Raw genomic sequence first — 110,375 nt, forward strand, 5'->3', positions numbered from 1 at the left:
GCACCCTCAAACAGCAGGGGCTTCAGCTGGAAGACAGCCAACTGGAGACCGCCGAACGGCTCGTCAAACTGACCGCCATCGCCGCGCGAGCCGCCTGTGTCGTCATGCAACTCGTCCAGGCCCGCGACGGCCGATCCGCACAACACGCCGCCATCGCCTTCACCCACGCCGAAATCGACACGCTTCAAGCCCTGCTGCCCACACTAGAGGGAAAAACCGCCCTGCAGAAGAATCCCCACGCCCCCCAATCCCTCGCTTGGGCCGCCTGGATTATCGCCAAACTCGGCGGCTGGGACGGCTATCCAAAGTCCAAAGCCCCAGGACCCATCACCTTCCGACACGGATTGCAGCACTTCCTGTCCATCGCCCATGGATGGGCGCTTCGAAATGTGTGAATCGCCTAGCACTTTCGTGGGGGCGAGGAACCCAAGCTGGAAGCGTAGTCGCAATTCAATGCTGAAGGCGAGCAACTTTGTTCTTGCTTTGTGCCGGCAGCTATGCTACTAACTTGGGTATGGTGCCAATTGGCTCCAACGACCCGTCCTCCCGAGGCGGGTTTTTTGTTATTGCGCCATTCATGGCAAATGGCCCAGGCGGAATACGATTCCGTTGCGGCCAATCAGCTTTCGTCTCGTTAGAGGATCCTTCTGAATCGACGGTCGCGGAGTTTGACGCACTCCATCGTTCGAGCCTTCGGCCGGTTCACTCAATTCGATCCCGAACTGTCACTTCTTGCTTGGATCGTCTGCCGGGTTGACGTAGGTGATCTTGAATGGCCCCTCGCCATGAACCTGGATGATCGTATCGCTTGTCGTCCAGGCGAAGTGATTCATTCCGGCCGGCGCGACGCCGAAGCCGCCAGCAGTCAGTTCGACACCTTTCGCCTCGTCGAGCTTATCGCCCATTCCAATATGGAAGTTGCCGGAAAGCACCGTTACGTATTCCGTGGTGGGATGATTATGTGCGGCAATTTTGTAGCCGGCGGGTGTCTTCAACCGCAGCACATAGGCGCCCTCCTTTGAGGGGTCTCCAGCGACAACAGCCATTTCCGCGCCAGCGGGAATGACAGCTGGAGCAGGACCCCATTTGATGTCTTTGGCGTTCATCGGCATCTCATCGGCAAACAGAGACGCCGTCCCAACAACCAGCAGTGCCAGGGCAGAGGCAAGCTTGAGCATGACAATCTCCCAATGTCTGTAGAGGACGGCGTCGAGTATCGGCGCGCCGATCCACTTGCCAATTGGAGTCTATCAGGGCAGAGCGCCCGAACGCATCCTGCGAACGGGGGACGCGCATTCGCGGTAGCCGCGGAAGCTGCCGCTAAAAACATTTCCAGGTGAAACGATTTTGTTTGTATCACTGTAGGTGATCGGCCTCGCTAGCTTCCAGTGCCAGATTTGTCGACGGCAGAAGACGGCTTGACGGCCCCTGCCCGGCATCTGAACAGGACTGGCCTGCGGACGTGGCGGAATTGGTAGACGCAAGGGACTTAAAATCCCGTTCTAGTCCGTTGCACCCTCGCAACTAACCCCTCAACGCTTGTAATTCCCCGGTTTGCGCCGGGGTTTGCATTTCATTTTAAGCTCTCCACTCGTGCAGCGGATTTTGTGGGAAACCCGCCGTTGTGGGAAATCGTGTGGGAAAAGGAGAACAGACGTTCATGACCAAACCAATCCATATCAATCTGCAGGCCGGCACCGACGACGAGTTAGACAACTACGCCAAGGGTGGTTCCAGAAGAGGAAATCGAATTAAATCAGCACAATCCCTAGAGGTGCGTGAGGCGGTTTCTCAAGCACCAGCACATGACTGCCAAGAGGTGATGTGTGAGTGCTCTTAACCTTGAACCCCTCGTCAGAAAGCGTTTCGATGAATTCGCCATCCGTTCCAGGCGGAACGCGGGCAACAACGTTCGAGGTGCGCCTCACAATATTGGAAAGCACCCTTCGCGCCTTGCCCGGGCCGATGTTGCGCTGCATGTGCTGATAGACGGCCAGCAGCAGGACGATATCGTATTTCGGTAAGAGGATATTGTCGAGGCGCCGGCTGCCAAGATTCAGGCGATCGAACCGGGCATGCACCGGGGAGCCACTCAACAACATCTTTGCAGTCTCGATATGCGGCTTGGCAACGTCGATCCCGTGGATCGAGCTGGGTTTCAGCTTGGATATCTCATAGGCGACAACACCCATATTGCAGCCAACATCGAGAATGGATTTTCCGGCGTAGTCGACCTTTGCGGAGAATAGCCCGTCAAGTCTGTCGTCCCACGTTCCTGCAAAACCCCTTTTGAACCTTGACCACCACAAATCATATACTCCTAATATTAGAGATCGCCGAACTATAGCGCTCGTTACCTTCTACTATTCATAAGTCGTGGCCAAGAAAAGCCTGCCCTCCACAAAAACACAGAAAAACATCATGGACACCACGTTCAAGGGCGCTGCGAGGCGCCTTGCTGATCTCAACTTGCGGAAACTAGGCGCCCGCATTGGAGTAGGAGAGGACGGTGTTTAGGACATCGCCTTCAAAGCTAGTCCAGCCAACCCCATTACGCATCACGACCACGATCTCCCGGCAGTCGCCTGATGACTCAGAACCGCAAGGGCATCCACCGTCTGATGCAGCACAGCGACCTCTGCGACATCGGCAAGTGGGAGGTCATAGAGGTGTGGCGCAGCATCCGCGAACACATCCCAGGGCTGTCCGACACCGTGGTCTACACGACGCGGCATACGTGCTGCTCGTGGCAGATCATCCGTGGCATCGACATCCGGCGCGTCCAAATCTGGATGGGCCACAAGTCGACCCAGACCACCTGAACTACGCCCACCTCGCACCCAATCACTTGCTCGACAACCTGACCGCGCTCGAAGGTGGCGCGGCTCCGAGGCTCGTGGTAGTGAACGGCAAATCCTAAGCCGACCGTGTGGGAAACCATGTGGGAGACCGGTGGGATTTCCCCACAATGTGGGAGGTGGGCGTGGCGGAACTGGTATACGCAGCAGACTTAAAATCTGCCGGTGTTTCAAGCACTTACGGGTTCAAATCCCGTCGCCCACACCAAGCCTCGCAACGGACATAAAATCCCTCGATCTCTGATCGTACGGGTTCGATTCCCGTCGTCCGCACCAGCAACATCGGCGCCATTGCGGCCTAAAGCGTGTCGCGTTCGATCGGCCTCATGCGACGCGCTTTAGGTTCTTGTTTTTATGCATGTCGTTATCGCAAAACCGCTGCACACTTTTGCGCGACATGCATTAAGCAAGAGCGTGAACTCGCCGAATACAGGCTGCCACATGCCATTTCTCGACCAGGAGCCGGCGAGCCGATGCGGGATCTGCGATATGCGTATCCGGTGTCCGCATGTTCGTTTGCCAGCTTCCAAAGCGCACTCAGGCAAGGGCGGCGGTATCGGTCGCGCGCATCGCCAGCAATTTCGATATGATTTTGTCACATCGGCTGCTATATGGTGGAAAAGGAGTCCGCCCATGCGAACCACCCAGCCGATAAGTATCACCCTCCCGCGCGACATGGCCGAGGCCGTCGCGCGCAAGGTCGAATCCGGCGCCTACGCCTCCGTCAGCGAAGTGCTGCGCGAGGGCGTGCGCGCGCTGCTCGACCGCGACGCCGCCGTTGAACGCTGGCTGCGCGAGGAAGTCGCCCAGAGCTACGACGAGTACAAGGCGAATCCGTCCAGCGCCATCCCTGCTGAGCAGGTCATGCTGCGTATCCGCGACCGCGCCGCCGCGCGACGCGATGATGCCAATAAGGAATGACGCGCACGGTTGTATTTTCCGCGCAAGCGGAGCGCCAGTTGGATGCGCTGTATCGCTACATAGAGGAATATTCCTCCACAGCCCGTGCGGAATCGTTCGTTGGCGGCATCGTGGCCTATTGCCACGCGTTCGAGCCGTTTCCCGAGCGCGGAACGCGCCGCGAGGATATTCGTCCCGGCCTCCGCGTTCTAGGCTACCGCCGCCGCGTCAGCATTGCCTTCACGGCCGAAGCCGACACCATCGCCGTCCTCGGCGTCTATTACGGCGGGCAGGACTATGAAGCGGACCTCAAGGACGAAGGCTAACGGGCGTAACGATCGGGCGATAAGACCTCTGCCCCAGTGGAGCCTCGCCGATCGCGCCGGCAAAAGAAGTCTGTTCAGCCTCCAGGCCTCCAGCCGCAACCAGCGTCGCCTTGTCCCAGCCCCGCAAGTCGGCCTGGTGGAAGGGGTTCCGGCCGGGCGCTTCCTCGCAGGGTGCAGCTTCCGGCATGGCTCACCTCCCGATCGGGTTCAGCTTCAGGTGCTGGATTAAAATAATCGTTTTGGCGTCGATGATGCGACCATCGTGGATGCCGGCCAGCGCCTCGTCGAGCGACATCTCCAGAACCTCGATGTCCTCGCCTTCGTCATGCGCTCCGCCGCCTTCCGAAATGCGGTCGGCGGGCGAGTAGCGGGCGACGAAGAACCAGAGCCGCTCAGTGACGCTGCCGGGGCTCATATAGGGCGAAAACAACCGCTGCACGTCCTTCAGCCGATAGCCGAGTTCCTCCTCGGCCTCCTTGCGGATGCAGGTTTCGGGATCGTCTTCGTCGAGCAGGCCGGCGCAGGCCTCGATCAGCGGCTCCTTGTGGCCGGTGACGTAGGCCGGGTAGCGGAACTGCCGCACCAGAAGCACCGTCGAACGCTCCGGATCGAAAGGCAGGATCACCGCGCCGTCGCCGCGATCGTAGGTCTGGCGGGTGTGCGTTTCCCATTTGCCGTCGCGCCGGCGGTAGTCGAAGACGGTCTTTTTCAAAACCGCCCACTCGTCGGAAAGGACTTCCTCAGAGCGGATGCGAATGCGATCTTCCATGGTGGACTCCCAGCTGCCGCGGCAAGGCGTAGCCGCGAACGGCGGTTCGCGCAATTGGGTCACCAATTGGTCCAGAGCACCGGTTCACCGTGTCGTGTCTGGCGCTGGCACAATCGGCTGCATAAATAGCGGCAACCCTTTCCGGAGTTTTTTATGACCTCATCGCTTTTCCAGCCGATCACCCTCGACGGCCTGACCTTCCCCAACCGCATCGCGGTCGCGCCGATGTGCCAGTATTCGGCCGAGGACGGCTCGGCCAGCGATTGGCACCTCTATCACTGGATGAACCTGGCGATGTCCGGCGCCGGCATGGTCACCGTCGAGATGACCGATGTCGAACGGCGCGGCCGCATCTCGCATGGCTGTCTCGGCCTCTATTCCGAGGACAACGAGGCGGCAGCGCGACGCACGCTGGATGCAGCCAAGCGGGTCGCCGCACCGGGCACGAAATTCGGCACGCAGCTTGCCCATGCCGGCCGCAAGGCCTCGAATCGGAAACCCTGGGAGGGCGGCGGCCCGCTGCATGCCGATCAGGATCCGTGGCCGATCGTGTCGGCCTCGGCGATCGCCTACGACACCGGCTGGCAGGTGCCGCGGGCGCTGGAGGACGACGAGATCCTGCAAATCATCGAACGCTTCGCCGAAGCGGCACGGCGGGCCGAGCGCGCCGGCTTCGACTTCATCGAGCTGCATGCCGCGCATGGCTATCTGATCTTCCAGTTCCTGTCGCCGCTCTCCAACCGGCGCACCGACCGCTGGGGCGGCTCACTGGAAAACCGCATGCGTTTCGCCGTCGAGATCGCCAAGGCGGTGAAGAAGGCGGTGCCGAGACTGATGCTCGGGGCGCGTCTGTCGATCAAGGAATGGGTCGATGGCGGCTTCGAGGTCGAGGATGCGATCGAAGTGGCAAAAGCGCTGAAGGAAGCCGGCGTCGCCTATCTCTGCTGCTCAAGCGGCGGCAATTCACCGTTGCAGAAGCTGCCCTCCGGGCCCGGCTACCAGGTTCATCTGGCCGAAGCGGTGCGCAAGGCCGTCGGCATCCCGACGCGGGCCGTCGGTCTGATCGACGATCCGAAACAGGCCGAGGCGATCGTCGCCGACGGCCGCGCCGACATGGTGGCGCTGGCGCGCGCCTTCCTCGCCGATCCGCGCTGGGGCTGGCGCGCCGCGGCCACCTTTGGCGAAAAAATCCACCCGGCGCCGCAGCTTGCCCGCTCGGTGACAACGATGCAGCATTGGATGAAGGCGGCGACCTGACGGCGGGTTCTCACCTCGCTGGGCAGGCACCATAGCTTCGCATTGATCCACTGCCGGTGTAGAGTGGCCGGGGCCGCGGCTGGGCGCGGCGGGTTGGGGGAGCAGAGACATGCCGTTCAGGGGGATTTCCATTGCGGCTGCTGCCGCGGTGTTGGCCGGGCTGTCGTTCGCCGCACCGACGCCGGCCGGGGCGCAATATTGCGAAGGCACGGTGCACGGCCTTTCCAGGCACTACAATCTGGCGACGGGAAGCGGCTTTCTCGCCGTTCGAGCCCGACCGAACTCGTCGTCGCGCATGATCGGGCAATTGTTCAACGGCGACCAAACCGAGATCTTCGACCGCCGCGGAAGCTGGTACAAGGTCGATTTCGGCGGCCGCACCGGCTGGGCGAATGCACGCTGGCTGCGCAACGACTGCGGCTATTGAGCTATTTTCGCCTGAGCTAAAATAGCAGTTGCAACCAAATCGGCCGCTCCGCGTTGGCGGCGATGATGGACAGCAAGCCATTTGAAAAGCCGGTCGTGGTCGAACTCGGCCATGTCGGCAAATATCGGCAGATCCGCAGCGCCCAGGAGGCGGCGGAGTGCTTGATGACGGTCTGGCCACTCAATCGCGGGCCGCGTCATCGTGATGCCCTCGACACTTGCCTAAAAGTGCTGGAAGGTTATCGTTCGACGGCGGATGCGCGCCGCGCACTGATCGAAGCCGCCAGGGAATCGGACGTGCTGGTCACAGACGACAGGCTGCCGGACGACAGACTGGCCGACGACAGGCTGCATTGAGGCAACGGGCTTTCAACCGGAGGGTTTCATGGCGAAACTGACCTACAAGATCGTCGAGCACGACGGAGGCTGGGCCTACAAGGTCGGCTCGACATTCTCCGAAACGTTCCCCACCCATCAGGACGCCTTGCGCGCCGCCGAGATCGCTTCCGCCGAACAGCAGGTCGCCGGCAACACCGACGGCATCCAGTACGAGGACGCCGACGGCAAATGGCATGACGAGCTCGCCGACGGCCGCGACCGGCCGCAGACCGAGGTTTCGGATTAGAGTGTGCCGATATCCAGGTGATGCCGGCGTGCTTTACAGGTCGGTTTGGTAGCGCTACCGTCTCACATCGCGCGTGACCGGGGAGGAGCCTGGGCGCCGTCGCGGGCCAGGCAGGAAAGCGGTTTCCTTCGAAGTCGTTGCGGGAATCAATCGGGAGGAGATCGATGGCGTCTGTCGCGATCGGCGATGTCTACAAATCATTTGGGACCGTCGAGGTCCTGCACGGGGTCAGCGTCGATATAGACGACGGCGAGTTCGTCACGCTGGTCGGTCCTTCGGGTTGCGGAAAGTCGACCCTTCTCAGGATGATCGCCGGCCTGGAAAAGATCTCGCGCGGCCAGATCGCGATCGGCAAACGTGTCGTCAACAACGTTGCGCCAAAGGAGCGCGACGTCGCCATGGTCTTCCAGAACTATGCGCTCTACCCGCATATGACGGTCGCCGAGAACATGGCGTTCTCGCTGATGCTCAAGGGCGTTCCCAAGACGGAGAGCGATGCCGGCGTGCGGCGCGCGGCCGAAATCCTGGGACTGGTGCCGCTGCTCGACCGTTATCCGCGCCAGCTTTCCGGCGGCCAGCGCCAGCGCGTTGCCATGGGCCGGGCGATCGTGCGCGATCCGCAGGTTTTCCTGTTCGACGAGCCGCTGTCCAATCTCGATGCCAAGCTCCGGGTGCAGATGCGCGCCGAGATCAAGGAACTGCACCAGCGCCTGAAGACGACGACGGTCTACGTCACCCACGACCAGATCGAGGCGATGACCATGGCCGACAAGATCGTCGTCATGCATGACGGCATCGTCGAGCAGATCGGGCCGCCGCTCGAGCTGTACGACCGGCCGAACAATCTGTTTGTCGCCAGTTTCATCGGCTCGCCCGCCATGAACATGCTCAGGGGCGAGATCGTAAGCGACGGCTCGCCGTCATTTCGCGGCGCCGGCGGGATTTCGGTCCCGTTGGCCTCGGCACTTTCCATCGGCAATGGTGAGCCGGTCGTGCTGGGGATACGGCCCGAGCATTTACGGCTGTCCGACCATCAGGGCATTCCGGTCACCGTCGTGGTGGTCGAGCCGACAGGGTCCGAAGTGCAGCTCATCGGCCGCACCGCCGGCGGCGAGGAGATCGTCGCAAATTTCCGCGAACGCCATTCCTTCACGCCAGGCGAAACCATCCGGCTTACGGCCGAGCCTGGCCTCATCCATCTCTTTCACGGCAAAACCGGACAGCGGTTCGAAACACCCATCGAGCAGTAGGACGGCAATGACAATAAGCAGGAGGAAGCGAGCATGAAATTCACCAGACGCGACGTGATCCGCACCACCGCCGGTGCGGCGGCGGGAGCCTTGGGAAGCCGGCTCATCGGCTCTCCCGCCTTTGCCCAGGAGGGGTTGAAATACAAGCCCGAGGACGGCGCCAAGCTCAGGCTGTTGCGCTGGTCGCCTTTCGTGAAGGGCGACGAGGACCAATGGCTGGCCAACACCAAGCGCTTCACCGAAGCGACCGGTGTCGAGGTTCGCGTCGACAAGGAAAGCTGGGAGGACATCCGCCCCAAGGCGGCGGTCGCCGCCAATGTCGGCTCCGGCCCGGATCTCATGTTGGTCTGGTTCGACGACCCGCATCAATATCCCGACAAGCTGCACGACGTGACGGAATTGGGTGAATATCTCGGCTCGAAATATGGCGGCTGGTACGACGGACCGCACCAGTATGCGACGCGGGAGGGCAAATTCCTCGGCCTGCCTCTCGCCACCATCGGCAATGCCATCGTCTACCGCGAGAGCTGGGTGAAAGAAGCGGGTTTTTCGGAGTTTCCCAAGGAGACTCAAGGCTTGCTCGAACTTTGCAAGGCGCTGCAGGCGAAGGGACATCCGGCCGGCTTCACGCACGGCCACGGCGTCGGCGACGGCAACAACTACGCTCACTGGCTGCTGTGGAGCCACGGCGGCCAGATGGTCGACGAGAGCGGAAAGGTAACGATCAACAGCCCGGAGACGCTCAAGGCGATCGAATACGCGCAGCAACTCTACAAGACCTTCATTCCCGGCACCGAAAGCTGGCTCGACGTCAACAACAACCGCGCCTTCCTGGCCGGCGAAGTCAGTGTCATCGCCAATGGGATTTCCGCGTACAACACGGCCAAGATCAACAAGGACAATGATCCGAAGCTGGCTGAAATAGCCAAGGACATTCGCACCACCAACCTGCCGATCGGCCCGGTCGGGAAATCCGTCGAGCTGTTCCAGGTGACCACGGCCGTGATCTTCGACTACACGCCCTATCCCAACGCCGCCAAGGCCTACCTGCAGTTCATGTTCGAGGATCCGCAAATGTCGCAGTGGATCACGTCGTCGGCAGGCTATTGCTGCCAGACGCTCAAAGCCTTCGACAACAACCCGGTGTGGACGGCCGATCCGAACAATGCCGCCTACGCCAAGGCCTCGGCGACGCTGCGGCCCAACGGCTATGCCGGCCCGCTTGGCTATGCCTCGGCAGCGACCATGGCCGACTATGTGCTGGTCGACATGTTCGCCAAGGCGGTGACAGGCCAGGCGACACCGCAAGAAGCGATGGAAGAAGCCGAGAAGCGCGCAAACCGCTACTATCGCGTTTGAGCCGGGTTCAGCCGGGCAGCCATGCTGCCCGGCTTCGAATCGCGCATGGCCGCCCGCCGTTCAATGAGACCTTAGAGGAGCCGACCCATGGCCGTGACCTCCACTGCCGCTCAGCCACGCCGGTCGGCGCTGTCGCGCATTATGACGTTCGTGTCCGAAAGTCATAACGCGCTTGGCTTCGGCTTCATGCTGCCGGCGGCGGCGCTGCTACTGGTCTTCCTGACCTATCCGCTCGGGCTCGGCGTCTGGCTCGGCTTCACCGATGCCCGCATCGGCCGCCCCGGCATCTTCATCGGTATCGAGAACTACGAATATCTGTGGGATGACGCCGTCTTCTGGCTCTCGGTCTTCAACACCTTGCTCTACACGATCAGCGCCTCGGTCCTGAAGTTTGCGCTCGGCCTGTGGCTGGCGCTTATCCTCAACCAGAACCTGCCGTTCAAGTCGTTCTTCCGCGCGATCGTCCTGCTGCCCTGGGTGGTGCCGACGGTGCTGTCGGCGATCGCCTTCTGGTGGATCTACGATTCGCAATTCTCGATCCTGTCCTGGGCGCTTATGGAAATGGGCCTGATCGACCATCGCATCAACTTCCTCGGCGATCCCGAGAATGCGCGGGCTTCGGTCATCGCCGCCAATGTCTGGCGCGGCATTCCTTTCGTGGCGATCACGCTGCTTGCCGGCCTGCAGACGATTCCGCAGTCGCTCTACGAGGCCGCCACGCTCGACGGCGCCAGCCGCTGGCAATTGTTCCGCTATGTGACGCTGCCGCTGCTGACGCCGATCATCGCCATCACCATGACGTTTTCGGTGCTGTTCACCTTCACCGACTTCCAGCTGATTTATGTGCTGACGCGCGGCGGGCCGGTGAACGCCACGCATCTGATGGCGACGCTGTCGTTCCAGCGCGGCATTTCCGGAGGCCAGCTTGGCGAAGGCGCCGCGATCGCAGTTGCCATGATCCCGTTCCTGCTGGCGGCGATCCTGTTCAGCTATTTTGGCCTGCAGCGTCGCAAATGGCAGCAGGGCGGCGGAGATTGACATGACCGCGATCGAAACGAGCAAACGCCCGGAACTCGACGAAGGCGGCATGGGCTACCTGCAGAGTTTGCCGCGGCGCGTGGTGACGGTCTACCTGCCGTTGCTGATCTTCGTCATCGTGCTGTTGTTTCCGTTCTACTGGATGACGATCACGGCGGTTAAGCCCAACCTCGAGATGACCGACTACGCCAATTTCAATCCGTTCTGGGTGGTGCATCCGACGCTCGAGCATATCCGCTACCTGCTCTTCGAGACGTCTTATCCGGGCTGGCTGCTCAACACGATCATCATCTCGACCGCCGCCACGTTCCTGTCGCTGCTGGCTGCCGTGTTCGCTGCCTATGCGATCGAACGCTTGAGGTTCTCCGGGGCGCGGCAGGTCGGCCTCGCGGTGTTCCTCGCCTATCTCGTGCCGCCGTCGATCCTGTTCATTCCGCTGTCTGTGATGGTGTTCAACCTTGGACTTTACGACACGCCGTTCGCGCTCATCCTCACCTATCCGACCTTCCTGATCCCGTTCTGCACATGGCTGCTGATGGGTTATTTCCGCTCGATCCCGTTCGAGCTGGAAGAATGCGCGCTGATCGACGGGGCGAGCCGTTGGCAGATCCTCACCAAGATCGTGCTGCCGCTATCGGTGCCGGGCCTGATTTCCGCCGGCATCTTCGCATTCACGCTGTCATGGAACGAGTTCATCTACGCCTTGACCTTCATCCAGTCGTCCGAAAACAAGACTGTGCCGGTCGGCGTGCTCACCGAGCTGGTGCGCTCGGACGTCTATGAATGGGGGGCGCTGATGGCGGGAGCGCTGATCGGCTCGCTGCCGGTCGTGGTGCTCTATTCGTTCTTTGTCGAGCACTATGTTTCCTCGATGACCGGAGCCGTGAAGGAATAGCCAGCATCGTGATTGGGTTGGGAGGTATTCCCGGCGGCCGGGAATGCCTGGGATAGGCACCCTGCCGGCGGAGGCTACGGCCGGTTACTTCCCGCAGTATTGATCGTTGACATTCGTGTTGGCGTTGGCGTCGGAGACAGGCTTGCACACCTTTGCGTGAGGAATGCGCGAGGTTGCGGAAGGGTGTCAGCTGCCGGTGTCGGACTTCGGCGCAAATGCGCGCTCGGCAATGCGTTCGATGAAAGCGACGACCCGTTCCGGCTCGACGAATTGCGGCATGTGGCCAAGCCCCTCGACAGGCTCGAAATGCAGCCCGCTGATCTTTTCCATCACCGGCCAGCCGTGGATATCGATGCCCAGCACGCGGTCGGAAGCACCAAACAGAATGCCGGCCGGCATGGTGATCTCGCGATAGCGTTGCTCGATGCGGCCAAGGTCATGCTCGATGGCCACGACATCGGTCGACGTTGCATAGAAATGGCTTGGCCTCAGCCCGCACCAGCCGCCGCCCTCGACCATATAGTCGGCCGGCGCCGTCTGCGGCGCGAAGATGAAGGCAAGCGTCGCTTCCGCATATTTGAGAGCCGCCGGGATCGCCACCGTATGAGCCATGATCCGGCGCCGCAGCGGCGACTTAATGTACAGCGGGCCGAACTTCTCGCGCGCGTCCGGCTCCAGATGGGTCAGCGGTGCCAGCAAGGCGATGCCGGAAATCGCCTCTGGATGCTCGATAGCCAGCGTCAGCGCGATGGCGCCACCCAGCGAATGGCCGACGATCAGCGGCTTTTCCAGCCCAAGCGCGTCGATAAAATGCCGCACGATCTCGGCCTGCTCGGGCAGCCGTCCGCTGGCGCCCCTGGCCCGCACCGAATAGCCGGAGCCCGGACGGTCGAGCGCGATCAGCCGATAGTTCGGGCCGAACCGTCCGAACAGCGTGTGGCCGAATTGATGAAGCTGCGCGCCGAGGCCGTGCAGGAAGACGACCGGCCGCCCCTCGCCCGTCTCGACATAATGGATGCGGTGGCCGTCGATCTCGATGAATTTGCCACTGGCCGGCACCAGCCTTTCGGCCTTCGCCGCGATCCGCAGCGTCGCCAGCATCGGATAGGCTGCCACGACGAGCGCCAGCAGAAACAGCGCGCCGGGTAGCCATAGCAGAATCGATGCCGGCATGTCTTGCTCAGGGCTCCAAACCGGCACGCAGCATCACCCGCCGACGGGTGCACTGCAAGGGAGGTGGCACAGGTAGATCCGTCGTTTGGCGGCATTGCCGCCGGCCGTTTGCCGCGCTATCTCAGGCGACCCGTTTGCCGGAGCCAGTCATGACCGAAATCGTCGCCGCCGCCATGCTCGTCATCGGCGACGAGATTCTGTCCGGCCGCACCAAGGACAAGAACATCGGCCACCTCGCCGACATCATGACGGCGATCGGCATCGACCTGAAGGAAGTGCGCATCGTTGCGGACGAGGAAGACGAGATCGTCGCTGCGGTGAATGCGCTGCGCACCCGCTATGCTTATGTCTTCACCACCGGCGGCATCGGCCCGACGCATGACGACATCACCGCCGATTCGGTTGCCAAGGCCTTTGGCGTGCCATGCGAATACGACGCCAAGGCCTACGCCCTGCTGGAGGCAAGCTACGCCGCCCGCGGCATCGAATACACCGAAGCGCGCAAGCGCATGGCGCGGATGCCGCGCGGGGCAGACCACATCGATAATCCAGTATCGGTTGCGCCGGGCTTTCGCATCGGCAACGTCCATGTCATGGCCGGCGTGCCGGCGATTTTCCAGGCGATGCTCGACAATGTCGTGCCGACATTGCGGGCCGGCACCAAAATGCTGTCGGCAACCGTGGAATGCCCGTTCGGCGAAGGCCTGATCGGCGGGCCGCTGGGCGACATCCAGAAGGCGAATCCGGACACGATCATCGGCTCCTACCCGAAGTATGGCGACGGCAAGTTCTGGACGGAACTGGTGGTGCGCGCCCGCAGCCAGCAGGCGCTGGACTCCGCACGCGCCGACGTAGAGGCTATGGTGGCGGGCTTGATCAAGGCAAGCCGAGTGGGCTGATCGGCCGGCCTGACGGAACCAGCATCGCGCAGTGACGTTTGTCACGGATGGGATCGCCGTAAGAAGTGAGGGACTGCCATGCGCTTCAAGACCATCGTCGCCATACTACAGAACGAACAGGATGCCGAGCGCGTCCTCGACTGCGCGATCCCGCTGGCCGGCCGGTTCCAGAGCCATCTGATCGGCATCCATGCCGAGGCGCTGCCCGTGCCCTACACCTCGGCTACCGGCTTTCCGGACACCGAGTTCCTGCAGGTTTCCGCCGATATGAACCGGGAGCGCGCCGAGAAGTTGCAGGCCGCCTTTCACAGGCGCATCGAGGATTCCGGCCTGTCGTTCGAGTGGCGCAGTCTCGAGAGTTTTTCCGGCGACAGTGCGCTGACCGGCATCTCGACCGTTCGCACCGCGGACCTGATCATCGCCGCGCAGCGCGAATCGGGCAGCGATCCGAGCGCCGACGTCGACACGCTGGTCTACGATGCCGGCCGGCCGGTGCTGGTGGTGCCGCATTCGGGTCCGCTGGTGACCAGCTTCAAGCACGTGCTGCTCGCCTGGAACGGCAGCAAGGAAGCCGCGCGCGCGGCCTTCGATGCCCTGCCCTTCATCATCGAGGCCGAAAAGACGGACATCGTCGTCATCGACCCGCCCGATACGCTCGACGAGGCGCCGGAAACAGCCGGCGCAGAGATCGCCGCCTCGCTGTCCAGGCATGGCGCGACCGTCAGCGTCTCGGTGCTGAGGTCCGGCGGCGCTTCCGTTGACGACATCATCCAGACCAGGGTCGCCGAATCGGGTGCGGACCTGCTCGTGCTCGGCGCCTACAGCCATTCCTGGCTGCGCCAGCTGCTGTTCGGCGGGGTGACGCGAACGGTGCTGCGCACCGCCCCGGTGGCGGCTTTCCTGTCGCGGTAGGTTCACAGGGATAGCTGGCAGGACAATAGCTTTGCCGCGCCCTTGCCAAGGCCAAGCCTTTCCAGTTAATTCCGCGCGCATTCCATAGTGTCTGCGCGCGATGCGCGCTTTGCGGAGTGCGCGAAAGATGTCCCTGCCCGAAAAAGCCTTCCCGGTCTCCTGGGACCAGTTCCACCGCGATGCGCGCGCGCTCGCCTGGCGGCTTGCCGGCGCCAACAAGGGGCAATGGAAGGCGATCGTCTGCATCACGCGCGGCGGCCTGGTTCCGGCGGCTATCATTTCGCGCGAACTTGGCATCCGCATCATCGAGACGGTCTGCGTCGCCTCCTACCACGATTATACCAGCCAGGGGCAATTGCAGGTGCTGAAGGAGGTCACGCCGGCGCTGCTCGCCGATGACGGGGCCGGCGTGCTGATCATCGACGACCTCACCGACACCGGCAAGACGGCGGGCATCGTGCGCGCGATGATGCCTAAGGCGCATTTCGCCACCGTCTATGCCAAGCCGAAAGGCAGGCCGATGGTGGACACTTTCGTTACCGAGGTCAGCCAGGACACCTGGATCTATTTCCCCTGGGACATGGGCTTCACCTACCAGAAGCCGATCGCCGACGATCACGCCGGCTGATTCGCGGCAACGCCGCTTGATGCACCGAGTCCGCCCAGGGGACCTCCGCACACCGATAAAGGCGTGGCGCGACGCTGCTGCAGTCGCGCCATTAGGCTGAGATCGGCGCAGATTGACGGAATCTGGCCGATCCGTGAAACATTTTTTACTTTCATTGCTTATAATTAGCCGTAAGATTCGTGAGACGGCAAATGATTCTGGAAGCTGGGGCAAGCTTCTCCGATGTTGACGAGGCCAACGACGCACAACCACAAGGCCGAAAGGGTCCGGCGACTCTTCGGCGCGGTGCCGTACCGCCTTCAGGTTGCAGCGTTGCCTTGGCGCGATAGCGGCGACGGCGTGGAAATCATGCTGATCACCAGCCGCGATACCGGCCGTTGGGTGCTTCCCAAGGGCTGGCCGGAAGCGAAGGAGCCGCTTTGCGAAGCGGCGGCACGCGAAGCCGGCGAGGAGGCCGGCCTGAGCGGCACAATCTCGCATCACGAGGCCGGCCGCTATTTCTATGCCAAGCTGCTGGCTACCGGCGAGGAAGTGCCGTGCGAGGTCCTGGTGTTCCCGCTGCAGGTCGACAAGGTCGCCGACCGGTGGAAGGAAAAGCGGGCACGCAGCCGCAAATGGGTCAGCGCCGCCGAGGCTGTGCGCATGGTCAACGAACCCGACCTCAGCCAGATCATCGCCCATTTCTGCGCGGATCCGCATCGGTTCTCCTGAGTCTCAGTCGCGCATAGCCTATCGCTCAGGTGCTATGAACGTCGTTGCCGAAGCGCCTCCACCCAAAGCCGACCCTTCCTTGCGCTCCTCTTCTATCCCCGTTATCCACATGTGTGACACACAAGATGTGGGGGTCATAAAAGCTACGCAAACGAATCCTTGACGCCGCAAAACGAGTCGCCTTTTATAGGCCATGCGCTCTTGTTGAGAGTGCGACCGGAAAAGTTTCGAGGCCGGTCTTTTTCCCGGAATATGTGCGTTTTGAGCCGCATTCCCGCCTGTTTACGAGGCCGGCGAAGGCGTGGGATTTTGAAGCCTTGGGGGGCGAAAGGGGAGGATTGTCGGACTTGAATAAATTGTCTGTTAATACTATATTTAGTGTTTGCAGGTAGGTTCGACGCTAGATAATGTGAAGCTCCCTCGACCGAGGGCGTTACAAAAAGTTTTCAGTTTTGAGGGACCACAGGGTCCGTGAGCGCGTTGGACAGCGGCCTCGCAAGAGGTTCGACCGGCACGGCGGCGGAGACTGTGACGATGAGAGCCGGCGGTTTTCGAACGCCGGCAGATGGCGGACATGCGCGTTTCCTCAAGAGGGCAGAAATCCTCGGGGAAAAGCGCTATATGTAGACAAAAGGGACCGGACCAATGCGCATCGAGCGTCGTTTCACCAAGCCAGGACAATCTGCCTATGCGGAGATCGAATTCCGCAAGGCGCTTTCCGAGATCAAGAATCCGGATGGGTCGGTGGTGTTCCGCTTGGACAACATCGACGTGCCGGCTCAGTTCTCCCAGGTTGCCGCCGATATCCTGGCGCAGAAATATTTCCGCAAGGCTGGCGTCCCGGCACGGCTGAAGAAGGTCGAAGAGACGCAAGTCCCCTCCTTCCTGTGGCGCTCCGTCGCCGACGAGGCTGAACTGGCCAAGCTGCCGGAAGCCGAGCGCTACGGTTCCGAGACCGACGCCCGCCAGGTCTTCGACCGGCTTGCCGGTACCTGGACCTATTGGGGCTGGAAGGGCGGCTACTTCAAGTCGGAGGAAGACGCGCGCGCCTTCCGCGACGAGCTCGCCTATATGCTGGCCACCCAGCGCGTCGCGCCGAACTCGCCGCAATGGTTCAACACTGGCCTGCACTGGGCCTATGGCATCGACGGTCCGAGCCAGGGCCATTTCTATGTCGACCCGTTCACCGGCAAGCTGACCAAGTCGAAGTCTTCCTACGAGCATCCGCAGCCGCATGCCTGCTTCATCCAGGGCGTGCAGGACGACCTCGTCAATGAAGGCGGCATCATGGACCTGTGGGTGCGTGAGGCGCGCCTGTTCAAATACGGCTCCGGCACCGGCTCCAACTTCTCGTTCCTGCGCGGTGAAGGCGAAAAGCTGTCGGGCGGCGGCCGCTCGTCGGGGCTGATGAGTTTCCTCAAGATCGGCGACCGCGCGGCGGGCGCCATCAAGTCGGGCGGCACCACGCGTCGCGCCGCGAAAATGGTCATCGTCGACGCTGATCATCCCGATATCGAGGAATTCATCGACTGGAAGGTCAATGAGGAGCAGAAGGTCGCCTCGCTGGTTACCGGCTCGAAGATCGTCAAGAAGCATCTCGAAGCGATCATGAAGGCCTGCATCAACTGCGAAGGCAATGGCGACGACTGCTTCGACCCGGCGGTCAACACCGCGCTGAAGCGCGAGATCAAGGCGGCCAAGAAGGACGCGGTGCCGGAGAACTACATCTACCGCGTCATCCAGTTCGCCAGGCAGGGCTACACCTCGATGTCGTTCAAGACCTACGACACCGACTGGGATTCGGATGCCTATCTCACGGTTTCCGGCCAGAACTCCAACAATTCGGTGTCGCTGAAGGACGATTTCCTGCGCGCCGTCGAGCAGGACGGCGACTGGCATCTCACCGCCCGCAAGGACGGCAAGGTGCTGAAGACGCTGAAGGCGCGCGATCTCTGGGAAAAGATCGGCTATGCCGCCTGGGCGTCGGCCGATCCGGGCCTGCATTTCAACACGACGATGAACGACTGGCACACCTGCGTCTCGGCCGGTGCGATCCGGGCGTCCAACCCGTGCTCGGAATACATGTTCCTCGACGACACCGCCTGCAATCTGGCCTCGATCAACCTTCTGCCCTACCGCAACGCCGACGGAACCATCGACATATCAGCCTACGAGCACACGGTTCGGCTGTGGACCATGGTGCTGGAAATCTCCGTCATGATGGCGCAGTTCCCGTCGAAGGAGATCGCCAAGCTTTCCTACGAATACCGCACGCTCGGCCTCGGCTACGCCAATATCGGCGGCCTGCTGATGACCTCGGGCATTCCCTATGATTCCGACGAGGGCCGCGCCATCTGCGCCGCCCTCACCGCGATCATGACCGGCACCGCCTATGCCACTTCGGCCGAAATGGCCGCCGAGCTCGGCGCCTTCCCCGACTACGACCGCAACGCGCAGAACATGCTGCGCGTCATGCGCAATCACCGCCGCGCGGCGTATGGCGAAAGGGACGGCTACGAGAAGCTCGCCGTCAATCCGGTGCCGCTGGTCGCCTCGGATCTCAGGCAGCAGGAGCTTGCCGAACGTGCCAAGGCCGCCTGGGACCGCGCCATCGAGCTCGGCGAGGAGCATGGCTACCGCAACGCGCAGGCAACGGTGATCGCCCCGACCGGCACGATCGGCCTGGTGATGGATTGCGATACCACCGGCATCGAGCCCGACTTCGCGCTGGTAAAATTCAAGAAGCTCGCCGGTGGCGGCTATTTCAAGATCATCAACCGCGCCGTGCCGGAAGCGTTGCGCACGCTCGGCTATTCCGAGAGCCAGATCGCCGAGATCGAGGCCTATGCGGTCGGCCACGGCAATCTCAACCAGGCGCCGGGCATCAATCCTGGCTCGCTCAAGGCAAAAGGCTTTACCGACGAAAAGATCGCCGCGCTCAATGCGGCATTGAAGTCGGCCTTCGATATCAAGTTCGTCTTCAACCAGTGGACGCTGGGCTCTGACTGGGTGAAGGAGACGTTCGGCTTCACCGACGAGCAGCTCAACGATTTCTCATTCGAGATGCTGCCGGCGCTTGGTTTTTCGAAGAAAGATATCGAGGCCGCCAACATCCATGTCTGCGGGGCGATGACGCTGGAAGGCGCGCCGTTCCTGAAGGCCGAACACCTGCCGGTGTTCGACTGCGCCAGCCCGTGCGGCAAGATCGGCAAGCGTTCGCTGTCGATCAACAGCCACATCATGATGATGGCGGCGGCGCAGCCCTTCATCTCCGGCGCCATTTCCAAGACCATCAACATGCCGAACGACGCGACGGTGGAAGACGCCAAAGGCGCCTACATGCTGTCGTGGAAGCTGGCGCTGAAGGCTAACGCGCTCTATCGCGACGGCTCGAAGCTGTCGCAGCCGCTCAATGCCTCGCTGCTCGCCGACGTCGAAGACGACGAGGACGAAGCCATCGAGCAGCTGATCGCGGCGCCGGCCGCACAGCGCGCCGTTCAGGTGACCGAGAAGATCGTCGAGCGCGTCGTCGAGCGTCTCTACCGTGACCGCGAGAAGCTGCCGAACCGCCGCAAGGGCTATACCCAGAAGGCGGTCGTCGGCGGCCACAAGGTCTATCTGCGCACTGGCGAGTTTGATGACGGTCGTATCGGCGAGATCTTCATCGACATGCACAAGGAAGGTGCGGCCTTCCGGGCGATGATGAACAACTTCGCCATCGCCATCTCGCTCGGCCTGCAATATGGCGTGCCGCTCGAGGAATTCGTCGAGGCCTTCACCTTCACCAAATTCGAGCCGGCTGGCATGGTGCAAGGCAACGACGCGATCAAGAACGCCACGTCGATCCTCGACTATGTCTTCCGCGAACTCGCCGTCTCCTATCTCGGCCGCCACGACCTGGCCCATGTCGACCAGTCGGACTTCGACAAGACTGCGCTCGGGCGCGGCATCAACGAAGGCAAGGCAACGCCCTTCTCCAAGGGCCTGACCCGCGGCGCCTCGCCGGTCAAGCTGGTGTCGGGCGCCGAGCCGAAAGGCTTTGCGGGTTCCGGCTCCGGAACTCCAGCCCGTACCGCCCCGACCGCCTTCTCCGGCTCCAACGTGCTGACGCTGAAGCCGGCCAGCGACGAAGCCATCGCCTACAAGCGCGACTACGAGGAGCGCGCCAGGGAACTGGTCGAGGACATCGTCTACGCGGAAGCCTCCGACCCGACGGAGCTGTTCACCGACGAGGCCGCGAAAGAAGCAGCCGAAGCCAAAGCGCTCGCCGCCAACCGGCGCCAGCAATCATTGATGCAGGGCTACACCGGCAACGAATGCTCGGAATGCCACAATTTCACGATGGTGCGGAACGGGACTTGCGAGAAGTGCGATACGTGCGGGGCCACGAGCGGGTGTAGCTGAGGATCGATGCCGCGTGAGAACCAGCACTATGTTCCACAATTCCTTCTGCGCAATTTTTGCGCAGAAGGACAATGTCATGTCTTTGACAAATCGACCTGCAAAGAATTTCGAACTAACCCACGCAATATTATGGGCGAAGCGGATTATAATGTCGTCCGCTTAAAAGGTAATTTTTACCTGGATTTCGAAAGCAAGTTCACCCACGTAGAGAACCTAGCAAAACCTGTTCTTGAAAGCATAATAGCTAACGAGACCGTATCTGCCTTAAGCCCCATGGATTTGGCAACGCTCTGTTGTTTTGTGGTTGTGCAGCACCTTCGCTCGAAGTCGTCGCGTCAAAGCTACTCTGGCATATTTCAAGATGTCAAACTTCGGTTCCCCGATCTGAAAACGAACGACATTCCCGAGCATTTTTCGGACGAAGAATATGAAAAATTTTGTCTCCTTAAAATGAACCTCGATAAATTGGATGAGATTGCAGGACACTTGACAACCAAGAAATTGATCTTGCTAAAAAAGTGTTGCGCCGGAGAATTATACATCTCAGACAATCCGCTCGTAATGCACAATTACAACGACTTTGGACCGTACGGAAATATTGGACTAGGTGTACCAGGGATCGAAATTTATTTACCGATATCTTCGGATCTCGTCCTAGGTTTTTTGTGTCCTACGATCATCGACGGCTTTCATAAAGAACGTGCCAAGGCAGAGCAAAAAATAAGTGAAATCCAACTGAAGGTTTTCGTGGATGGCGCTCTTCCGCTTCAAAGCGGTGTGTCAGTGATTTTAGATGCGAAGGAAAGACTAGAACAGGCAAAAATGAAAATCGCAATGCTTGTCGATTCTCAATACGCGCCGATATCCAAGGACATCCTTATTTTTCTGAATGCTCTTCAAATACAATGGGCTAACAGATTTATCGCAGCACGGAGGAAGGATTTTTCCTTTGCGCATAAAGTAATGAAGGAAAAACCTCACTGGCGTGAGCACCCACGAATTGAAGTAGCTTAAAATTAAGCCCCACCAGCGGCAAAATCATCCGTGCCGGCGACTAGCCGCGAGGGACGTGTTCGCCTCTCCCTTCTCCCCTTGTGGGAGAAGGTGGCCGAGCGAAGCTCGGTCGGATGAGGGGTGCTCCAGCTTGGCACCGACGCACTCCGTCCAACACCCCTCAACCGTCTCGGCGCTGCGCGCCAATCCACCTTCTCCCCTTGTCAGGGGGAGAAGGGAAGAGCGCGCTATTACCGCCAAGGCTGCAAGCTCTCGTCCCGTACGTAGGCGATGATGGTGTCACAGACGGCGTTCAGATCCCGCAGCACGTCGTCGTTCCAGAAACGCAGTACACGAAAGCCCCTCGCCTTAAGTTCGGCGTCCCGCTCCCGGTCATAGTCCGAATCCGCATGCTGGCTGCCGTCGATCTCGACGATCAGTCTGGCCTCGGCGCAAATGAAATCGGCGATGAATTTGCCGACGGGGACCTGACGCCGAAATTTGATTCTGTCGAGTCTGCGTCCGCGCAGTTCGTGCCACAGGCGGTCTTCCGCTTCCGTCGGCTCGCGTCGCATTGAGCGGGCGAAGCGACGTTTGGTGGGCGCAACGGGCTGATGCGGCATGGGGCGACGTTATCCAATCCTGGGGACGACCTCCAAGGAATCCTCAGATAAGGGCCGACGTTCGAGACCAACCAAAGGGGATGGCGCGGCGCCTCCCCTTCTCCCCTTGTGGGAGAAGGTGGCCTCGCGAAGCGAGGTCGGATGAGGGGTGCTCCAGCTTGGCACCGGCGGCGCTCCGTCCAACACCCCTCAACCGTCTCGGCGCTGCGCGCCAATCCACCTTCTCCCACAAGGGGAGAAGGAAGAAGCTGCCGCGCTACTCCGCCTCGGCCACCATCTGCCGTCCGCCAGTCCAGTCGCGCCAGGCGCGCTCATCGCCACGGAACACGTTGAGGTCGATGCGGCCTCTTACGCCGTGCGACAGGCCGGAGCCGGAATATTGCCAGAACAGCCATTTGCGGTCGGGATAGACCTTTGACGGGTGCGCCGCCACGGCGCGCAGCCAGAACGGATAATCGGGGAAGGCGCCCCTGAGATTGTCACGGTAGAAGTCGGGCGCGGTGTAGATGATCGGCCGCTGGCCGTAGTAGCGCTCGAGCTTGTCCATGAACACCTGCATCTTTTCCAGCACCTTTTGCCGCGATGGGCGGCGCTTGCAGCTGGAGTCGCCGTTCCACTCGACGTCGATCACCGGCGGCAGCGCACCCTCGACCCGCGGCACGTTGCGGATGAACCAATCGGCCTGCTCGCCGGCGGTGCGGCACCAGTAGAAGAAGTGGTAGGCGCCGCGCTTGAGGCCGGCGGCATCGGCACCGCGCCAGTTCCTGGTGAACATCGGGTCGAGATGATCGCCGCCGTCGGTGGCCTTGATGTAGGCGAAATTGGCGCCCTGGGCACGCAGCTTTCCCCAGTTCACATTGCCCTGCCAGCGCGAAACGTCGACGCCGTGGACGGCGAGACGCCTCGGCGAGGAGGACTTGCCGAAATTGATCGGCTTGGCATCGCGAAAACCATAGCGCGTGACCGGTTCGGCAAGCATTGCTGGTGCCGCGCGTGTCAGCCGCTTCGGCGGCGACATCAGCGCGATCACCTCGGCCGGCGGTTCGACGTCCTGATCGGGTACGTCCATCGCGACCGGCTGTTCGTCCTGCTCCTGTTCGGCAAAAGCGGGCGCAGCATCAGTTTTCGCCACGGATGCCACCGGCGCGGGGGGGCGCACAACCGAGCTGGTGGTCTCGCTGGACGGCACTTGCAGCGCATCGACGCCGGAGGTCGACGTGCAGCCGGCAAGGCACAGCGCTGCGATCGAGAAGATGACGACGCCTGATGACCGCATCTGGACCTGTACGCAAAACACAACAGACCGAAGGCAGGACAACGCCGCCGGACAAACCAAGCTGGATTCCTAACAAGAAACTACCAACAAAGTTTGAATCGAATTGTTAGGGCTTTGCAGCGGGACGTTGGCCGGGCGGAGGTGTGCTGTCCCTCCAATGTCCGGCCACGTCGCTGCCTCGGCTTGACAACTCACGGCATGAGATTAGTCTCTACTAATCTTACGGTGTAAGGCACCACGTGGAGGACGTCATGCAGCCCGCCGCCCTGTCAGAATTGCAGCCCGTAGTCCCGCCGGAGCCATGCTCGCCCGCCATCGGGGTCGACGAGATACCTCGCAACCTCAGTCGCGCCATCGAACGCGCCGAGGTCAATGCGTGGCTCGATCTCTATCGCGCCGCCCCGGCAGACTTTGCCGCAAGGCAAGGCCTTGCCATCGCCGAAGATGGCGATCTCGTCTGGACCACCTGCACGACGATCCCGTTCATCCATTTCAACTGCGTCAAGAATTTCGGTGTCGATAGCGCAGCCACCGAGAGCCGGCTCGACGCGCTTCTGGCGCATTATCGCGACGCCGGCATTCTGCGGCCCTGGTTCTACACCAACCCACACACCGAGCCCGCGACGCTCAGCTGCTGGCTCGAGGCGCGCGGCCTGCAACGTCAGGGCGGCTGGGAACGCATCTTTCGCGACGCGACGCCATTGCCCGCTGAGCCGCTTTTCCCGACGGAGGATGCCTCGGTCGAGCGGGTGACGCCGGCAACGGCAAGGGAATGGGCTGGGTTCATCGACAGGCAATATCGGTTGCCGACCTCACCGTGGTTGCTGGCGCTGGCCGGCCGGCGCGGCTGGCATCATTACATGCTGCGGCGGGAAGACGCGGTGGCGGCGGTGCGCTCGATGTTCATCGGCGCCGACGGCATGGCCTGGAGCGGCATCGACGCGCCGGTGCCCGGCATCATGGCGCCGAGCTTCGACCTCGATGCAATGCTCGGCGAAGCGATGGTGCGCGACGGACTTGCGGCCGGTGCAAAACTGTTCGTGGCCGATATCGAGGCGCCGCGCGCCGAACGCGACGGGCCGGCCTATCGCAACTATGCGCGCCTCGGCTTCACGCTTGCCTATTTCCGCAGCCATTACAGCTACTTGCCGGCAAATTCCGGCTGACCGCTTCAAGACCCTAGCTGCACAACCACAGCTTGTGACAGGTCGTGGCCATCAGGTGGGCCGGCGGTACAAAGCGATCGTTGACCGGCGCATCATCGTCTACCCGGCGGACCTTTTCTTCGAGCAGCGTACGAAGTTCTGCCGGTTGCACGCGGTCGCGCTCCATCACCAGCTTGATCATCGGATCACTCAAGAGCTCGTCCAGGGTGTTGATGCTGTCGTTCATTCCGTCGCCTCCTCGACTGCCGCCCGCACGCAATAGATAGGCAGCAATGATGGCCCGCCAATGACGCTTTGCCGGCTATCTCGTGTCGCTTTGGATTAAATTTTGTCCAGATTTCACCTCAAGCCGGAGGTGGCGCGCCTTCATATTGCGGCAGGCCGTCATCGATCTGCACCCAGGGCTGCTTCGAGGCGGTCCAGATATGCATCTCAGGCCTGAACACCGAGGGATTCATCGAGGGAGCCGGTGGTGATGCCGATGATGCCGGCGGAATCGCGCCGGGAAAACATCGTCGTGCCGCAGCGCGGGCAAAAGCCGCGCTTGAGATCGGGCGAGGAATTCACCGTCGCCAGCGGTCCGTCGACCGTCACATCGTCGATGCGGAACAGCACGCGCGCGTTGAAGGCGGCACCCAGCGCCTTCTGGCACAACCGGCAATGGCAGACGCGCTCATTGATCGGTGCCGCCTCGGCGCGGTAGCGCACCGCACCGCACAAACACCCGCCCTGATATCTTGCCATCACCCGCGTCCCTGCCCTGTGAGGATAGGCGGCATACCTATCGATAGGCGTGGCAGCGTCAATTGAAAAGCTTTGATGGCGCCATCTATAGCTGTGATGCGGCCAATACACGATTGGCCGATGCGCCGGGCCAAGGCCCCATGGGCGACATGCCGGCCATCTCGCGGAAGACGGCCGGCAGACAATTGACTGGGCGTCAGTTCGTTTCGTTGACGACCTCGTCCCAGGTCTTGACCTTGGTCTGGCCATTGAGGAACGGCGGCGCGGCAGCTGTCAGTTCCGGCGCGAAGAACACATCGTAGTGGGTGCGGTTCGGCACGATCGCCAGGCGGTTCTGCGACAGGTTCTCGCGCATCCAGCCGGCGTCCTTCAACCCGCCGCCGAGCATCTGATAGAACTTGATCTCGTGCTCGGGCCGGTACATGTCGCTGTCGCCGAACACCAGCATCACCGGCATTTTCAGCTTCGGCACGTCGGCCGAATAGTCGTAGTCCTTGCGCATATAGGCGCCAAGTTGGTCGAGCAGTTTCGGAAAATCCTCCGGATGCGGCGCAACCGCGACGTAGGATTTGTACATCGGCGTGTCCTTCATCATGTCGGCCATCGCCGCACCGACCTGTGCCTGCTGGCCACGCATCTCGGCATAGAAGCCGTCCGCGGCATAGCCGGTCGAGACCAGCACCAGGCGGCGCACCGTTTCAGGCTGCTGGACGGCCATGCGGAAGGCGACGCCGCCACCCAGCGAATAACCGATGACGTCGACCTTGTCGTAGCCGAGCGCCTTGACGATCGCCGCCATGTCGTCGCCCATCGCCTCCAGGCTGAGCGGCCGGTCGCCGAGTGCGGTGCGGCCATGGCCCTGCAGGTCAACGCCGATGACGGTGCGGTTCTCGGTAAGCTTCGGCAGGATCGGCGCGAACATGTCGGTCGTGCCGAGGCCGCCATGCAGCGGAAGCAGCGGCTCGCCCTTGCCGTAGACGGCGTAATAATAGTTCAGGCCGTTGATCGGCAGCAGGCCGGATTTTTCCGGCGTCGGCAGTGTTGCGGTTGCGGTCGTCATGGCGGGCTTGGCCTCCTCTGCGTTGATGGTGCCCGGCGCGGCAAATAGCGCGGCGGCCGAGGCGAATATGGCGAAAAATACCGATCTGGACACGTCAGTCTCCCTCTCCCGTTTGCATCAAAGTCGCTTTGCGACCTCCTCAAGCTGTTCGGCGCACTGGCCCCAGCCCTCGTGAAAACCCATTTTCTCGTGCTGTTCACGGTCGGCGACCGACCAATGCGCGACGCGGGCAATGTAGCGGGTCTTACCCTCGCCCTCGTCCTCAAAGGTCAGCACGACCGTCATGAACGGCTTTTCGGACGGCTCCCACGCCTTCGTATAGGCATCGGTGAAGACGAGCTTTTTGCCCGGTACGACTTCGAGGAAGATGCCTGGATTCGGGAACTCCTTGCCGTCGGGATCGGCCATGACGACAAGGGTGGAGCCACCGGTCCGCACATCCAATTCGGCGCGCGGCGTCATCCACGGCTTCGGCGAGAACCATTGCGTCAACAGCTTTGACTCGGTCCAGCAGCGATAGACGTTCTCGTGCGGCGCATCGATGATGCGCGCGAGAACCAGCTCGCGATCGGAGTTGGGGGCGATGTCGAGCTTGGTGGTCATGGTGTTTCCTCACATGTCGGCTTTGGCTTTCGTGTCTAGGACGAACCGACAAGACGCAAGCCGACACGGCCCGCGAAAAAATCCGCGGGACAGGAGATTCGAACGACGGAAATAAGTGGCTTCAGTGGCGCTTGGCTTGCACCAGATAGGCGTCGATCTCGGTCTCGCCGAGCCACTTGGCCGCTTCCAGCCGATGCAACCCTTCGACGAGGATATGGCGCTTGCCGTCATGGCGCACCTGGATCGGCATCTTCATGCCGTTTTCCAGAATGTCCTCGGCCAGATGGCGGACGGTCTCGGGATGCAGCGTCTTCTTGCGCGCCGTCGGCACGTAGATATCGTTGACCCTGACCTTTTGCACTCTCAGCATATCGGCTCCCGTGGCGGACAAGGCCGCCCTTTGTGAGATAGTCTGTTTGTCAGGCAAGGCCAAGGGAGCAGCCCGGCAATGGCTGGCCCGATCGTTTCCAATTGACGCTTGGCCGGCGGATGGCGGAAATGGCGGCCTTCGACCTTAGCGGTGTCCATGAACCATCCGCCGACCGAGTTTCCCGATTTCGGACTGACGCCGGAGCAGCGACGCCAGGCGGTGCGCAGCCATTACTGGGAATGGCCCGGTATGGATGGCGGGCGCGGCGAAATCTGGTGCTACAGCGACCGTTTTTCCTATCGTCCTGGCGACATGGTGGCACTGCATGTCAGTTCGACGGCCGCCGGTTTCGGCATCGCGATCATCCGCGACGGCGGCGCGGAAACGACAATGTTCGAAGGGACCGGAATCGCGGCGCGCTGGCAAGATACGCCGGACCAATGTTCGGTCGAAGGCTGCGGCTGGCAAGCGTCGTTCGAGTTTCGCATCGGCGACGACTGGCCGTCCGGCGCCTATCGCGTGACGCTGACGGCAGATGGCCGGGACGGCAAGCCGATCCGCTGCCACCATCTTTTTATCGTCGCGCCGCAGCCCGGCAAGAAGCCTGGCCGTGTGCTGCAGGTGGCGGCCACCGGCACCTGGCTCGCCTACAATACATGGGGCGGTTCCAACCATTACGAAGGCATCACCGGGCCAGGCCGGGACCAATATGCACGAATGGTGTCGACGCAGCGGCCTTGGTGCCGCGGCTTCGTCGTGCTGCCCAAGGATGCGCCGCGCGTGCCGCTCGAAGTCGCGGTGCCGCCGAAAACCGTGCCGCGCTATCCGCACATGGAATGGGCCTTTGCCACCGGCCATTCGAAGAAATACGCCTCAGCCGGCTGGGCAAGCTACGACAGCCATTTCTTCCGCTTCGCCGAGCGTGCCGGCTACGCCGTCGATCTCGCCAGCCAGCACGATCTGCATTTTTCGCCCGACATTCTCGACGGCTATGACTGCGTCGTCTTGGTCGGCCACGACGAATATTGGACCTGGGAAATGCGCGATGCGGTCGACACCTATGTCGAGCGCGGCGGTCATGCGGCGCGCTTTGCCGGCAATTTCATGTGGCAGACCAGGCTGGAGGACGAAGGCCGCCGGCAGGTCTGCTACAAATACCGCGCCCGCGCCGAGGACCCGGCCTATCGCGGCGGCGATATAAGGCGCGCCACCAATTCCTGGGAAGCGCCGGAAATCGGCCGGCCGGGTGCGGCGACCTTCGGCCTCAACGCGACAAGAGGCGTCTATGCCGGCTGGGGCGGCTGCGCGCCGCGCGGCGTACGCGGCTTTCCGGTCTACCGGCCGGAGCATTGGGCGTTTGCCGGCACCGGCATCTACTATGGCGACCTGCTCGGCGCCGACAGCCATGTCTATGGCTACGAGGTCGACGGGCTCGATTTCGAGATCCGCGGCGGCCTGCCCTACCCCAAGCCCGACAGCGGTGCACCGGACGGGCTGCAAGTGCTGGCCGTCGGCATGGCGAGCCAGGTCGAGGAAAGCGCCGACATTGCGTTCGAGGACCAGTTTCTCGGCGACGAGGACGGACGCTTCACCGCCGAGACGCTGTTCGGCGAGGCAAGCGATGCCAACCTCGACAAGGTCAAACGCGGCAACGGCATGATCGTCAATTTCCCGCGAGGCAAAGGCGAGGTGTTTCACGCCGGAAGCTGCGAATGGGTTGCCGGCCTGCTAAGGCAGGATGCGATGGTCGAGCGCGTCACCAGAAATGTCCTCGACCGCTATCTTGGAAAGCCATGACATGTTGAAGTCTCCTGCCCCGGAAACTCGCGAAGCCTCGCATCTGTTTTATCTATCCAGCCTGCGCCGGCCGCTGATCGACCGCGCCGAAGGCATCTACATGTGGACGCAGGATGGCCGCCGCTTCATCGACGGATCGAGCGGTCCGATGGTTGCCAATATCGGCCACTCCAATCGCAACGTGCTCGACGCGATGAAAAGGCAGATGGACCGCGCCACCTTCGCCTACCGCCTGCATTTCGAGAACGAACCGGCCGAGGAGCTCGCGCGGCAGCTGGCCGCCAAACTCCCTGAAGGCATGGACCGCATCTTCTTTGTCTCCGGCGGCTCGGAAGCGACCGAATCCTGCATCAAGCTGGCGCGGCAATGGGCGGTCGCCACCGGCCAGCCCAGCCGTTGGAAGGTGATCTCGCGCTTTCCCTCCTATCATGGCGGCACGCTCGGCGCGCTCGCCGTTACCGGCGACGATGCGCTGTCCGAAACATTTGTGCCGATGATGCAGATGATGCCGACCGTGCCGGCGCCCATCGCCTGGCGCGACCGCGACAATCTTTCGATGGAACAGCGCGGCATCCGCTACGCCGACATGCTGGAGGAAAAGATCCTCGCCGAGGGACCGCAGAGCGTGCTCGCCTTCATCATGGAGCCAGTCGGCGGCGCTGCCACGGCAGCACTGGTGGCGCCGGACAGCTACTATCCGCGTATCCGCGAGATCTGCGATCGCTACGGCATCTTGCTCATCCATGACGAAGTGATGAGCGGTGCCGGCCGCACCGGAAAATTCCTCGGCGGCGACCACTGGAACTGCAAGCCCGACATCGTCGCGCTGTCGAAGGGGCTGGGCTCTGGCTACGCGCCGCTCGGCGCGCTGGCGGCACCGATGCGGCTGGTGCAGCCTTTGCTCGCATCGGGCGGCTTTCAGCACGGCCATACCTACGCCGGCAACCCGCTCGCCTGCGCCGCCGGGCGCGCCGTACTCGGCGAAATGGATCGCCTCGGCCTGATCGCCAACGCGGCTGTCATGGGCGAGCTATTGATGGACGAGCTGAAGGGATTGGCGAAGCGGTTTCCGTTCATCGCCGACGTCCGCGGCAAGGGCCTGCTCACCGGTGCCGAAATGGTCGCCGACCCAGAAACGCTGAGGCCGATCGAGCCGGCAAAGAAGGCCACCCAGCATCTGCTCGACCTCGCCTACGAGCGCGGCCTGATCATCTACGGACGCAAGGTCAAGGGCGGTGTCGACGGCGACAATTTCATGGTCGCGCCGCCGATGATCGTCACCGCCGCGCAGATCGGCGAGATCGTATCCATCATCGGCGACTCGCTCGAGGTGCTGGCCGGCGAGCTCGACCTGCCGGTCGAAGGTTGAGGCGACCATGGCACCGCGCAAAGTCATTATCACCTGTGCCGTCACCGGGTCGGTACACACCCCGTCGATGTCGCCGCATCTGCCCGTGACGCCGGACCAGATCGCCGCAGACGCGATCGCCGCCGCCGAGGCCGGCGCTTCGATCCTGCATCTTCATGCCCGCGACCCCAAGGATGGGCGGCCGACCGCCGACCCCGAGGTGTTCATGCAGTTCCTGCCGCGCATCAAGCAGGCGACCGATGCGGTGATCAACATCACCACCGGCGGATCGTCGCTGATGACGCTCGACCAGCGGCTGGCCGCGCCGCTCAGGGCCGAGCCGGAAATGTGTTCGCTCAATATGGGTTCGATGAATTTTGCGCTGTTCCCGATGCTCGAGCGGCCGCGAGAATGGCAGCACGAATGGGAGCCGAAGCTGCTCGAGGCTACCCGTGACACGATCTTCAAGAACACCTTTGCCGATATGGAGACGGTGCTGGAAAAGCTTGGGCGCGGCTGTGGCACGCGTTTCGAATTCGAGTGCTACGATGTCGGCCATCTCTATTCGCTTGCGCATTTCCGCGACCGCGGGCTGGTGTCGGGACCATTGTTCATCCAATTCGTGTTCGGCATATTGGGTGGTATCGGCGCCGATCCAGAAAACCTGGTCCACATGAAGCGCATCGCCGACAAACTGTTCGGCGAGAGCTACCGGTTTTCGGTGCTGGCCGCCGGACGCCACCAGATGCCGATGATCTCGATTGCGGCGGCAATGGGCGGCAACGTCCGCGTCGGGCTGGAGGACAGCCTCTACGACGGGCGCCAGCTCGCCAAGTCCAATGCCGACCACGTCCGCCGGATCCGCGGCGTGCTCGAAGGGCTGTCGCTGGACGTCGCAACGCCGGCCGAGGCACGGCAGATGCTGGCGCTCAAGGGCGGCGACCGCGTGGCGTTCTGAGATGCGGCCGTGACCAACCCACCGTCAAGAGACATTGTCATCCGCCCCGGCCGGGTTGAGGACGTCGAAACCATCCACGCCGCGCTCCTGCGGCTCGGCGCGCATGTCGGCGCACATCAGGAGATCACCTCGACAGCTCAGGATCTCCGCACCTATGGCTTTGGCGAAAAGCCTGCCTTCTCGACCTTGATCGCCGAAGTCGGTGGCGAATTTGCCGGGCTTTGCTTGTATTTTCCGATCTTCTCGACATGGATGGGACGGCCCGGCGTCTATGTGCAGGACCTCTATGTCGAGGATCGTTTTCGTGGCGGCAGGATCGGCGAGCGCCTGCTGCGCCGGGTCGCGGCGCAATGCCGGAAGGCAGGCGGCGTCTATCTCAGGCTGTCCGTCGATACCGACAACGAGACCGCCAAGGCTTTTTACGAACGGTTGGGCATTGCCTGGTCGAGCTACGAGCAGGTGCAGAAGATCGTCGGCGACGCCTTTTTCGCCTTCGCCGATGCACCGGAGGAGCCAACATGAAAGCCTTCTATGCCGAAGAACAGAAGCGCCACGACCCGAAGGCGTTCCTCTCAAGCGGCGCGCCGCAGCCCAATCCGGAAAGGCCGGAACGGGTCGAGCGATTGTTGGCCGGCGCAAAGGCTGCCGGCTGCACGATCGAACGGCCGCGGGATCACGGGCTCTGCCCGATTGCGGCGGTGCATACGCCGGAATACCTCGATTTTCTCCAGCATATCTTCGCGCGCTGGCAGCGCATCGAGGGCGCCTCGGCCGAGGTCATCCCCAATATCCATCCGATCGCGCGGAACGGCTCCTATCCGGCCTCGGCGGTCGGCCAGGCCGGCTACCACATGGCCGACACCGCCTGCCCGATCTCCAGCGAGACGTGGCAGAGCGCGCTTTGGAGCGCCTGGAGCGCGGTTGAAACCGCCGAGGCGGTGATGTCGGGAGCGCCGGCCGCCTATGCGCTGTGCCGGCCGCCCGGCCATCACGCCTTTGCCGATGTCGCCGGCGGCTTCTGCTTCATCAACAATTCGGCCGTCGCTGCACAGGTTCTGCGCAAGCAGGCGGCGCGGGTGGCGATCCTCGATGTCGACCTGCACCACGGCAACGGCACGCAAGGCATCTTCTATGCCCGGCCGGACGTGCTCACCGTGTCGCTGCATGCCGACCCGGTGCGCTTCTACCCGTTTTTCTGGGGCTATGGCGACGAGCGCGGCGAAGGCGCCGGCCTCGGCTACAATCTCAACCTGCCGCTGCCGCGCAAATCCGGCGATGCAGCGTTCCTCGAAGCGCTGGAGGCATCGTTCCAGCGCATCAACGCCTTCTCGCCCGATGCGCTTGTGGTGGCGCTGGGGCTAGATGCCTTCGAAGGCGATCCGTTCGGCGGGCTGTCGGTGAGCACGCCTGGTTTTTCGCGCATTGGCGAGGTGATCGCCGGGCTCGGCCTGCCAACGGTCATCGTCCAGGAAGGCGGCTATCTCTGCGACGAGCTCGGCGACAATCTCACCGCCTTCCTCACCGGTTTTGGCGGCGCCCACAAGCGATGATCCGCCCGCGAGGGCCGCTCAGGATCGTTCCTGCCTCAGCATGGCGACAACGCGATGCACGCTCTCCAGCGTCTCGTCGATTTCGGCTGAAGTGTTGTAATGAGCGATGCCGATGCGCACCACCCCCTGCTCGGCCGGAATGCCGAGCTGGTGGACGATCTCCCAGGCGTAGTTGTGGCCGGACCACAGGAAGATGTTTTCGGCATTCATCTGCCGCACGATCGTCTCCGGCACGATGCCTTCGACAGTGAACGACACCGTCGGCACACGCTCATTGATCCGCTTCGGATCGGTGATGCCGTGGATGGTCAGGCCGGCAATATCCGACAGACCGCCGATCAGCTGTCGCGTCAGCGGGTTCTCGTAAGCGATTGAAACTTCGAAGGCCTTGGCGATTTTCAACCGACGCGATCCTTGCGGGCCGGCTGCCGCGCCCAACTCGGCAAAATAATCGACAGCCGCCGACAGGCCGGCCATCAATTCAATTTGCGGCGTGCCAAGCTCGAAGCGCTCCGGCAAGGCATTGGACGAGCAACGGCACTTATACGGCTTAAGCGCATCGATAACGTCCAGCCTGCCCCACAAAATTCCCATATGCGGGCCGAAGAACTTGTAAGCCGAGCAGATCAGGAAATCGCAGCCGAGGTTTTGGACGTCGATCAGGCCATGCGGCGCGAACTGGACGGCATCGACGTAGACCAACGCACCAGCCCGCCTGGCGATGCCGGTCAACGCCTTCACCCGGTTGATCGACCCGGTGAGATTGCTGGCGTAGTTGAGCGCGACGAGCCGCGTCCTCTCGGAAAGCAGCGCGGCGAGCGCCGCCTCCTCGATCTGCCAGCTCTGCTGGTCGAAAGGCAGCCAGCGCACGACAAGGCCAAGGTCTTCTGCCAGTTGCAGCCAGGGCGAGACGTTGCCCTCATGGTCCATGCGGGTGAGGATGATCTCGTCCCCGGGCTTCATCGTGCGGCCGAGCGTTCGCGACATGTGGTAGGTCAATGTCGTCATGTTGGCACCGATGATGATTTCTTGCGGGCTCGCAGCGCCGAGAAAATCCGCCATCGCCAGGTGGGCCTCGTCCACGATGTCTTGTGCTGCAACGGTGGTCTCGAAGAAGCCGCCGAGGTTGGCATTGGTGGTCAGCAAGCAACGCGATACTGCATCCGCCACCGCCTGCGGGACCTGCGTGCCGGCAGGATTGTCGAGATAGATGCGCCGGCGGCTCTTGTCGGTCAGCGACAAAGCCGGAAATTTCGCGCGCACCGCGTCGATCCGGAAGTCCACGGCTGTTCCCCTCTCCTTATGACGATCGGACAACCACGTCCCGACGCATCAAGGGCACGGATTGCCGACGCGCTGGTGGATCGCATCAACGGCTTTCTGCATGTCCTCGGTCCAGACCACGTCGGCGGAAGAGAGCGCCATTTCGAGTTGCGAAATGGTGGTGGCGCCGATGATGTTCGAGGTGACCAAGGGCCGGTTCGAGATATAGGCATTGGCAAACAGCGCCGGCTCCATGCCGAAGGTGCGCGCCAACCGGTTGTATTCGAGCTGCACCTCGGCAGCATTCGGAGTCTCGTAGCGCTGGCCGCGGTTGAACAACTGCGAGCGCGAGCCCTGCGGCCGCGCGCCATGATCGTATTTGCCGGTCAAATAGCCTTGCGCCAGCGGCGAATAGGCAAGCAGCGACACCTGCTCGCGCTCGCAGACTTCGGCAAGGTTCACCTCGAAGGTGCGATTGACGAAATTATAGGCGTTCTGCAGCGAGGCGACGCGCGGGCCGAGGCCCTTGTCGGCTTCGGCGATGAAACGCATGACGCCCCAGGAATTCTCGTTCGACAGGCCGAAATGGCGGATCTTGCCGGCCTTCACCAGTTCATCGAATACGGCAAGCGTCTCGGCGATCGACGTCTCGCCCTCCGGCACGCCGGCGGCATCGGAGCGTCGCGGCACAGCGCCGATGCGGTTCGGATTGGCGCCCCACGGCACGTCGCGTTCCGGCCAGTGGATCTGGTAGAGATCGATGTAATCGGTATTGAGCCTGGCCAGCGATTTTTCGACTGCATCGAAGATGTCGGCGCGCACCAGCTTCGACGGGCGGTCGCCGCGAAACCAGGTATTGGCGGTGCGGCCGACCACTTTCGAGGCGATGATCACCTGGCCGCGATTGCGCTTCTCCTTCATCCAATTGCCGATGATTGTCTCGGTACGGCCTTGTGTCTCCGCCTTGGGCGGGATCGGATAGAGTTCGGCGGTGTCGATGAAATTGACGCCGCGAGCAAACGCCAGATCCATCTGGGCGTGACCGTCCGCCTCGGTGTTCTGCTGGCCCCAGGTCATCGATCCGAGGCAGATCTGCGACACGAAAAGATCGGTCTGGCCGAGACGGCGTTTGTGCATGGAGTTTCTCCGGCGGGAATTTTGCGCGGCTGCGCGAGAAGGAAGCAACAGCATACAGGAAAGCGCCGGCCGCTTCCAAGCCCGCCGCCGGCAGGCCAGGCGACTTTCTCAGGACGCCGACGAACGGGGTTTATCCCCGCGGCCAATAAAAAGCCGGACTGCATGTGAATGCAGTCCGGAATTTCGCCAGGAATGGCGAGCAAAAACCGGCCAAGTGCCGGCACTGACTCCTACGGTCGAAGCGCCGCAGAAGTTTCGCCGGAACAGCCGAATTATGTCAAAAAAGATCGGGGCAGCATGGCTGCCATGCGAATGCTGCACTGCACAATCGTCACGATTCGGCTATATTGGAGACCGTGGAGGATCAACAGGGGCTTGAATCATGGGGTTCTTCACTGAAATGTTCGCCCGTCCGCGTCCGCGGGAACAGCTGCGTTATCGTGCGGCACTGGCGCTGCTCCATTCGATGAGCAATGCCGATCGCGCCGATATCGGCGTCAAGCCGGCCGATTTCCCGCGCATCGCCCGGGAAATGTCCCTACGCTAAACAGCGCGCCGTGAGATATCCCGCCGCAGCGGATATCTCACGAGCGAATCTCAACGCAATCCGAGGAAGATCGACTTGCCCAATGGCACGCCGTTGTGGCGCAGGATGTCGTAGGCGGTGGTCAGGTGGAAGTAGAAATTGGGCATGGCGGCATGCAGCAGATACTGCATTCCCGGCATCGAAACCTCGCGTGCCGCAAGCCGCAGTTCGATCATCCTGTCATCTGAACCATCGAATTCGGCCGCCGAAAATGTCGCGAGATGAGCCAATGTCTTGGCAAGGCGGGCCTGCAGATCAGCGAAGCTCGCCTCATTGTCCTCGTATTTTGGCACCTCGCGCCCGGCAAGCCGCGACGGCGCGCCCTTGGCGTGATCGGTGGCAATCTGTACCTGCCTGGTCAGGGCGAACATGTCCGGCGCCAGCCTCGCCGTGAGATACACCTGCGGGTCGATCTTGCGATCAGCGGCATTTTGCTCGGCAATGTTCAGCACATTGGCTAGTGCCTTCAGCCTCGCCGAAAATACCGGCACGGATGCTTCATACATTGATATGGTCACAAGAAATCTCCACGCGGCCCGACTGCCCACGGCGAGAGGTAGCGCTTTCGCAGGCGATTGTTCAAGCGTCACCACGCCGCCGCAATCGATATGATAGGATTTTTCATCGAGTGGAGGTTCCCGATGAGACGCGCCCTTTTTGCAGCGACCGCTTTTTTCTCCCTTGCCGCTACCAGCCAACCGGTGCTCGCCGCCGACGCGCCTTACATAGACGACAGGTCGGATGCCGAAGCGGTCATCCGGTCGCTTTATAGTGCCATCAGCCGGCACGAATTCGCGCGCGCCTGGGACTATTTCGGCGACACCAAGCCGGCCAAGGACTTCGATGCTTTCGTCAAAGGCTATGACGGCACCGACACGGTCGAAGTCAAAATCGGTGGTGTGTCCGAAGACGGTGCTGCCGGCAGCATCTATTACAGCGTCCCCGTCGCCATCCGGGCGACGGCCAACGACGGCAGCGAGAATGTCTTTGCCGGTTGCTACACGCTGCGCCAGATCAACGCTTCGATCCAGGAACCGCCATTTCGCTCGATCTTCATCGACAAGGGTGCGCTGAAACCCTCAAAGGCCGATTTCGAGGATGCCGTGCCGGCAAGCTGCGGCGAAGGACCGACGCCGCCGAAGAAGGACGCAGCGCTTGAGCAGGCCAAGAAGGCCTTCGCAGCGACCTATGGCGACCAATGCGACAAGGACATGCCCGGCGGCGATCCGCGAGGAGAGCCGGACGCCTACTCGCTCCGCTACAAGGATGCGGGGGCGGCCGAAAACGAGCCCGAACGCGAGACACGGCTGTTTCGCTTTTTCTGCTCGATGGCCGCCTACAATGAGAGCGCAGTCTATTACATCTACGACGACGTATCGGGCGTCCGGCAATTGCAATTCGCGTCACCGGAACTCGATATTCGCTATGAGAACAACAATAGCGAAGGCAAGGTCGAGGGCATCAACATCATCGGCTTCCAGACCGACGACCAGTTGGTCAACTCCGAATATGACGAGGCCACCAAAACGATTTCATCCTCGAACAAATGGCGCGGCGTCGGCGACGCCTCGTCGGCCGGCACCTACCTGTTTCGCCACGGCAATTTCTCGCTGGTGCAGTATGAGGTCGATGCCTCTTATGACGGCGAGATCAACCCGCAGACCGTGCTCGACTACAACACCGCGCCCTAAGGGACCTTCGATAACATCCAGTTGAGTGTGTCCCGCCAGTCGGTCATGCGGATCGGCGTGCCATGTGTGCCGGTCTCGAAGCGGACAAAGCGGGTCGGGTAGGCTTTCGATTTGCCCAGAATCGATCGGAAGAAGGCTTCCTGTTTCTCGATTGGAAACACCGGGTCCTTGCTGCCCTGGCCGAAGAAGACCGGCACACGGCGCTTGAATGCGGAGCTTGAGAAGAAACTCTCGTCCCACAGCGAGCCGAGCAGCAGCAGCCCGTCGATGCGCCCGCCGGAGTCCTTGCGCCCTGCCAGCTTCCAGCACAACGCGCCGCCCATAGAGCCGCAGGCGACGAAGATTTTTGCGCGCGGCGACTGTTCGGCATAGTGGCCGATCAATGCGGCGATCTGGGCGGCACCGGTGTCACCGAAATCGGAAAAATCCGGCGACAGATAGAGGCCGCCATTACCGGCCATCAGGTTCTTGATACGGTTGAAATTGCCGCCGAAAGTGAAATCGTCAGCACCCTGCTTACGGCTACCGCCCTGCCCGTGCAGATAGAGCACGATGATGCTGGCGCCCTCGGCGTTGCCGACCGCGATGTGGCGGACATCGCCGGCATCGGTCTTCAGCAACAAATCCTGCTGCACCTTGCGCACACCGATATCGGTGTATTGCGCATGCACCCGGCGCTCAGGCACTTCGTCGCGGGCGTTGATATCGCGCAGCTCACGATAATCGATGACCGTATAGGCGCCGTTGCTTTCGGACGAAAGTGTGGCCGGATATGCGAACAGATCGTCCTTGAAGGGTTTGAGTTCGAGAGCGTTGGCGTAGGCTGCACGAGAGAGCGACAAAAGAATCGCCATCAGCAGGGCCGGGAGGCCGGAGGGAGGCAAGCGGAACCGGAAGCAGGAACGAAAGGCCATCCCTCAGCCATGCGTTTTTCGGCTTCGGTTTGTCAATCCTGCAGCACGCCGCCAGCGCTTTCCAGCGCCTCGCGCGTGTCGACATCGACGGCTGCCCCTTCGCCGATCTCGACGTCGATGACGTCGAACCCTTCGGCCTCGACCAGATGGCGGGCCCCGGTATCGCCTTCGAGGTGAGCGATCGCGGCAAACAGCGAACGCGGCAGCAGCACGGGATTGCCGCGCCGCCCATCGTGCGAGGCCCGCACCACCGATCGGCCTTCGGACCTGCAGAACGCCTCGATCAGCCTGTCGAGGTCGGCCGAGGCGACGCCGGGCATATCGCCGAGGACAATCATGGCGCCGGCGGCGTCGCCGGAAATCTTGGCGATGCCGGCCTTCAGCGACGAAGACAGACCCTCGCCGAAATCCGGATTGTCGGCGAAGGTCATATCGAGGCCAGACAGTGCATCTCGCACGCGCTCGCGCTGGTGGCCAGTGACGACGATGGTGGCCGCGGCTTTCGAACCGACCGCGCGTTCGGCAGTGCGACGGACCAGCGGCTTGCCGTCGAACAGCGCCAAGAGCTTGTTCGGCCCGCCCATGCGGCTGGAGCGGCCGGCGGCCAGAAGCACGATCTCGACCTTTGGTTCGGCTTTGGCCGGCAATGGCTCGCGCGGTTGCGGCCGCGTCGGAATTTCCATCAACAACCCGCCGACACCCATGCCGGCAATATCCCTGGCGGTCACGTCGAGACCGGCGATCAGCCGGTCGAGCACCCAGTCGAAGCCGTTCTCCTTGGGACTGCGGGCGCAGCCCGGCGCACCGATGATGCGCTTGCCGCCGAGTGTGCCGAGCACCAGCAGATTGCCGGGATCGACCGGCATGCCGGCGCGGATGACAGTGCCGCCCGCCCTTTCGATCGCAGCAGGAACGACGTCGCCGAAATCGGCCATCGCCGAAGCGCCGAAGATCACCACCATATCGTTGTCGCGGATCAGCGAGGCCGCAGCCTCGGCGACGGGGATAATTTCATGCGGGGTTCGACGCTCCGCCGTCAGCCTGCCGCCCGAACGCGCCAGGCGCGCTTCGGTGACGCGCAGCGTCTTGTCGAGCACGCTGGGTTTGATGCCGGGCAGCACCGTCTGGATGACGCCGACGCGCACCGGCTGATAGGCGTTGACCGCAAAGATCTCGCCGCCCGCGCAGATCCTTGCCACCGCATCGACCAAAGCGGAGGCGACCGCAAACGGAATGATCTTCACCGTTGCTACCATCTGACCTTTTTCGACCGGCGCATGCTGCGCGAGCGTGGCGATGGTGATCGTCGGATCGACGGCGTTGATGGCGTTGATCATCGCCGCGTCGACGGTGAACATGCCGGCAGCCTGCGCGTGGAGGTTGACCCTACCTGTCGCGGCGGGCTTCGCCTCGATGTTGCGATGGATCATGGATGCGGCGATCTTTTCGGCAGCGACGTCCTCGCTGAGATCATCGGGCGCCAACACCGCCGCTACGACCTCGGAAATGCCAGCGGCCTTCAACAGGGACACATCCCCGGCGCTTAGCCTGTGCGCCTTGCGGAAGCGGCGCTCTCCGACCGTGGTGGCGTGCGCAAGCACTGCCCCTTCGGCCGTATCGATCGCAACGGGACCAAATTTCACGCGACCGCGCCTTTGGATTCGAGGCCGCGGGAGCGAAAGGCGTGGATCGCTTGCGCCAACACCGCGACGGCGATCTCGGCCGGGCTGGCAGCCCCAATGTCGAGGCCGATCGGGGCATGAATGCGGGCGATCTGGTCGGCTGTCGCTCCCGAAGCCAGCAGGCGTTCCACACGTTTGGCGTGGGTCTTGCGGCTGCCGAGCGCGCCGACATAAAAGCAGCCGGCGTCGAGCGCCGCCTTCAGCGCGGAATCGTCGATCTTCGGATCGTGGGTGAGAGCAGCCAGCGCCGTATAGCTATCGAGCGGCTGACGCGTCAGCACATCCTCTGGCCATTCGGCATGCAGCGCGATATCGGGAAAACGATCGGGCGTGGCAAAGGCCGTGCGCGGATCGATGATCTCGACAGGATAGCCGGCGATCCTGGCCATCGGTGCCAGCGCCTGGCTGATGTGGACGGCGCCGATCACCACCAGCCGCGGCTGCGGCAGATGTGCGTTGAGGAAGAAGGTCCGTCCCTCAGCTTCGACCGAACCGGAATTGCCCGTGCGAAATGCCTTGGCGATGGCCGCCCCGAGTTCGCCGGCTACCCGGTCGCCCTCGCGCACGACACGGTCGCGGCCGTCGTCGAGATCGGTGACCAGGATTGCCGCGCGGCGGGCGCGGCGTTCGGCGTTGAGTGTCTTCAGCGCATAGGGATCCATTCGAGATCAACCCAATCTTTCTACATAGACCTTGATGCGGCCGCCGCATGACAGGCCGACTTGCCAGGCGGTCTCGTCTGCGACGCCGAATTCGAGCATTTTGGCCGTGCCGCTATCGATAACATCGACCGCCTCGGTGACCACCGCGCCTTCGACGCAGCCGCCAGAGACTGAGCCGTGGAAATTGCCTTCCGCATCGATGACCAGGTGGCTGCCGACCGGGCGCGGCGCCGAGCCCCAGGTCTCGACCACAGTGGCAATGGCGACATCCTTGCCGTCCTTCATCCAGCCCTCCGCGATGATCAGCGGGTCGCGGGCCTCATCGAGATAGATACTGCGTTCCATGATTTTCTCCCTGGCAGACATGTGGTTATGCGACGCGCTTCACGCCAGCCTCGATCCACGGGCGCGCGTCGACCGAACGCATAAAAACAGCACGGTTGCCAGCGACCGGTCCGCACATAATCCGCACGGGTTAACAGATCGAGCGTCTCGTCGACCGTCCGCGGCGTCGGACGCGGTTTTCAACTCGGTCATTCTGTTTTCGCGGGCGCGGCCATCTGAAAGCCTCTACAAAGCGTGGTAGCCGCGGTTGTGATAGATCAGCGGCCGCAAATTATCGCCGATGCGCAAACCTGTAACTTGGCCAAAAAGCACACGGTGGGTGGCCAGATCCTTGGAGTCGATCAGTTCGCAGTCGAAGACGGCGAGCGCGCCCTTCAGCGTCGGCGCACCGGTCGAGATCACATCCCATTCGGCCAACGCGAAACGCTCCTCGACCGGCAGGCCGGTAATGCCGGAAAAGCCGATCGACAGCGGCTCCTGATCCGAAGCCAGCGTGTTCAGGGCAAATTTGCCGTTTTCCACGAACGGCTCGTTCTTGGGATTTTCACGATTGAGGCAAACCAGGATGGTTGGCGGCGTGTCCGACACCGAGCAGGCCGCGATCACCGTCGCGCCGCGCCTGCCGGCAGGGCCATCGGTGGTGACTACATGCACATGGCCAGCAAAATGGGCCATCGCGTCGCGGTAGGCCTGCGGCCCGATGTCATTCTTCTTCAGCACCGATGATTTTCCACTAGTCAGAACCAACCGTTATATATGGGGGGATATTGCAGGCCACAAGCGAAGTGCTTGACCTATATCCCGAATTCGCGTGTTGCGCCAAAGCTGGCCAGCCTTTAGGTCTTGACGGCATTGGCGCCGGCAACCACGCGACCGGCGTGGAGGAATTCTTCGCTCGCATGCGACCTTGGACAACCACGATAGCGGTGCTGGCCTGGCTCTCGGTCGCCTGCAGTGCAAATGCCGAGACGCTGCTGGTCGGCGTCGCGGCACCTTTGTCGGGGCCGTCGGCGATCCTCGGCAAACAGATCGAGGCCGGCGCGACAATGGCGGCTGAAGCGAACGATGCCGAAATCAAGACGATCGATGACGCCTGCACGGCCGACGGTGGCGCCGCCGCCGCGCGGGAGTTCACCGCGGCCAAGGTCAACGTCGTCATCGGGTTTTTGTGCACCGACGCAATCGAGGCGGCTCTGCCGATCCTCAAGGATGCCGGCATACCGGTGATCACCGTCGGCGTTCGCACGGAAAGCCTGACCGACCGGCGCGCCAAGACCGGATGGCCGATCTATCGTCTCGGGCCGCGCGGCGACGACGAGCGCAATGCCGTTGCTGCCATCCTCACCCACCTATGGCAGACCGAGCTGTTCGCCATCGTCGACGACGGTACGATCTATGGCCGCGAAATGGCCGAGACATTTCGGGCAGCCGCCGAGCAAGCAGCTCTGAAGCCGGTGTTCGTCGACACGTTCCGGCCGCAGCTCGACAACCAGATCGGCCTGATCGGCCGGCTGAAGAAAGCCGGCGCAACGCATGTCTTTGCCGGCGGCGACGGCGATGATGTCGCCGTTATGGGCCGGGATGCTGGCCAGCTAAATACCGGCATGGTGTTTGCCGGCGGCGAAGCGTTGCGCGCGCCGCTCGGCGACGTGCCTTATGCCGTCGGTACGCTGATGATCGCGCCGCCCGAATGGGCCGATGTCGCCGACCCCAAGGTGCTGCAGAGCTTTGCCGGACAAAACATCGTGCCGGAAGGTTACACGCTTCCCGCCTATGCCGCGGTCGAGATCGCCAAGGCGGCGTCGGCATTGACGCAAAGCTCCGGCGAGAGGCTGGCCAATGCACTGACCGCACATGACTTCACCACGGCGATCGGACCGATCCGCTTTGACGAAAAAGGCGACCTGACGCAAAATCCTTATCGCGCCTTCCGTTTCGACGGCGGCCGTTTCTTGTCGGCGGAGAGCCAATGATGTCCAGCACGGGGATGTTCCGTACCGGTCCGCGCAATCTCATCACCGACGTCGCCGGCGTGCGTGTCGGCAGTGCAGCGAATGCGACGTTGAAATCCGGTGTGACCACCGTCATCTGCGACGAACCAGCCGTGGCCGGCGTGCAGATCCTGGGCGGTGCGCCGGGCACCCGCGAAACCGACCTGCTCGAGCCGCACAATTCGATCCACGCCATCCATGCCGTGGTGCTTTCGGGCGGCTCGGCTTTTGGCCTCGACGCCGCGTCGGGGGTGCAGGCGGCGTTGCGCGAAAGAGGCATCGGCGTCGAGGTCGGCGGCTTTCGCGTGCCGATCGTGCCGGCGGCGATCCTGTTCGACCTGCGCAATGGCGGCGACAAGGATTGGGGCCGGTATCCGCCTTACCGCGACCTCGGCTACGAAGCCGCGCAAGCCGCCGCGATCGACTTTGCGCTCGGCACCGCCGGCGCCGGTGCCGGCGCGCTGAGCTCCGGCCTGAAGGGCGGGCTCGGCTCGGCCTCGACGGTGCTGGACAGCGGCGTCACCATCGGCGCGCTCGCCGCCGTCAACCCGACCGGCTCGGTGACGGTCGCCGGGACCCGCCATTTCTGGGCGGCGCCGTTCGAGATCGGCGACGAGTTCGGCGGGTTAGGCTATCCCCACCCGATGCCTGACGATGCCAGAATGGTCCTGCTGAAGTTCCGTGACAAGCATGCGACAGAACAGGCGGAAACCGGCGCCAACACGACCATCGCCGTGATCGCCACCGATGCGGTACTCACGAAGGCCGCCGCCAAACGTCTGGCGATATCGGCGCATGACGGCTTTGTCCGTGCCATTTGGCCGACACACACGCCCGCAGACGGCGATCTGGTCTTCGCGCTGGCAACGGGCAAGAGCGGCATCGAGCTCGCACCCAACGATGCCGTCGATCTCTACGCCGCGGCCGGCGCCACGATGGCACGCGCCATCAGCCGCGGCGTCTTTGCCGCGACGCCGGCCGAGGGCGATCTGTTCCCGGTCTGGTCGTCGCGCTGAACGCGCAACGCTCATTCGGGTGAGCCGTAATCAGACTGGATTATGATCAGGTGGGTTCGGATTTTTCTTCCTCGAAGGTGACCGCAACATCCGAGTTTGCCGACAGCCGCACCTTCTGGCCCTCGACCTCGGCGACAAGGCTGAGAGGAATGAAGTGGTGATGGCCCCTGTGAGCGCCCTCGCCGCTGTCGCGCTTGGTCAGCTTTATGCGATCTCCGTCAACCTTGTCGACGGTACCGACATGGACGCCGTCGGCGCCGATCACTTCCATACGTTCGCGAATCTTGGCTGCATCTGTCATGGGGGTCTCCCTTAGAGCGCCGCGCGTCCTTTTGAACGCGCAAAGGACACTCTAAACATTTTGAATCAATGCATCGTGGCTTCCGAAAATCGATCCTGATTTTCGGAAGGCACGATGCGGTGAAGCTGCCGACAATAACAAACGACGGCCGGATTGGATGCATCGACTTTGTGTTTCAGTCAGCACGATCTTTTGACGGCATCGTGATAGGAATTTAACGGCGTCGACCGCCGGAATGGAAAGTCCCATGCGAAATCTTGCCCTGTTTGCCGTCTGCCTGCTTGCCCCGCTCGCAACTTTGGCCGCCGCCCACGCAGGCGATGTCGCCGAGCTTGAGATCCTCGGCTTCAGCCGTGATGGCGGGGGGTCTTTGCCTTCGAGGAATACAGCGTCCAGGACGGATCCGGATTTCCCTATGCGATCCGCTATTATATCGACACGGCCGACGACAGTTTCCTCAAGGGCTCGCCGATACGTGTCCGGCTCGACGACGAGAATGCCACGGTGGCCGCAGCGCGGCTGCAGGCCCGGCAAAGGGGCGAAGCGATCGTCAGTCAGGCGGAACTCACGGCAAATCGCGGCATCACCGCCGGCTTCAACCCGGTGACCGAGCTTTCTGCCGATCCCTTCCGCATGGTGGTCAATCCGCGCCCGATCTTCTCGCCGGTCGACGATCCGCTCGAGTTCCGGCTCGACCAGATCGGCATGAACGACACCGAACGCTGCCAGAGCCAGGGCGAGATCAATGGCTTTCGCCTGCTGCGCATCGAGGCGAAGGATGGCGGCCAGACGAGGATCATTCACGAGGACAAATCGATCCCGCAAAGCAGAGGCTGTCCGAATGGCTACCAGATCGGCGCGGTTCAGACATTTTCGCTGGATAGCCTCAGCGCCTATGCCGTGCTGATCGCGGTGCGCCAATACGGCTTCGAAGGGCCGGACTATCGCTGGATCGCGGTAACCGGTCGCCTGTGAAGTTCCCCGCCATGCGCTATCGCGCTCTGGGCCGTCTCCGCCGCTCCTTGCCGCCGCTGCGCACCGCATTTGCCGGTGCCTTGTTGTGGGCCATGGCGATGGGCGCCAGCGCGCTGCTCAATCTGCTGTTGTACGATTGGGAGACCCCGGCGAAGGTCCGCTTCGTCTCGCTGCTTTATGCTGCCGGCGGCGCGCTGGCCTTCCCGGTTGGGCTGTTTCTGGCGCGGCTCGTCTCGCTCGGACGCCACTGGGAAATCGCCCTCGCCGCCGCCTTCGTCTGCCTTCTCGCCGCGACAATTACCTTCACCGGCGGCCTCTTTGGGCTGCAATACCGCTCCTACTATGTCCAATGGCATGCACCCGCGCTCACCATCACCTGGGTTTTCCAGTTCGTGTTCACGATGTTGACGGCGCTCTACCAGTTCGTCGTCCTCGGCATCCGGCTGTATTTTCCGCTCGGTTTCATTGCGCTAGCTGTCGCCAGCGTCTGGTTTGCGCGCCAGCAACGTTGAGCATTTTGCCTGCCTCTGTTAGGACGCGGGCAAATGCTCTCGCAAGTCAGGACCGACTGATGATCCCTCGCTACTCCCGGCCGGAAATGGTGGCCATCTGGTCGCCCGAAACCCGGTTCCGCATCTGGTTCGAGATCGAGGCCTACGCCTGCGACGCATTGGCCGAGATCGGCGTCATCCCGAAGGAGGCCGCCAAGACCATCTGGGAGAAAGGCGGGGCGGCGAAGTTCGACGTCGAAGCCATCGACGAGATCGAGCGCGTCACCAAGCATGACGTCATCGCCTTTCTCACCCATCTTGCCGAATTCGTCGGGCCGGACGCCCGCTTCATCCACCAGGGCATGACATCCTCCGACGTCCTCGACACCTGTTTTGCCGTGCAGCTCACCCGCGCCAGCGACATCCTGCTGGCCGACATTGACGGGCTGCTTGCGGCGCTCAAGCGCCGCGCCTTCGAGCACAAGGACACCATCACCATCGGCCGCAGCCACGGCATCCATGCCGAGCCGACCACCTTCGGCGTCAAGCTGGCGCAGGCCTATGCCGAATTCTCGCGTTGCCGCGAGAGGCTGGTGCATGCACGCGAGGACATCGCCACGTGCGCCATCTCTGGTGCGGTCGGCACCTTCGCCAATATCGACCCTTATGTCGAAGAATACGTGGCCAAGAAACTCGGACTGAAGCCGGAGCCGGTGTCGACGCAGGTGATCCCGCGCGACCGCCACGCGATGTTCTTCGCCACGCTCGGCGTGATCGCCTCGTCGATCGAGCGGCTGGCGATCGAGGTGCGCCATCTGCAGCGCACCGAGGTACTTGAAGCAGAAGAGTACTTTTCACCCGGACAGAAGGGCTCGTCGGCGATGCCGCACAAGCGCAACCCGGTGCTGACCGAGAACCTGACCGGCCTTGCCCGCATGGTGCGCTCCTTCGCATTGCCGGCAATGGAGAATGTGGCGCTCTGGCACGAGCGCGACATCTCGCATTCCTCGGTCGAGCGCATGATCGGGCCCGACGCGACGGTGACGCTCGATTTCGCGCTCTCACGCCTGACCAGCGTCGTCGACAAACTGCTAGTCTACCCCGACAACATGCTGAAGAACATGAACAAATTCCGCGGCCTCGTGCATTCGCAGCGCGTGCTGCTGGCGCTGACGCAAGCCGGCGTTTCGCGCGAGGACGCCTACCGGCTGGTGCAGCGCAACGCCATGAAGGTGTGGGAGCAAGGCGCTGATTTTCTTGAGGAACTTCTGGCCGACAAGGACGTTGTCGCAGCCTTGCCCGAGGCCGAGATCCGCGAGAAATTCGACTTGGGCTATCATACCAAGCACGTCGATACGATCTTTAGCCGAGTGTTTGGAGAAGCCTGATGATTTCGTCGGCCGGAGATTTCGATTTCCTTGCCCTGCCCGGGCGCGGCAATTCCGGGCCGGATCATTGGATGTCGCATTGGTGCCGGGTGTTCCCCAATTCGAGCCGCGTGCTGCAGGCCGAGTGGGACCGGCCAAAGCCTGAAGACTGGATCGGCCAGGTGGATGCCGCGGTGGCCGCCGCACCGCGCCGCGTCGTGCTGCTTGCGCATTCGCTGGCGGTGGCGACGGCGGTGAAGTGGGCTGCCGGCGCCAGTCAAAGCCAACTCGACAAGGTCGCGGCGGCATTCCTGGTTGCCGCGACCAATGTCGAGGATGCCGATCCCTCATTCGACGCGGTGCGCCCGTTCGCGCCGATGCCGCTGAAGCGCCTGCCCTTCCCGACATTGGTGGTGGCGAGCCGCAGCGACCCACGCGTCACCTTCGACAAGGCGACCGCCTTCGCCGCAGCCTGGGGTGCCGAACTCGCCGATGCGGGCGATCTCGGCCATATGGGAAACGAGGCCCGCCTCGGCCTGTGGCCGGCGGGCCTGCTCATGCTTGGCCGCTTGCTCGAAAAAGCGAACCTCTAACCTACGCCTTACCGGGAACCGTCCTTATCACCGTGCCCCACGGATCCTCGCGGGTGGTCTCGCTTGCGGCATTGTCCGAGCGCATCTCGACCCAGGCCAAGCCGGAGCGGGCGGGATCGCGGCGACCGGCGCCCGCGCTCTGCCACGCATTTGCGCCAATGTGGTGATGATAGCCGCCGGACGACAGGAACACCGCCGCGCCACCGTACTTTGCCACTGTGTCGAAACCGAACTCCTGATGCCACCATGCTTCGGCTTCTTCCGGCCTGCCGACCCGCAAATGGACGTGGCCGATAATGCTGTTTTCCGGCGCGCCCTGCCAGCCGGTGTCGCCGGCCGGCACCTCGGCAACAACCGACGGAATGTTCAGCCGCTCCGTCGCCATCGCTATCTTGTCACCGTTCCATTTCCAGTCCTGCGGACGGCGGTCGGCATAGATCTCGATGCCGTTGCCTTCCGGATCGGTTAGGTAAAGAGCCTCGCTGACCAGATGATCGGATGCGCCCTCGATGCCGATCTTGCCGGCGATGGCGTGATTGATCCAGCGGCCGAGATCGGCCCGTCTGGGTAGCAGGAAGGCGGTGTGGAAAAGACCGGCGCTGCGCGGGTCATCGGGTTTCGCGGCCGGATCCGCTTCGATGTCGAGCAAAGGGCGATGGACTGCGCCGAGCGTAATCGTGCCGCCGGCGCGGCTCAGTTCCTGCAAACCGACGACTTTGCGATAGTAGGCAGCGAGATTGTCTGCATCGCGCGCCCGCAAGCCGACGCGGGCAACGCTGACCGGGGTCGTCGCGGCAAAAGGCAGTTCGCTCATCAAAGTGCTCCGTTCAGGCGGCGCTCGACAAGCTTCCAACACAGCAATCCGGCGCCATCAATCATTCTACGCCATGTCCGTGCCAAAATCTCGGAACAGCCATTCTTCTTTCCTGGCGACAGATCGTTGATCGCGATCGTTCACACAAGAGCGCAAGAAGCGAACAGGGTGTTCACAATAGCGAGCAGAACCGGGCTCATGAGCGGCCGTTTGCGTGTCGCTGTTTAGTTCATACCCGGTTGCACCCGACAGCGCCTCTCGCTACATGCGCGCCATGAAAGTCAGGGAAGCAGATATTCTCATCGTGCCGGGCTACACCAATTCCGGCCCTGATCATTGGCAGAGCCGCTGGCAGTCGAAACTATCGACAGCGCGCCGCGTCGAACAGGCGGAATGGTCGAAGCCGGTGCGCGAGGATTGGACGGCCGGTGTCGCCAAGGCGGTTAACGAGGCCGAGCGGCCGGTCGTCATCGTCGCCCATTCGCTTGGCGTCGCGGCGGTCATTCAAGCATTGCCTCGGTTCGAGAGGCCGGTCGCCGGCGCTTTCTTCGTGGCGCCGCCCGATGTCGCCAATCCAGAGATAAAGCCGAGGCACCTGATGACCTTCGGCCCCTATCCGCGCGACCCGCTGCCGTTTCCGTCGGTGGTGATCGCCAGCCGCAACGACCCGTTCTGCGCCTTCGGCGTCGCCGAGGACATTGCCGCGGCGTGGGGCTCGCTGTTCATCGACGCCGGGGATGCCGGTCATCTCAACACGGATTCCGGCTTCGGCCCCTGGCCTGAAGGCTCGATTACGTTCGCGAAATTCCTCACGGATCTCTAGGAAGCGATCGAATCCCTGACGCTGTTCAGCAGGGTCTTTGCCCCAAGCGAAATCAGCGAATGCTCGGAACCCATCGCCAGCAGCCGGTAGCCCATCGACACCACGCGACCGGCAACGGCCGGTTCCATCACATAGATCGCCGCATGCTTGCCGGCCTTGCGGGTGCGCTCGGCGATCGAGGCGACGGTCTCCATCATGCTCTCCAGCGTCGAACTGACGGTGGTCCCCTTCGACCAGGCGATCGAGAAATCCGACGGGCCGAGGAAGATCCCGTCGATACCCGGCGTGTCGAGAATGCCGTCGAGTGCATCAAGCGCGGCCCGCGTTTCGACCATGGCGAACGCCATGGTGCGCTGGTTGCTGTCGCGCAGCCAGTCGGCATAATCGCCCTTGCCATGGCGCGGAAAAGCATAGGTCGGACCCCAGGAGCGCTCGCCGAGCGGCGGGTATTTCATGGCGGCGGCAAACAGCTTTGCGTCCGCCACTGAATTCACCATCGGCGCAATCACAGCCTCGGCGCCGAAGTCGAGCGCGCGGCTGGCCATGTCGAAGCGGCCGACCGGGATGCGCACCAAAGCCGGCTTGTTGGCGGCCAGCACCGGCACAAGCCCGCGCAGCACGCTGTCCTCGTGATGGCCCCCATGCTGCATGTCGAGCGTAACCGCGTCGAATCCTTGCCTGGCCAGTATCTCGACCGTCAAGGCATCCGGCACGCCGGACCATGCGGTGAACAGCGTCTCGTCGGCCGCAAGGCGTGACTTCAGGGACATTGGCGATTTCCTCTTTGCTTGCAGCAATTCAGCCGGAAATGACCGCAAAGGCAAAGAAAAACCGCCCGGTGAGGCCGGGCGGTCGATTGGTCCAGCATTCGAAGAGTATCGATGGGGATCAGGTGTTCTTGATCTGCTCGATCGCCTGCGCCATCAATTCATCCATGGTGCGGCGGATCTGATGGTCCGACTGGTCGATGCCGGCCGCATCGAAATCCTTGCGTATCTTGCGGAAAACGTCGTGATCGCCGGCTTCCTCGATGTCGCTGACGACCACTTCCCTGGCATAAGCGTCGGCATCGGCGCCGGACTTGCCGAGCTTTTCGGCAGCCCACAGGCCGAGCGCTCTGTTGCGGCGTGCCGCAGCCTTGAACCGAAGTTCCTCGTCGAATGCGAATTTGCGCTCAAAGCCCTCTTCGCGGTCTTTCATGCTGCTCATGGCATCCCTCCGTGAAATCCGATTCGTTGTGCCAATATGTGTTGCCGGAGCACAAACCAAAAGGGCGCCGGCCGGTCAATATGCTACATTGCTTGCTGCGCTGCGGCATTTCGGTGCCCGAAAGCGGTTGATTGAAAGGATTTGCCGATTGAGCAAACAGTGCGATTGGGATAGACACCGGCATTGAACCCCACCGTCGCCATCTTATTTTAGGCAGACGGACAGGAACTGGTCGCTTGCCGCCTGCCCGCAAATCCAGAGAAAAATCAGATGAAAAATCGCCGCCGCATTTATGAAGGCAAGGCCAAGATCCTTTATGAGGGACCGGAGCCTGGCACGCTGATCCAGTTCTTCAAGGACGACGCTACCGCTTTCAACAAGAAGAAGCATGAAATCGTCGATGGCAAAGGCGTGCTCAACAACCGCATTTCCGAGCACATCTTCAATCATCTCAACCGGATGGGCATTCCGACCCACTTCATCCGCCGGCTCAACATGCGCGAGCAGTTGATCAAGGAAGTCGAGATCATCCCGCTCGAAGTGGTGGTGCGCAACGTCGCCGCCGGCTCGCTGGCCAAGCGCCTGGGCATCGAGGAAGGCACCGTGCTGCCGCGCTCGATCATCGAATTCTATTACAAGGCCGATGCGCTCGACGATCCGATGGTCTCGGAAGAGCACATCACCGCCTTCGGCTGGGCGAGCCCACAGGAGATCGACGATGTCATGGCGCTGGCCATTCGCGTCAACGACTTCCTTTCCGGCCTGTTCATGGGCGTCGGCATCCAGTTGGTCGATTTCAAAATTGAATGCGGCCGCCTGTTCGAAGGCGATATGATGCGCATCGTCGTTGCCGATGAGATCTCGCCGGATTCCTGCCGGCTGTGGGACGTGGCGACGCAGGACAAGCTCGACAAGGATCGTTTCCGCCGTGACATGGGTGGGCTGGTCGAAGCCTATCAGGAAGTTGCCCGCCGCCTCGGCATCATGAACGAGAACGAGCCGCCGCGCCCGGCCGGACCGGTGCTCGTCGCATCGACCGACGGCGTCAAAGGCAAGCCACATTGATGGCTTGCCAGCTCAACAGGTGAACAGGAGCATGTCCAGCGTGATCAAGGCCCGCATTACCGTAACCCTCAAGAACGGCGTGCTCGACCCACAAGGCAAGGCAATCGAGCATGCGCTGTCCGGAATGGGTTTCGGCGGCATCGGCCAGGTGCGGCAAGGCAAGGTTTTTGATATCGAGCTTGCCGAGGGCGATAAGGCCAAGGCCGAGGCGGATCTGAAAGCCATGTGCGACAAGCTTCTGGCGAATACGGTGATTGAGAATTACGCGGTGGAGATCGCCTGAGGTGAAATCAGCCGTCGTCCTGCTCCCCGGCCTCAATCGCGACCGCGACATGATCGCGGCGCTGACCAAGATTTCCGGCACGCCGCCGGTCACCGTCTGGCAGACCGACACCGACATTCCCGATGTCGACCTGATCGCCATTCCCGGCGGCTTTTCGTTTGGCGATTATCTGCGCTGCGGCGCCATTGCCGCGCGCATGCCGGTAATGCGGGCTGTCGCCGAAAAGGCGGCCAAGGGCGTCATGGTCATCGGCGTCTGCAACGGTTTCCAGATCCTGGTCGAGGCCGGCCTGCTGCCGGGCGCATTGATGCGCAACACCTCGCTGAAATTCGTCTGCCGGCAAGTCAAGCTGCAGATTGCTAATGCCAACACGATGTTTACCCGCCGCTATCAGCCGGGCCAGGTCATCCGCGCGCCGGTGGCGCACCATGACGGCAATTATTTTGCCGATGCCGAAACGCTGGCCCGCCTCGAAGGGGAAGGCCAGGTGGTATTCCGCTATGCCGAAGGCACCAATCCCAATGGCTCGATCAACGACATTGCCGGCATCGTCAACGGCCGCGGCAATGTGCTCGGCCTGATGCCGCATCCCGAGAACCTGATCGAAGCGGCGCATGGCGGCAGCGACGGCCGGGCGCTGTTCGAAAGCGCGCTGGGCATCGCCGCTTGATGCCTTCAATTTTCCTCCTGGAGCGACGGTCATGAAACTCTATTCGCGGCCGTTGTCGCCCTATTCGTCGATCGTGCGGGCGTTGGCCTACATCAAGAACGTGCCGCTCAAGCTCATTGTACCGCCGCCGGGGTTTCCCATCCCCGAGGCATTTCGTGCCATCTCGCCGCTCAACAGGATTCCGGTGCTGATCACCGGTTCCGGCGAAACGATCGTCGAATCGGTAGTCATTGCCGAATATCTGGAGGAGCGTTTCACCGAGCCGGCGCTGCTGCCCAAGGATACGAAAGACCGGGCGTTGGTGCGCATGTTCGCCCGCATCACCGACCTCGACGTGCTCGCCCCGACCATGAAGCTGTTCGAACTCTATTTCGTGCCGCAGCGCAATGAGGCGGAGATCAAGGCACAGTTCGCCCGATTGCATCACGGGCTTGCGGCAATCGAGGCCCGCATGGCGCATGGCCCGTTCGCGCTCGGCGACGACATCTCCTTTGCCGATGCGTGGTTGACGCCGACCCGGTTCGTCTTCAACAATTTCAGGACAACGATCGGCCGCCCCGATTTGCTTGACGCCTATCCGAAATTCGATGCCTATGAGCAAATCGCCTTGCAGCATCCGGCGCTGTCGCGCGTCTGGGGTGAGATGACAGACGGTCTGAAGATCTTTCTGTCCGAACTCGAGATGGGCGCCGCTTGAACATGAGACCGACGACCACGCGCCTCGCCCTCGCCGCTTCCGCCGGTCTTGTACTCGCCTCCTGCCAGTCAGGCCCGAAGAGCGCGCCGGCGCCGGCGGGCAAGAGCGCGTCACTGCTTGCCATGGAGCAGGTGGCAATAGCTGCCCACAAATGCTGGATCGCCAGCAAGGACCCTGCCTTCAAATCGTACCAGATGGCCAACGAGCTGAATTCGTTCAGCGGCACGCCGCGCTTCCTGCTGGTGCCGGCCAAACATTATGGTGGAAAGCCGTTGCTGGTCGTGCAGGCGCAAGGCAATTCGAGCCGCGTCGACGTGTTCGGCCCATTGATGGCGGAACCGCTCGGCGCCCGCATCGGCTCGGACATTGCCCGCTGGCAGGCGGGCAATCCGGGCTGCGGCGCTGCTGCCTAGCCCAATGGGTCGCGTGCTGCAGATCACCGGTCTGGTCGTCGGCCTGGCCGGGCTCGTCCTGCAACTCTGCATCACCGTCCCGGCATCAATGGAAGCCGGCCGCGGCTTTGCCGGCTCGCTGGTCTTCTATTTCAGCTTCTTCACCATCCTGACCAACATCGGCGCGGTGCTCGTCCATGCCTCGTTGCTGTCGTCGACGGGTTATGCCTGGTTTCCGGCCTTTGCCGCGCCACGGATGCGGGCGGGCGTAGCCGTCGCCATAACGCTGGTCCTCATCGTTTATGCAACGGTCCTGGCGCAGCTTTGGCAGCCGCAAGGGCTGTTCCTGCTCTGCGATGTGCTCCTGCACTATGTGACGCCGGTGTTGTTCGTGCTGTGGTGGCTTGTGGCAGGCGCCGACGGCTCGACGCGGTGGCGCGACATCTCCTGGTGGATGATCTATCCGATCGCCTATCTGGCCTACGCGCTGCTGCGGGCGCCGATTGCCGGTGAAGTGCCCTACCCGTTCCTCGATCTCGCTAAGAACGGCGCGACCAGCGTCGCCGTCTCGGCTCTGGCCATCACCGGGCTCTTTCTGATGCTGTGCATTGTGGCGGTGCTTGTGGACCATGGTGTCACGCGGATCAGGGCGGCGGACATCCGCTAAAGTGCGATAGCGCCCCGTCGAACTCCTCAGTCCCAGAACGGCCTCAGACCTTCACGATGGGCATCGCAGCGTGAAATGCCGATATCCTTGAGCTGGGCGTCGGTCATCTCGAGCAGGACCAGCCGACTGCGGCGGCGATCCAGCAGGCTGTCGATCCATCGGACGAATGACGTGACCACTTGCACGAGCCCGCGAACATAGGATCTCCGGCCCGACGAGCGGCTTCCGGTCAATTCAACTGCCGCGTAGCGGATTGTCTCTATTGTACCCATTTTCTTTCTGCCAAGATTGCAATTGTGCCTTTTCGTACGGCCCGCTCCATATGTATTGACTCTCATTTCGGTGCAATGTAAAAAATTGTCACCATGACAACTTGGCTTCCAGACCTGACCGCCCGCACCGGCCCGCTCTATCAGCGGCTTGCTGATTCCATCGAGACGGACATCGACCGCGGCCTGATCGGTGCAGGGGCAAAGCTGCCGCCGCAGCGCGATCTGGCATACGACATCGGCACGACCGTCGGCACGGTCGGCAGGGCCTATCAATTGCTGCGCGAGCGGGGATTGGTGAGCGGCGAGGTCGGCCGCGGAACCTATGTTATCGCTCAACAGTCGGAGAGCGCAAAGCCGGATTTCCTGGGGCCGGTCGAACAAGGCACGCGCTATATGGATGCGCCCGGCGACAAGCTGCGCTTCGATAGCACGGCCGCACCGGATGTCGGCCAGGGTGCCATCGTCGCAGACGTGTTGACACGCACGGCGCAAGACCATCCGCATGAGATTTCAAGCTACACGCGTGATTTCCCGGACCGCTGGTTCGAAGCCGGCAGGCGCTGGCTGTCACGCAATTCCTTTCGCCCGGCCGCAGATGCCATTGTCCCCACGCTCGGCACCCACGCGGCGGTAATGGCAACCATTGCGGGGCTCACCGCCCCCGGCGACTATGTCGTTTTCGAACACCTCACCTATTCGCAGATCTCGCGCAGCGCCGGCCTGATCGGTCGCCGGACCGCACTGGTGGCGGCTGATGACGAGGGCATCGATCCCGAGGATTTCGAGCGCGTCTGCGCACAAAAGCATCCGAAGATGATGTTTTTGATGCCGACGGCCAAAAACCCGACGCTGACAACGCTGTCGGCCGCGCGCCGCGAGGCAATCGCGCGTATCGCCCGTCAATATAACGTCGTCCTGATCGAGGACGATCTCTATGGCGGACTGACCGACGACCCAACGCCTTTATTGGCCGAATATGCTCCCGAACGGACCATCGTTGCCGGCGGCCTGTCGAAATCGGTCGCGGCGGGTGTTCGCGGCGGCTGGCTCGCTTGCCCGCCGGCCTATCGTCACCGCATCCGGGTTGCCCACAAGATGATGACGGGCGGCCTGCCCTTTCTGCTGGCGGAGGTGGGCAGCCGGCTGGTGCTGTCCGGTCAGGCCGCTGAGATGCGCAAACGCAGCATTGCCGAGATCGGTGCACGCATCGCGATCGTGCGCGAGACACTCGACGGCTTCGAGTTCAAGACGCTGGATAATGTGCCGTTCGTCTGGCTCACTTTGCCGGACCCATGGCTTTCCGGCACTTTCAAGCAGGCCTGCCTCGAACATGGCGTGCTCATCGACGACGAGGACGAGTTCAAGGCAGGGCGTTCCGAACAGGCCTTTCACGGCGTGCGGTTTGGCATCTCGCAGCCGCGACAGCGGGACGATATCGCGCACGGCGTCGCGGTAATCCGGCGGCTTCTGGACGAAGGCCGCGCCGGCTACGACAGCTTTTCCTGAACCGGCTTGAAACCGGCGGGTCGAGTGGCGATCTTTCGCTACTTGCGGTCAGCTGTTGCTTTCCATCGTTTTAGTCATCCAACGGGGTGTATCGGCTGCAACGCTTGCGATAAGACGGGACTCGATCCCAAGGACACAATTGCCGATCATGACCATTTCCAATTCCGTGCCGATCACTCCTGAACTCATTGCCGCGCACGGGCTGAAGCCCGACGAGTACCAGCGCATCCTCGACCTCGTCGGGCGCGAACCGAGCTTTACCGAACTTGGTATTTTTTCGGCGATGTGGAACGAGCATTGTTCCTACAAATCCTCGAAGAAGTGGCTGCGCACGCTGCCGACCACCGGGCCGCAAGTCATCCAGGGCCCGGGCGAGAATGCCGGCGTGGTCGACATCGGCGACGGCGACTGCGTCGTCTTCAAGATGGAGAGCCATAACCACCCCTCCTATATCGAGCCCTATCAGGGAGCTGCGACCGGCGTCGGCGGCATCCTGCGCGATGTCTTCACCATGGGCGCGCGGCCGATCGCGGCGATGAACGCGCTGCGCTTCGGCGCGCCGGACCATCCCAAAACCAGGCACCTCGTTGCCGGTGTCGTTTCCGGCGTCGGCGGCTATGGCAATTCCTTCGGCGTGCCGACGGTCGGCGGTGAGGTCAATTTCGACGCCCGCTACAACGGCAATATCCTGGTCAATGCGTTTGCCGCGGGCCTCGCGAAAACAGACGCAATCTTTCTGTCCGAGGCCAAGGGCGTCGGCCTGCCGGTCGTCTATCTCGGCGCCAAGACCGGGCGCGATGGTGTCGGGGGCGCTACCATGGCCTCGGCTGAGTTCGACGACAAGATCGACGAGAAGCGCCCCACCGTGCAGGTTGGCGACCCGTTCACCGAAAAATGCCTGCTCGAAGCCTGCCTCGAACTGATGGCGTCCGGCGCCGTTATCGCCATCCAGGACATGGGTGCCGCCGGCCTCACTTGCTCGGCGGTCGAGATGGGCGCCAAGGGCGACCTCGGCATCGAGCTGGATCTCGACAAGGTGCCGGTGCGTGAAGAGCGCATGAGCGCCTATGAGATGATGCTTTCGGAGAGCCAGGAGCGCATGCTGATGGTGCTGCGCCCCGAAAAGGAAAAACAGGCCGAGGCGATCTTCCACAAATGGGGCCTCGACTTTGCCATCGTCGGCAAGACCACCGACGATCTGCGCTTTCGCGTGCTGCATCAGGGCGACGAGGTTGCCAATCTGCCGATCAAGGATCTCGGCGACCAGGCGCCGGAATATGACCGTCCCTGGGTCGAGCCGAAGAAGCCGGCGCCGCTGGATGGCGATGCACCGCAAGCCGACGTGGCCGAGGCACTGCTCAAGCTGCTGGGCGGACCGGACCTGTCCTCGCGCCGCTGGGTGTGGGAGCAGTACGATACGCTGATCCAGGGCAATTCGTTGCAGCTTCCCGGCGGCGATGCCGGCGTCGTGCGCGTCGACGGTCATCCGACCAAGGCGCTCGCCTTCTCCTCCGACGTGACGCCGCGCTATTGCGAGGCCGATCCCTACGAGGGAGGCAAGCAGGCGGTCGCCGAATGCTGGCGCAATCTTACCGCCACCGGTGCCCTGCCGCTCGCGGCCACCGACAACCTCAATTTCGGCAATCCGGAACGGCCGGAGATCATGGGCCAGCTGGTTGGTGCCGTGAAAGGCATCGGCGATGCCTGCCGGGCGCTTGGCTTCCCGATCGTCTCCGGCAACGTCTCGCTCTACAATGAGACCAACGGCCAAGGCATCCTGCCGACACCGACCATTGGCGGCGTCGGGCTGATTGCCGACTGGTCGAAAATGGTGCGGATCGGCTTTGCCGCCGAAGGCCAGATGATCGTGCTGGTCGGCGCGCCGAGCATGTGGGGCACGCATCTTGGCCAGTCCGCCTATATGCGCGACATTCATGGCCGCGCCGACGGCCCGCCGCCGCCGGTCGATCTCGACCACGAGAAGCGGGTCGGCGACCATGTGCGGGCGCTGATCGGCTCCGGTGTCGTTACCGCGGCGCATGACGTTTCCGACGGCGGGATCGCGGTGGCGCTGGCCGAGATGGCGATGGCCTCAGGCATCGGTGCGACCATCCCCGGCCTGATCGGTACAGATCCGATCCCGGTCTGGTTCGGCGAGGATCAGGGCCGCTATCTGCTGACGCTGTCGATCGATCCGCAGAGCGAGGGGTGGGACGTCATACGCGAACAGCAAAGCCGGCTCGGCATTTTTGCACCGTGGATCGGCTCGACCGGCGGCAGCGAATTGAAGCTCGGCGAGGCGCGTGCGATACCGGTCAGCGAATTGACCGCCGCCCACGAATCCTGGTTCCCTCGCTTCATGGCAAATGAGGTCGTGGACCCGTGATGTGATCGAGAGGGGCCGTTTCGCTGTGGTTCATCCGCCATTTCGACCATATCTATGAGATCACGACCTGAACAAGGAATCCTCACATGGCAATGGACGCCCACGACATCGAACGGCTGATCAAGGAAGGCATTCCGGACGCCAAGGTGACGATTCGCGACCTGGCCGGCGACGGCGACCATTATGCGGCTGAGGTGGTGGCCGAAAGCTTTCGCGGCAAAAGCCGCGTCCAGCAGCACCAGATGGTCTATGACGCGCTGAAGGGCAACATGGGCGGCTTACTGCACGCGCTTGCCCTGCAGACCAGCGTGCCGGAGTGAGCTCTCTTGCAGTTACCGGCTCGCAAGCTTCTTACCGGTCACGGCAATGATCGGCCCCGCCGGATAGTTTCCACCAACAATCATCCGCTCGCCGTTCGACAGCGCCGAAACGACCCCGTCGAAGAAAAGCGCGTTGGGACAATTGAGCGCATCTCGAAACAGCCGTGCGAAGCTGCCGAGGCTGACTTCAGAGCGTGAGATCGCCAGCACGACGGTGTTTTCGTCACGCACGCCGACGCCATTGCGGATATAGCGCGATGTGCCGTTTTGCTCGAAGCGGGGATGAAGCCGGCCGTCGATCACCAGCATCGGGCCGGATTGCGTGGCAAACATCACGTCCGGCCTGGCGGCGGCATAGGCGCTTGTCTCCATGACCGCCGCCTTGCCGTCCTTCCGGACCAGGAAGACGCCGTTCGGTTTCAGGAAGAAATTGCCTTCGCTGTCGGCGACGTTGATCGTCGCCTTCTCCCGGCCGTCTTCGACGAGAAGGCCGACCGGAGTCAGGTCTTGGTGATACATGCCGGCGTTCATGGCGAGCAGCACCGGCCGGCCCTGATCCGCCATCGCCTTGTCGAATTTGTCCAGTGAACCGAAAGCCTTGCCGTCAAAGCCTGCGTGGAACACACCGATGTCATAGTGGCGCAGATCGATTTCGCAGACGACATAGGCGACCGCCTCGAAGCTCGCGTCGCGGCACGGCGCCGGCAATTCACCGCCGACAACGAGGGGTGGTTGTCTCGGCGACCTGGCCCACCAGATCAAGGACAGTGCGGCGAGCAGAACGGCGAGGAGGATCCCGGCGAGATATCGTCTTTTCATCGCGCCTCGGGAAAGATGGTGGCCAACGCTCTTGGCCCAAGATCAGACGTTCCTTTGCGCCATTTGCATGGCAAGGCGGCAAACATCTTGTTTCGCGCAACCCATGGGTTTATTTGAAGGGTAATGTTCGAGCCTGACTCCCACAGGCATGAAAGGGTATTCCATGAGCGGCATCAACGACTACATCGACAATGAAGTGAAGGGCAACGACGTCGTTCTCTTCATGAAGGGCACGCCCGGCTTCCCGCAATGCGGATTTTCCGGCCAGGTCGTGCAGATCCTCGACTATATCGGCGCCGACTATAAGGGCGTCGACGTGCTGACGTCGGCCGAACTGCGGCAAGGCATCAAGGACTATTCCAACTGGCCGACCATCCCGCAGCTCTACGTCAAGGGCGAGTTCGTCGGCGGCTGCGACATCATCCGCGAGATGTTCCAGGCGGGCGAATTGCAGACCTTCCTCGTCGAAAAGGGCGTCAGCGTCAAAGGCGCCGCCTGACTTGTGTTTCTGCGGATGACCTTCCGCCTGCGATTTTCGGGGGTCATGCGCTAAGCGCCAGGGCAGCCCCCACCTTGGCAAAAAGTTCTGTCCGCTATCGGGCAATCAACGAATGGATGCGTCGGCCAGCCGGCGCATTTTCGTTTGAGGATCGGACTGGCCGTGGATCAGCAAGCACAAGCGCAGCAAAAGGCAAGCACCTTGCCCATTCCGCGCTGGGAATTCATTGCGCTGTGCGCGGCGCTGATGGCGCTCAATTCGCTGGCCATCGACATTATTTTGCCGGCGCTGCAGCAGATCGGCGCTTCGCTTGGCATCGAAAATGAAAACCACCGGCAATATGTGGTCACCGCCTATATCCTTGGCTTTGGCGGCGGACAGCTGTTCTTCGGGCCGATCTCGGACCGCTTCGGGCGCCGCGCGCCGCTTGTCGCAGGGCTGGTGATCTACGTCGTGGCGGCCGGCGCTGCGGCAATCGCCCCGTCATTCACCACGCTTCTGCTATGCCGGGCCGTGCAAGGCATCGGTGCGGCGGCGACGCGCGTCATTGCCGTCTCGATCGTGCGCGATACGTTCGACGGAAGGCGCATGGCCGAAGTCATGTCCTTGATCTTCATGGTGTTCATGGCCATTCCGGTGGTGGCGCCCGGTATCGGCCAGTTCATCATGCTGTTTGCGACCTGGCATGTTATCTTCGTCACCATGGCAGCCGGCGCGCTGATCGTGTCCGCCTGGTCGCTGCTGCGCCTGCCCGAGACACTACACCCCGAATATCGCCGGCCGCTCACGGTATCCTCCATCATCGGCGGCTTCCGCATCGTTCTCACCAACCGCATCGCGCTCTGCTACGCCTTCGCCAGCACCTTCATCTTCGGCGCCATGTTCGGCTTCATCGCCTCGGCCCAGCAGATCTATGTCAGCGTGTTCAATGTCGGCGAGATGTTCCCGGTCATCTTCGCGGGGGTTGCCGGCGTGCTTGCTTTTTCGAACTACCTCAATTCGCGCCTCGTCGGCCGCATCGGCATGCGCCGTCTGTCGCAAAGCGCACTGCTGCTGTTTCTGGCCATCAGCCTTGCCTGGCTGGTCGTTTCCATCGAAATAAAGATGCCGCTCTGGCTCTTCATTACCTTCTTTGCCTGCGCCATGGTCCCGTTCGGCGCGCTCGGCGCGAACTTCAACGCGCTCGCCATGGAGCCGCTGGGGCACCTGGCCGGCACTGCGTCGTCGATCCTTGGGTTCATGCAGACATTTCTTGGCGGCATTCTCGGCACGCTGATCGGCCAAGCCTTCAACGGCACGGTGACGCCGCTGGCCGCCGGGTTCTGCAGCGTGTCGGTGGCGGCGCTGCTGATGATCCTGCTGGCCGAGCGCGGCAGACTGTTCCAGCCGCATAACCCGCCGGTTTAATGCACATTGCGCGTGCGCCTAGGATGCACCCTCACTGACCGCGGTGAAGCGGGGGAACAGCGTACGTCCTGCGATTGCTCCACCCATACTGTCCGAAACGGGCAGTGGAAGAGCCTTGTCGAGCGCCTCGAGGACGGAAGCCACGAAGGCCCGATTGAGCGGACCATCGTCCCCTAGATGGGAGTAGGTGGCGCGCGGCTTGCCGATAAGCGTGCCGTTTCGGCGAATTGAGAACTGCAGCGTCAGGGTCATGCCCGCGGTTCCGCGCGGCGGCTTCCAACAGGCGAAGATCGCGGAGAACATCTCGTCTATGGTGTCGACGGAGTCGGGACTGCGACATGCGCGTTCCCCAGCGCTTGCTTCATTGACACCGGCAACCAAGGCAAGGGCAAAGGCCGTTGCAACAATTGCGGACCGAGGTTTCATTCGAGATCTCCGGTTTCGCACAAGATTGGACAACTTTGGCAGCGAAGAGCTATTCTGCCCAGAGCTCGCGGCGCAGCTCCCGCCAGCTCTCCCGGTCCGGCGCGACCAGCAGGCCACCCCCGACATGCGACGGCAGATAGGCGCTGCCGTCGAAGCGCGCGGCATGGCCGCCGGCCTCCGCATGGATCAGCACGCCGGCCAGGTGGTCCCAAGGCATCAGCTTGTTGTAGACGACGAAATGGCCGTGGCCGCTGGCCAGCAGGCGGTATTCGTGGGCGGCGCAGCGATAATTGAACTGCGATAGCGACTTGGTCTGGTTGCGCGCCAAACGTGAGCGGTCCGGCTCGGGCACATAGTGCCATGAGACCGCACCGGTCATTTCCGACATCGGCGCCGGTTTGGCGACATGGACCTTTTCCAGATTGCCATGGGCATGGCGGATATGGCTGCCGGCGCCACTAACGCCGATCAGCCAATCCTTGCCGACGGGATCGTGAATGATGCCGGCGACCGTCTCGCCCTTGATCACGACGCCAAGCATGACGCCGAAAAGCGGCACGCCGGAGGCGAAGTTGAAGGTGCCGTCGACCGGGTCGATGACGAAGGCGAGTTCGGCATCGCCGAGACCGTCGAGCAGCGTCGGGTCGTCGGAGCAGGCCTCCTCGCCGACGATCATTGCGTGGGGATAACGCTGGCGCAGCCTGGCGGTGATGAGCCGTTCGGCATTGACGTCGGCCTCGGTGACGAGATCGGCGGCCGAGGTCTTGCGACGGACGTCGCCCTCGCTCAACCGGCGAAAGCGCGGCATGATCTCGGCGACGGCGGCTTCCGACAGAAGGTCGGCAAGCCAGTCGATCGCGCTGTCGTCAAATGTCATCGGGACGCCTGGTGGTGAGGGTTTCGTTGAGGGCGGCGAAATCGAACAGTTTCCTGTCGAGCAGATGCGAACGCCGCACATTGGTCATGGCGCGGATCATCGTGTCCTTGCGGCCGGGCATGCGCTTCTCGATGTCGTCGAGCATCGCCTTCATGGCGTTGCGCTGCAGGCCTTCCTGGCTACCGCACAGATCGCACGGAATGATCGGGAACTTCATGGCGCCGGCGAATTTCTCTAGATCGGCTTCCGCACAATAGGCGAGCGGCCGCAGCACCATGACATCGCCTTCGTCGTTGAGCAGCTTCGGCGGCATGGCGGCGAGGCGTCCGCCATGGAACAGGTTCATGAAGAAGGTTTCCAGTATGTCCTCGCGGTGATGACCGAGCACCAGCGCCGAGCAGCCCTCCTCGCGGGCAATGCGATAGAGATGGCCGCGCCGTAGCCGCGAGCACAGCGAGCAATAGGTGCTGCCCTCGGCCAGCTTGTCGGTGACCACCGAATAGGTGTCCTGATATTCGATGCGATGCGGAATGGCATGGCTGTCGAGATAATCGGGCAATATGTGCTTGGGAAAGTTCGGCTGGCCCTGGTCGAGATTGCAGGCCAACAGCTCGACCGGCAGCAGCCCGCGCCATTTGAGATCGAGCAGCACGGCAAGCAGGCCGTAGGAATCCTTGCCGCCCGACAGAGCGACCAGCCAGCGGTCGCCGGGCCTCACCATGGAGAAATCGTCGATCGCCTGGCGGGCAAGCCGCAACAGCCGCTTGCGCAGCTTGTTGAACTCGACGGAGGACGGCACATCGGCAAACAGCGGATGAAAGCCGCCTTCGGTATCGGCGACCGGTTCGAGTGTTTCGGCGTCTGGCAGCATATTCATGGCGCGTCGGCCCCAAGATCCTGTTGCCGCCCGCAGTAGCGCATCGGACCGAAAACCGAAATCGATTTCGGAATCACGCCGCGGAAAAGGAAACGAAAAAAGAAAAGGCCGCCTCGACGGGCGGCCTTCGATTGTATCGCGACGAACGCGCCGATCAGCGCGAATAGAATTCGACGACCAGGTTCGGTTCCATCTGCACGGCAAACGGAACGTCCGCCAGGCCGGGGATGCGCGTGAAAGCCGCGGTCATCTTGTTGTGGTCGGCCTCGATGTAGTCGGGCACGTCGCGCTCGGCCAGGCCCACCGATTCCAGCACGATGACCAGCTGCTTCGACTTCTCGCGCACTTCGATGACATCGCCCGGCTTGCAGCGGTACGAGCCGATGTTGACGCGCTTGCCGTTGACGTTGACGTGGCCATGATTGACGAACTGGCGCGCCGCAAAGATGGTCGGCACGAACTTGGCGCGATAGACGACTGCGTCGAGGCGCGATTCGAGCAGGCCGATCAGGTTCTCCGAGGTGTCGCCCTTGCGGCGGTCCGCCTCTTCATAGACCTTGCGGAACTGCTTTTCCGACACGTCGCCATAGTGGCCCTTCAGCTTCTGCTTGGCGCGCAGCTGCAGGCCGAAATCGGAAAGCTTGCCCTTGCGGCGCTGGCCATGCTGGCCGGGGCCGTATTCACGCTTGTTGACCGGGGACTTCGGGCGGCCCCAGATGTTTTCGCCAAGACGGCGGTCGATCTTGTACTTCGCGGATTCGCGCTTGCTCATCGCATTCCCTTTCAAAACAATGCACCCGGAACCTCATGGTCCGGGTGAAGGAAACGCGCCCTCCTCTGGCCTCCGTTTTCGAGACCTGACAGGGTTTTCCACGCAACGCGACGGAAAACCCACGGGACACGTCATTTCAAACAAGACATAGGGAAAGTAAAACCGGCTTCCCAAACGTCTCGCACACATAAAGAAAACCACCGGGCATTGCGGCCCGGTGTTGGTGGGCTGGTTAAACGGAGATTTAACCGCTGTCAAGCTTCCGGCTGGCGCGAATCGCCGAACCGGATAGTGTTACGGTTGTAGAACGTGCCGGATGTGGCGGGAGGTTGCGCCAGCGGCATCAGGAAGGGACTGAAGTCAGAGGAGCTGGAATTCGCATGAAGAAGTTCTTCCTTACGTTGGTAGGAGCCGCGGTGATGGCCGGCACGATGGCGGTCGCGCCCGAGCCGGCGCAGGCCCGGCATTGGCATGGGCACAGGCATCACCAGGTCTGCCGCATCGTGGTCAAGAAGAAGGTGGTGTGGCGCCACGGTCATCGCAAGGTGATCCGCTACAAAGTGCGGCGCTGCGGGTGGGGCTGGAACTGGTAATTTTCGTCCTCGCCCGTTGAGACTTCATGGCCCGCGGCTCAGCCGCGGGCCTTTTATTGACCGGCATCCGCCGTCAGAATGGCCAGTCGATCAGTGTTTCGACTTCTTTTCCGGCAGGCCCTTGCGCTTGGTCTCGGCGAATTCCTCGAGCTGTTTTTCGCTCATGGATTTATACATTCCCTTCGACGCGCCTTTGAGCGCGCCCTTCTTGGTCTCGCCGCGCTTGGCTGACAATGCCGCGCCGGCCGCTTTCTGCTGGGCTTTTGAGGTGGCTGGCATGATGGTTTCTCCTGTTTCCAATGAGGGGAAAACGCATTGTCCGGTGTGATGTTCCCAAAGCGAAAATTGCCTGCGGTCAGGATATCGCCAGGCCAAATCCCTGCATCAGCCGGCGCGTCGGAAAATCGGCGCTGTTCGAGGTGAAGAATGCAAGGTCGGCGCCTTCCGGCAGTGCCTCTCTGCGATAGCGGGCCTCGGTATCGGCAAGCAGCGACAGCGCGCGGCGTGCGATCGCCTCGGCCGGGTCGAGCCAGTCGACCGGCCACGGTGCTGTCTTGCGCATGCGGTTGGCCAAAAACGGATAATGGGTGCAGGCAAGCACGACGATGTCGGTGCGCAGCCCGTCATGCTCGACGAAGCACGGCGCGATCTCGGCGCGCACGGCGTCCTCGTCGACAAAGCCATCGCGCATATAGGCTTCGGCCAATCCCGCCAGCCTGTCGCTGCCGACCAGGCGGACATGGCATTTCTGCGCCCATTTGCTGATCAGGTCGCGCGTGTACTGGCGCTTGACGGTGCCGGGCGTAGCCAGCACCGAAACCAGGCCTGAGCGCGTGCGTTCCGCCGCCGGCTTGATGGCCGGCACGGTGCCGACGAAAGGGTGGCCGGGAAACCTCTCGCGCAAGGCATCGATGACCAGTGTCGAGGCGGTGTTGCAGGCGATGACCGAGATAGCCGGCGAAAACCGGTCGAGCAGCCTGGCGAACAACTCCAGGATATGTGTTCTCAGCGCCGGCTCCTCCCAGCCGCCGAAGGGGAACGCCGCGTCGTCGGCGACATAGATGAAGCGGCGATCAGGCATCAAGACACGCGCCTCACGCAGCACGGTGAGGCCGCCAATGCCGGAATCGAACATCAGGATCGGACGGGCGCTCGATGGATCGGTCATTGTCATTGAGTCACTAAGGGCTGGGAATCACAAACGAGATCACGAGGGAGGCCCGGCCGATGCTTTCTGCTTCGGCCAATGATGCTTTATCCCGGCCGCTTCTATGTGGAACCATCATGGCCTTGATGCGGCGAGCCGGTCACACAAGGCCGCGCTTGCCGAAGCCGCCGGGCCGCGGCCGGCCGTTCGCCGGAGATGCAGGTTGAGATGCAGGGTGGTTCGACGGCACCGGCGCGGCCCGCGTGGCGTAGGCTGGAGCCAGGGCCGTCGCGCCGGCGGCTGACGCTGAATGGAGCGCGGCGGCGCCGCGCAGCGGCCCGGGCGGGTCGAAATCGTCGAAACTCAGGGATGACGCCATATCCGCAGAGCCACCGCCCGCCGGCTTGCCCGCCAAGATGACGGCCCACAGCCCGACAAGAGCCAATCCCAGCAGGTTAAGGCCGGAATGCGAATCTTCGCCGTCGAATTTTACGACAAGAACAGTGCCGGCCTGCAGGATCGCGAACAGCGTCGAGAACACGATATACGACCAAAGGATCCAACCCGACCCTTGCGCGTCGCGGCTTCGACGCCAGGCGAAATTCGCGCGGAACAGAACAATCACCAGCGAGGTAACGAGAACAGCCGCGGCCAGCCCTTCCCTGGAAGGTCCGGGCTTCGAATTGGCCAAACCCTCGATGCCGATGGTCAGCACGACGCACAGCACAAAGGTCACGATTTCCGCAACCAGCAAGGCCGCAGAATAGAAGAAAAAGCGAAGACGCCCGATATTTGAATTGAACATCCGAGGACCCATCGTTCGCCGGACAATGGATCATATCGAATAACATTCGGTTACTGGTGAGGTGGCGGGATTCGAAGCTTAGGGCCGTTGACAAAGTCGGCTTTGTTCACTGAAGCCCAAATGCTACCCGCTTCAAAACGTCGTTCACCTGAAGCCTAAAATCGACGGTGTAGAAGGTCGATTGAACGACTGCGCCTTCTTTGATCTCTAAAATGCTGTCTCGACTGAATGTGCATCCCGTTGCGTCCAGAAGGCTTGATACCGCAGCTATCGCACCGACGGTTTTTTCATCTAGGCGATAGAGTGCCGGATATATCGGGGCGCACTTGTTCCCAGCATTCTCAACTAAGCGCCATTCCGTGTCGAAGAAATACGTCGCACGTGCCTTCGCATCAGATCGCGTGCCACCATGCTCATCGCCCCATCTTGAATGCAAACCGTTGGCCCAGTCGTCTATTGAAATCAGGTTCGAGGTATTTGACTCGACTCCGTATACTATCGAGTAGACGTGGCTGCCGGTTAGCGGCGACGTCAACGCAAACCTATATCTGAATATCAGGTTCTGCTCTTTCTCTTCGTGAGATATTGAGATGGTCTGCAAATATGCAGAGCGAGCCTCCAGTGAAAGTGACATGTCCTTGCGGTTGTTGAGCGCTCGTTTCTTTTCCGAACGCTCCCAATCGGGATAGCGTGACCTGATAACTTCCTCCAGTTCCTGTCTAGGCATTCCGACGCGGAGCACGGAATTGGGTAACAATCTTTCAATGGCTTGCTGTGCGGGAAGTGTGCTCGATGGCTTTTCAAATTCCGACGCCGCAGACATTTCAGATAACAGACAGAATAAGACAAACGCGGGCAAGATAGCTCTGGGCACGATCTCTCTCACTGATTAAGGGCGTCGCCAGCAGAAGAAGCACACCCGCCTTGGCAGTCAATGGCAATTGCTTTTTATGCGCTCCCGTTGGGAACAAACACCTAGTCTTTGTCTGTCGCCTTACCAGCGCGCCGGGCCGCCGCCGGGAGCCGCCTTGGATCGTCGCCGGGCGATCCGTCGCCGCGCGGCATGGCCGGCGAGAACCTGTCCAGCGATGATATTATGCCGCGCAGCACCTTGAGCTCCGGCTCGGCAAAGCCGGGGCGGGTCAGCACAGCGCGCAAATTGTCGACCATCTTCGGCTTCTTCGCTGCCGGGCGGAAATAGCCGCGCGCCTCCAGTGCACCTTCCAGATACGCAAACAGGCCGTGCAATTCTTCCTTGGCAGCCGGTGGCATTTCGGGGCCGGAGAAGTTGGTCCTGGTCTCGTCTTCCAGGCCGGACTTCATCCATTCATAGGACATCAGCAGGGCCGCCTGGGCGATGTTGAGCGAGGAGAAGGCTGGATCGACGGGGAAGGTGACGATCTCGTCGGCAAGGCCGACCTCGTCATTATAGAGGCCGAAGCGCTCGCGACCGAACAGGATGCCGGTGCGCTGGCCGGCCCGCTGCCGCGCGCGCAGCGCCCTGCCCGCCTCGACCGGACCGCGCACCGGCTTGAAATTGTCGCGCGCGCGCGCCGTGGTGGCGAAGACGAAATTCAGATCGGCGACTGCCGAGGCGAGGTCATCGAACACCGTGACGGCATCGATGACGTGGTCGGCGCGGCTTGCGGCGGCACGCGCCTTCTCGCTCGGCCAGCCGTCGCGCGGATTGACGAGCCGCAGCTCGGAAAGGCCGAAATTGGCCATGGCGCGTGCAACCATGCCGATATTCTCGCCGAGCTGCGGCTCGACCAGGATGATCGCCGGTCCGGACGCTGGAGTTCCGGAGGCAAGAGGGGTGTCGGGATCCTGGGTAGCGGCCATGGTTGTCAGTGAACTGCTGTTTGCGGCATTTCGCAGTCCCCTGCCACATTTGGCGACGAAAATGAAGCTTTCGCAAGGAATGCCGGCACTACGGCGCGGTTCGCCGTTTGCGCGGCCAAAAAGCCTTTGATATACGGGCCGCATCCCAGGGCCGGCAGCCGTGCGGGCAAGGCCGTTCCGTTCCCCAAAAGCGAGGCATTCTTTCCATGGCGAAGATCAAGGTGGCGAACCCGGTCGTCGAACTCGACGGCGACGAGATGACCCGCATCATCTGGCAGTTCATCAAGGACAAGCTGATCCACCCTTATCTCGACCTCAAGCTCGAATATTACGACCTCGGCATCGAGCACCGCGACGCCACCAACGACCAGGTGACCATCGATTCCGCCAACGCCATCAAGAAATACGGCGTCGGCGTGAAATGCGCGACGATCACGCCCGACGAGCAGCGCGTCGAGGAATTCAAGCTGAAGAAGATGTGGAAGTCGCCGAACGGCACCATCCGCAACATCCTCGGCGGCACCATCTTTCGCGAGCCGATCATCATGAAGAACGTGCCGCGGCTGGTGCCCGGCTGGACCAAGCCGATCATCGTCGGCCGCCACGCCTTCGGCGACCAGTACCGCGCCACCGACTTCCGCTTCCCCGGCAAGGGCAAGCTGACGATCAAATTCGTCGGCGAGGACGGCCAGGTGATCGAGCACGACGTCTTCGACGCACCCGGCGCCGGCGTCGCCATGGCCATGTACAATCTCGACGAATCGATCCGCGAATTCGCCCGCGCCTCCCTGAACTACGGCCTGCTGCGCAATTACCCCGTCTACCTCTCGACCAAGAACACCATCCTCAAAGCCTATGACGGCCGCTTCAAGGACATCTTCCAGGAGGTCTACGAGGCGGAGTTCGAAACAGAATTCAAAGCGAAGAAGCTCTGGTACGAGCACCGGCTGATCGACGACATGGTGGCCTCCAGCCTGAAATGGTCGGGTGGCTATGTCTGGGCCTGCAAGAATTATGACGGCGACGTGCAGTCCGACACGGTGGCGCAAGGCTTCGGCTCGCTCGGCCTGATGACCTCGGTGCTGATGACGCCGGACGGCAAGACCGTCGAGGCGGAAGCCGCACACGGCACCGTTACCCGCCACTATCGCCAGCACCAGAAGGGCGAGGAGACCTCGACCAATTCGATCGCCTCGATCTTTGCCTGGACGCGCGGCCTCGCGCACCGCGCCAAGCTCGACGACAATGCCGAACTGAGGCGCTTTGCCGAGACGCTGGAAAGGGTCTGCATCCAGACGGTCGAGTCCGGCTTCATGACCAAGGACCTGTCGCTGCTGATCGGCCCCGACCAGCCATGGCTTTCGACCACCGGCTTCCTCGACAAGATCGACGAGAATTTGCAGAAAGCGATGGCCTGAGCCCAACCGGCATGGGCAAGCCCGTCGTCTACGGCGCGGACTACAGCGTCTATGTGCGCATCGTGCGGCTGGTGCTGGAGGAAAAGGGCGTCGGCTACGAGCTCGTGCCCGTCGACATCTTTGCCGCGGACGGCATTCCCGGCTGGTATTTCGACCACCAGCCGTTCGGCCGCATCCCGGCCTTCGAGCATGACGGCTTTCGCCTCTACGAGACCGGCGCGATTGCCCGTTATGTCGACGAAGCCTTTGGCGGCCCGGCGCTGCAACCGGTCGAAGCCCGGCCTCGAGCACGCCTGAACCAGATCACCGGCCTGCTCGACGCCTACGCCTACAGGGCCATGGTCTGGGATGTCGCTGTCGAGCGGCTGGAAAAAACGCCGCCCGACGAAGCCGTGATCGCCAACGGGTTGCGGCAGGCGAGAACGGCATTGCAGGCGCTCTCCTCGCTGAAAGCCGAAGGGCCTTGGCTGTTGGGAACGGACCTGACGCTGGCCGACCTGCACGCCGCACCGATCATCGGCTATTTCATCAAGGTCGCCGAGGGACAAGCCCTGCTGGCCGAGTTTGCCGAGATCCGGGATTGGTATGTGCGCATCACTCAACGCGCGAGTTTTGCGAAAACCGAAAAGGCAGGGTGAAACCGCCGCGAGGCGCGGCAACTTCGCACGACCTGGGTTCCTCGCCTCGCTTGCGGGGAGAGCTGGCTCGGCGAAGCCGAGACGGAGAGGGGAAATCGGCGCATTCCTAAAGCGCCTTTTGATTGCGCAGGCCCCCTCTCCGGCCGCTTCGCGGCCACCTCTCCCCCACTTCGTGGGGGCGAGAAACCGGAGCCAAGCCGCTCAATCGGGAAGGTAGATCTCCGCCTTCATGAAGGTCTTCGCACGGCCTGTGATCAGCACGCGATCTCCGGCCAGTTCGCATAGCAAATGCCCGCCGCGCTGCGAGCATTGGAATGCCGACAGATGCGTCTTGCCGAGTTTTTCAGCCCAGTAAGGCACCAGCGTCGCATGAATGGAGCCGGTAACCGGATCCTCGGGAATGCCCGCCCCGGGCACGAAGTAACGGGAGACGAAATCGTGGGCTCGCCCAGGCGCGGTAATGACCAGGCCGAGAGGATGAAAACGTCCGATCCTGAGCAGATCGGGAACGAAAGATCGCACGGTTGTCTCGTCGGCAAGCTCGACAAACAGGTTCTCGAAATTGCGGAAGCTCGCAACCGGCCGCTGAGGCAATATCGCTTGCAGCGCCGAGTTCAGCTCTTCCTCGACGGGCTGCGGCGGAAAACAAGGCAGATCGAGCTGATAGCCCCCTTCCCACCGGGAAACCCGCAGCTCGCCGACCCGGGTGGCGAAGGCCATTTCGCCCTGACCATTGTATTCCGTAGCCAGCACATGGGCTGCCGCAAGAGTGGCGTGGCCGCAGAAGTCGACTTCATGGACCGGCGTGAACCAGCGCAAATCCCAACCTTTGCCATTCGGCCGCACAAACGCGGTTTCAGCAAGATTGTTTTCGTTGGCGATGGCCTGCATTACCTGCTCCGACAGCCATTCCTCTAAAAGGAGAACGGCGGCAGGGTTACCCTGGAAGGCCCGTTCGGCAAAGGCATCGACCTGATACATCGTCAGCGTCGGCATATCGGCCCTCAAAGATATCCGCTGGGCGGCGCGCCATTTCGGCCGTGCCGCCCCCGGTGTAGGTTCACGCCGCTTCGAGAGCCGCTTTCACCGCAGCGATCGCGTCTTCGGCCTTCGAGCCGTCCGGGCCGCCGGCCTGGGCCATATCGGGTCGCCCGCCGCCGCCTTGCCCGCCCAATGCCGCGGACGCGACGCGCACCAGATCGATGGCGTTGAAGCGGCCGGTCAGATCATCGGTGACGGCGACGACGACGCTCGCCTTGTTGTCCTCGCCGGCGCCGACAAAGACGACGATGCCGGAGCCGAGCGACTTCTTGCCGGCATCGGCCAACGGCTTAAGATCCTTTGGCGAGACGCCCGATACCGCCTTGCCGAGAAAACCGACACCGGCAATGGTTTCGTTTTCCGCAGGCACACCGGCTGGCGAGCGATCGCCCAGCGCCAGCTTCTTGCGCGCCTCGATCAGCTCCTTTTCGAGCTTCTTGCGTTCGTCCAGCAGCGCCTCGACGCGGGCCGGCACATCGGCCGGCGAAATCTTCAACGCGGCGGCGGCCGCCTTCAACCGCTTGTCCTGTTCGTCGAGATGCTTTCTGGCCGCCTCGCCGGTCAACGCCTCGATGCGGCGCACGCCGGCAGCGACCGCGCTGTCGGACACGATGCGCACCAGGCCGATATCGCCGGTCGCCCTGACATGGGTGCCGCCGCATAGCTCGACCGAGTAAGGCCGGTTGGCCTTGGCGCCATGCAAGCCCGTGCCCATCGAAACGACGCGCACTTCATCGCCATATTTCTCGCCAAACAGCGCCATGGCGCCTTCGGCAATGGCGTCGTCGACAGACATCAGCCGCGTGGTTACAGGGCCGTTCTGAACGACGATCTCGTTTGCCATGCGCTCGACCTCTTCGAGCTCGTCAGGCGAGATCGGCTTGTTGTGCGAAATGTCGAAGCGCAGACGCTCGGGCGCGACCAGCGAGCCCTTCTGCGCCACATGGGTACCCAGCACCTCGCGCAGCGCCTCATGGATCAGATGCGTGGCGGAATGGTTCGCGCGCAGCCTGGTGCGACGCGCGTGGTCCACCTTCAGCTCGACGGTCGCGCCCGTCTTGACCGTGCCGGTAGCCACCTTGCCGAGATGGACGAAAAGCCCATCGGCCTTCTTCTGGGTATCGGATATCTCGATCGAGAACCCGTCGCCTGAAATGACGCCGGTATCGCCCATCTGGCCACCGGACTCGCCATAGAACGGCGTCTGGTTGACAACCACGGCAACGGCGTCGCCTTTGCCGGCGCTTTCCACGGTCTTGCCGTCCTTGACCAGCGCCTGGACGAGGCCTTCGGCCTGCTCGGTCTCATAGCCCAGGAATTCGGTGGCGCCGGTCTCCTCACGCACCGCGAACCATATCGTCTCGGTTGCGGCCTCACCGGAACCAGCCCAGCTTTTGCGCGCCTCCGCCTTCTGCCGCTCCATCGCCTCGGTGAAGCCGGCAAGGTTGACCGAGATGTTGCGCTGGCGCAGCGCATCCTGCGTCAGATCGAGCGGAAAGCCATAGGTGTCGTAGAGCTTGAACGCTGTCTCGCCATCCAGCATGTCGCCGGAGGCCAGCTTTTCCGTCGCCTCGGAAAGCAAGCCCAAGCCGCGCACCAGCGTCTTGCGGAAACGAGTTTCCTCAAGCTTCAGCGTTTCGGTGATCATCTGTTCGCCGCGCACCAGTTCCGGGTAGGCTTGGCCCATCTCGCGGACCAGTGCCGGCACCAGGCGCCACATCAGCGGATCGCGGGCGCCGAGCAACTGCGCGTGGCGCATGGCGCGGCGCATGATGCGACGAAGCACGTAGCCGCGTCCTTCGTTGGACGGCAGCACGCCGTCGGCGACCAGGAAGCAGGACGAACGCAAATGGTCGGCGATGACACGGAACGATGCGACGGTGCCCGCATCCGGACCTTTGCCAAGCGCCGACGACGCAGCGTCGATCAGGTGGCGGAACAGGTCGGTTTCGAAGACGCTTTCAACGCCTTGCAGGATGGAAGCCATGCGCTCGAGGCCCATGCCTGTGTCGATCGACGGACGCGGCAGGTCGACGCGCTCTTCCTTCGTCACCTGTTCGTACTGCATGAACACCAGGTTCCAGAATTCAAGGAAACGGTCGCCATCCTCCTCGGGGCTGCCGGGAGGGCCGCCCCAGATATGCTCGCCACGGTCGATGAATATCTCCGAACACGGCCCGCAAGGCCCGGTGTCACCCATCGCCCAGAAGTTGTCCGAAGTCGCGATGCGGATGATGCGATCGTCCGAAAGGCCGGCGATCTTCTTCCAGTACGAAGCCGCCTCGTCGTCGGTGTGGTAGACGGTGACCAGCAGCTTGTCCTTCTTCAGCCCGAACTCCCTGGTGATCAGGTTCCAGGCAAGCTCTATGGCCCGCTCCTTGAAATAGTCGCCGAAGGAGAAATTGCCGAGCATCTCGAAGAAGGTCAGGTGGCGCGCGGTGTAGCCGACATTGTCGAGGTCGTTGTGCTTGCCGCCGGCGCGAACACTCTTCTGGGCGGTCGTGGCGCGCGAATAGGGCCGCTTCTCCAGACCGGTGAAAACGTTCTTGAACTGCACCATGCCGGCATTGGTGAACATCAGCGTCGGGTCGTTGCGCGGCACCAGCGGGCTTGACGCGACGACCTCGTGACCTTCCTTGCGAAAATAGTCGAGAAATGCCGACCGGATCTCGTTGACGCCACTCATGAATACTGCCTTTTCGAGAGAACCGCCGGATGCCGGCGGAAAATAGACATGGCCTTTTAGCGGTCGCACCGCAGCCTGTCCAGAAACACCAAATGGGCTCAAATCCCGGCGTTCACCAGCGCCTTGAAATGCGTCTGCCTCGCCGTCAAACGCGAACCGCCGGCCCTGGGCCGGCGGTTCGAAACGCATCGATTACGCAAACTCAAAATCAAAACATCAAATCGAAACCTGGCTGAGGCTCAGCGAGGCGTCGCTTGCCCTACATCACCCCAGCGTCGTCCTCGAAACCGTCGTCGCTGCTTTCGGAGCCGCCGTTCTCAAGGAATTTCTCAGCGATCAGTCCGGCATTCTGCCGTAGCGCCAGCTCGATCTCGCGCGCCGTGTCGGGATTGTCGCGCAGGAACAGTTTTGCGTTTTCGCGGCCCTGGCCAAGACGCTGCGAATTGTAGGAGAACCAGGCGCCCGACTTTTCGACCACGCCCGCCTTGACGCCGAGATCGACCAGCTCGCCGGTCTTGGAGACGCCCTCGCCATACATGATGTCGAACTCGACCACCTTGAAGGGCGGCGCCAGCTTGTTCTTGACGACCTTGACGCGGGTCTGGTTGCCGACGACCTCGTCGCGATCCTTGACCGAGCCGATGCGGCGGATGTCGAGGCGGACCGAGGCATAGAATTTCAACGCATTGCCGCCGGTCGTCGTCTCGGGCGAACCAAACATGACGCCGATCTTCATGCGGATCTGGTTGATGAAGATGACCATGGTGTTGGAGCGCGAGATCGAGGCGGTGAGCTTGCGCAGTGCCTGGCTCATCAGGCGGGCCTGCAGGCCGGGCAGCGAATCGCCCATCTCGCCTTCGATTTCCGCCCGCGGCGTCAACGCCGCCACCGAATCGACCACCAGCACGTCGATGGCGCCGGAGCGCACCAGCGTGTCGCAGATCTCCAGCGCCTGCTCGCCGGTATCGGGCTGCGAGATCAGCAGGTTTTCGAGATCGACGCCGAGCTTGCGGGCATAGACCGGGTCGAGCGCGTGCTCGGCATCGACGAAGGCGCAGATGCCGCCCTTCTTCTGGGCTTCGGCCACCGTGTGCAGCGCCAGCGTCGTCTTGCCCGAGCTTTCCGGCCCGTAGATCTCGACGATGCGGCCGCGCGGCAGGCCGCCGACGCCAAGCGCGATGTCCAGCCCAAGCGAGCCGGTCGGCACCGTTTCGATCTCGACGACCTGCTCGTTCGCGCCGAGCCGCATGATCGAGCCCTTGCCGAAGGCACGCTCGATTTGCGACAGCGCCGCATCCAGAGCCTTTGATTTGTCCACCGCTTTGTCCTCTACAAGCCGCAAAGAATTCTGAGCCATGATACATCACCCCGTGGTCGTCAATGGAGGCCGGACAATCCCGCAATCCTTAAAAGAATGTACCTCATTTGTTCTCATTTGTCAATGAGCACCAAGGGTTTGAAAAATAACGCATATCCCTATTTGTTCTATTTTTGTTTCGCAATTATTGCTTCCGATGTGTCTCGCCTCGCATGCGGCGCCGTTGCCGTCACCAACCGAATCGGACCCGCGATTGCAGGGTTCCGCCCGGCGACCTAGTCTCCCCCGGGCAACAGCTAAAGGGCATTTTGACGGCATGATCAAATCCCCGACGATCCTGGCCGTGGGCGGCGCCTATATCGAGCGGCGCGGCCGGGTTGCCGGCGCCTTCGTGCCGGCCGCTTCCAACCCCGGCACGATGCGCGAGCATGTCGGCGGTGCCGTCTTCAACGCCTTGCGCTGTGCGGTGCGACGCGGCGTCTCGGCCTCGCTGCTTTCGGTGCGCGGCGGCGATGCCCTTGGCGACACGGTTTTACGCGCCGTCACCGAGGCCGGCGTTGCCGACCTGTCGGCGGTGTTCCTCGACCGAGCAACGCCAAGCCATACGATGCTGATCGACAGCGACGGCGGGCTGATCGCCGGCCTTGCCGACATGGTGCTCTACGAGCTGGCGCTTCCCAAGCAGATCCGCCGTGCCAAGGTGCGGGAAGCGATCGGTTCGGCCGACGCGGTGCTGTGCGACGCCAACTTGCCGTCGACCGCGCTGGAGCGGCTGGCGGCACTCGCCGCCGGCAAGCCGGTGTTTGCGCTTGCGGTCTCGCCCAACAAAGCGGCGCGGCTGACGCCGGTGCTCGACCGTCTGGCGATGGCCTTCATGAACCGGCACGAGGCCGGCGTGCTCGCCGGCGTCCAAATCGATCAAGGCATCGTCGACGGCCTGAGACGCGCCGGGCTGAAAAGCGGCGTGATCACCGCCGGCGACGAACCAGTGCTCGGTTTCGACGAATTGAGCGCGTTCTCGATCTCGCCACCGCCGCTGCAAAAGCGGACCGATGCTGCCGGCGCCGGCGACGCATTGGCAGGCGCCACGATCGCTGCCCTGCTGCGCGGCCTGACGCTGCGCGCGGCACTGCGCGAAGGCATTGCCGCAGCGATGCTCGTCGTCGAGAGTGCCGCCTTCACCAGCGCTGGCTTTGCCGAAGCGCTGGCGCTCGTGCCCGAGGCGCGGGACCTGGCGTGAAATGCGGCCCGGAATTGCCGAAGCATGACGCAGCCTATTTGCCGGCGCGCCGTCCTGCCTCGTAGGCGCGACGCGCCCAGATCGCCATCTCGTCGGGATCGTCGAACGCGCTGTCGGGAACGCTCCAATAGGGCATCGACACGAGCTTGCCGTGGCGCGAGCCGGTATAGGTCCATTGCCGGCAGCCGGCCGCTTCGAAATCGGGCGCGCTTTCGGCGTCGGCCTTCAGCATCAATTCGCCACGGATGACGATGGCGACGATGACGCCGTCGAAATAGATGCCCTTGCCGCCGAACAGCTTGCGGATGCTGACCGGGCCGAGGCCTTCGAAAAGCTCTTCTATGCGCTCGTTGTCCATGCGGCGATCATGTCACCCGGATTTCCCCTTGTCATCGCCGCAACCGGCGCCATCCTGACAAAGTGCAAATCACTTTCGTCGGAGTTTCTCATGCCGCTTCTGCTCAAAGGGTCCTGCCGGTGCAATGCCGTGCGTTTCGAGGTGGAAAGCCACACGCCGGTGCCGTTCATGCTGTGCTACTGCTCGATCTGCCGCAAGCAGCAGGGCGGCGGCGGTTTTGCCATCAATCTCGGCGCCGATTACGAGACGCTGAAAATCCAGGGCAAGCGCCATCTCGGCGTCTTCCGTGCCGAGATCGAGGACGACGAGCACCCGCAACGCGAGATCTCGACGGGCGAGCGGAACTTCTGCACGAAATGCGGGACGGCACTCTGGCTCTACGATCCGACCTGGCCGGAGCTGGTGCATCCGTTCGCCTCGGCTGTCGACACAGACCTGCCGAAACCGCCGGAGAAGGTGCATCTGATGCTGAAATACAAGGCGAATTGGGTCGAGCCGGATATCGGCAAGGGCGACAAGGTTTTCGATGTCTACCCGGAGGAGTCGATCGCCGACTGGCACAAGCGAACGGGGATGTGGGTGGATTAGCGTTCTTCTCCCCGTCGCTATACGGGGAGAAGATGCCGGCAGGCAGATGAGGGGCGGCGCGAACTTGCGAGAGCAGGCTCTGCCCCTCATCCGGCCCTTCGGGCCACCTTCTCCCCGTATAGTGACGGGGAGAAGGAAAGCCTCAGGCCGAAGCGCGTGCTTCGGCCAGTGCCTTCAGATCAGCCGGCTTCAAATCGACCGATTCGCCGCAGCCGCAGGCCGAGCTCTGGTTCGGATTGCGGAAGGTGAAGCCGGTGCGCAGCGTCGTCTGCTCGAAATCCATCTCGGTGCCGAACAGGAAAAGTGCCGCCTCCGGCGCGACATAGACATGGGCGCCGTCGCGCTCGATGTGGTCGTCCTTGGTGTTGGGCTTGGTCACCAGATCGACCGTATATTCCATGCCGGCGCAGCCGCCCTTCTTGATGCCAAGGCGAATGCCATGCGCATTCTCACGGGTCGCGACGATCTCGCGCACCCGGTCGGCAGCCTTTTCGGTCATCGTGATGACGGCAAAGCGTCCCATTTCATTCTCCACGTTCGCGCGGGTTTAAGGCCTGCCGAATGATTCCTCACCTAAAATGGTGAAGTTTTGTATCCGGCGCAAGTGCGCCAGCCTCTGGCTGGTCGGATGCTAGTACCAGCCAACCGCCACCTGCGCCTCTTCCGACATGCGGTCGGGCGACCATGGTGGGTCGAAGGTCATGTTGACCTCGACGCCGGAGACGCCTTCGACGGCGCCGACGGCATTCTCCACCCAGCCCGGCATTTCGCCGGCCACCGGGCAGCCCGGCGCGGTCAGTGTCATGTCGATCTTGACCGAGCGGTCGTCCTCGATGTCGATCTTGTAGACCAGGCCGAGCTCGTAGATGTCGGCCGGGATTTCCGGGTCGTAGACCGTCTTCAGCGCCGAGACGATGTCGTCGGTCAGCCGCGCCAATTCTTCGGCCGGAATGGCCGATCCGGAGACCACCGCATTGGTGGCCGTTTCGGAAGTGGTCTCGGCGGTATGGCCGGCATCATCCATGATCGTCACCCGAAGAACTTGCGCGCTTTTTCCAGCGCATCGGCCAAAGCATCGACTTCGGCCCTGGTATTATACATGCCGAACGACGCCCTGCATGTGGATGTTACGCCGAAGCGTTTCAACAGCGGCTGGGCGCAATGCGTGCCGGCGCGCACCGCCACGCCCTGCCGGTCGATGACCATCGACACGTCATGGGCGTGGATGCCCTGCAGCTCGAACGAGATGATGGCGCCCTTGCCGGGCGCATCGCCGAAGATGCGCAGCGAGTTGATGGCGCGCAGTTTTTGATGCGCATAATCCTTCAGATCGGCCTCGTGCGCGGCGATGCGCTCGCGGCCGATCTTTTCCATGTATTCCAGCGCGGCACCAAGCCCGATTGCCTGCACGATCGGCGGCGTGCCGGCCTCGAAACGGTGCGGCGGGTCGTTGTAGGTGACGATGTCCTGCGTCACCTCCTCGATCATCTCGCCGCCGCCCATGAACGGGCGCATGCGCTCCAGAATATCCTTCTTGCCATAGAGCACGCCGATGCCCGACGGGCCATAGACCTTGTGGCCGGTGAAGACGAAGAAATCGCAGTCGAGGTCCTGCACGTCGATCGGCATGTGCACGGCGCTCTGGCTGCCGTCGACCAGCACCGGAATGCCCCGGGCATGCGCGATGCGCACAATCTCCTTGATCGGCGTCACCGTGCCCAGCGCATTCGACATGTGGGTTATGGCGACCAGTTTTGTCCGGTCGGTCAGCCGCATTTCGAATTCCTCGATGTGGAAGACGCCGAGATCGTCGACCGGTACCCAGACCAGCTTCGCGCCCTGCCGCTCGCGGATGAAATGCCACGGCACGATGTTGGAATGGTGCTCCATGATCGACAGCACGATCTCGTCGCCTTCGCCGATATTCGGCATCCCGAAACCATAGGCGACCGTGTTGATCGCCGCCGTGGTGTTCGAGGTGAAGACGATGTTGTCGGTGCTCGGCGCATTGAGGAAACGGCGCACCGTCTCGCGAGCCTTCTCATAGGCGTCGGTCGCGGCATTCGACAGGAAATGCAGGCCACGATGGACGTTGGCATATTCCTGGGAATAGGCGTGCTGGATAGCGTCGAGCACCGCCTGTGGCTTCTGCGCCGAGGCGCCATTGTCGAGATAGACCAGCGGTTTGCCGTAGACTTGCCGCGACAGGATCGGGAAGTCGCGGCGGATCGCCTCGACGTCGTAGGGGATGTTTTCGACTTTCTGGTCCATCTCGAAGTCCTTGCCGCGCTGCCGCGTTCCTTCCCCTTTACCCGTGCGCCACGAACCAGTTGTCGAGTCTCGCTTCCAGCGCCTCGACGATGGCCTCGTCGTCCAGTTCCTCGATCACCTCGGCGACGAAGGCCTTGACCAGCAGGCCGCGCGCGGTCTTCTCGTCGATGCCGCGCGCCATCAGGTAGAACAGATGGCTGTGGTCGATCTCGGTGACGGTCGCGCCATGGCCGCAGACGACGTCGTCGGCGAAGATTTCGAGCTCCGGCTTGGTCGAGAACTCGCCGTCATCCGACAGAAGCAGCGTGTTGCAGGCCATCTTGGCGTTGGTCTTCTGCGCATATTGGTGGACGTTGATGCGGCCCTGGAAGACGCCGCGCGCCTTGCCGGTCACCACGTTTCGGATGACTTCGGTCGAGGCTGTGTGCGGTACGGCGTGGTCGAGCACCATAGTGACATCGGTATGGGTATCGCCGGCGAGCAGATTGATGCCGCGCAAGGTGAATTCGGCGCCCTCGCCGGTCGTCTTCACAACGACCTCCTGCCGGACAAGCTTGCCGCCGGCATTCATGATGAACAGCGTCAGCTTCGAATTCTTGCCGAGATGCGCCTTGAACTGGGCAAGATGCGTTGCCGTATCCGGCTGCTCCTGCACGACCAGCCATGTCACTTCGGCGCCCTCGCCAAGCAAAAGCTGGCTGACCGAGCTGACCAGCGCCGCCCCCTCGCCTGCCTGGCGTTCGACGATGACAGCGTTGGCGCCGGCACCGACACGGACGGCCAGGCGTACATGCGTCTGTCCACCGGCCTGCAAATTCTGCAATTCGAGCGGCTTGTCCAGTTGGGCACCGTCGGCGATGTCGACGAAATAGCCGTCGGCGACAAAGGCGGTGTTGAGCGCGCCGATGGCATCGTCGCTGCCATAGGAATCCAGCCCCGGGGCGATGCTGCCGTCGGTCAGCTTCTCCGATAGACGCTGTACCGTGACGCCCTCGACAGCAGCCCATTTCGCGCTCGAAACGCCGTTCAGTACCGGCAAAACCGAGGAGCCTTCGACGATCGGCGCAATGGCTTTCGCGACCGCTGCCGGATCGAAGTCCGGCACCGAGGTCAGCAGCCGGCGCAGGTCCGTATAGTGCCAGGATTCGATGCGCCGCGTCGGCAGGCCGCCCTTGATCGCCTCGATGGCGTCGTCGCGCTTCAGCATCACCGCGCCGTCGCCGGGCAGCAGCGACAGCCGCTCGCCGAAGGCGTCGATCAGCGCCGTTTCGGCTAATGTCCGCTGGGGTGTCGTGTGCATATTCATCAGTATCGCCTTGTTTGGCTTGCCTTCCGGGCCCGCTTGCATCTCACGCGGCTTGCCCGATCACGCCGGCATAGCCATTGGCCTCGAGGTCGAGCGCCAGCGACTTGTCGCCCGACTTGATCACCTGGCCCCTGTAGAGCACGTGCACCGTATCCGGGACGATGTATTGGAGCAGGCGCTGGTAGTGGGTTATGACGACAATGGCCCTATCCGGCGAGCGCAGCGTGTTGACGCCGTCCGCGACGATCTTCAGCGCATCGATATCGAGTCCGGAATCGGTCTCGTCGAGGACACACAGCTTCGGCTCGAGCAGCTTCATCTGCAGGATCTCGGCGCGCTTCTTCTCGCCGCCGGAAAAGCCGACATTGAGCGGCCGCTTCAGCATCGCCATGTCCATGTTGAGCGAGGCGGCAGCTTCCTTTACGCGCTTGAGAAATTCCGGGATCTTCAGCGGTTCCTCGCCACGCGCCTTGCGCTGCTCGTTCATCGCCACTTTCAGGAATTCCATCGTCGCCACCCCCGGTATTTCCATCGGATACTGGAAAGCGAGAAAGATGCCGGCGGTAGCGCGCTCGGCCGGATCCATGTCGAGGATCGACTGGCCGTTATAGAGGATGTCGCCCTCGGTGACCTCATAGTCCTCGCGGCCGGCGAGGATATAGGACAGCGTCGATTTTCCCGAGCCGTTCGGGCCCATGATGGCGGCGACCTCGCCGGCCCTGACCGTCAGGTTCAGGCCGCGAATGATCTCGGTGCCGTCGTCGACGATACGGGCATGGAGGTTTTTTATCTCAAGCATTTTTTGCAGTCTTTCAGTCGTATTGGATCGTGGCGTTAGCCGCTGAATGAATGTGTTACGTCAATCTCGCCTTCATGGACTCGTGCCCTCCTCAGACCAGAGGCCGGACCCGTCAATAAAGCCGAGCGCTTCCTTCCCGCCGCAGCCGAACCGACGTTTTACCGAACGCCGCGCGTCCAAACGCGAAACGCCCGACGCCCGCTGACTGCTAAGAAATTTTTCAACTTCGTCAGATGTCACGACCAAATCACGAGCCGGCTGGAGTTCGAGCCCATACCGTCCGCGAATCTCCTTGATCGTCTTAATCGGGTCTTCCCCACGAGCATTCTGTTCGCGCACAAACTCCTGCGCGTCGGTATGTGGGGATACGTCTCTGTCAACAAGGTTCATGGCGACGTTACTACCCTACGCTCCCCTCAAGGCTGATCCCGATCAGCTTCTGCGCCTCGACGGCGAATTCCATCGGCAGCTGCTGGATGACGTCCTTGACGAAGCCGTTGACGATCAGCGCGATCGCCTCTTCTTCGGGGATGCCGCGCTGCATGACGTAGAACTTCTGGTCCTCTGAAATCTTCGAGGTGGTGGCCTCGTGCTCGAACTGCGCGGTCGAATTCTTGGCTTCCATGTAGGGCACGGTGTGTGCGCCGCACTGATCGCCGATCAGCAGCGAGTCGCAATTGGTGAAGTTGCGGGCGTTGGTTGCCTTGCGGTGCGCCGAGACCTGGCCGCGATAGGTGTTCTGCGAGTAGCCGGCGGCGATGCCCTTGGAGATGATGCGGCTCGACGTGTTCTTGCCGAGATGGATCATCTTGGTGCCGCTGTCGACCTGCTGGTAGCCGTTCGAGACGGCGATCGAATAGAACTCGCCGCTGGAATCGTCGCCGCGCAGGATGCAGCTCGGATATTTCCAGGTGATGGCCGAGCCGGTCTCGACCTGCGTCCACGAAATCTTCGAGCGATGGCCACGGCAGTCGCCGCGCTTGGTGACGAAATTATAGATGCCGCCCTTGCCCTCGGCGTCGCCGGGATACCAGTTCTGCACCGTCGAATATTTGATCTCGGCATCGTCGAGCGCGATCAGTTCGACCACCGCGGCGTGAAGCTGGTTCTCGTCGCGCTGCGGCGCCGTGCAGCCTTCGAGATAGGAGACGTAAGCCCCCTCCTCGGCGATGATCAGCGTGCGCTCGAACTGGCCGGTATTCTTCTCGTTCATGCGGAAATAGGTCGACAATTCCATCGGGCAGCGCACGCCCTTGGGCACGAAGACGAACGAACCGTCGGTGAACACGGCCGAATTCAGCGTTGCGTAGAAATTGTCGGAGGTCGGCACGACAGAACCGAGATATTTCTTCACCAGTTCCGGATGCTCGCGGATCGCTTCCGAGATCGAGCAGAAGATGACGCCGGCCTGCGCCAGCTCCTTCTTGAAAGTCGTGACGACGGAGACGGAATCGAACACCGCATCGACGGCGACGCGGCCCGACTTGTAGACGTTGTCGCTGGCTTCCTCGAGCTCCGAGGCATCGGTCTTCTGCACGCCGGCGAGGATTTCCTGTTCCCTGAGCGGAATGCCGAGCTTCTCATAGACCTTCAGCAGTTCGGGATCGACCTCGCTGAGCGAAGTCGGCCCCGGCGTGCTCTTGGGCGCGGCGTAATAGTGGAGGTCCTGGAAATCGATTTTGGGATAGTGGACGCGCGCCCATTTCGGCTCGTCCAGCGTCAGCCAGCGGCGATAGGCTTCCAGGCGCCATTCCAGCATCCAGGACGGCTCGTCCTTCTTCGCCGAAATGAAGCGGATAATGTCTTCGCTCAGGCCCTTGGGGGCCTTGTCCATCGCGATTTCGGTCTGGAATCCGTATTTATACTGGTCGACATCGATCTTTCGAACTCGATCGATCGTCTCCTGCACAGCAGGCATCAGCGTTCTCCATCCACGCCGGGGTCAAGGCCCGGCAGTTTTCAAACTATGGCACCGCAAACGAGCACCCATCAGGCACCCGAGGCGGCGTAAGTTTCATATAGTGCGTTCATGCCAGAAATTCACCCGGCCAAATTCGAACGCACGGCTCTACCAGGCCGCAAGGCCCTACATTTCGTCTGCCGCGCTCAGGCGGCTCGTTCCCTGCTTGCCTTTTCCTTACCGGCTTGGCGCGCGACGATCGTCGCCAGCGCCGAACGGAACAGCTCAATGTCTTCAGCGCTGGTCGCGTGGCCGATGGACACGCGCAACGCGCCGAGGCTGTCGCCATAACCCATGGCTTTCAGCACGTGACTCGGCCCTACTTTGCCCGACGAACAGGCCGATCCAGCCGACAGCGCCACACCGGCCAGGTCGAAGGCAATCTGCGCCGTCTCGGCCTTGATGCCGGCAATAGCGAAGAATGTCGTATTGGCAAGCCTTGGCGCGCCGGTCCCGAAGATTTCGGCGTCCGGAACAAGCGTTTTCACGATCGCCTCGATTTCGTCGCGACGCTGCCGCACCGTTTCGATCGTTTGCAAGCCGGCAGACGCCTCGCGCGCCGCCGCGCCAAACCCGGCGATCGCCGCCAGGTTTTCGGTGCCGCCGCGATGGCCTTTTTCCTGGCCACCGCCGCTGACCAGCGGTCTTGGCATCATCAGGTCCGAAGCCGCGACCATGGCGCCGACGCCCTTGGGGCCGCCGATCTTGTGCGAGGAAAGAAACAGATAATCACCGTAACCCGCTGACATATCGAGCGGAATGCGGCCGGCCGCCTGCACCGCATCGATAATCAGGATGCCACCCGCCGCCTTGACGATTTCGGCAATGCGGCCAACCGGCTGGATCACGCCGGTCTCGTTGTTGGCGGCGTGTATCGCCACCAGCGGCAAGCCTTCGGCCTTGTCATGCTGGGCGAGAGCCTCGGCCAAAACGTCGAGCCTGACGACGCCGTCGGTGTCGACGCCGATCCGTGTCACCTGCGCCGCTGGGAAACGCCCGCCGTTCAGCAGGCAAGGATGATCGGCCTCGGACACATAGAGCCGGCTCATACGGACAGCGCCGCGCCCCATTTGCCAGTCCGGCGTCAGCAGCGTCGAGGCCGCTTCCGTCGCGCCGGAGGTGAATACGACATGCTCGGCCCTGGCGTTGACCAGTCGCGCCACGTCGCGCCTGGCGTCCTCGATCAGCCGCCGTGCAGCGCGGCCCTCGGCATGAACCGAGGACGGGTTGGCGGCAACGTCGAGCGCAGCCACCACCGCCGCGCGCGCCGAGGCAAGCAGCGGCGCGCTGGCGTTGTAGTCGAGGTAGGCGCGTGCTCCGGCCATTTCCGTCCAACTGGTCCCTTCAAAAGCCGTTCCGCGAAGATAGCGCGTTATTTCCTTGAAATTGCAAGGCAAGACGTCCTATTTACGCGGCTTGCGGCGCGGGTGGCCGAGCCACAATTTTTGGCCGCCCAGTTTTGAACAATTCTAAACTAGCTTCTAGAAAGACGCTCGCCCTGCGTCAAGGCCAGAGGAAAAGTTGTTCCGGGCGCCGCGCAATTTATGCCAAGTGGAGTATTTCATGCCTGAGGTCATTTTCACCGGTCCTGCCGGCCGTCTGGAGGGTCGCTATCAGCCCTCGAAGGAAAAGAGCGCGCCGATTGCCATCGTCCTGCACCCGCACCCCCAGTTCGGCGGGACGATGAACAACAAGATCGTCTACGACCTCTTCTACATGTTCCAAAAGCGCAATTTCACCACGCTGCGCTTCAATTTCCGCGGCATCGGCCGCAGCCAGGGCGAGTTCGACCACGGCACCGGCGAATTGTCCGACGCCGCCGCGGCGCTCGACTGGGTGCAGTCGCTGCATCCGGATTCCAAGAGTTGCTGGGTTGCCGGCTATTCGTTCGGCTCGTGGATCGGCATGCAGCTTCTGATGCGCCGGCCGGAGATCGAGGGCTTCATCTCGGTCGCGCCGCAGCCCAATACCTATGATTTCTCGTTCCTGGCGCCATGCCCGTCGTCCGGCCTGATCATCCACGGCGACGCCGACAAGGTCGCGCCGCCCAAGGACGTGCAGGGCCTGGTCGACAAGCTGCACACGCAAAAGGGCATTACCATCACCCAGAAGACCTTGCCCGGCGCCAACCATTTCTTTGCCAACCATGCTGAGCTTCTGATCGAGGAATGCGCGGACTATCTCGATCGCCGGCTGGCCGGGGAACTGTCCGACCCACGGCCGAAGCGGCTGAGATAATCGGCGATGTACCAACCGCCTCACTTCCAGGAAACACGGCCGGACGTCCTGCACGGGCTGATCCGGGCGCATCCGCTTGGCCTGCTGGTCTCGAACGGCGCCGAGGGGCCGGTCGCCAACGCGATTCCTTTTCTTCTAGACGCGGATGTGCCGCCGAACGGCAGGCTGCGCGCCCATTTGGCCAAGGCCAATCCGCAATGGCGGCTTTTGGCCGACAATCCCCTGGCGCCGGTACTGGTCGTCTTCCAGGGCGCCGATGCCTATGTGACGCCGTCCTGGTACGAGACCAAGCGTGAAACCGGCAAGGTGGTACCGACCTGGAACTACGCCATCGTCCAGGTGCGCGGCAGCGTCACGGTGATCGAAGACCAGGATTGGCTGGCCGAGCAGATTTCGGATCTGACGATGTCGCAGGAGGGCAGCCGCGCGGCGCCATGGGCGGTAACCGACGCGCCGGCACCCTTCATCCAGTCACAGATCAAGGGCATCGTCGGCCTGGAGATCGAAATCACCGCAATCAGCGGCAAATGGAAAGTCAGCCAGAACCGCCCGGCCGCCGACCGCGTCGGTGTCGCCGAGGGGCTCGAGAGCGAGACTGCCGATTCGGCCGACATGGTCCGGCTGGTAAGATCCTACGGCGGGCTGGACGGCAAGTAATCTGGATTGCTTGCTCGACCGGTTCAGGCCGGTGGCGGGCTCAATCGACCTTGGTCATCGCCGCCTTGCGCTCGTTGGCGATCAGCCAGAGATTGCGGATATAGATCAGCAGGCCCATGGCCTGGCCGGCGATGAACACCGGATCCTGACGCTGGATGGCGTAGACCAGCAGCAGGCCGCCGCCGAACAGCGAAAAGAACCAGAAGGCGATCGGCACGACGCTGCGCTTGGCCTTTTCCGACGCCACCCACTGCACCAGAAAGCGCATGGTGAAGAAGAACTGGGCGACGAAGCCAAGCAGAACCCAGGCATCGAATTGCTTGACGAAAACATCGTGAAGCCAGGTCGCCAATTCCTGAAGCACGTTACCCATGCCTGATTTCCTCTACTTTGGGCATTCTGCGGCGCCTGCGGCGCAGCCACCAGACGCCGGCAAGATCGAGCACGCCCTGCAGGCCGCGATCGAAGATGCCGTAATTCGATTTGCCGTGACGGCGGGAGCGGTCGACGACATCGCAATGGACGACGCGGTAGCCCTCCTGGATGACCAGCGCCGGAACAAAGCGGTGGGTGCCGTCGAAGAACGGCAATTTCCGCAAAATGTCGGTGTAGATCGCCTTGAGGCCGCAGCCGGTATCCCGCGTCTCGTCGTGCAGGATGGCTTTTCTCAGCCCGTTGGCGAAACGCGACGCCAGTTGCTTGATCTTGCTGTCGCGGCGCTTCAGACGCTGTCCCTGCGCGGCCCCGACTTCGGGACCAGCCTGCCGCAACGCGTCGATCAACACTGGGATATAACCGGGGTCGTTCTGGCCGTCGCCGTCGATGGTGGCGACGATATCGCCGCGCGCCGCCCAGGCGCCCGAGCGCACCGAGAGCGACTGGCCGGCGGATTTTTCATGCCTGAGATGGCGCAGCGGAAACCGGCGAAGCGCTGCCTCTGCGGCAAGCACCGAAGGCGTTTCGTCGGTCGAGCCGTCGTCGACGACGATGACCTCGAAGTCGCGCCCGGCCATGGCGGTGCCGATCTCGTCGAGCAGAAGCGGCAGGTTCGCCGCCTCGTTCCGGCAAGGAATGACGATGGATATCTCCGGCATCTCGACTCTGTCATAGGATATGGCATTCGATCGATGCCGTGCGGTCCAGCGGATGAGACCCGTTGGCGGCGCCTCATTACGCCAGCCGAAACGATGACGCAAGCAGGCCGCACGCTTGGGGTTGTCCCTTCTCCCCTTGTGGGAGAAGGTGGCCGCGCGAAGCGCGGTCGGATGAGGGGTGTTCCAGCTTGGCAACGACGGCACTCCGTCCAACACCCCTCAACCGTCTTGGCGCTGCGCGCCAATCCACCCACAAGGGGAGAAGGCAAGAGGGTGTCGCAAAACCGGATTCCACTTTTGCTGATCGCGCTTGAGTGCTAAACGCCCGCCTTCATGCATAGCCGAGCCGCATTCGGCCGGAAGCTTTTCGGGAAAGAAAATGTCCGCCTTCAAATCCGATTTCCTGCGCACGATGGGCGAGCGCGGTTTCATCCACCAGACCTCCGACGATGCCGGCCTCGACCAGCTTTTCGCCACGGAAACGGTGAGCGCCTATATCGGCTTCGACGCCACCGCCAGGAGCCTGCATGCCGGGTCGCTGATCCAGATCATGATGCTTTACTGGCTGCAGCAGACCGGCCACCGGCCGATCGCGCTGATGGGCGGCGGCACCTCGATGATCGGCGATCCGTCGTTCAAGGACGAGGCGCGCAAGCTTTTGACGCCGCAGGACATCGAGGACAATCTCGCCGGCATCCGCCGCAACTTCACACCCTACCTCAAATTTGGCAGCGGCCCGAACGACGCCGTCATGATCAACAATGCCGACTGGCTGATGGACATCAACTACGTCAATTTCCTGCGCGATGTCGGCCGGCATTTTTCGGTTAACCGCATGCTGGCCTTCGATTCGGTCAAGCTCCGGCTGGATCGCGAGCAGTCGCTGTCGTTCCTCGAATTCAACTACATGATCCTGCAGGCCTACGACTTCGTCGAGCTCTACAAGCGCCTCGGCTGCCGGTTGCAGATGGGCGGCTCCGACCAGTGGGGCAACATCGTCAACGGCATCGATCTCGGCCATCGCATGGAAGGCGCGCAGCTTTATGCGCTGACGACGCCGCTGCTCACCACCTCCTCAGGCGCCAAGATGGGCAAGTCGGCCTCGGGCGCGGTCTGGCTCGATGCGGAGATGCTGAGCCCGTACGAGTTCTGGCAATACTGGCGCAACACCGAGGATGCCGACGTCGGCCGTTTCCTGAAGCTCTACACGACCCTGCCACTCGCCGAAGTCGCACGCCTCGAACGGCTCGGCGGCTCGGAGATCAACGAAGCCAAGAAGATCCTCGCCACCGAAATCACCGCCATGCTGCATGGCCGCGAGGCGGCGGAGGAGGCAGCTAGGACGGCAGAAGCGCTTTTCGAAAGAGGTCAGTCAACCGAGTCATTGCCGACAGTAACCATCGACAAAGGACAGGATGACAAATGGCAATTTGGCAGGTCGAATGCAGCAATTGCCGTCGCGTCGGGACTTGTGCCGTCCAATTCGGAAGCTCGGCGCAAGATGGCGGAAGGTGCTCTACGAATCAATGACAGGGTCGTCACCGACCCGAACGAAATTGTCTTGTGGACCGACCTGTACGAAAACACCGGAGCATTCAAAGTTCAGTTGGGAAAGAAGAAGGTCATTCTGGTACGGCCGGTCTGACCTCTGCTGAGGCTCAGGTGAGACCGAGCCGGCGACGGGCACAAGCAATGGATCGCTGCATTCCTCGGCAACTGTAACGGCATGGATCCTAGGGTCTCCGCGACGTCGCTTCGCTCCTGCTGCGCCCTAGGATGACGAAGGCATGGTGGCTCAAGGCTAGTCGCGGATGTCGGAGAGCGAGGCGGTCGCGTGGCGGCCGATGGCAAACGCGACCTTCGAGATTGGCTGAAGTCTCCCCTCGCTTCGTCATCCTAGGGCGAAGCAGGAGCGAAGCGACGTCGCGGAGACCCTAGGATCCATGCCGTTACCTCTAGGCGGTGCTACGCTGAACAGCACTTCACCCGGCCTTTTTGGCGCCACCCGCCTACCCTACCCGCCTCAGCGATACTCGAAGATCGACCGGAAAATCCCGGGCGCTATCACCGATAGCGGATTTACCTCCAGGTTCGGCTTGTTGGCGTTGCCCTTGAGCCTGTAGGTGACGCCGATCAGGCCGCGGTCGCGGCCGTTGCCGAGCAGTGCGCCGATCAGCGGCAGTTCGCCGAAGATGCGGTTTACGCCGTAGGCCGGCATGAACGTGCCGGTCATGTCCATATTGTTGTTCTGGTCGTAGAGCGTGCCCTGGAAGGTGGTGCCGATGCGCGAGCCGCGCAGCACGCCGTTGCGCAGCTTGAGATAGCCGCTGCCCTTATCGATCTCGCTGAAACCGCGCTCGAACTTCACCCTCGACGTGTCGAGATTGCCTTTGACCGCCTCGTTGAGGCTGCGGTTGTCGCCAGCCGGCGTCGTCGACACGATCGAGGCGAGCTTCGGCTCGTTGACGATAAAGAAGTTCTTGGCGTCGACCTGGCCTTTCATCGGACCGTCGCCGGCGCCGGTGAGCGCCAGCGTGATCGAGCCGCCTTCCATATGCTCGTAGATGTTGAGGAAGCGCAGTATGGCGCCGGCGTCGGCCGACTTCATGTTGAGCGTGCGCAGGCCGCCGCCGGTCGTGTTGCTGATGGTGATGGCGGCTCCCGAACTTGCCGTGGCGCTCACCTTGAGCCCGTTCACCCGGGACCCTGCGGCGCTGTAGTCGAGTTTCAGATTCGACAGCACCTCGTCGTGGAAGCCGGTCAGGGAGCTGACGTCGGCGCTGACCGAGATCGCATCGACGCCGGTGGTCTTGGTGGCGGTATCGACATCGGACGTGAATTGCTTGATCAGCGAGCGTGCGTCCAGCGCGCTGCCGCTGACCTCGACCGCATAGGCCTTGCCCGACCGCTTCACCGAGACGGCGACGTCGTCGCCCCTGTTCAAGGTGACCTTGCTGAACCGGGCCGAGGACAAGGCGCCCTTGACCAGCACCGCGCTGCCGTCGATGGAAAAGGTCTTGCCATCGAGTTCGAAATTGGAGAGCGTCGTGGTGTCGCCGGTCTTCGCCATGGCGAAGACGACCTTGGCGGGAATGCCAGGCCCCTTGCTCCAGCCGGCCCAGGGGATGTCCAGCCTGGCATTGGTCAGGTCGGCCGACACGTTCTGGTTGCCGGTGCCACTCTTGTCGATCGCCACCTTGATGGTTCCGGAAAGCAGCGTCGACAGGCCAGGCATGGCGGTGGCGCGCGTCTTGTCGTCGAGCACCAGCGCCACTTTACGACTGCGCGGCGGGCCGCCATCCCTGAGCGGCTCGATCAGGTCGAGCTCGGCCGGAATGCCGTTGAGCAGCGCCTTCGCCGAGATCACCGCCCGGTCGGGCGCGACCGTGATCGAGCCGTCGGCATGGCTGACTGTCTGGCCCTCGAACGGCTTGCCCAGCGACAGGTCCTTGTAGTCGAGCGCCACCAGCCAATCGAGTTTGGACGAGTCGACACCGGACTGCAGCGGAATATCAGCCTTGACGTGGCCGGTCACCGTGCCGGACAGGTCGTCCGGCAGCAGGCCGACATGGCGCATGGCATTGATCGGGTCAAAGGATGCCAGCTCGGCGATTGCCGGCGCCTCGCCGGCGACATCGATGTCGAGCGCGCCGATCACCGGCGGATGGTTCGCCGCCTTGACGGTGAGCGTGCTGTTGCTCGCCGCCACCGTGCGGCCGCTCGGCATATAGACGCTGCCCGACGACAGCGCGACGTCGACGTCGTTGCCGTGGAAGCCGACGACGCCAACGGCATCGCGGATCGGCGGAATGCGGCCGGCCGTGTCGAAGCGCGATCCTTCGACCTGGAATCGGCCGAACACTTCATCGGCGGAAAGCGGCACGCCGTTGCCGAGCCGTCCGGGCACGACCTGGAACTGCAGGCTGCCATCGACGACGCGGCCGCCGAACAGGTTCTTAAGCACCCACAGCCTGGCATTGCGCGCCGAAAACCATGGCCATAATTGCTTGACGTGCGAGACCGGCATGTCGTGGACATTGAGCGCGACCGATATGCCCGGCGCCTGGTTGGCGACGAATGAAACCGAAGCCGTGCCCAGCACTTCGCTGCCCGGTCCGGACCGGACGCCGATCTGCTCGGCGACCAGCTTTTGGCTGGTCGGCTGGTAGACGCCGGCGATACGGGCAATGAAGCTGAGTGCCGGCTCCGGCGAATCGGAAGGCGCCAGGGTCGAACCGTCGCTGGTCAGGTCGTAACGATAGGATGGCTCCTCGCCCGCTGCGCCGGTAGCCGGCTTCGGCCCGATCGAACCGGCGAAATCGAAGGTCGAGCGGCCGGTTTTCACCAGCAAACTGTCGACCTGGATTTTGTTCGACCCGGCGACGAGTGTTGCATCGAGATCGATGTCGGCCGGAAGCAGGCCGCGCGAACCGAGATCGAGCACCGATCCGGTCAGTGACAGGGCAGCGGTCAGCCGCGAACCGTTGTCGCCGGTCCCTTCCGACCCCGCCAGCTTCAAGGCGATCGCACCCAATTTGCCGCCTGCCGCAGTGTCGGCGTCCGCTGCCTGGATGCTGGCGTCCAGCGTGGTGATGCGTCGCGTCGCCGGATCGCGGGTGGCGGAAGCGGCGATGGTAAGCGCCCTACCGTCGACATCCGCGTCGGATGAAAACTCCATGCTTCCCGGTCCCGACTGCGAGACGGAGGCGTCGGCGATGGTGACCGACTTGACCGATCCGGTCTCGGGCAGTGCCAGCTCGACGTTGCGCAGATCGATCTGGCGCACCGAATCCTCGCGCACCGCATCGAGCGCGCGGTTGAGGTTGGCGAAGACGGCGGCGGAAAGTTTTTCCGGATCGATGAGGCCGTCCTGGTTGCGCAGCCCGGCCGCCCAGTCGCCGCCGGACGGCATTGCCGCCATGACGATGTGCGCGTCGGAAATCCGGGCGCTGGTCAGCCGTACCTCGCCCGAAAGCAACGGGATCAGCCGGATGCCGAAGCGGACCCGGCCGGCATCGGCCATCGGTTTTCCGTCGGCGGTCTTGAGGCTGACGTCGCTGACCTGCAGCGCAATGAAGCTCGACCCGTCAAGCGTCAGCCGTGCCGGCCCGACGGCAACGTCGACATCGAAGCCGGCCAATTTCTCGATTGCCGCTTCGGCTTCCGCGCGAAGCCGCTCCGAGCCGAAGCCGGACACGCCGATCGCGTAGACGCCGGCGGCAGCCAGCAGCACAAGGGCGACAAGGCCGGCAAACAGCCGCGCCATCAAACGGACGCCGCGACCGATCGACGCCTGGCCGAGCGGCGGGACGCGGCACGCGGACGGAAAGGTTCCGAGGTCGGTGATCTCGTCACGCCTGAACCTGATCTTCTCGTGCTGCGGTAGCTCCTGATCCACGCAATCTTCCGTTGAAACGAATTCGATCGTGGACGAATCCCCGCTCGACATTATATCGGTGCAGCCTGGCGCGTAACCTCAAACAAGGGCATCGGTATGGCTGACCTCGACGTGGGCGATGTTGCGCCGCAGTTCGATCTTCCGCGCGACGGCGGCGGTTCACTCAGCCTCGCCGTATTGCTGGGAAAACCCATCGTACTCTATTTCTACCCACAGGACGACACCACAAGCTGCACCAACGAGGCGATCGGCTTTTCGCAGTTGAAGCCGGAGTTCGAAAAGGCCGGCGCTGTCGTCATCGGGCTCTCGCCGGACAGCGTCAAGAAACACGACAAATTCAAGGCGAAATACGATCTGAGCGTCAACCTTGTCGCCGACGAAGAGCGCAAAGTGATCGAGGCTTACCATTTGTGGGTGGAAAAGAAGCTCTACGGCCGCACCTATATGGGCGTCGAGCGGGCGACGTTCCTGATAGGCCGGGACGGACGCATCGCCAGGATCTGGCGCAACGTCCGCGTCAAGGGGCACGCCGAAGAGGTGCTGGAGGCGGTTCACGCCCTTTGAGATCTGCGCCAGGCCGCTGCAATTCGATGCCCGTTTTGCGCGAAGACCTTTGGTTGTCGTTCGATCCGGCAAAACTTTGTTAACCCTAATAATGTGTAATCAGGCTCGTCGTTGGTGTCGTAACGAAAGCTTGGTCCCGTGAACGTAGCCAGTCAGTCAGCGGTCTTCGGCAGACGCAAAGAGCCCCACACGGTCATCATCGCCCGGGGCGACCAGATAAGGCATTTCACCATACGCCCGTGGCTTGCAGCATTTTGCGGCTCGGCGCTGGCGGCGATCGTCATCGGCTACCTGCTGGCGACCTCCTATCTGGTGCTGCGCGACGATCTGATCGGCGCCACGACGGCGCGGCAGGCGCGCATGCAGCAGGCCTACGAAGACCGCATCTCGGCACTGCGCAGCCAGGTCGACCGCATCACTAGCCGCCAGCTACTCGATCAGCAGCTGATGGAAACCAAGGTCAGCGAGCTGCTGGAACGGCAGAGCCAGCTCAGCCTGCGTCACGGCCGTCTCGGCCCGATCCTCGAACGAGCCGAAAACGAGGTCGCAACGCCGCCCGTTCCGGCGGCAAAGCCGGACGAACATGCGGACGCGACCGGCAGCATCCAGCCGACGGCCTATTCCGTCGCCAGCCTTGCCGCCCCCCTTGCCGCTCCTGTGGGCGTTGACGACACCAGGCCGTTCTCGCTGTGGTCGACCCGCGCCGATCCGCTACCGAGCGAAAGCGCGGCCGACCGGGCAGACAAGCTCTTCGTTTCGATCAACAATTCGCTGAAGGCCATCGAGAGCCAGCAGCTCACCCGCATCGCCACACTTGCCGACAATGCCTACAAGAGCGCCGACGCGATCTCGCAGGCGCTCGAGGCCGCCGGCCTGCCGGTCGATAGCGAATTCGAAAAGAGCGACGTCGGCGGGCCGCTGATACCGCTCGACAGCTCGTTGGTTTTCGACAGCAAGGTCAAGGAGTTGGACGAGGCTCTTGACGCGCTGGATCATCTTAAAAAGGAAGCGCGCCGGCTGCCGCTCGCCAACCCCGCCCCCGGCCGCAGCGTTACCAGCCCATTCGGCGTGCGCACCGACCCCATCCTCGGCACGGCCGCCTTGCATTCCGGCATGGATTTCAGGGCGCCGATCGGTATGCCAGCCAAGGTCACGGCAGCCGGCGTTGTCGTCAAGGCCGGCTGGAACGGCGGCTACGGCCGCATGATCGAGGTCGACCACGGCAACGGTTTTGTTACGCGTTACGGGCATCTTAGCGAAATCGACGTCGCCGTCGGCCAGAAGCTCGATGCCGGAGACATCATCGGCAAGACCGGCAACAGCGGCCGCTCGACCGGCCCGCATCTGCATTACGAGGTCCGCCACAACGGCGAGGCAATCGATCCGCTGCGGTTTCTGACGGTCGGCAAGAAGGTCGAGCGGTATCTGTAGAGCCGGCGATTCATTCGGCGTGAAGCCTGTCGCGCGGCCAACCGCCCGCCTGGCAATATAAAGAATGGATCGCTTCAGCCCTCAGCAGCAGCCATGAACGCGCCGAGCCGCCGGTTGAACGGCTCACCGGTCTGCTGAACGCTGTGCCCCGCGCCGACGATCACGGCACGATCGGCACCAAGCACGTTTTCGAGCACATCGCAGACGGCGTCGAATGCTGCGCTGTGCCCGCCGGATACCACCAGTTTCGGGAACGGCGCATCGGCAAGTTGCCGAAGCGGAATTTCGGCCTCCCATGGCCCGCGTTCGACGACGAGCATGGCCGCGCCTTGCGCGAGTGGGGGCGGCAGCGGGTCTGGCAATTGTATCGCCGAGCCGACCAGATGGAGGAACTGGCGCAAGAAAAGCGCGGGATCGTCGCGGGGTCCGCTTTGCCAGTGGGTCTTCAGGCGCGTCACGAGTTCGTTGACGGCAACATCCCCGCGCGCAAGGTCAAAGGCCGGCGGCTCGATCACCGTGAGCGAACGGATTGCTCGCGGGCGCATCGCTGCTGCAAGAAGAGAGATGACGCCGCCATAGGAATGCCCGACCAGATGGACGCGGCTTTCGTCCCAGAGGTCATGCGTCCGATCGAGGAATCCGGCAACCAGTCTGGCGTCGACGACGAAATCCTCGCGTTCGGCAGGGGAACTTGATCCGTATCCGGGCCGGTCGACCACAACCAGCTTCCAGCGCTCCGCAAGCGGTAGCTGCGCGGACCATGTCATCATGCCGTTCGTGACGCTGCCGTGGACGAACAGAACCGGCGGCCCGTCGCCCCGCACCTCATAGCCGAGATCAATCCCGTCGAGGGTCAGCTTCGGCATCGCATCTCCTCCCGCAGACCGACGAGAGCAAGTATGCTCCCTGCAACGGAAAGGCGCAACGAACTCCGATCCCTGGCCGGCTCACAGCCGGGTTCCGAAATGGGCTTCAGGGCGCTGATCGGAATGCCGGCCAAGGTCATGCCTGGCGTCCCGTCCAGCCGGTGTCGCTTCATACTGGAAAGGTGGCCCATCCGCCGGCGGGCACGAATTCGCCGGCGTTAGAAGGACCTTGGCCACAGGCGAATTATTTTTGAATTCCATTTGACTGAATAAATCTTTAGTGCCAGTCTGGCCTCTCTCGGGGGCACAAGGCATGGCATTGCGCGGGACCAATCAGGAGTTCGGGCGGCCGTATAACCGGCGGATCGTGCTCGAATCCATCCGCCTTCACGGGCCGATCGCCCGCGGCGATATTGCCAGGCGGGTCGGACTCACCGTGCAGACGGTGTCGACCATCGTTCGCGAGCTGGAAGAGCACGGTTACGTGCTGTCGCTGCGCGAAGAGCCCAAGGGGCGCGGCCTGCCACCGGCAACGCTGCGCATCAATCCGGAAGGCGGCTATGCCGTCGGCATCCACGTCACCCCGCTGGGCATCAATGCCGCCCTGATCAACCTAAGCGGCGATGTTATCGAGAGCACCTACCGCGAAGCTCCAAATGCAACGCCCGACCACGCTTTCGAGCTGATCGGCGCCATGGTGCTCGAATTGACGGCATTGCGGCCCGGTGGCCGCGTTCTCGGCATCGGCATGGCGCTACCCGGACCGTTCGGCGTGGAGTCCATGAGCTTTGTCGGGCCGACCACCATGACCGGCTGGAAGGATGTGGCGCTGCGCGAGCGGCTGGCCGCCTCGACCGGACTGCCGGCCTTTTTCGAAACCGATATGGCGGCGGCTGCTATCGGCGAGCGCCTCTACGGTCTCGGAACGGCATATTCCGAGTATTACTATCTTTATTTCGGCGTCGGTCTCGGCGGCGTCATGGTGCATGACGGGGCGGCATTGCGCGGCGCCTGGGGAAACGCCGGTGAAATCGGCCACATTCCCGCGGTGCCGGGCGGCGAGCCCTGCCCGTGCGGCAATCGCGGCTGCCTCGAACGGTATCTCTCGCTCGAGGCGCTGCGGCGCCGCAACATCGCCGACGCCGAGTGGGTGAGCGAGATTGCGCCGATCTTCCGCAACGCCGTCACCATCATCGAAAACCTGTTCGATCCCGAAACCATCATCCTCGGCGGGCTTGCCTCCACCGACCTGCTCGAAAGGCTTGCCGGCGCGGCCGCGCACCTGCCCAACTCGGTGTCGGCGCGAAGCGACCGCACGACGCCCCGCGTCAGCGTCGCGCGCGGCGGCCAGCATGCCGTGTTGCGCGGCGCCGCCGCGCTTGCCGTTTCGGGGGTGCTTTCGCCGCGCTTCGGCCAGATCTTCACCGCCGAGCGCGAACGCGGGCGAGATCTCTTGCATAACAAAGGGATCGCGGCATGAGCGAACCGCTGCTGGTGCTCGACAACGTCGCCAAGAATTACGGCGCCATCGAAGCGCTGAAAGGCATCAGCTTTTCGATCGACAAGGGCGAAGTGGTGGCGCTTCTTGGCGACAACGGCGCCGGCAAATCGACGCTGGTCAAGATCATTGCCGGCGGCCTGGAGCCGACCTCCGGCCGCATGCTGTTCGAAGGCAAGGAATTCCTCGCCAAATCCCCCGCCGAGGCCAAGGCCGCGGGGATCGAGACGGTCTACCAGGACCTGTCGCTTTGCACCAATGTCGACGTGGTCGCCAATTTCTTCATGGGCCGCGAGATCACCAGGAAGGTTCTCGGCATTCCGGTGCTCGACGAGCGCGCCATGGAGCAGGTGGTGCAAAAGGCGCTGGCCAGCGCCGGCACCCGCATTCCCTCGCTTCGCACCAATGTCGAGCACCTCTCGGGCGGTCAGCGGCAGGCCATCGAGCTCAACCGATTCGTGCATTTTGGCGGCAAGCTGGTGCTTCTCGACGAGCCGTTCGCGGCACTCGGCGTCGAACAGACGCGGCGCGGCCTCGACATGATCCGCCAGGTGGCGAGCCAGGGCATCGGCGTCGTCATCATCACCCATATCATGCAACAGGCCTTCCAGGTCGCCGACCGGATCGTGGTGATCCGGCAAGGCGTCGTGGCGGGCGACGTCGCACGCAACAAAACAAGTCCCGACGCGGTGATCAAAATGATCACCGGAGAGACGCTCGCCGGTGCCGGACCGGCAAGCTGAGGGACATATGAGGGGTCCGGCGCAAGAGGAGCGAACGACATGAAGAAAATACTTCTTTCCGTCTTCGGTATCCTGGCACTGGCCTTTGCCACGCTCACGCCGGCATTAGCCCAGTCCAAGGGCACCGTCTACTACATGGTGCCGACATTGCTCGATGAGTTCCAGACCGGCTCGGTGAGCGCGCTGGAATTGTTCCTGAAGCAGGTCGGCTACGAGATGAAGACGCTGAACGCCGACAACAAGACCGACGCTCAGCAATCCCAGATGAACGACGTCATCGCGCTGAAGCCGTCGGCGATCATCCTAGCCGCCGTCGATTTCAATGCGCTGAAACCGTCGATCGAGGCCGCCCGTGCCGCCGGCATCCCGGTCGTCGAGTTCGACCGCCAGATCACCTCGACCCCGTCCGACTTTACCTCGGTGGCCGGAACCGTCGAGATCGGCTACGTCGCCGCCGATCAGGCGCAAAAGCTCCTGACCGCGAAAAACGGCTCGGTGAACGGCAAGATCCTGCAGGTGCTCGGCGATCCGGGCGACCCCTACACGCTCGATATCCAGAAGGGTTTCGAGGAGAAGATGAAGGCGTTCCCGGACGTCAAGATCATCTCGCTGCCGGCCATGCAATGGGAGGCCAGCAACGCCGGCACCATCGTTGCCGACCAGATGCTCGCCAATCCCGACATCGACCTGATCTTCAGCCATGCCGCGCATCTTTCGGTCGCTGCCGTCGCCTCGCTCGAGGCTGCCGGCAAAAAACCGGGCGACGTCATGCTGATGAGTTCGAACGGCGCTCCGGTCGGCCTCGACCTGATCCGCAAGGGCTGGCTCAACGTCGAAGTCGAGCAGCCGCTCTACGCCCAGGCCGCGGCCGTCGCCATGTTCATGGACAAGGTGGTCAACAAGCAGGAGATCAAGCCCGGCGAATACGACGTGCTCGGCCTGAAGTCGACCGTGACCAAGGAAGCCTGGGGGCCAAACATCAAGATCCCCGGCGCTGCGATCACCAAGGAAAATGTCGATAACCCGGCCTTCTGGGGCAACATGAAGCCGCCGACCGAAACCATAAAGCCGGTCGAATAGCAACTCGCCAAACGCTCCGGGCCACAGGCCCGGAGCCTTAGCCCTGCAGCTGTGCGCGTTAGAACGGACGCGCACGGGAATGCTGCAGTAATTTTCAACCGCGCCTGATCTTTCCGAAGAACCGAGTGGTTTTTTGGGCTGACGCGCCAACCGGATCCGCAGATGAACCCCCGCACGCGCCAAACCCTCGAGTTCATCCTCGACAATCTCGTCTGGTTCATGCTGGTCTTCGTGCTGGTGGTCTTTTCCATCCTCATCCCCAACTATTTTCAGCTCGGCATCTTCGCCAACATTATCGAGGCCTCGAGCGTGCTCGGCGTCATGTCGATCGGCCTGGCGCTGGTCATCATCGCCGGCCATATGGACCTGTCGGTCGAATCGGTGGCGGCGCTCAGCGCCATGGCGGTCGGCATCCTGTTCTGCTCGTCGGGCATCGGCCTTGGCATCCAGTTGCAGCCGCAATGGCTGATGGTTCCCGTTTCGCTGCTCATCGCGCTTGCCGTCGGCGGCCTCATCGGCGCCATCAACGGCTACCTGGTGGTCAAGGTGAAGATGAGCGCCTTCATCATCACGCTGGCCTCCTACATCTGGGTGCGCGGCCTCGTGCTGGTCATCTCCGGCGGCCGCTCGGCGCAGGACCTTGCGCCGGCAATCCGCTGGTTCGGCATCCAGCGTCTGGGCGGCCTGCCGCTGACTGCCTGGATCGCCATTGCGTGCTTCGTGGTGTTCTCGCTGATCATGGCCAAGACGCCCTTCGGCAGGCACCTGGTCATGATCGGCGGCAACGAGACGGCGACCTTTCGCGCCGGCATCCGCGTCAACCGCAACCTGGTCATAGCCTTCGTTCTCGCCGGCGCCATCGCCGGCCTTGCCGGCTGGCTGCTGGCGATCCGCACCTCCGGCGCGACAGCTAATCTCGGGGTCGGCCTGTTGTTCAATGCCTTCGCCGCGGTCGTCATCGGCGGCGTCAGCCTGAAGGGCGGCGTCGGCACCTTGCCCGGCGTCTATGCCGGCGTGCTGCTGCTTTCGGCCATCAATACGGCGATCAATTTGATGGGTCTGCCGGCCAACTTCACCCAGGTGATCCATGGCCTGCTCGTCCTCGCCGCGGTGCTGCTCGACGCCTTCAAGCAAACCATCCGCCAGAGGCTGGCATGACCGGCCGTCTGGAAGACAAAGTCGCGCTGATCGTCGGCAGCGCACGTGGCATCGGCAAGGGCATCGCACAGCGTTTTGCCGAAGAGGGCGCGAAGCTTGTGCTCGCCGACACCGAGGCCGAGGCCGGGCAAGCGACTGCGGACGAGCTCGGTGCCGCCTTCATACGCACCGACATCTCGCAGATGGCCGATGCGCAGGCCGCTGTTGCACTGGCGCTCGACCGTCACGACCGGCTCGACATCATGGTGCAGAATGCCGGCATCTATCCCTGGCAATTGCTGGAAAACACCAGTCCCGACGACTGGGACCGGGTCATGGCGGTGAATTTGCGTGGCAGCTTCATCGCAGCGCGCGCAGCGCTCGTTCCGATGAAGGCACAGCACTTTGGCCGCATGCTGTTCACCTCCTCGATCACCGGCCCGCATGTCACCAGCCCCGGCCACGGCCATTATTCGGCGACCAAGGCCGGCATCAACGGCCTGATCCGTTCGGCTGCGCTCGAATTCTCCGGCTATGGCATTACAGTCAACGGCGTCGAGCCCGGCAACATCCTCACCGAAGGCATAGAGCTGCATCGCGGGGCCGCCTTCATCAAGAACATGGAAGACGCCATCCCGCTCGGCCGCCTCGGCAGCCCGCGCGACGTGGCCAATGCCTTCCTGTTCCTGGCCTCTGACGATGCCAGCTACATCACGGGCACGACCATCATCGTCGACGGCGGACAGCTTTTGCCCGAGGGCAAGGATTTCCGGCTGCTGCCGCCATGATCCTCGATTTCGGCGGCGGTTTCTTCCTGCGCCGGGCGACCACCGCCGATCATGCAGCGCTTGCGATGATCTGTCTCGAGACCGGCGATGCCGGCAAGGACGCCAGCGGCCGCGAGGACGACCCGGACCTGCTCGGCCTCCTCTACACCATTCCCTACCAGGTGCTCGAACCCGAGCTGGCCTTCATTATCGATAGTCCCGCAGGTGCGGCCGGCTACCTGCTTGGCGCGGCCGGTACGGGCGCTTTCAATGCCAGCCTGGCATCAGACTGGTATCCCGATCTTCAGCGGCGCGTGGCAGACCCCGGACCCGACAGCTCGCGCTGGCGCGGCAGCGACTGGGCGCGGCATCGGGTCCATCATCCCGATTTCGCTGTTCCGCCTGCGCTGACCGCCTATCCGTCGCATGGCCATATCGACCTGTTGCCGCAAGCGCGCGGGAAAGGCATCGGCCGGCGCGCGATGGCCTTCCTCGAGCAGGGGCTTGCCGCGAGCGGCTCGACCGGCATCCACCTCGAAGTCATGCCGGAGAACGATGGTGCGCTAAGGTTCTACAAGGCGATTGGATTTGAGGTGGTGCAGGACGCTGATTCATCAAAGCGTTGTGTTTATGTGGCGAAACGGATTGCTCACGCTCCGGCGATTGCAGGCTGATCTGCGACAAGCCAATCGCCTAAGTTGCAAAGAACCGGGAGGCCTATGGAAGTACAATGCTGCCGTTCTGCAGCAGCCAGTTGCCCGCGTGAACACCTTTGCCGCGGGAACGAAACCTTCGTCGCGTGCTCCACCGCAGACACGAAAGTCACCAGCATCAACACGGTGCGGGGCTAATCCGAGTGTTGGCGGAGCGTCTACTAGTTCAGTATGGGCGGCAGGGGAACATCCGCGACCGTTCCCCCGGCCACAATCGAGAGCACATAAAGCAGATAAATGGCTAATACCAACAGGGCGAGGAATGAACCGCTGGCAAAGACTCCTGCAACCGCGGCGTCGGGATAAGCTTCGACTTGTTCTTTCTTGAAGGTGTCTTCTTCGTTACGGGTTGTCTTCACAACCCGTTCGCCTGGAAGCCGGTTTTTTTCAGCTTCCTTCGATATCTTATCCGCGAGATCTCCTGCGATCACGGGATCGTCCGGAAGATGACTCGCAAGCCATCCAGGAATATTTTCGCTCCCGCCCATGCCCATACGCAATTGAGATACTGCAAGTTGTAGCTTTCGGCAATCGTTTCCCTCATGAGAGGCAAGCAGATCAGACTTAAGTCCCTGCGGAAAGACAGTTTGAATCAGACCAAAGTCCGAGTAGCACAGCGGTCGGATGCGTCTCACCTGGGCGATCAGCTTGAGCGGTGTAGCCCAAACTGAACACATCGAGGAAAATGGTGGGCGATGACGGGCTCGAACCGCCGACATCTTCGGTGTAAACGAAGCGCTCTACCAACTGAGCTAATCGCCCGCCCCGGGCCGGACCTTTAAGCAGTTAGGATCGGCTTCGCAAGGCCAAATGAGCGGCGAGTGGCTTGGCCGGGAGCCGGTTTCGGCAACAAAGTTCGGCTTATCAAAAAACCTTCTCCTGTTTGCCGTTATGCTGTCCGGGTCCGCTTGACACCCGGTGGCTTACCCCTTATCCACCGCCCCAACGACGAACACGGCTGACACGTGCTCGTCCATGCGCGGGTGTAGCTCAGTTGGTTAGAGTGCCGGCCTGTCACGCCGGAGGTCGCGGGTTCGAGCCCCGTCACTCGCGCCATTTCTCCTTTGGGGTCACGTCCCCTTGATGCCGGAGAAATGTCGACGTTGATTTGTCAAAAATCATCTTCTTTCGTGACCCAGTCCAGGTCCATTCCTTTCGAATTCTGGCATTGATCCTCATCCATCGACCTGCCCGCCTGTTTGTGGTCAAGCAAGAAAACAATAGCTTCTCGGACAAGAGTCGGGTCTAACCCATTCGCTCCCGCTTACAGTCTCATCCCGCAGTGCCGGGCTTCACCCCTCGGCGAGCAGCGCCTCGACCTCCTGCAGCGTCGGCATGGACGGCGCGGTGCCCGGGCGCGTCACCGAGATGCCTGCGACGGCGCAGGCGAAGCGCACCGCTTCCAGAGGTTCGATCCCCCTCGACAGCGCGGCAGCCAGGCCGCCGTTGAAGGCGTCGCCAGCGCCTGTGGTCTCGACCACCGGGCCGGCGGCGACCGCTGCGACATGCTCGGAACGATCGGCCGTGTGCAGCAGCGCACCGTTTTCGCCAAGCGTCACGATGACTGCCCCAGCGCCCTTCTCAAGCAGGCTGTCGGCGGCACGGCGGGCATCATCGATGGAGGATACCTTGATGCCGGTCAGTTCCTCGGCCTCAGTCTCGTTCGGCGTGACATAGTCGCAAAGCGTGTAGATACGGTCCGGAAGCCTGGCCGCCGGCGCCGGGTTGAGGATGGTGGTCACCCCTACCCCGCGCGCGATCTCCAGCGCCCGCAGCGCCGCCTCGATCGGCTGTTCGAGCTGGGTGACGAAAACGCCGGCCGCGCGGATCAAGCCGGCATTTGCCTCGATATCGGCGGGCGAGATCAGCATCGCCGCACCAGGGCTGACGATGATCGCGTTGTTGCCGCTCGTCTCCTCGATGAAGATATAGGCGGCACCGGTGTAGCTTTCCGGCGTGTCGATGACGGCGCTCTTCACGCCGGCGTGCGACCAGGTCTGTTTCGCCATATCGGCAAAGGGATCGACGCCGAGGCGGGTAAGGAAGGTGACATCGGCGCCGAGCCGGCCGGCTGCCACCGCCTGGTTCGAGCCCTTGCCGCCGGGGCCGAGCGTGAAGGACGTGCCCAGGATCGTCTCGCCCATGCGCGGCTGGCGGGCGGCGCGGTAGGCCGTATCGGCGACGAAGACGCCCAATATGACAACCGGCTTCATGACGATCGGTTTCGCCGGCATGCCGCTACTCCGCATCCGGTGGCACGACGCCCTTGCGGAACGCAAAACAGCCATAGAAGCGGCGCTCGCCGGTCTGGATGACGCAATAGGCCTTCTTGGCGCGTTCGTAGAAGGCGTAGCGCTCGACCGAGATCATCGGCCAGGCCTTGCCCTCGGCGGCATCGATCTCTTTTTGCACTTCCTGCTGCACGGCGGGAATGTCGTCCGGCTTGCCGACAATCTCCATGCGCGCGGCCGCGTCGTCGACGAAGCTGTCCAGCGGATAGAGCGACAGTACCGCCTTGACCACGTCGGCCGCCGACGCATCGATGCGCAGCAGCCGGCCAAGCACGGTCTGGCGCGCCACCGAATCGGACGGGAAATTGGTGTCGGCGATAATCAGATCGTCACCGTGGCCCATCGCCCGCAGCGCCTGCAGCACATCGGCATTGAGCAGCGGATTGATTCCTTTGAGCATGGTATTCCTCGCGAAGTTTGCTGGGGCGAAATCAGAGACGCTTGCCGGTCTCTGCGTCGAAGAGATGCACCTGGTCGAGCCGCGGTTTCAGGTGCAGTGTGTCGCCCGGCTTGAAGTCGTGGCGCTCACGGAACAGCGCCACCATCTCGCCCTCGCCGAAGCGCAGGAACACCAAAGTCTCGGAACCGGTCGGCTCGACCACCGAAATCTTCGCCGGAACACCATCGGGATGGATTTCGAGATGCTCGGGCCGCACGCCGTAGACGACATTACGGCCATCCTCGACGGCACTGGTCGCCGCAATTGGGAACGGCGTCCCGGCGATCTCGACGACGGGCTTGTCGCCCTTGCGCACGACGCCCTTGAGCAGGTTCATCGAGGGCGAGCCGATGAAGCCGGCGACAAACAGGTTGGCCGGCCGGTCGAATAATTCCAGCGGCGCGCCGACCTGTTCGATGCGACCGTCGCGCATCACCACGATCTTGTCGGCCATGGTCATCGCCTCGATCTGGTCGTGGGTGACGTAAATGGTGGTGGTCTTCAGCCGCTGGTGCAGTTCCTTGATCTCGGTGCGCATCTGGACACGCAGCTTGGCGTCGAGATTGGAGAGCGGCTCGTCGAAGAGGAACACCTGCGGGTTGCGCACGATGGCGCGGCCCATGGCGACGCGCTGGCGCTGGCCGCCGGAGAGCTGGCGCGGATAGCGCTTGAGGTAGGGATTGAGGTCGAGGATGTCGGCGGCGCGCTTGACCCGCTCAGTGACCACCGCCGGGTCGGTTTTGCGCAGCTTGAGAGCAAAGGCCATGTTCTGCTCGACCGTCTTGTGCGGATAGAGCGCGTAGTTCTGGAACACCATGGCGATGTCGCGCTTGGCCGGCGGCAGATGGTTGACGACGCGCTCGCCGATGGCGATGGTGCCGCCGGAGACCGTTTCCAGCCCGGCCACCATCCTCAGCAGCGTGGACTTGCCGCAGCCGGAAGGCCCGACCAGCACCACGAACTGCCCGTCGGCGATGTCGACGCTGACATCGTGCAGAACCTTGACGGTACCGAACGCCTTGGCCACATTGCGGATCGCGACTTGAGCCATCATTCCCCCTTCAGTTGCCGTGAAGCTAAACAACGCAAACGGCGAGGGCAAGTCAGTCTCTTATAGATAAAAAACCCATTCACGTTGACACCGCACTTCGTTGTGCGAATAGTGACAGTGTCCGGCTTATGACCCTGTTCCGGGCGCACCGGTACGCTTGTCCGGCACTGAATGCCAAGCGTCGCGGGAGGGAGAATTCGGGCCGCTATTTACGGGAGTCGCTGTCGTTGGGGAACATAATCGGCGCTCCACCATCTGAACCAATTCACAATTGACCTTCTGGGAGGAACGAAATGAAAGTCAGCCTTTATAACCAACTTGTCCGCGCCGGGGCCACCCGCCGCGACGTGCTGAAGGGAGCGGCCAGCATGGCCGCCCTCGCGGCGGCCTCAAGCGCCGGACTTGGTGCGCTGACGCGCACGGCTGCGGCCGCCGACGACCTGCGTGCGCAGATCCTGCAGATCCCGGGTGTGGGCAAGGGTCAGCCGACCGATGCCGACTTCCAGCAGGTCGGCGAGCTTTGCCTTGGCGCCACCAAGGCCAATGTCAAGGAAGGCGAATTCGCCGGTGTCGAACTCACCTTCATGGGCCTCAACAACCAGAACCTGCACAATGTGCTGTTTCGCGGCTTCCTGAAGCCGTGGGAGACCTATACCGGCGCCAAGATCAACTGGATCGACCTGGCGCAGGCTGACTACAACGCCCGCCTGCAGCAGTCGATCGCGACCGGCACCGTCGATTTCGACATCATCGAAATGGGGGCACCGTTCGAAGGCGACGTCTGCGGCAAGGGTCTCACCTCCGAGATGCCGGACTGGGTCAAGGACCAGATCGACATGAAGGATGTCGTGGCCTATCTGCAGCCGCCGGTGGGCACATGGGACGGCAAGCAATATCGCGTGACCGTTGATGGCGACGCACATAATTTCAACTACCGCACCGACGTGTTTGCCGATGCCGACCTCGCCAAGGCCTGGAAGGACGGCGGCGGAGAAGGCGAATGGGGCGTGCCGAAGACCTGGCAGCAGGTGCAGGCGGTGACGAAGTTCCTCAAGGGCAAGCAGGTGAAAGGCCAGGATGTCTTTGGCTATCTCGATGCGCCCAAGCCCTGGGGCGGTTTCGGCTTTTATTTCCTCGGCAGCCGCGCCAGCGCCTACGCCAAGCATCCCGATGACAAGGCCTGGCTGTTTGATGCCGACACGATGAAGCCGCGCGTCAACAATCCGGCATGGGTGCGGGCGATCCAGGACGTCATCGATGCCCTGCCCTCCGAACCTGCCGACCAGATCAACGCCGACCCGAACACTACCGCCTTCCAGCAATTCCTGGCAGGCACCGGTTCGATGGTTACCTGGTGGGGCGACGTCGGTTCGAACGTCAAGACCAACGATTCCTCGGTCGTCGGCGATATCACCGGCTTCTCGATCCTGCCGGGCTCGGACGATGTCTACAACTCCAAGACCGGCCAGTGGGACAAGCTCGCCAGCGGCCCGAACCATGCGCCGAACTGCGCCTATCTCGGCTGGGGCGTTTATGTCATGGCCCGCGTCGACAGCGACGAAAAGAAGAAGAAGGCGGCATGGTCTGCCGCTGCCCACCTCGGCGGCAAGGACCTGTCGCTCTGGTGCGCGGCCTATCCGTCGGGTTTCCAGCCCTATCGCAACTCGCATTTCAACATTCCGGAATGGGTGGCGGCGGGCTACGACGAGGCGTTCATCACCTCGTATCTGAAGTCGGAAGCCGACAGCTACAACCATCCGAACGCGGCGATCGAGCCGCGCATCCCCGGCATCTTCCAGTACTACAGCGCTGCCGAGGACATTTTGGCCAACACCTTTGCCGGCAAGATGAAGGCGCAGGAAGGCGCCGACGCCATCGCAGCCGCCTGGGAGAAGCTGACCGACCAGATCGGCCGCGACAAACAGGTCAAGCTCTACAAGGCCTCGCTCGGCATGTAGGCTGAGATAGTGAAACTGGTTCGGCGGCGCACAGCCGCCGGACCTCACCTTGACCGACTTGGCCTCGACCGGCTCGGCCGGTCATCGAGCCTCCTGTGAACGGGCAAGAACGCGTGGCTGACCGGACCCTGGCTGACCAGACTTTGTCGACAAGTGAATGGCCGGCAGGCGCCGTGCCATCCGACCTGATACCGCGGAGCCGCAAACGGCTTGGCTGGGCTCTGATGGCTGCTGCGACGCTCGGCCTTCTGGCGGTGATCGCGCTGCAAATCCTCTACAAAAGCGAGGTCGACACTATCGGCTTCGACACCTGGCGGCCGGTGGTCTACGCCTACGTGCTGTGGGGTGTCGCGCTCGGCATCGGCCAGGTACTGACGCGCGGCGAGGACGGCCAGCGCGCGCTGTTCCTGCTGCCGGCGCTGCTGTTTACCATTGCCATGGTGATCTTCCCGACGCTGTTCGGCTTCTATATCGCGCTGACCGACTGGAACCTCAGTTCCTTCAGCGGACGGCAGTTCAACGGGCTCGACAATTTCTGGCAGATGCTGAACGACGCCTATTATCGCAACGCGCTGTTCAACATGGTGCTCTACGTGCTGGCGGTGTTCGTCGAATATGTCATCGCCTTCGGCCTGGCGCTGCTGCTCAACGCGCAGATTAGGGCACGAAAATTCTTCCGCGTCGTGTTTCTCATGCCGTTGATGCTGTCGCCGGTGGCGGTGTCGTGGATGATCGGCAAGTCGCTGATGGAATACCGCTTCGGGCCCGCCGCGACGTTGGCGCGGCATCTCGGCTGGGAAAACCCGGCCTTCTTCTCCAACCCGATCACCGCCCGCATCTCGATCATGGTGCTCGACGCGTGGACGTTCATCCCGTTCATGATGATCATGCTGCTCGCCGGCCTGCAGGCGATGTCGCGCGAGGTGCTCGAGGCGGCGCGTGTCGATGGCGCCACTGCCTGGCAGACTTTCTGGCAGGTCACCTTCCCGCTGATGCTGCCGGTGTCGGTGACGGCGGTCATCCTGCGCATCATCTTCAAGCTGAAGCTCGCCGATATCATCATCACCGTCACCTCCGGCGGGCCGGGCGGCGCGACCGATTCGGTGTCCAGTTTCATCTACCGCGAATATCGCGACCGTTCGAACGTCGGCTACGGCACGATGCTGGCGATGGCCTATTTGATCATCATCATCGTGTTCGTGACCTGGCTGCTGAAATTCGCCAGCCGCTTCGTGCGCAACGTCAACTGATCGGGCTGGCAAGATGAGCGTTCAGACCACCGACTATGCCGCTTCCGAAATCCGCTCGCCGGCGAGCTTCGTCGCCAACCGCGTCTTCATCTATGGCGCGCTCATCTTCTGGGCTTTCATCTGCCTGTTCCCGATCTATTGGACGATAACCACTTCGTTCAAGACCGCGGTCGACGTCACCCAGGGCCATCTGATCCCGTTTCTCGATTTCAAACCCGACTGGAAGGGCTGGCGTTCGCTCGGTCTGTCGCCGGACTCGATCTTTCGGACGTCGACGGTTCGCGACGAATTCATCAAGCGTTTCATGAATTCGGTCATCACTTCGGTCGGTGCGTCGAGCCTCGCCATCGTCATCGGCAGCCTCGCCGCCTACGGGCTGACCCGCTATCGTTACAAGTTTGCCTGGTTCAGGAACGAGGATATTTCCTTCTTCTTCCTGTCGCAGCTGATCCTGCCACCGGTGGTTTTGGCCCTGCC

General features: G+C 62.4%; 115 protein-coding genes, 3 tRNA genes and 3 pseudogenes (2 of these 121 cut by a window edge). 65 read left to right on the top strand and 56 right to left on the bottom strand.

Annotated features, from left to right (window positions below; all coding sequences use genetic code 11):
• A protein-coding gene (locus NKH16_RS02915; protein ID WP_352898437.1) for an IS4 family transposase crosses the window boundary here: on the top strand, positions 1-395 show its 3' portion. It extends 823 nt beyond the left edge of the window; 395 of the gene's 1,218 nt are visible here — the last part of the coding sequence; its start codon lies beyond the left edge, outside the window; its stop codon occupies positions 393-395.
• A 330-nt stretch (positions 396-725) separates the two neighbouring features.
• On the opposite strand, the gene NKH16_RS02920 is transcribed toward NKH16_RS02915, so the two are convergent.
• Both NKH16_RS02920 and NKH16_RS02925 read right to left on the bottom strand, forming a co-directional pair.
• Positions 726-1,178 carry a cupin domain-containing protein gene (locus NKH16_RS02920; protein WP_352453477.1) on the bottom strand — a complete coding sequence of 151 codons (453 nt, stop codon included), beginning with the start codon at positions 1,176-1,178 and terminating at the stop codon, positions 726-728.
• A 573-nt stretch (positions 1,179-1,751) separates the two neighbouring features.
• On the bottom strand, positions 1,752-2,309 hold the full coding sequence (locus NKH16_RS02925; RefSeq protein ID WP_352898300.1) for a class I SAM-dependent methyltransferase: 558 nt from the start codon (positions 2,307-2,309) through the stop codon (positions 1,752-1,754).
• A gap of 279 nt (positions 2,310-2,588) precedes the next feature.
• Here NKH16_RS02925 and NKH16_RS02930 point away from each other — a divergent pair, with 279 nt between their 5' ends.
• The 4 genes from NKH16_RS02930 (at position 2,589) to NKH16_RS02945 (ending at position 4,084) form a co-directional block, all read left to right on the top strand.
• Complete coding sequence (locus NKH16_RS02930) at positions 2,589-2,822, top strand: site-specific integrase (protein ID WP_352748171.1); 234 nt, start codon at positions 2,589-2,591, stop codon at positions 2,820-2,822.
• Between the two features lie 155 nt (positions 2,823-2,977).
• Positions 2,978-3,066: transfer RNA gene (locus NKH16_RS02935), tRNA-Leu, on the top strand.
• A 425-nt stretch (positions 3,067-3,491) separates the two neighbouring features.
• Positions 3,492-3,779 (top strand): ribbon-helix-helix domain-containing protein, encoded by a 288-nt coding sequence (locus NKH16_RS02940; RefSeq protein ID WP_352748173.1) that lies wholly within the window; start codon positions 3,492-3,494, stop codon positions 3,777-3,779.
• Complete coding sequence (locus NKH16_RS02945; protein WP_352898303.1) at positions 3,776-4,084, top strand: type II toxin-antitoxin system RelE/ParE family toxin; 309 nt, start codon at positions 3,776-3,778, stop codon at positions 4,082-4,084. Before NKH16_RS02940 ends, NKH16_RS02945 begins: the two co-directional genes overlap by 4 nt.
• 190 nt (positions 4,085-4,274) lie before the next feature.
• On the opposite strand, the gene NKH16_RS02950 is transcribed toward NKH16_RS02945, so the two are convergent.
• Positions 4,275-4,853, bottom strand: coding sequence for an NUDIX domain-containing protein (locus tag NKH16_RS02950; RefSeq protein WP_352898306.1), 579 nt, complete (start codon positions 4,851-4,853; stop codon positions 4,275-4,277).
• A 153-nt stretch (positions 4,854-5,006) separates the two neighbouring features.
• Between NKH16_RS02950 and NKH16_RS02955 the strand changes: the two genes are divergently transcribed.
• The 8 genes from NKH16_RS02955 to NKH16_RS02990 all read left to right on the top strand — a co-directional run bounded on the left by NKH16_RS02955 (position 5,007) and on the right by NKH16_RS02990 (position 11,703).
• Positions 5,007-6,110 carry an NADH:flavin oxidoreductase/NADH oxidase gene (locus NKH16_RS02955; RefSeq protein WP_352898309.1) on the top strand — a complete coding sequence of 368 codons (1,104 nt, stop codon included), beginning with the start codon at positions 5,007-5,009 and terminating at the stop codon, positions 6,108-6,110.
• Positions 6,111-6,219: 109 nt separating this feature from the next.
• Positions 6,220-6,537: an SH3 domain-containing protein gene (locus NKH16_RS02960; protein WP_352898312.1), complete on the top strand. Its 318-nt coding sequence runs from the start codon at positions 6,220-6,222 to the stop codon at positions 6,535-6,537.
• A 62-nt stretch (positions 6,538-6,599) separates the two neighbouring features.
• The gene (locus NKH16_RS02965; protein ID WP_031211240.1) at positions 6,600-6,893 is read left to right on the top strand and encodes a DUF982 domain-containing protein; all 294 of its coding nucleotides are present in this window, start codon (positions 6,600-6,602) and stop codon (positions 6,891-6,893) included.
• Between the two features lie 28 nt (positions 6,894-6,921).
• On the top strand, positions 6,922-7,161 hold the full coding sequence (locus NKH16_RS02970) for a DUF2188 domain-containing protein (protein WP_023674770.1): 240 nt from the start codon (positions 6,922-6,924) through the stop codon (positions 7,159-7,161).
• A gap of 164 nt (positions 7,162-7,325) precedes the next feature.
• Positions 7,326-8,411: an ABC transporter ATP-binding protein gene (locus NKH16_RS02975; protein ID WP_352749380.1), complete on the top strand. Its 1,086-nt coding sequence runs from the start codon at positions 7,326-7,328 to the stop codon at positions 8,409-8,411.
• Positions 8,412-8,444: 33 nt separating this feature from the next.
• Positions 8,445-9,770: an ABC transporter substrate-binding protein gene (locus tag NKH16_RS02980; RefSeq protein ID WP_352749383.1), complete on the top strand. Its 1,326-nt coding sequence runs from the start codon at positions 8,445-8,447 to the stop codon at positions 9,768-9,770.
• Positions 9,771-9,911: 141 nt separating this feature from the next.
• The gene (locus NKH16_RS02985) at positions 9,912-10,808 is read left to right on the top strand and encodes a carbohydrate ABC transporter permease (RefSeq protein WP_352453492.1); all 897 of its coding nucleotides are present in this window, start codon (positions 9,912-9,914) and stop codon (positions 10,806-10,808) included.
• 1 nt (position 10,809) lies between these two features.
• Positions 10,810-11,703 carry a carbohydrate ABC transporter permease gene (locus tag NKH16_RS02990; protein WP_023674766.1) on the top strand — a complete coding sequence of 298 codons (894 nt, stop codon included), beginning with the start codon at positions 10,810-10,812 and terminating at the stop codon, positions 11,701-11,703.
• Between the two features lie 186 nt (positions 11,704-11,889).
• Here NKH16_RS02990 and NKH16_RS02995 read toward each other — a convergent pair whose 3' ends face one another.
• A complete protein-coding gene (locus NKH16_RS02995; RefSeq protein ID WP_352898315.1) occupies positions 11,890-12,876 on the bottom strand; it encodes an alpha/beta fold hydrolase in 987 nt (328 codons plus the stop codon).
• A gap of 149 nt (positions 12,877-13,025) precedes the next feature.
• On the opposite strand from NKH16_RS02995, the gene NKH16_RS03000 reads away from it, so the two are divergent.
• The 6 genes from NKH16_RS03000 to NKH16_RS03025 all read left to right on the top strand — a co-directional run bounded on the left by NKH16_RS03000 (position 13,026) and on the right by NKH16_RS03025 (position 21,444).
• The gene (locus NKH16_RS03000; protein ID WP_352898318.1) at positions 13,026-13,775 is read left to right on the top strand and encodes a competence/damage-inducible protein A; all 750 of its coding nucleotides are present in this window, start codon (positions 13,026-13,028) and stop codon (positions 13,773-13,775) included.
• A gap of 78 nt (positions 13,776-13,853) precedes the next feature.
• Positions 13,854-14,687, top strand: coding sequence for a universal stress protein (locus NKH16_RS03005; RefSeq protein ID WP_023674763.1), 834 nt, complete (start codon positions 13,854-13,856; stop codon positions 14,685-14,687).
• Between the two features lie 127 nt (positions 14,688-14,814).
• The gene (gene gpt, locus NKH16_RS03010; RefSeq protein WP_023674762.1) at positions 14,815-15,315 is read left to right on the top strand and encodes a xanthine phosphoribosyltransferase; all 501 of its coding nucleotides are present in this window, start codon (positions 14,815-14,817) and stop codon (positions 15,313-15,315) included.
• Positions 15,316-15,537: 222 nt separating this feature from the next.
• Positions 15,538-16,026 carry an NUDIX hydrolase gene (locus NKH16_RS03015; protein WP_352453488.1) on the top strand — a complete coding sequence of 163 codons (489 nt, stop codon included), beginning with the start codon at positions 15,538-15,540 and terminating at the stop codon, positions 16,024-16,026.
• A gap of 645 nt (positions 16,027-16,671) precedes the next feature.
• The gene (locus tag NKH16_RS03020; protein ID WP_352898321.1) at positions 16,672-20,430 is read left to right on the top strand and encodes a vitamin B12-dependent ribonucleotide reductase; all 3,759 of its coding nucleotides are present in this window, start codon (positions 16,672-16,674) and stop codon (positions 20,428-20,430) included.
• 6 nt (positions 20,431-20,436) lie between these two features.
• Positions 20,437-21,444: a DUF4238 domain-containing protein gene (locus NKH16_RS03025; protein WP_352614080.1), complete on the top strand. Its 1,008-nt coding sequence runs from the start codon at positions 20,437-20,439 to the stop codon at positions 21,442-21,444.
• A gap of 230 nt (positions 21,445-21,674) precedes the next feature.
• On the opposite strand, the gene NKH16_RS03030 is transcribed toward NKH16_RS03025, so the two are convergent.
• The gene (locus NKH16_RS03030) at positions 21,675-22,046 is read right to left on the bottom strand and encodes an endonuclease domain-containing protein (protein WP_352614081.1); all 372 of its coding nucleotides are present in this window, start codon (positions 22,044-22,046) and stop codon (positions 21,675-21,677) included.
• Between the two features lie 256 nt (positions 22,047-22,302).
• Positions 22,303-23,322, bottom strand: coding sequence for a GH25 family lysozyme (locus tag NKH16_RS03035; RefSeq protein WP_352874677.1), 1,020 nt, complete (start codon positions 23,320-23,322; stop codon positions 22,303-22,305).
• Positions 23,323-23,573: 251 nt separating this feature from the next.
• On the opposite strand from NKH16_RS03035, the gene NKH16_RS03040 reads away from it, so the two are divergent.
• On the top strand, positions 23,574-24,488 hold the full coding sequence (locus NKH16_RS03040; RefSeq protein WP_352874676.1) for a hypothetical protein: 915 nt from the start codon (positions 23,574-23,576) through the stop codon (positions 24,486-24,488).
• Between the two features lie 13 nt (positions 24,489-24,501).
• Here the strand turns inward: NKH16_RS03040 and NKH16_RS03045 are convergent, their stop codons facing one another.
• The 5 genes and pseudogenes from NKH16_RS03045 to NKH16_RS03065 all read right to left on the bottom strand — a co-directional run bounded on the left by NKH16_RS03045 (position 24,502) and on the right by NKH16_RS03065 (position 27,265).
• The gene (locus tag NKH16_RS03045; protein WP_352745645.1) at positions 24,502-24,714 is read right to left on the bottom strand and encodes a hypothetical protein; all 213 of its coding nucleotides are present in this window, start codon (positions 24,712-24,714) and stop codon (positions 24,502-24,504) included.
• Between the two features lie 118 nt (positions 24,715-24,832).
• A pseudogene (locus NKH16_RS03050) lies at positions 24,833-25,232 on the bottom strand (GFA family protein).
• Positions 25,233-25,428: 196 nt separating this feature from the next.
• A complete protein-coding gene (locus tag NKH16_RS03055; RefSeq protein ID WP_352745648.1) occupies positions 25,429-26,385 on the bottom strand; it encodes an alpha/beta fold hydrolase in 957 nt (318 codons plus the stop codon).
• A 24-nt stretch (positions 26,386-26,409) separates the two neighbouring features.
• The gene (locus NKH16_RS03060; RefSeq protein ID WP_352745651.1) at positions 26,410-26,895 is read right to left on the bottom strand and encodes an SRPBCC family protein; all 486 of its coding nucleotides are present in this window, start codon (positions 26,893-26,895) and stop codon (positions 26,410-26,412) included.
• A gap of 121 nt (positions 26,896-27,016) precedes the next feature.
• Positions 27,017-27,265, bottom strand: coding sequence for a ParB N-terminal domain-containing protein (locus NKH16_RS03065; protein WP_023674751.1), 249 nt, complete (start codon positions 27,263-27,265; stop codon positions 27,017-27,019).
• 156 nt (positions 27,266-27,421) lie between these two features.
• On the opposite strand from NKH16_RS03065, the gene NKH16_RS03070 reads away from it, so the two are divergent.
• The 5 genes from NKH16_RS03070 to NKH16_RS03090 are packed head-to-tail and all read left to right on the top strand — an operon-like array spanning position 27,422 to position 32,918.
• Positions 27,422-29,062, top strand: coding sequence for a N,N-dimethylformamidase beta subunit family domain-containing protein (locus NKH16_RS03070; protein ID WP_352684234.1), 1,641 nt, complete (start codon positions 27,422-27,424; stop codon positions 29,060-29,062).
• Position 29,063: 1 nt separating this feature from the next.
• Positions 29,064-30,431 carry an aminotransferase family protein gene (locus tag NKH16_RS03075; RefSeq protein WP_352684232.1) on the top strand — a complete coding sequence of 456 codons (1,368 nt, stop codon included), beginning with the start codon at positions 29,064-29,066 and terminating at the stop codon, positions 30,429-30,431.
• 7 nt (positions 30,432-30,438) lie between these two features.
• On the top strand, positions 30,439-31,368 hold the full coding sequence (gene kce / locus NKH16_RS03080) for a 3,5-dioxohexanoate:acetyl-CoA acetone transferase (protein ID WP_352684230.1): 930 nt from the start codon (positions 30,439-30,441) through the stop codon (positions 31,366-31,368).
• Between the two features lie 9 nt (positions 31,369-31,377).
• On the top strand, positions 31,378-31,890 hold the full coding sequence (locus NKH16_RS03085) for a GNAT family N-acetyltransferase (protein ID WP_352745653.1): 513 nt from the start codon (positions 31,378-31,380) through the stop codon (positions 31,888-31,890).
• Positions 31,887-32,918, top strand: coding sequence for a histone deacetylase family protein (locus NKH16_RS03090; protein ID WP_352449419.1), 1,032 nt, complete (start codon positions 31,887-31,889; stop codon positions 32,916-32,918). Before NKH16_RS03085 ends, NKH16_RS03090 begins: the two co-directional genes overlap by 4 nt.
• Before the next feature lie 18 nt (positions 32,919-32,936).
• Here NKH16_RS03090 and NKH16_RS03095 read toward each other — a convergent pair whose 3' ends face one another.
• Together NKH16_RS03095 and NKH16_RS03100 are read right to left on the bottom strand one after the other, a co-directional pair.
• Positions 32,937-34,202: a cysteine desulfurase-like protein gene (locus NKH16_RS03095; protein WP_352745656.1), complete on the bottom strand. Its 1,266-nt coding sequence runs from the start codon at positions 34,200-34,202 to the stop codon at positions 32,937-32,939.
• A 48-nt stretch (positions 34,203-34,250) separates the two neighbouring features.
• Positions 34,251-35,318: an aldo/keto reductase gene (locus tag NKH16_RS03100; protein WP_352699971.1), complete on the bottom strand. Its 1,068-nt coding sequence runs from the start codon at positions 35,316-35,318 to the stop codon at positions 34,251-34,253.
• A gap of 382 nt (positions 35,319-35,700) precedes the next feature.
• On the opposite strand from NKH16_RS03100, the gene NKH16_RS03105 reads away from it, so the two are divergent.
• Positions 35,701-35,865 (top strand): hypothetical protein, encoded by a 165-nt coding sequence (locus NKH16_RS03105; protein ID WP_023674744.1) that lies wholly within the window; start codon positions 35,701-35,703, stop codon positions 35,863-35,865.
• A 50-nt stretch (positions 35,866-35,915) separates the two neighbouring features.
• On the opposite strand, the gene NKH16_RS03110 is transcribed toward NKH16_RS03105, so the two are convergent.
• Complete coding sequence (locus tag NKH16_RS03110) at positions 35,916-36,422, bottom strand: DUF1993 domain-containing protein (protein WP_352684221.1); 507 nt, start codon at positions 36,420-36,422, stop codon at positions 35,916-35,918.
• Positions 36,423-36,545: 123 nt separating this feature from the next.
• Between NKH16_RS03110 and NKH16_RS03115 the strand changes: the two genes are divergently transcribed.
• On the top strand, positions 36,546-37,595 hold the full coding sequence (locus NKH16_RS03115; protein WP_352684218.1) for a DUF1176 domain-containing protein: 1,050 nt from the start codon (positions 36,546-36,548) through the stop codon (positions 37,593-37,595).
• Here the strand turns inward: NKH16_RS03115 and NKH16_RS03120 are convergent.
• From NKH16_RS03120 to NKH16_RS03140, 6 genes and pseudogenes are all read right to left on the bottom strand, one after another.
• Positions 37,592-38,449 carry an alpha/beta hydrolase gene (locus NKH16_RS03120; protein WP_352684216.1) on the bottom strand — a complete coding sequence of 286 codons (858 nt, stop codon included), beginning with the start codon at positions 38,447-38,449 and terminating at the stop codon, positions 37,592-37,594. The two genes, NKH16_RS03115 and NKH16_RS03120, sit on opposite strands and share 4 nt — an antisense overlap.
• Positions 38,450-38,541: 92 nt before the next feature.
• On the bottom strand, positions 38,542-40,152 hold the full coding sequence (locus NKH16_RS03125; protein ID WP_352874672.1) for an NTP transferase domain-containing protein: 1,611 nt from the start codon (positions 40,150-40,152) through the stop codon (positions 38,542-38,544).
• Positions 40,149-40,853: an XdhC family protein gene (locus tag NKH16_RS03130; protein WP_352449412.1), complete on the bottom strand. Its 705-nt coding sequence runs from the start codon at positions 40,851-40,853 to the stop codon at positions 40,149-40,151. Before NKH16_RS03130 ends, NKH16_RS03125 begins: the two co-directional genes overlap by 4 nt.
• 6 nt (positions 40,854-40,859) lie before the next feature.
• Complete coding sequence (locus tag NKH16_RS03135) at positions 40,860-41,198, bottom strand: XdhC family protein (protein ID WP_023674738.1); 339 nt, start codon at positions 41,196-41,198, stop codon at positions 40,860-40,862.
• Between the two features lie 63 nt (positions 41,199-41,261).
• Positions 41,262-41,390, bottom strand: a pseudogene (locus tag NKH16_RS34980) (AAA family ATPase); the annotation flags it as partial.
• Between the two features lie 33 nt (positions 41,391-41,423).
• Entirely contained in the window at positions 41,424-41,918 is a 495-nt protein-coding gene (locus tag NKH16_RS03140; RefSeq protein WP_352449411.1) for a flavin reductase, read from the bottom strand.
• A gap of 179 nt (positions 41,919-42,097) precedes the next feature.
• Between NKH16_RS03140 and NKH16_RS03145 the strand changes: the two genes are divergently transcribed.
• Both NKH16_RS03145 and NKH16_RS03150 read left to right on the top strand, forming a co-directional pair.
• On the top strand, positions 42,098-43,171 hold the full coding sequence (locus NKH16_RS03145; protein ID WP_352449410.1) for a branched-chain amino acid ABC transporter substrate-binding protein: 1,074 nt from the start codon (positions 42,098-42,100) through the stop codon (positions 43,169-43,171).
• A 14-nt stretch (positions 43,172-43,185) separates the two neighbouring features.
• Positions 43,186-44,205 (top strand): P1 family peptidase, encoded by a 1,020-nt coding sequence (locus NKH16_RS03150; RefSeq protein ID WP_352745778.1) that lies wholly within the window; start codon positions 43,186-43,188, stop codon positions 44,203-44,205.
• Between the two features lie 46 nt (positions 44,206-44,251).
• On the opposite strand, the gene NKH16_RS03155 is transcribed toward NKH16_RS03150, so the two are convergent.
• Complete coding sequence (locus NKH16_RS03155; RefSeq protein WP_023674734.1) at positions 44,252-44,506, bottom strand: DUF2171 domain-containing protein; 255 nt, start codon at positions 44,504-44,506, stop codon at positions 44,252-44,254.
• A 247-nt stretch (positions 44,507-44,753) separates the two neighbouring features.
• On the opposite strand from NKH16_RS03155, the pseudogene NKH16_RS03160 reads away from it, so the two are divergent.
• The 4 genes and pseudogenes from NKH16_RS03160 to NKH16_RS03175 all read left to right on the top strand — a co-directional run bounded on the left by NKH16_RS03160 (position 44,754) and on the right by NKH16_RS03175 (position 47,932).
• Positions 44,754-45,481: pseudogene (locus NKH16_RS03160) on the top strand (DUF2259 domain-containing protein).
• 11 nt (positions 45,482-45,492) lie between these two features.
• Complete coding sequence (locus NKH16_RS03165; RefSeq protein ID WP_352745663.1) at positions 45,493-45,993, top strand: hypothetical protein; 501 nt, start codon at positions 45,493-45,495, stop codon at positions 45,991-45,993.
• Positions 45,994-46,052: 59 nt separating this feature from the next.
• A complete protein-coding gene (gene purB, locus NKH16_RS03170) occupies positions 46,053-47,360 on the top strand; it encodes an adenylosuccinate lyase (RefSeq protein WP_352702469.1) in 1,308 nt (435 codons plus the stop codon).
• Complete coding sequence (locus NKH16_RS03175; protein ID WP_352474659.1) at positions 47,360-47,932, top strand: alpha/beta hydrolase; 573 nt, start codon at positions 47,360-47,362, stop codon at positions 47,930-47,932. The genes purB and NKH16_RS03175 overlap by 1 nt, the downstream gene beginning before the upstream one ends.
• A gap of 1 nt (position 47,933) precedes the next feature.
• Here the strand turns inward: NKH16_RS03175 and NKH16_RS03180 are convergent, their stop codons facing one another.
• On the bottom strand, positions 47,934-48,746 hold the full coding sequence (locus tag NKH16_RS03180) for a VOC family protein (RefSeq protein ID WP_352745665.1): 813 nt from the start codon (positions 48,744-48,746) through the stop codon (positions 47,934-47,936).
• 274 nt (positions 48,747-49,020) lie between these two features.
• Here NKH16_RS03180 and NKH16_RS03185 point away from each other — a divergent pair, with 274 nt between their 5' ends.
• Positions 49,021-49,569: an RBBP9/YdeN family alpha/beta hydrolase gene (locus NKH16_RS03185; protein WP_352745780.1), complete on the top strand. Its 549-nt coding sequence runs from the start codon at positions 49,021-49,023 to the stop codon at positions 49,567-49,569.
• On the opposite strand, the gene NKH16_RS03190 is transcribed toward NKH16_RS03185, so the two are convergent.
• The gene (locus tag NKH16_RS03190) at positions 49,566-50,339 is read right to left on the bottom strand and encodes an HpcH/HpaI aldolase family protein (RefSeq protein WP_352745668.1); all 774 of its coding nucleotides are present in this window, start codon (positions 50,337-50,339) and stop codon (positions 49,566-49,568) included. The two genes, NKH16_RS03185 and NKH16_RS03190, sit on opposite strands and share 4 nt — an antisense overlap.
• Before the next feature lie 118 nt (positions 50,340-50,457).
• Positions 50,458-50,778, bottom strand: coding sequence for a DUF1476 domain-containing protein (locus NKH16_RS03195; RefSeq protein ID WP_023674726.1), 321 nt, complete (start codon positions 50,776-50,778; stop codon positions 50,458-50,460).
• A 270-nt stretch (positions 50,779-51,048) separates the two neighbouring features.
• Between NKH16_RS03195 and purC the strand changes: the two genes are divergently transcribed.
• The 6 genes from purC to NKH16_RS03225 are packed head-to-tail and all read left to right on the top strand — an operon-like array spanning position 51,049 to position 54,552.
• Positions 51,049-51,843, top strand: a complete 795-nt coding sequence (gene purC, locus NKH16_RS03200) for a phosphoribosylaminoimidazolesuccinocarboxamide synthase (RefSeq protein ID WP_023674725.1) — start codon at positions 51,049-51,051, stop codon at positions 51,841-51,843.
• Between the two features lie 40 nt (positions 51,844-51,883).
• Positions 51,884-52,126: a phosphoribosylformylglycinamidine synthase subunit PurS gene (gene purS, locus NKH16_RS03205; protein WP_352745782.1), complete on the top strand. Its 243-nt coding sequence runs from the start codon at positions 51,884-51,886 to the stop codon at positions 52,124-52,126.
• 1 nt (position 52,127) lies between these two features.
• Positions 52,128-52,796 (top strand): phosphoribosylformylglycinamidine synthase subunit PurQ, encoded by a 669-nt coding sequence (purQ, locus tag NKH16_RS03210; RefSeq protein WP_352614096.1) that lies wholly within the window; start codon positions 52,128-52,130, stop codon positions 52,794-52,796.
• A gap of 31 nt (positions 52,797-52,827) precedes the next feature.
• On the top strand, positions 52,828-53,493 hold the full coding sequence (locus NKH16_RS03215; RefSeq protein WP_352745670.1) for a glutathione S-transferase family protein: 666 nt from the start codon (positions 52,828-52,830) through the stop codon (positions 53,491-53,493).
• 2 nt (positions 53,494-53,495) lie between these two features.
• Positions 53,496-53,906, top strand: a complete 411-nt coding sequence (locus NKH16_RS03220; protein ID WP_352745672.1) for a hypothetical protein — start codon at positions 53,496-53,498, stop codon at positions 53,904-53,906.
• 4 nt (positions 53,907-53,910) lie between these two features.
• Positions 53,911-54,552: a Pr6Pr family membrane protein gene (locus NKH16_RS03225; protein ID WP_352745675.1), complete on the top strand. Its 642-nt coding sequence runs from the start codon at positions 53,911-53,913 to the stop codon at positions 54,550-54,552.
• A gap of 26 nt (positions 54,553-54,578) precedes the next feature.
• Here the strand turns inward: NKH16_RS03225 and NKH16_RS03230 are convergent, their stop codons facing one another.
• Positions 54,579-54,824 (bottom strand): DUF1127 domain-containing protein, encoded by a 246-nt coding sequence (locus NKH16_RS03230; protein WP_352449398.1) that lies wholly within the window; start codon positions 54,822-54,824, stop codon positions 54,579-54,581.
• Positions 54,825-54,917: 93 nt separating this feature from the next.
• Between NKH16_RS03230 and NKH16_RS03235 the strand changes: the two genes are divergently transcribed.
• The 3 genes from NKH16_RS03235 (at position 54,918) to NKH16_RS03245 (ending at position 59,036) form a co-directional block, all read left to right on the top strand.
• Entirely contained in the window at positions 54,918-56,330 is a 1,413-nt protein-coding gene (locus tag NKH16_RS03235; RefSeq protein WP_352745678.1) for an aminotransferase-like domain-containing protein, read from the top strand.
• A 148-nt stretch (positions 56,331-56,478) separates the two neighbouring features.
• The gene (gene purL / locus NKH16_RS03240) at positions 56,479-58,716 is read left to right on the top strand and encodes a phosphoribosylformylglycinamidine synthase subunit PurL (protein ID WP_352745680.1); all 2,238 of its coding nucleotides are present in this window, start codon (positions 56,479-56,481) and stop codon (positions 58,714-58,716) included.
• Between the two features lie 86 nt (positions 58,717-58,802).
• A complete protein-coding gene (locus NKH16_RS03245) occupies positions 58,803-59,036 on the top strand; it encodes a BolA/IbaG family iron-sulfur metabolism protein (protein ID WP_352745681.1) in 234 nt (77 codons plus the stop codon).
• Between the two features lie 12 nt (positions 59,037-59,048).
• Here the strand turns inward: NKH16_RS03245 and NKH16_RS03250 are convergent, their stop codons facing one another.
• Positions 59,049-59,855, bottom strand: coding sequence for a phosphodiester glycosidase family protein (locus tag NKH16_RS03250; protein WP_352745684.1), 807 nt, complete (start codon positions 59,853-59,855; stop codon positions 59,049-59,051).
• Positions 59,856-60,018: 163 nt separating this feature from the next.
• On the opposite strand from NKH16_RS03250, the gene grxD reads away from it, so the two are divergent.
• Together grxD and NKH16_RS03260 are read left to right on the top strand one after the other, a co-directional pair.
• Entirely contained in the window at positions 60,019-60,354 is a 336-nt protein-coding gene (gene grxD / locus NKH16_RS03255) for a Grx4 family monothiol glutaredoxin (RefSeq protein ID WP_023674712.1), read from the top strand.
• A gap of 207 nt (positions 60,355-60,561) precedes the next feature.
• Entirely contained in the window at positions 60,562-61,761 is a 1,200-nt protein-coding gene (locus NKH16_RS03260) for a multidrug effflux MFS transporter (protein WP_502902816.1), read from the top strand.
• Between the two features lie 18 nt (positions 61,762-61,779).
• Here the strand turns inward: NKH16_RS03260 and NKH16_RS03265 are convergent, their stop codons facing one another.
• The 4 genes from NKH16_RS03265 to rpsD all read right to left on the bottom strand — a co-directional run bounded on the left by NKH16_RS03265 (position 61,780) and on the right by rpsD (position 64,713).
• Complete coding sequence (locus NKH16_RS03265) at positions 61,780-62,187, bottom strand: UCP034077 family protein (protein ID WP_352474640.1); 408 nt, start codon at positions 62,185-62,187, stop codon at positions 61,780-61,782.
• Positions 62,188-62,236: 49 nt separating this feature from the next.
• Positions 62,237-63,064 carry an inositol monophosphatase family protein gene (locus NKH16_RS03270; RefSeq protein ID WP_352492462.1) on the bottom strand — a complete coding sequence of 276 codons (828 nt, stop codon included), beginning with the start codon at positions 63,062-63,064 and terminating at the stop codon, positions 62,237-62,239.
• Positions 63,054-63,941 carry a tRNA 2-thiocytidine(32) synthetase TtcA gene (gene ttcA / locus NKH16_RS03275; protein WP_352702488.1) on the bottom strand — a complete coding sequence of 296 codons (888 nt, stop codon included), beginning with the start codon at positions 63,939-63,941 and terminating at the stop codon, positions 63,054-63,056. Before ttcA ends, NKH16_RS03270 begins: the two co-directional genes overlap by 11 nt.
• A gap of 154 nt (positions 63,942-64,095) precedes the next feature.
• Positions 64,096-64,713: a 30S ribosomal protein S4 gene (rpsD, locus tag NKH16_RS03280; protein ID WP_023717376.1), complete on the bottom strand. Its 618-nt coding sequence runs from the start codon at positions 64,711-64,713 to the stop codon at positions 64,096-64,098.
• A gap of 380 nt (positions 64,714-65,093) precedes the next feature.
• Between rpsD and NKH16_RS03285 the strand changes: the two genes are divergently transcribed.
• Positions 65,094-65,306 carry a hypothetical protein gene (locus tag NKH16_RS03285; RefSeq protein ID WP_023674706.1) on the top strand — a complete coding sequence of 71 codons (213 nt, stop codon included), beginning with the start codon at positions 65,094-65,096 and terminating at the stop codon, positions 65,304-65,306.
• A 90-nt stretch (positions 65,307-65,396) separates the two neighbouring features.
• On the opposite strand, the gene NKH16_RS03290 is transcribed toward NKH16_RS03285, so the two are convergent.
• The 5 genes from NKH16_RS03290 to NKH16_RS03310 form a co-directional block, all read right to left on the bottom strand.
• Positions 65,397-65,585: a DUF3008 family protein gene (locus NKH16_RS03290; protein WP_023674705.1), complete on the bottom strand. Its 189-nt coding sequence runs from the start codon at positions 65,583-65,585 to the stop codon at positions 65,397-65,399.
• Positions 65,586-65,661: 76 nt separating this feature from the next.
• Positions 65,662-66,474 carry a glutamate racemase gene (murI, locus tag NKH16_RS03295; RefSeq protein ID WP_352745689.1) on the bottom strand — a complete coding sequence of 271 codons (813 nt, stop codon included), beginning with the start codon at positions 66,472-66,474 and terminating at the stop codon, positions 65,662-65,664.
• A gap of 139 nt (positions 66,475-66,613) precedes the next feature.
• Positions 66,614-67,270: a DUF805 domain-containing protein gene (locus NKH16_RS03300; protein ID WP_502902815.1), complete on the bottom strand. Its 657-nt coding sequence runs from the start codon at positions 67,268-67,270 to the stop codon at positions 66,614-66,616.
• Between the two features lie 94 nt (positions 67,271-67,364).
• Positions 67,365-68,117: a hypothetical protein gene (locus tag NKH16_RS03305; RefSeq protein WP_352745694.1), complete on the bottom strand. Its 753-nt coding sequence runs from the start codon at positions 68,115-68,117 to the stop codon at positions 67,365-67,367.
• A gap of 116 nt (positions 68,118-68,233) precedes the next feature.
• Positions 68,234-69,100: an RNA methyltransferase gene (locus tag NKH16_RS03310; protein WP_352745696.1), complete on the bottom strand. Its 867-nt coding sequence runs from the start codon at positions 69,098-69,100 to the stop codon at positions 68,234-68,236.
• Positions 69,101-69,306: 206 nt separating this feature from the next.
• Between NKH16_RS03310 and NKH16_RS03315 the strand changes: the two genes are divergently transcribed.
• Both NKH16_RS03315 and NKH16_RS03320 read left to right on the top strand, forming a co-directional pair.
• Positions 69,307-70,518, top strand: coding sequence for an NADP-dependent isocitrate dehydrogenase (locus NKH16_RS03315; RefSeq protein ID WP_352449387.1), 1,212 nt, complete (start codon positions 69,307-69,309; stop codon positions 70,516-70,518).
• An 11-nt stretch (positions 70,519-70,529) separates the two neighbouring features.
• Positions 70,530-71,156, top strand: coding sequence for a glutathione S-transferase family protein (locus NKH16_RS03320; RefSeq protein WP_352898345.1), 627 nt, complete (start codon positions 70,530-70,532; stop codon positions 71,154-71,156).
• Positions 71,157-71,357: 201 nt separating this feature from the next.
• On the opposite strand, the gene NKH16_RS03325 is transcribed toward NKH16_RS03320, so the two are convergent.
• The 3 genes from NKH16_RS03325 to recA form a co-directional block, all read right to left on the bottom strand.
• Positions 71,358-72,152, bottom strand: coding sequence for a PhzF family phenazine biosynthesis protein (locus tag NKH16_RS03325; RefSeq protein WP_352745700.1), 795 nt, complete (start codon positions 72,150-72,152; stop codon positions 71,358-71,360).
• A 64-nt stretch (positions 72,153-72,216) separates the two neighbouring features.
• Positions 72,217-74,883 carry an alanine--tRNA ligase gene (alaS, locus tag NKH16_RS03330; RefSeq protein ID WP_352745703.1) on the bottom strand — a complete coding sequence of 889 codons (2,667 nt, stop codon included), beginning with the start codon at positions 74,881-74,883 and terminating at the stop codon, positions 72,217-72,219.
• A 259-nt stretch (positions 74,884-75,142) separates the two neighbouring features.
• Positions 75,143-76,240 carry a recombinase RecA gene (recA, locus tag NKH16_RS03335; RefSeq protein ID WP_023674696.1) on the bottom strand — a complete coding sequence of 366 codons (1,098 nt, stop codon included), beginning with the start codon at positions 76,238-76,240 and terminating at the stop codon, positions 75,143-75,145.
• Positions 76,241-76,517: 277 nt separating this feature from the next.
• Here recA and NKH16_RS03340 point away from each other — a divergent pair, with 277 nt between their 5' ends.
• Positions 76,518-77,441, top strand: a complete 924-nt coding sequence (locus NKH16_RS03340) for a PfkB family carbohydrate kinase (RefSeq protein ID WP_352745706.1) — start codon at positions 76,518-76,520, stop codon at positions 77,439-77,441.
• Between the two features lie 34 nt (positions 77,442-77,475).
• On the opposite strand, the gene NKH16_RS03345 is transcribed toward NKH16_RS03340, so the two are convergent.
• On the bottom strand, positions 77,476-77,799 hold the full coding sequence (locus tag NKH16_RS03345) for a TfoX/Sxy family protein (RefSeq protein WP_023717364.1): 324 nt from the start codon (positions 77,797-77,799) through the stop codon (positions 77,476-77,478).
• Positions 77,800-77,889: 90 nt separating this feature from the next.
• Between NKH16_RS03345 and NKH16_RS03350 the strand changes: the two genes are divergently transcribed.
• Positions 77,890-78,387, top strand: coding sequence for a GFA family protein (locus NKH16_RS03350; protein WP_352745708.1), 498 nt, complete (start codon positions 77,890-77,892; stop codon positions 78,385-78,387).
• 142 nt (positions 78,388-78,529) lie between these two features.
• Here the strand turns inward: NKH16_RS03350 and sufA are convergent, their stop codons facing one another.
• The 8 genes from sufA to NKH16_RS03390 all read right to left on the bottom strand — a co-directional run bounded on the left by sufA (position 78,530) and on the right by NKH16_RS03390 (position 86,048).
• Positions 78,530-78,910 carry a Fe-S cluster assembly scaffold SufA gene (gene sufA / locus NKH16_RS03355; RefSeq protein WP_352449379.1) on the bottom strand — a complete coding sequence of 127 codons (381 nt, stop codon included), beginning with the start codon at positions 78,908-78,910 and terminating at the stop codon, positions 78,530-78,532.
• Between the two features lie 108 nt (positions 78,911-79,018).
• Positions 79,019-79,411 carry an SUF system Fe-S cluster assembly protein gene (locus NKH16_RS03360; RefSeq protein ID WP_023674690.1) on the bottom strand — a complete coding sequence of 131 codons (393 nt, stop codon included), beginning with the start codon at positions 79,409-79,411 and terminating at the stop codon, positions 79,019-79,021.
• Positions 79,412-79,416: 5 nt separating this feature from the next.
• Entirely contained in the window at positions 79,417-80,658 is a 1,242-nt protein-coding gene (locus tag NKH16_RS03365) for a cysteine desulfurase (protein ID WP_023674689.1), read from the bottom strand.
• 37 nt (positions 80,659-80,695) lie between these two features.
• On the bottom strand, positions 80,696-81,964 hold the full coding sequence (gene sufD, locus NKH16_RS03370; protein WP_023674688.1) for a Fe-S cluster assembly protein SufD: 1,269 nt from the start codon (positions 81,962-81,964) through the stop codon (positions 80,696-80,698).
• A gap of 43 nt (positions 81,965-82,007) precedes the next feature.
• Positions 82,008-82,763 (bottom strand): Fe-S cluster assembly ATPase SufC, encoded by a 756-nt coding sequence (sufC, locus tag NKH16_RS03375; protein WP_352745713.1) that lies wholly within the window; start codon positions 82,761-82,763, stop codon positions 82,008-82,010.
• A gap of 72 nt (positions 82,764-82,835) precedes the next feature.
• Positions 82,836-83,153 (bottom strand): hypothetical protein, encoded by a 318-nt coding sequence (locus NKH16_RS03380; RefSeq protein WP_352681965.1) that lies wholly within the window; start codon positions 83,151-83,153, stop codon positions 82,836-82,838.
• A 10-nt stretch (positions 83,154-83,163) separates the two neighbouring features.
• Positions 83,164-84,681, bottom strand: a complete 1,518-nt coding sequence (gene sufB, locus NKH16_RS03385) for a Fe-S cluster assembly protein SufB (RefSeq protein ID WP_352745715.1) — start codon at positions 84,679-84,681, stop codon at positions 83,164-83,166.
• A gap of 188 nt (positions 84,682-84,869) precedes the next feature.
• On the bottom strand, positions 84,870-86,048 hold the full coding sequence (locus NKH16_RS03390; protein ID WP_352745717.1) for a cysteine desulfurase family protein: 1,179 nt from the start codon (positions 86,046-86,048) through the stop codon (positions 84,870-84,872).
• A 238-nt stretch (positions 86,049-86,286) separates the two neighbouring features.
• On the opposite strand from NKH16_RS03390, the gene NKH16_RS03395 reads away from it, so the two are divergent.
• Positions 86,287-86,961 carry an alpha/beta hydrolase gene (locus NKH16_RS03395; protein WP_023674683.1) on the top strand — a complete coding sequence of 225 codons (675 nt, stop codon included), beginning with the start codon at positions 86,287-86,289 and terminating at the stop codon, positions 86,959-86,961.
• A gap of 6 nt (positions 86,962-86,967) precedes the next feature.
• Positions 86,968-87,618 carry an FMN-binding negative transcriptional regulator gene (locus NKH16_RS03400; RefSeq protein ID WP_352449373.1) on the top strand — a complete coding sequence of 217 codons (651 nt, stop codon included), beginning with the start codon at positions 86,968-86,970 and terminating at the stop codon, positions 87,616-87,618.
• 40 nt (positions 87,619-87,658) lie between these two features.
• Here NKH16_RS03400 and NKH16_RS03405 read toward each other — a convergent pair whose 3' ends face one another.
• Positions 87,659-87,991, bottom strand: coding sequence for a lipid-A-disaccharide synthase N-terminal domain-containing protein (locus NKH16_RS03405; protein ID WP_023717355.1), 333 nt, complete (start codon positions 87,989-87,991; stop codon positions 87,659-87,661).
• Positions 87,984-88,712, bottom strand: coding sequence for a glycosyltransferase family 2 protein (locus NKH16_RS03410; RefSeq protein ID WP_352449372.1), 729 nt, complete (start codon positions 88,710-88,712; stop codon positions 87,984-87,986). The genes NKH16_RS03405 and NKH16_RS03410 overlap by 8 nt, the downstream gene beginning before the upstream one ends.
• 379 nt (positions 88,713-89,091) lie before the next feature.
• Between NKH16_RS03410 and tyrS the strand changes: the two genes are divergently transcribed.
• Entirely contained in the window at positions 89,092-90,357 is a 1,266-nt protein-coding gene (tyrS, locus tag NKH16_RS03415) for a tyrosine--tRNA ligase (protein ID WP_352745720.1), read from the top strand.
• A gap of 378 nt (positions 90,358-90,735) precedes the next feature.
• On the opposite strand, the gene NKH16_RS03420 is transcribed toward tyrS, so the two are convergent.
• Positions 90,736-94,110, bottom strand: a complete 3,375-nt coding sequence (locus NKH16_RS03420) for a hypothetical protein (protein ID WP_352898354.1) — start codon at positions 94,108-94,110, stop codon at positions 90,736-90,738.
• 96 nt (positions 94,111-94,206) lie between these two features.
• Here NKH16_RS03420 and NKH16_RS03425 point away from each other — a divergent pair, with 96 nt between their 5' ends.
• Positions 94,207-94,674 (top strand): peroxiredoxin, encoded by a 468-nt coding sequence (locus tag NKH16_RS03425; protein WP_352449369.1) that lies wholly within the window; start codon positions 94,207-94,209, stop codon positions 94,672-94,674.
• Between the two features lie 138 nt (positions 94,675-94,812).
• Positions 94,813-96,105 (top strand): M23 family metallopeptidase, encoded by a 1,293-nt coding sequence (locus tag NKH16_RS03430; protein WP_352898358.1) that lies wholly within the window; start codon positions 94,813-94,815, stop codon positions 96,103-96,105.
• Between the two features lie 74 nt (positions 96,106-96,179).
• On the opposite strand, the gene NKH16_RS03435 is transcribed toward NKH16_RS03430, so the two are convergent.
• Complete coding sequence (locus tag NKH16_RS03435; protein WP_352898360.1) at positions 96,180-96,971, bottom strand: alpha/beta fold hydrolase; 792 nt, start codon at positions 96,969-96,971, stop codon at positions 96,180-96,182.
• A gap of 313 nt (positions 96,972-97,284) precedes the next feature.
• Between NKH16_RS03435 and NKH16_RS03440 the strand changes: the two genes are divergently transcribed.
• The 6 genes from NKH16_RS03440 to NKH16_RS03465 all read left to right on the top strand — a co-directional run bounded on the left by NKH16_RS03440 (position 97,285) and on the right by NKH16_RS03465 (position 102,870).
• Positions 97,285-98,451: an ROK family transcriptional regulator gene (locus NKH16_RS03440; protein ID WP_352619162.1), complete on the top strand. Its 1,167-nt coding sequence runs from the start codon at positions 97,285-97,287 to the stop codon at positions 98,449-98,451.
• Positions 98,448-99,212 (top strand): ATP-binding cassette domain-containing protein, encoded by a 765-nt coding sequence (locus NKH16_RS03445; protein WP_352898362.1) that lies wholly within the window; start codon positions 98,448-98,450, stop codon positions 99,210-99,212. Before NKH16_RS03440 ends, NKH16_RS03445 begins: the two co-directional genes overlap by 4 nt.
• A 39-nt stretch (positions 99,213-99,251) precedes the next feature.
• Entirely contained in the window at positions 99,252-100,292 is a 1,041-nt protein-coding gene (locus tag NKH16_RS03450; protein ID WP_352898363.1) for a sugar ABC transporter substrate-binding protein, read from the top strand.
• 162 nt (positions 100,293-100,454) lie between these two features.
• A complete protein-coding gene (locus NKH16_RS03455) occupies positions 100,455-101,450 on the top strand; it encodes an ABC transporter permease (protein ID WP_352449360.1) in 996 nt (331 codons plus the stop codon).
• Positions 101,447-102,217 (top strand): SDR family oxidoreductase, encoded by a 771-nt coding sequence (locus tag NKH16_RS03460; RefSeq protein ID WP_352745740.1) that lies wholly within the window; start codon positions 101,447-101,449, stop codon positions 102,215-102,217. Before NKH16_RS03455 ends, NKH16_RS03460 begins: the two co-directional genes overlap by 4 nt.
• Entirely contained in the window at positions 102,214-102,870 is a 657-nt protein-coding gene (locus NKH16_RS03465) for a GNAT family N-acetyltransferase (RefSeq protein ID WP_352898366.1), read from the top strand. Before NKH16_RS03460 ends, NKH16_RS03465 begins: the two co-directional genes overlap by 4 nt.
• Before the next feature lie 200 nt (positions 102,871-103,070).
• Here the strand turns inward: NKH16_RS03465 and NKH16_RS03470 are convergent, their stop codons facing one another.
• Positions 103,071-103,544 (bottom strand): hypothetical protein, encoded by a 474-nt coding sequence (locus tag NKH16_RS03470; RefSeq protein WP_352745746.1) that lies wholly within the window; start codon positions 103,542-103,544, stop codon positions 103,071-103,073.
• Between the two features lie 51 nt (positions 103,545-103,595).
• Positions 103,596-103,671: transfer RNA gene (locus tag NKH16_RS03475), tRNA-Val, on the bottom strand.
• Positions 103,672-103,888: 217 nt separating this feature from the next.
• Between NKH16_RS03475 and NKH16_RS03480 the strand changes: the two genes are divergently transcribed.
• Positions 103,889-103,965, top strand: a tRNA-Asp gene (locus NKH16_RS03480).
• A 236-nt stretch (positions 103,966-104,201) separates the two neighbouring features.
• On the opposite strand, the gene rbsK is transcribed toward NKH16_RS03480, so the two are convergent.
• From rbsK to NKH16_RS03495, 3 genes are read right to left on the bottom strand one after another with little or no spacing between them, the layout of a single operon-like run.
• The gene (rbsK, locus tag NKH16_RS03485; RefSeq protein WP_352857701.1) at positions 104,202-105,143 is read right to left on the bottom strand and encodes a ribokinase; all 942 of its coding nucleotides are present in this window, start codon (positions 105,141-105,143) and stop codon (positions 104,202-104,204) included.
• Between the two features lie 4 nt (positions 105,144-105,147).
• On the bottom strand, positions 105,148-105,600 hold the full coding sequence (locus NKH16_RS03490; RefSeq protein WP_352857699.1) for an RbsD/FucU family protein: 453 nt from the start codon (positions 105,598-105,600) through the stop codon (positions 105,148-105,150).
• Between the two features lie 31 nt (positions 105,601-105,631).
• On the bottom strand, positions 105,632-106,690 hold the full coding sequence (locus NKH16_RS03495; protein WP_352456634.1) for an ABC transporter ATP-binding protein: 1,059 nt from the start codon (positions 106,688-106,690) through the stop codon (positions 105,632-105,634).
• A 293-nt stretch (positions 106,691-106,983) separates the two neighbouring features.
• Here NKH16_RS03495 and NKH16_RS03500 point away from each other — a divergent pair, with 293 nt between their 5' ends.
• From NKH16_RS03500 to NKH16_RS03510, 3 genes are all read left to right on the top strand, one after another.
• Positions 106,984-108,648, top strand: coding sequence for an ABC transporter substrate-binding protein (locus NKH16_RS03500; protein WP_023674663.1), 1,665 nt, complete (start codon positions 106,984-106,986; stop codon positions 108,646-108,648).
• Positions 108,649-108,776: 128 nt separating this feature from the next.
• The gene (locus NKH16_RS03505) at positions 108,777-109,898 is read left to right on the top strand and encodes a carbohydrate ABC transporter permease (protein ID WP_352456633.1); all 1,122 of its coding nucleotides are present in this window, start codon (positions 108,777-108,779) and stop codon (positions 109,896-109,898) included.
• A gap of 13 nt (positions 109,899-109,911) precedes the next feature.
• A protein-coding gene (locus NKH16_RS03510) for a carbohydrate ABC transporter permease (RefSeq protein ID WP_352571443.1) crosses the window boundary here: on the top strand, positions 109,912-110,375 show its 5' portion. Its footprint extends 454 nt past the window's final position; 464 of the gene's 918 nt are visible here — the first part of the coding sequence; its start codon is at positions 109,912-109,914; the stop codon falls past the right edge of the window.

Origin of the sequence: Mesorhizobium sp. M1307, from assembly GCF_040318155.1 — a bacterium.
Lineage (GTDB): Bacteria > Pseudomonadota > Alphaproteobacteria > Rhizobiales > Rhizobiaceae > Mesorhizobium.

What these genes read in the sequence shown, in the direction of transcription:
- NKH16_RS02920 (WP_352453477.1), bottom strand. Translation starts at nt 1,178, where the DNA reads ATGCTCAAGCTTGCCTCTGCCCTGGCACTGCTGGTTGTTGGGACGGCG.
- NKH16_RS03075 (WP_352684232.1), top strand. Translation starts at nt 29,064, where the DNA reads ATGTTGAAGTCTCCTGCCCCGGAAACTCGCGAAGCCTCGCATCTGTTT.
- ttcA (WP_352702488.1), bottom strand. Translation starts at nt 63,941, where the DNA reads ATGAATATGCTGCCAGACGCCGAAACACTCGAACCGGTCGCCGATACC.
- NKH16_RS03350 (WP_352745708.1), top strand. Translation starts at nt 77,890, where the DNA reads ATGCCGCTTCTGCTCAAAGGGTCCTGCCGGTGCAATGCCGTGCGTTTC.
- NKH16_RS03405 (WP_023717355.1), bottom strand. Translation starts at nt 87,991, where the DNA reads ATGGGTAACGTGCTTCAGGAATTGGCGACCTGGCTTCACGATGTTTTC.
- NKH16_RS02985 (WP_352453492.1), top strand. Translation starts at nt 9,912, where the DNA reads ATGACGTTCGTGTCCGAAAGTCATAACGCGCTTGGCTTCGGCTTCATG.
- NKH16_RS03195 (WP_023674726.1), bottom strand. Translation starts at nt 50,778, where the DNA reads ATGAGCAGCATGAAAGACCGCGAAGAGGGCTTTGAGCGCAAATTCGCA.
- NKH16_RS03410 (WP_352449372.1), bottom strand. Translation starts at nt 88,712, where the DNA reads ATGCCGGAGATATCCATCGTCATTCCTTGCCGGAACGAGGCGGCGAAC.
- NKH16_RS03325 (WP_352745700.1), bottom strand. Translation starts at nt 72,152, where the DNA reads ATGCCGACGCTGACGATGTATCAGGTCGATGCCTTTGCCGAACGGGCC.
- murI (WP_352745689.1), bottom strand. Translation starts at nt 66,474, where the DNA reads ATGACCGATCCATCGAGCGCCCGTCCGATCCTGATGTTCGATTCCGGC.
- NKH16_RS03070 (WP_352684234.1), top strand. Translation starts at nt 27,422, where the DNA reads ATGAACCATCCGCCGACCGAGTTTCCCGATTTCGGACTGACGCCGGAG.
- NKH16_RS03105 (WP_023674744.1), top strand. Translation starts at nt 35,701, where the DNA reads ATGGGGTTCTTCACTGAAATGTTCGCCCGTCCGCGTCCGCGGGAACAG.
- rbsK (WP_352857701.1), bottom strand. Translation starts at nt 105,143, where the DNA reads ATGCCGGCGAAACCGATCGTCATGAAGCCGGTTGTCATATTGGGCGTC.
- NKH16_RS02960 (WP_352898312.1), top strand. Translation starts at nt 6,220, where the DNA reads ATGCCGTTCAGGGGGATTTCCATTGCGGCTGCTGCCGCGGTGTTGGCC.
- NKH16_RS03225 (WP_352745675.1), top strand. Translation starts at nt 53,911, where the DNA reads ATGGGTCGCGTGCTGCAGATCACCGGTCTGGTCGTCGGCCTGGCCGGG.
- NKH16_RS03345 (WP_023717364.1), bottom strand. Translation starts at nt 77,799, where the DNA reads ATGGACAACGAGCGCATAGAAGAGCTTTTCGAAGGCCTCGGCCCGGTC.
- NKH16_RS03030 (WP_352614081.1), bottom strand. Translation starts at nt 22,046, where the DNA reads ATGCCGCATCAGCCCGTTGCGCCCACCAAACGTCGCTTCGCCCGCTCA.
- NKH16_RS03340 (WP_352745706.1), top strand. Translation starts at nt 76,518, where the DNA reads ATGATCAAATCCCCGACGATCCTGGCCGTGGGCGGCGCCTATATCGAG.
- NKH16_RS03315 (WP_352449387.1), top strand. Translation starts at nt 69,307, where the DNA reads ATGGCGAAGATCAAGGTGGCGAACCCGGTCGTCGAACTCGACGGCGAC.
- NKH16_RS03310 (WP_352745696.1), bottom strand. Translation starts at nt 69,100, where the DNA reads ATGGCCGCTACCCAGGATCCCGACACCCCTCTTGCCTCCGGAACTCCA.
- NKH16_RS03020 (WP_352898321.1), top strand. Translation starts at nt 16,672, where the DNA reads ATGCGCATCGAGCGTCGTTTCACCAAGCCAGGACAATCTGCCTATGCG.
- NKH16_RS03425 (WP_352449369.1), top strand. Translation starts at nt 94,207, where the DNA reads ATGGCTGACCTCGACGTGGGCGATGTTGCGCCGCAGTTCGATCTTCCG.
- kce (WP_352684230.1), top strand. Translation starts at nt 30,439, where the DNA reads ATGGCACCGCGCAAAGTCATTATCACCTGTGCCGTCACCGGGTCGGTA.
- NKH16_RS03190 (WP_352745668.1), bottom strand. Translation starts at nt 50,339, where the DNA reads ATGTCCCTGAAGTCACGCCTTGCGGCCGACGAGACGCTGTTCACCGCA.
- tyrS (WP_352745720.1), top strand. Translation starts at nt 89,092, where the DNA reads ATGTCCGCCTTCAAATCCGATTTCCTGCGCACGATGGGCGAGCGCGGT.
- NKH16_RS03040 (WP_352874676.1), top strand. Translation starts at nt 23,574, where the DNA reads ATGCAGCCCGCCGCCCTGTCAGAATTGCAGCCCGTAGTCCCGCCGGAG.
- NKH16_RS03035 (WP_352874677.1), bottom strand. Translation starts at nt 23,322, where the DNA reads ATGCGGTCATCAGGCGTCGTCATCTTCTCGATCGCAGCGCTGTGCCTT.
- alaS (WP_352745703.1), bottom strand. Translation starts at nt 74,883, where the DNA reads ATGAGTGGCGTCAACGAGATCCGGTCGGCATTTCTCGACTATTTTCGC.
- gpt (WP_023674762.1), top strand. Translation starts at nt 14,815, where the DNA reads ATGTCCCTGCCCGAAAAAGCCTTCCCGGTCTCCTGGGACCAGTTCCAC.
- NKH16_RS03390 (WP_352745717.1), bottom strand. Translation starts at nt 86,048, where the DNA reads ATGGCCGGAGCACGCGCCTACCTCGACTACAACGCCAGCGCGCCGCTG.
- NKH16_RS03215 (WP_352745670.1), top strand. Translation starts at nt 52,828, where the DNA reads ATGAAACTCTATTCGCGGCCGTTGTCGCCCTATTCGTCGATCGTGCGG.
- NKH16_RS03155 (WP_023674734.1), bottom strand. Translation starts at nt 44,506, where the DNA reads ATGACAGATGCAGCCAAGATTCGCGAACGTATGGAAGTGATCGGCGCC.
- NKH16_RS03025 (WP_352614080.1), top strand. Translation starts at nt 20,437, where the DNA reads ATGCCGCGTGAGAACCAGCACTATGTTCCACAATTCCTTCTGCGCAAT.
- recA (WP_023674696.1), bottom strand. Translation starts at nt 76,240, where the DNA reads ATGGCTCAGAATTCTTTGCGGCTTGTAGAGGACAAAGCGGTGGACAAA.
- NKH16_RS03500 (WP_023674663.1), top strand. Translation starts at nt 106,984, where the DNA reads ATGAAAGTCAGCCTTTATAACCAACTTGTCCGCGCCGGGGCCACCCGC.
- NKH16_RS03065 (WP_023674751.1), bottom strand. Translation starts at nt 27,265, where the DNA reads ATGCTGAGAGTGCAAAAGGTCAGGGTCAACGATATCTACGTGCCGACG.
- NKH16_RS03450 (WP_352898363.1), top strand. Translation starts at nt 99,252, where the DNA reads ATGAAGAAAATACTTCTTTCCGTCTTCGGTATCCTGGCACTGGCCTTT.
- NKH16_RS03145 (WP_352449410.1), top strand. Translation starts at nt 42,098, where the DNA reads ATGCGACCTTGGACAACCACGATAGCGGTGCTGGCCTGGCTCTCGGTC.
- NKH16_RS03265 (WP_352474640.1), bottom strand. Translation starts at nt 62,187, where the DNA reads ATGAAACCTCGGTCCGCAATTGTTGCAACGGCCTTTGCCCTTGCCTTG.
- NKH16_RS02950 (WP_352898306.1), bottom strand. Translation starts at nt 4,853, where the DNA reads ATGGAAGATCGCATTCGCATCCGCTCTGAGGAAGTCCTTTCCGACGAG.
- NKH16_RS03135 (WP_023674738.1), bottom strand. Translation starts at nt 41,198, where the DNA reads ATGGAACGCAGTATCTATCTCGATGAGGCCCGCGACCCGCTGATCATC.
- NKH16_RS03015 (WP_352453488.1), top strand. Translation starts at nt 15,538, where the DNA reads ATGTTGACGAGGCCAACGACGCACAACCACAAGGCCGAAAGGGTCCGG.
- NKH16_RS03455 (WP_352449360.1), top strand. Translation starts at nt 100,455, where the DNA reads ATGAACCCCCGCACGCGCCAAACCCTCGAGTTCATCCTCGACAATCTC.
- NKH16_RS03270 (WP_352492462.1), bottom strand. Translation starts at nt 63,064, where the DNA reads ATGACATTTGACGACAGCGCGATCGACTGGCTTGCCGACCTTCTGTCG.
- NKH16_RS03290 (WP_023674705.1), bottom strand. Translation starts at nt 65,585, where the DNA reads ATGCCAGCCACCTCAAAAGCCCAGCAGAAAGCGGCCGGCGCGGCATTG.
- NKH16_RS03150 (WP_352745778.1), top strand. Translation starts at nt 43,186, where the DNA reads ATGTTCCGTACCGGTCCGCGCAATCTCATCACCGACGTCGCCGGCGTG.
- NKH16_RS03175 (WP_352474659.1), top strand. Translation starts at nt 47,360, where the DNA reads ATGATTTCGTCGGCCGGAGATTTCGATTTCCTTGCCCTGCCCGGGCGC.
- NKH16_RS02930 (WP_352748171.1), top strand. Translation starts at nt 2,589, where the DNA reads ATGACTCAGAACCGCAAGGGCATCCACCGTCTGATGCAGCACAGCGAC.
- sufB (WP_352745715.1), bottom strand. Translation starts at nt 84,681, where the DNA reads ATGCCTGCTGTGCAGGAGACGATCGATCGAGTTCGAAAGATCGATGTC.
- NKH16_RS03230 (WP_352449398.1), bottom strand. Translation starts at nt 54,824, where the DNA reads ATGGGTACAATAGAGACAATCCGCTACGCGGCAGTTGAATTGACCGGA.
- NKH16_RS03115 (WP_352684218.1), top strand. Translation starts at nt 36,546, where the DNA reads ATGAGACGCGCCCTTTTTGCAGCGACCGCTTTTTTCTCCCTTGCCGCT.
- NKH16_RS03285 (WP_023674706.1), top strand. Translation starts at nt 65,094, where the DNA reads ATGAAGAAGTTCTTCCTTACGTTGGTAGGAGCCGCGGTGATGGCCGGC.
- NKH16_RS03460 (WP_352745740.1), top strand. Translation starts at nt 101,447, where the DNA reads ATGACCGGCCGTCTGGAAGACAAAGTCGCGCTGATCGTCGGCAGCGCA.
- NKH16_RS03445 (WP_352898362.1), top strand. Translation starts at nt 98,448, where the DNA reads ATGAGCGAACCGCTGCTGGTGCTCGACAACGTCGCCAAGAATTACGGC.
- purL (WP_352745680.1), top strand. Translation starts at nt 56,479, where the DNA reads ATGACCATTTCCAATTCCGTGCCGATCACTCCTGAACTCATTGCCGCG.
- sufC (WP_352745713.1), bottom strand. Translation starts at nt 82,763, where the DNA reads ATGCTTGAGATAAAAAACCTCCATGCCCGTATCGTCGACGACGGCACC.
- NKH16_RS03245 (WP_352745681.1), top strand. Translation starts at nt 58,803, where the DNA reads ATGGCAATGGACGCCCACGACATCGAACGGCTGATCAAGGAAGGCATT.
- NKH16_RS02940 (WP_352748173.1), top strand. Translation starts at nt 3,492, where the DNA reads ATGCGAACCACCCAGCCGATAAGTATCACCCTCCCGCGCGACATGGCC.
- NKH16_RS03490 (WP_352857699.1), bottom strand. Translation starts at nt 105,600, where the DNA reads ATGCTCAAAGGAATCAATCCGCTGCTCAATGCCGATGTGCTGCAGGCG.
- NKH16_RS03090 (WP_352449419.1), top strand. Translation starts at nt 31,887, where the DNA reads ATGAAAGCCTTCTATGCCGAAGAACAGAAGCGCCACGACCCGAAGGCG.
- NKH16_RS03220 (WP_352745672.1), top strand. Translation starts at nt 53,496, where the DNA reads ATGAGACCGACGACCACGCGCCTCGCCCTCGCCGCTTCCGCCGGTCTT.
- NKH16_RS03400 (WP_352449373.1), top strand. Translation starts at nt 86,968, where the DNA reads ATGTACCAACCGCCTCACTTCCAGGAAACACGGCCGGACGTCCTGCAC.
- NKH16_RS03365 (WP_023674689.1), bottom strand. Translation starts at nt 80,658, where the DNA reads ATGGACCAGAAAGTCGAAAACATCCCCTACGACGTCGAGGCGATCCGC.
- NKH16_RS02995 (WP_352898315.1), bottom strand. Translation starts at nt 12,876, where the DNA reads ATGCCGGCATCGATTCTGCTATGGCTACCCGGCGCGCTGTTTCTGCTG.
- sufD (WP_023674688.1), bottom strand. Translation starts at nt 81,964, where the DNA reads ATGAATATGCACACGACACCCCAGCGGACATTAGCCGAAACGGCGCTG.
- NKH16_RS03250 (WP_352745684.1), bottom strand. Translation starts at nt 59,855, where the DNA reads ATGAAAAGACGATATCTCGCCGGGATCCTCCTCGCCGTTCTGCTCGCC.
- grxD (WP_023674712.1), top strand. Translation starts at nt 60,019, where the DNA reads ATGAGCGGCATCAACGACTACATCGACAATGAAGTGAAGGGCAACGAC.
- NKH16_RS03005 (WP_023674763.1), top strand. Translation starts at nt 13,854, where the DNA reads ATGCGCTTCAAGACCATCGTCGCCATACTACAGAACGAACAGGATGCC.
- NKH16_RS03185 (WP_352745780.1), top strand. Translation starts at nt 49,021, where the DNA reads ATGAAAGTCAGGGAAGCAGATATTCTCATCGTGCCGGGCTACACCAAT.
- NKH16_RS03320 (WP_352898345.1), top strand. Translation starts at nt 70,530, where the DNA reads ATGGGCAAGCCCGTCGTCTACGGCGCGGACTACAGCGTCTATGTGCGC.
- NKH16_RS02955 (WP_352898309.1), top strand. Translation starts at nt 5,007, where the DNA reads ATGACCTCATCGCTTTTCCAGCCGATCACCCTCGACGGCCTGACCTTC.
- NKH16_RS02975 (WP_352749380.1), top strand. Translation starts at nt 7,326, where the DNA reads ATGGCGTCTGTCGCGATCGGCGATGTCTACAAATCATTTGGGACCGTC.
- NKH16_RS03360 (WP_023674690.1), bottom strand. Translation starts at nt 79,411, where the DNA reads ATGGATGATGCCGGCCATACCGCCGAGACCACTTCCGAAACGGCCACC.
- NKH16_RS03435 (WP_352898360.1), bottom strand. Translation starts at nt 96,971, where the DNA reads ATGCCGAAGCTGACCCTCGACGGGATTGATCTCGGCTATGAGGTGCGG.
- NKH16_RS03000 (WP_352898318.1), top strand. Translation starts at nt 13,026, where the DNA reads ATGACCGAAATCGTCGCCGCCGCCATGCTCGTCATCGGCGACGAGATT.
- NKH16_RS02945 (WP_352898303.1), top strand. Translation starts at nt 3,776, where the DNA reads ATGACGCGCACGGTTGTATTTTCCGCGCAAGCGGAGCGCCAGTTGGAT.
- NKH16_RS03495 (WP_352456634.1), bottom strand. Translation starts at nt 106,690, where the DNA reads ATGGCTCAAGTCGCGATCCGCAATGTGGCCAAGGCGTTCGGTACCGTC.
- NKH16_RS03045 (WP_352745645.1), bottom strand. Translation starts at nt 24,714, where the DNA reads ATGAACGACAGCATCAACACCCTGGACGAGCTCTTGAGTGATCCGATG.
- NKH16_RS03395 (WP_023674683.1), top strand. Translation starts at nt 86,287, where the DNA reads ATGCCTGAGGTCATTTTCACCGGTCCTGCCGGCCGTCTGGAGGGTCGC.
- NKH16_RS02980 (WP_352749383.1), top strand. Translation starts at nt 8,445, where the DNA reads ATGAAATTCACCAGACGCGACGTGATCCGCACCACCGCCGGTGCGGCG.
- NKH16_RS03380 (WP_352681965.1), bottom strand. Translation starts at nt 83,153, where the DNA reads ATGAACCTTGTTGACAGAGACGTATCCCCACATACCGACGCGCAGGAG.
- NKH16_RS02990 (WP_023674766.1), top strand. Translation starts at nt 10,810, where the DNA reads ATGACCGCGATCGAAACGAGCAAACGCCCGGAACTCGACGAAGGCGGC.
- sufA (WP_352449379.1), bottom strand. Translation starts at nt 78,910, where the DNA reads ATGGGACGCTTTGCCGTCATCACGATGACCGAAAAGGCTGCCGACCGG.
- NKH16_RS03100 (WP_352699971.1), bottom strand. Translation starts at nt 35,318, where the DNA reads ATGCACAAACGCCGTCTCGGCCAGACCGATCTTTTCGTGTCGCAGATC.
- NKH16_RS03165 (WP_352745663.1), top strand. Translation starts at nt 45,493, where the DNA reads ATGCGCTATCGCGCTCTGGGCCGTCTCCGCCGCTCCTTGCCGCCGCTG.
- NKH16_RS03180 (WP_352745665.1), bottom strand. Translation starts at nt 48,746, where the DNA reads ATGAGCGAACTGCCTTTTGCCGCGACGACCCCGGTCAGCGTTGCCCGC.
- NKH16_RS03060 (WP_352745651.1), bottom strand. Translation starts at nt 26,895, where the DNA reads ATGACCACCAAGCTCGACATCGCCCCCAACTCCGATCGCGAGCTGGTT.
- NKH16_RS03440 (WP_352619162.1), top strand. Translation starts at nt 97,285, where the DNA reads ATGGCATTGCGCGGGACCAATCAGGAGTTCGGGCGGCCGTATAACCGG.
- purB (WP_352702469.1), top strand. Translation starts at nt 46,053, where the DNA reads ATGATCCCTCGCTACTCCCGGCCGGAAATGGTGGCCATCTGGTCGCCC.
- NKH16_RS03120 (WP_352684216.1), bottom strand. Translation starts at nt 38,449, where the DNA reads ATGGCGATTCTTTTGTCGCTCTCTCGTGCAGCCTACGCCAACGCTCTC.
- NKH16_RS03300 (WP_502902815.1), bottom strand. Translation starts at nt 67,270, where the DNA reads ATGGGTCCTCGGATGTTCAATTCAAATATCGGGCGTCTTCGCTTTTTC.
- NKH16_RS03465 (WP_352898366.1), top strand. Translation starts at nt 102,214, where the DNA reads ATGATCCTCGATTTCGGCGGCGGTTTCTTCCTGCGCCGGGCGACCACC.
- purC (WP_023674725.1), top strand. Translation starts at nt 51,049, where the DNA reads ATGAAAAATCGCCGCCGCATTTATGAAGGCAAGGCCAAGATCCTTTAT.
- rpsD (WP_023717376.1), bottom strand. Translation starts at nt 64,713, where the DNA reads ATGAGCAAGCGCGAATCCGCGAAGTACAAGATCGACCGCCGTCTTGGC.
- NKH16_RS02965 (WP_031211240.1), top strand. Translation starts at nt 6,600, where the DNA reads ATGATGGACAGCAAGCCATTTGAAAAGCCGGTCGTGGTCGAACTCGGC.
- NKH16_RS03130 (WP_352449412.1), bottom strand. Translation starts at nt 40,853, where the DNA reads ATGGATCCCTATGCGCTGAAGACACTCAACGCCGAACGCCGCGCCCGC.
- NKH16_RS03235 (WP_352745678.1), top strand. Translation starts at nt 54,918, where the DNA reads ATGACAACTTGGCTTCCAGACCTGACCGCCCGCACCGGCCCGCTCTAT.
- NKH16_RS02970 (WP_023674770.1), top strand. Translation starts at nt 6,922, where the DNA reads ATGGCGAAACTGACCTACAAGATCGTCGAGCACGACGGAGGCTGGGCC.